The sequence below is a fragment of the Mycobacterium sp. IDUB_28 genome (genome assembly GCF_055419285.1).
The window spans coordinates 168,772-272,381 of sequence record NZ_JBVAXK010000009.1 but is presented as its reverse complement, the minus strand read 5'-3'; the positions used below and the strand labels follow the sequence as shown (position 1 = coordinate 272,381).

The following is a 103,610-nucleotide window of genomic DNA, read 5'->3' as shown; positions in this document are numbered from 1 at the left end:
ACGGCCTGCCCGCCCAACTCGACGCCGTGGTGGCCAAAGGGATGGCCAAAAACCCCGACGACCGCTACGACACCACCCGAGAGCTCACCTTGGCGGCCCGCGCGGCGATCACCGGACCGCTGGCCCGGCCGCAACCGGCCCCCAGCCGGCCCGAACCCCCGAATCCGCGGCCGATGCAGTCCGGGCCGATCCCGTCCGGGCCCGGTTACCAACCGCCGCGCCCGGCCTACCCACCACCGCCGCAGCAGCACACCCCGCCGCCGTATGCGCCCAACCCCGCCCAGTTCCAGCCGGCCCCGTTCACCGGCGGGTACGGCGGTCCGCCGCCTTTCCCGTCGGCCCAGCGCAGCAGCAACCGCACCTGGGTGTGGGTGGCGGTGGCGGCCGCTGTGGTGGTGGTGGTGATCGTCGGCGTCATCGGCGTCGCGGTGGGCACCGGTTCCGATGACACCGCAGCCTCCTCCGGCACCTCGTCGACCACGACCACGACCACCACCGCCCCGCTGGTCGCCCCCGGGGCGCTGGACGGGCTGCTGCTCACCCCCGACGCCGTCAGCAAAGCGATGTCCACTACCGGCATGACCTCCTCCGCCGGGCACCACGCGATCACCAACAACCCGTACCAGGTGACCCCCGTCGAATGCCGGTTCGTCGACACGGTGGAGGCCGACGCCTTCGCCGGAAGCGGCATGACCGACTCGGTCGAGGAGCAGGTATCGGAGAAACCCACCTATCACTGGGTGGACCAGGCCGCAGCGCGCTTCCCCTCCGCCCAGGCCGCAGCCGCATACGTCACCGCGGCGCAAGCCAAGTGGCAGGCCTGCGCCTCGAAGAGTTACACGGTCACCAAGCCGTCCGGCGAAGCCAAGCCCTGGTCGGCGGGACCGGTGTCCAGCATCAACGGCACCCTGCGGGTCACGGTCACCGGCGGCAACTGGCGCTGCCAGCAGGCTCTGACCGCCGTCAACAACATCGTCGCCAACGTCCAGGCATGCAACGCGAACCTGACCGACGAGGGCGTCCGCATCGCCGAGCAGATCGCGGCGAAGGTGCCGAAGTAACGGGTGGCCGTCACCGACGCCTTCGCTCGGCGGGCCACCCTGCGCCGCTCGGTGCGACTGCTGCGGGAGTTCCGCTACGAGCAGAGCGACCCGGCCCGCTTCTACGGCGCCCTGGCCGCCGACACCGCCGCGATGGTCGGCGACCTGTGGCGCTCCTGGTGCGGGGACGACCTCGCCGGCGCCACGCTGCTCGACGTGGGTGGCGGACCCGGATACTTCGCGGCGGCCTTCGCCGGCGCCGGGGTGCGCTACATCGGCGTCGAACCCGACCCCGCCGAGATGCACGCGGCGGGACCGGCTTTCCAGCGCAGCACCGGCACCTTCGTGCGCGCGTCGGGCATGGCGCTGCCGTTCGCCGACGACTCGGTCGACATCTGCCTGTCGTCCAACGTCGCCGAGCATGTGCCGCGGCCCTGGCAACTCGGCAACGAGATGCTGCGGGTGACCCGGCCGGGTGGACTGGTGGTGCTGTCCTACACCGTGTGGCTGGGCCCGTTCGGCGGTCACGAGATGGGCCTGACCCATTACCTCGGCGGCGCCCGGGCCGCCGCCCGATACGCCCGCAAACACGGCCATCCGGCCAAGAACAACTACGGGTCGTCGTTATTCGCGGTGTCCGCCGCCGACGGCCTGCAGTGGGCGGCCGACACCGGCGCGGCCGTCGCGACTTTCCCGCGCTACCACCCACGATGGGCCTGGTGGGTGACATCGGTACCGGTGTTGCGGGAGTTCGTCGCGAGCAATCTGGTGCTGGTCCTCCGAGCGCACTAATGGAACATGTTCTCGTTTTGCGCCGTCTTGGGTATGGTGGCGACTGTGACCAACGCGACAACCGCTACGACGGAGTACGACAAGCTTTTCATCGGGGGCAAGTGGACCGAGCCGGCGACCGCTGAAGTGATCGAGGTGCACTGCCCGGCCACCGGCGAGTACGTCGGCAAGGTGCCATTGGCGACGGCGGCCGACGTCGACGCCGCAGTCGCCGCGGCCCGCGCGGCCTTCGACAACGGCCCGTGGCCCACCACCCCGCCGCAGGAACGCGCGGCCGTCATCGCCAAGGCGCAGCAACTGCTCGAGGAGCGCAAGGAGTTGTTCGCCAAGCTCCTTGCCGACGAGACGGGTCAGCCGCCGATGACCATCGAGACCATGCACTGGATGGGGTCGATGGGCGCGATGAGTTTCTTCGCCGGCCCGGCCGCCGACCAGGTCACGTGGCGGGAGGTGCGGACCGGCTCCTACGGGCAGACCATCGTGCACCGCGAGCCGATCGGCGTGGTCGCCGCCATCGTGGCGTGGAATGTGCCGCTGTTCCTGGCGATCAACAAGCTGGGCCCGGCGCTGCTGGCCGGCTGCACCGTGGTGCTCAAGCCGGCCGCCGAAACGCCGCTGACCGCCAATGCCCTGGCGGAGGTGTTCGCCGACGCCGGCCTGCCCGAAGGCGTGCTGTCGGTGGTACCCGGCGGCGTCGAAACCGGTCAGGCGCTCACCTCCAACCCCGACGTGGACCTGTTCACCTTCACCGGCAGCTCGGCCGTCGGCAAGGAGATCGGCAAGCGCGCCGCGGACCTGCTCAAGCCGTGCACGCTGGAATTGGGCGGGAAGTCGGCGGCCATCGTCCTGGAGGACGTCGACCTGGCCGCTGCCGTCCCGATGATGGTCTTCTCCGGAATCATGAACACCGGTCAGGCCTGCGTGGGACAGACCCGGATCCTGGCGCCCCGCTCGCGTTACGACGAGATCGTCGACGCGGTCAGCAACTTTGTGCAGGCCCTGCCCGTCGGCCCGCCATCGGACCCGACCGCGCAGATCGGCTCGCTGATCTCGGAGAAGCAGCGCGCCCGGGTGGAGAGCTACATCGCCAAGGGCAAGGAAGAGGGCGCCCGGCTGGTGTGCGGCGGTGGCCGTCCGGAAGGTCTGGACAACGGATTCTTCGTGCAGCCGACAGTTTTCGCCGACGTCGACAACAAGATGACGATCGCCCAGGAGGAGATCTTCGGGCCGGTGCTGAGCATCATTCCCTACGACACCGAAGACGACGCGGTCAAGATCGCCAACGACTCGGTGTACGGACTGGCCGGCAGTGTGTGGACGTCGGACATCCCCAAGGGCATCGAGATCTCGGAGAAGATTCGCACCGGCACCTACGCCATCAACTGGTACGCCTTCGACCCCTGCTGTCCCTTCGGCGGGTACAAGAACTCCGGCATCGGCCGGGAGAACGGGCCCGAGGGCGTCGAGCACTTCACCCAGCAGAAGAGCGTGCTGATGCCAATGGGGTACACGGTCGAATAACCGGGCGTATTGCGCCGAGTGTGAACTACGCTGCGCGACAGGCCGAATGGACGTCGTGAGGTTCACGGTCGGCGGTATCAGACGTTCCGCTAGCCACCCTGAAAACGCGCCTCGCGGCGCTCGATGAACGACTGCACACCCTCGGCGGCGTCCGCGCTGGCGAACAGTTCGGTGACGGCTGGACGCAGGCGTTCGATCGCGGCGCCCTCCCCCTGGGCCCGGGCCAGGTGCGCAGAGGCAAGGGTTGCCCGCACCCCCAGCGGCGCCGCGCGCTCGGCGATGGTCTGGGCGATCTCGCGAGCCCGGGTCAGCGCGGCCGCGGCGTCGTCGGCAACCTCCTGAACCAGCCCGATGCGGTGTGCCTCGGCGGCGTCGAACTCGTCGCCGGTGAGCAACCAGCGCATTGCATTGCCCCAGCCGGCATCCCGGGGCAACCGGATGGTCGCACCGCCGAACGGGTAGATGCCGCGCTGAACTTCCAGCTGCGTGAAGCGGGTGCCGGCCGCGGCGATGCGGATGTCGGCGGCCAGCAACAGTTCGATGCCCAGGGTCATGCACCAACCGTGTGCGGCGGCGACCAGCGGCGTGGTCCAAGGGCCGTCCAGCCGCCACGGGTCGCGACCGTCCGGGGGCATGGGCGACTCTCCCGCCGCAATCCCGGGGCCGACGTCGACGAGGTCCAGACCGGCGGTGAAATGGTCGCCGTGCGCGAACAGCACCCCGGCGCGCAACTCGTCGTCGGATTCCAGCAGCGCATAGGCGCGGGACAGGTCGGCCAGCATCACCCGGTCGAAGGAGTTGCGCTTGTGCGGGCGGTTCAGGCCGATCAGCAGCACATGGCCGTCGCGCTCGAGGGACACCGTGTCGTTCGTCATGGGGCCAGTGAAACGCAGTCCGTCGAATTATGCAAGACAGCATAATTTCGAGACCACAAGTAATGCGATCACTCTGCCTGGTACTCGGCGGTGGTGGGGTAAACCCAGGCCTGCTCGGTACTTAGCTGGCTTAGCTTGCCTCCCTGACACGTGTCTTATATGCTCACTCACATAGTCATGGGCCGGTGGACCCGGTCCATGGCTGCACCACCCAAGCCGGGAGAAGTCATGTGGATCATCGAACTCAACGTCGCCGGCTACCGGTTCACCCGCGAAGTCCCTGACCCGCGCCGCCGGCAGTTCCGGGTCAGCCCCCGGGCGCTGCACTGGCCGGCAGTCCGGCACTCGCGCGCCGCATGACCCGTACCGAGGAGCAGACCGCAACGGATCCGCAGCCCGCCAAACGGGGCGGCACCCGGAACAACATGCTGGTCAGTGCCGCACAGGTGATGCGCGAGCGTGGCGCCGCCGGAGTGACCATCGATGCGGTGCTGGCCCGCAGCGGTGCCCCGCGCGGCTCGGTGTACTACCACTTCCCCCAGGGCCGCAATCAGTTGCTGACCGAGGCGTTGCGGTACGCGGGCGACACCATCACCGCGACCATCTACCGCGCCGTCGACCGGGGCGGCCGGGCGCTGCTGCGCGAGTTCGTCGAGTTATGGGAAAACCTGTTGACCGAGGGTGATTTCCACGCCGGCTGCCCGGTGGTGGCTGCCGCGATCGGCTCGGCCGACGATGAACTGCACCTCGCCGACGAGGCCGGCGAGATCATGGGCCGCTGGTGCACCGCGCTGACGCGCGCCTTCGTGACCGACGGCTTCGACGACAACGACGCGGCCTCGCTGGCCGTGACGTCCATCTCCGCACTCGAAGGCGCCATCGTGCTGTGCCGCTCGACGCGCAGCGTCGCACCGCTGCGCGAGGTCGGCGGCCAGCTGGCATTCCTGGTCAAGGCACGGGAATTCGTCCGCCGTAACGGGCTGGCCGAGCGACCGTAGTCAGTCGCTGGCGGGCAGCGGCTTGACCTCTTTGAGCGACAGCTTCGTCTCACCCACGCTGAGGCTGCCCTTGCCGGGCTTGGTCACCAGGACTTCGGCGCCCGTCTCGTCGACGTAGCGCTTGCCCATCACACTGCCGTCGGCAAAGGCGGGGTCGATCTCGCCCGAGCGCTCGGCGCCCATCTCCACCATCGGCGCTCCGCCGCAGCGCAGGTCGTCGAGGCTGTCGGCGCTGCGGACGACGATGATTTGGGTGTCGCACACCTGGCTGGCCAGGCGGGTTCCGTTCTTGATCATGATTGCATCCCTGCTAGGTGTTCGATGATCTCCCGGCGAAGCACTTTGCCGGTGGCGGTGGTTGGCAGCTCGTCGCGAAACACTACTCGGTCCGGAGTGCGCGACCCCCGCAAACTCTTTCGGACAAATTCACGCAGTTCCTCGGGGTCGGGATCGACATCGTCACGCGGCACCACCACGGCGACGATCGCCTGGCCCCACTGCGCATCCTCGACACCGACCACCGCCACGTCACGCACGTGCGGATGCTCGATCAGCACCTCTTCCAACTCGGCCGGCGCGATGTTCTCGCCGCCGCGGATGATGGTGTCGTCGCTACGGCCGCCGATGAACAGGAATCCCTCTTCGTCGAGGGTGGCGATGTCCTTGGTCGGGAACCAGCCGTTCTCATCGAGCACCGAACCGATGCCGGTGTAGCGTCCGGACACCTGCTCGCCGCGCACGAACAGCTCGCCGGTCTGCCCGGGTCCCAGCACGGTGCCGGCTTCGTCGCGGATCTCCACCTCGATGCCCGGCACCGGCCGGCCCACCGAACCCAGCCGCTTCACCGCGGCGGCATCCGCGGCCGCCAGTGCCGCACGGTGGTCGTCGGGGGTGAGCACCGCAATCGTCGAACTGGTCTCGGTCAGGCCGTAGGCGTTGACGAATCCGACGTCCGGCAACAGCTCGAGGGCGCGGCGGACCAGCGGCAGGCCCACCTTGGAACCGCCGTAAGCCAGGTTGCGCAACGCGGGCAGCTTGTGGTCACCGGCCTCCAGCACCGTCACGATGCGGTCCAGCATGGTGGGCACCACGGTTGCGGTGGTGACCTGTTCCGCGTTGGCCAGCCGTACCCACTCGTGGGCGTCGAAGTTGGGCAGATACACCATCTTGCGGCCGGCGTACAGGTTGGACAGCGCCGCCCCGACCCCGGCGACGTGGTAGGGCGGCACGCAGATCAGCGCGGCGTCGTCCGGCCCGGCCGACTCGAATTCCACCGTGCCGGTGACGTAGCTGGTCAGGTTGTTGTGGGTGAGTTCGACGGCCTTGGGCGCCGACGTGGTGCCCGAGGTGAACAGCACGATCGCCACCGAGTCCGGGTCGGGGAACTCCGCTGCCGGTTCGGCGGTACGGGCCGCGGTCAGGAACTCCTCGGACGACACCACCCGGCGATCGCCGCCGCCGAGTGCGTCCCGGTAGCGTTCGTCGACGACCACCAACGGGTCCGGCAGGCGGTCGAGCAGGGCGCCGATCCCCTCGGCCGACAATCGGTAATTGATCGGCGTGAAGGTCAGACCCGCACGCGCGCTCGCGAAGATCAGGATCGGCAGCAGCGCCCCGCCGGTCCCGACGTAGGCGACGTGCCGGGCGCCCGAGGCCGCGATCACCCCCGCCCCGCCGTCGGCGAGGTCGCTGAGTTCCCGGGTGCTCAGCCGCAGTTCCTCGGAGATGACAGCCGTGCGGTCAGGGTTGCTCGACGCAGCCATCTCGAGAAGCAACGAAACGCTCATCCGCGATCCTTCTGGGAACCCTGCCCTTTACAAATTCTGCCGACAGTGTAACCCATCGCGGGGCCGGTCCCGCCCGCCGGGGCGGGCCGCCGCTTAGCTGCGCCGCAGCCCCGCGCGCATACATCCGTAGAATTCCGGGCAACCAGAGAGTAGCTGCGCCACACCGAGTCCACCGATCCCGAATGCGCATCCCATGCCCCCGATCACCTCGAAAGCCACTGCGGCCGAATCGGCGCGGGTGCGCGCCGTCGAGCGCTACCGACTGCTGGATTCGGCGCATGACCAGGTTCTCTCGCGGGTGGTGCGGCTGGCCGCGGAGTTCTGTTCGGCGCCGATGGCCGTCGTCTCGATCGTCGGGCGCGACCGCATCCGGTTCGTGGCCAGTCACGGGTTCGACGTGGACCTGCCCACCGTCAGCCGCAACGACGGCCTGTTCGGGTCGGCGGTCCTGAGCGACGCACCCCACGTCGTGCGGGATGTGCGCGCCGACCCCGGGACCCGGGACAACAGCTTGGTGACCGAACACCGCATCGGCTGCTATGCGGGCGCACCGATCGTGACCAGCGACGGGCATCGGCTGGGGGCGGTGGCCGTCCTGGACAACGACCCGTGCACCGCGACCGACGCTCAACTGGCCACCCTGACCGATCTCGCCGCCATCGTCGCCGAGCAGTTGGACCTGCGGGTTTCGGCACGCACCGCGCTGCGCGCGGAACGACAGCTGCGCGGCGTGGCCGAGGACGACCGCGACGAGGCCCGGCGCGACCGCGACGACGCGCAGTCAGACCGCGACGAGGCGGTGCGCGACCGCAATATCGCCGAGCACGATCGTGACCTGATCGCCCAGTACGCCACGGTGCTGCAGCGCACGCTGCTGCCGCCCTCGTTGCCTTACATCGACGGCCTGACCGTGGCCTCGCACTACCATCCGGCCTCTTCGCGTCAGGTGGGCGGCGACTTCTACGACGTATTCGCGGTCGGGAGCAACCGGTGGGCGTTCTTCATCGGCGACGTCGAAGGCCACGGCGCGGAGGCCGCGGTGGTGACGTCGCTGATCCGCTACACGCTGCGATCCGCCGCGCTGCACTACGACAACCCCATCGATGTGCTCGTCGAACTCAACTCGGTATTGCTGCGCGAGGTGGAACCGCGCCGATTCTGCACAGTGCTGTTCGGGATCCTGGAGCCGAGCAGCGACGGCCCCGGGTTCGGGGTCACCATCGCCACCGGCGGTCATCACCCGGCGCTGCTGGCTGACGCCGCCAGCGGCACCGTCGAGCAGATCCGCCCCAGCCACGGCATGCTGGTGGGCCTCATCCCGGGTGCGTCATTCGACGCGTGCAGCCTGCGCTTGCTGCCGGGTCAGACGCTGATTTGCTACACCGACGGCATCGTGGAGTCGCGGCGCGCCGAGATCACGTTCGACGAGGACAGGCTGGCCGCATTCGTCACCGAACGCACCACCCTGGGGGCCGCCGCGCTGATCGACGACCTCGTCGCGTTGATACCCAAGCTCAGTCCCGACGACGACATCGCGCTGCTGGCGCTGGGCATCGCCCGGTAGCCGGCCTCAGGTGCCGGTCCAGCGCGCCGGGCGCTTCTCGGCGAACGCGATCGCACCTTCCTTGGCGTCGTTGGAGGCGAACACCGGGCCCAGGATCTTGGTCTGTTCGGCGAACATGGTGTCGCAGCTCCAGCCCCGGGACTCGACGATGATCTTCTTACTGGCCGCAACCGCCAGCGGGCCGTTGGCGGCGATCTTGCCGGCCAGCTCGAGAGCGACATCCAGCGCCTTACCCGGTTCGGCCAACGCGGTGACCAGACCGATCTGGTGTGCGCGCTCGGCGGACAGGTTGTCCCCGGTGAGCGCCAACTCCATCGCGATGGCGTACGGGATGCGTTCGGGCAGCCGCAGCAATCCCCCGCCGCCGGCCACCAGGCCGCGCTTGACCTCCGGGATGCCGAATGCCGAATCCTTTGCTGCCACAATCAGATCCGTGGCCAGCGCCAGCTCGGTGCCGCCAGCCAGTGCATAGCCCTCGACCGCCGCGATCAACGGCTTGTCCGGTGGACGCTCGGTGAAGCCCATCCCGCGGCCCTCGACGATGGGCAGTTCACCGCGGGCGAACGCCTTGAGGTCCATGCCCGCGCAGAACGAGCCACCGGCTCCGGTCAGGATGGCCACCGACAGCCCGGCGTCTCCGTCGAGACGGTCCATGGCGTCGGCCAGACCGTGGGCCACCGCGGAATTGACGGCGTTCTTGGCCCGGGGGCGATTGATGGTGATGATCAGGATGCGGTCGCGTTGTTCGACCAGAACTTCGGGTTCGTTAGCTTCGTCGCTCACAGTCCAGATGGTAGCTGTCGGGCCGCGTGACGAACCGCCCGGTGCGTGTAACGTTGACCGACCCTGTCGATCAGGCCTGCGCCATGGCCTCCGGGACCACGGTGAGCTCTCCGGAAATCCCTGCGGCCCGGCGTATTTCGACGAATTCGGCGATCATCGCCGCGGTCACTTCGTGCGGGTCTTTCAGTGTCGCGCCGTCGGACAGCACCGAGATGTTGAGCTGGTCGACGTAGCTCCACACCGTGATGTTCAGGCCGCTGCCGGCGGTCAGCGGACCCACCGAGTAGATCTCGGTGACCAGTGCGCCGCCCACCCGGCCGCGGGTGCGGGGCCCGGGCACGTTGGAGATGTTGAGGTTGAGGACCTTGTTCTGCCCGTCGCGGCTGGACAACCACCGGAACATGGCTTCGGTCGCCGTGGGGGGCCAGTAGGCCGCCCACCGGCTGATCAACTCCGGGCCCAGCAACTGGTGGCTCTCCTTGGCCGAGACGGCGTTGTCGTGAGCGGCCCGCACCCGCTCCAGCGGGTCGTCCAGGTCGGTCGGCAGCACGACCATCATCCCGCTGAAGTGGTTGCCGGAAATGCGTTCCGGGGAGAAGTCGTAGCTGACCGGGACCGACGCCAGCAACGGCTCGGCCTTGCCGTCGTAGCGCAGCAGCAGGCTGTGCAGGGCTCCGCTGGACATGGCCAGCACCATGTCGTTGATCGTGGCGCCCAGCTTCTTGCCGGTCTCCTTGACGTCGGCCAGCGCCAGGGTGGCGGTGGCGAACCGGCGTTCCGGGGTGATCTTGTGGTTCATGAACGACGGCGGCGGGTCGATCGGGCGGGTGAGCTTCGGGGAGAACTTGTAGGAACTGCTGCGCACCCGTCGGACACCTTGTGCGGTGTAGGCGAACGTGCCGGGGATGCGCTTGATGTGCCGCATGTGGTCGACGAACGCCGCGCTCATCAGCTCTCGCTTGCTAGGCGCGGGATCGGTTGTGTACGAAGCGGTTTGCGGTGTCGGCATCAGATCCATGCCGTGCGCCATCAGATTGGCCGAGGCGACACCGTCGGCCAGCGCGTGGTGGATCTTGAGCACCACCGCTATCCGGTCGTTGGCCAGTCCCTCGACGAAGTACATCTCCCACAGCGGGTGCGCGCGATCCAGGGGGGTGCTGGCGATCTCACCGATCGCCTCGTCGAGTTCCCGACGGCCGCCCGGGGCAGCCAGCTGCCAGGGCCGGACGTGGTACTCGAAGTCGACGTCGCAGTTCTCCCGCCACATCGGGTGGTGGAACTTGAACGGGACGTCGATCAGCTGGTAACCCAGCGGGACCAGCTTGTCCATCCGGCCGGCGATGACCTGACGGAACGCGTCGATGGTGAAACCGCGGCTGGCCTCGTCGAGCTCGATGATCGCCACCTTGATGGTGTGCATGTGCACGTTCGGCGTCTCGCTGTACAGCAGCACCGCGTCCCAGCCGGTGAGCCGCTTCACCGCAATCCCCTACCCATCACGCGACCCTAGCGCGATCAGATGACCTCTTGGGCGAACTGCGTGCGGGTGCGGTGCACCTGGTTGAGGAACAACGCCGTCGCGTGGGCCATCGCGCCCGCGCGGGGACCGTCGAGCATGTCGAAGCCGTGGCCGGCACCCGGCAACTCCACGTAGTTGACCGCCGCGGTCGAGACCGAACGCAACCGTTCGACGAAACTGCGCGCCTGATCGACCGGGATCACGTTGTCCCCGCTGCCGTGAATCACCAAGAACGGCGGCGCATTTCGATGCACGCGCGCGATCGGCGAGGCGTCCCGGAAGATCTCGGGATGCCGGGCGATGGATTTCTGGACCACCACCCGCTCCAGGAACTGCACGAACCGATCCCGCTCGGGGGTGGAGCGGTCCTCCCAGCAGTAGCGGCCGTAGATTCCGACCACCGCGTCCACCGAGCTGTCCGCGCCCTCAGGCAGCTTTGCGTCCAGCGTGGCGTCGTTGGGGGTGAGGCCGGCCAGCGCGGCCAGGTGCCCACCGGCCGAACAACCCGCCACCGCGATGAAATCGCGGTCGCCACCGAATTTGTCGACGTTGGCCCGTGCCCATGCGATCGCGGTCTTCACGTCGGTGATGTGCCGTGGCCACCGGTTGTGCGGCGAGACCCGATAGTTGACGGCCAGGCACACCCAGCCCTGCTCGGCCAGTCGTGACATCAGGGCGGTCCCCTGCATGGTGGTGCTGCCGTGCACCCACGCACCACCGGGCAGGAACACCAGCACCGGCGCGTTGGCGGGCAGATCCTTGCGACGCCACACGTCGAGCATCTGCGCGGGGTGGTCGCCGTAGTGCACACCGCGGCGGTGCAGGTACTTGCTGCCACGCAGGGCCGCCCAGAACGGCGGTGTCCGGTCGGCGGCGGGCCAGTCCAGGTCCAGTTCGGCAGCTGAGACCGTGCCGCGCAGTGCGGCAATGGACACCTCGTTGGTGCTTTCCCGGTCCCGGCGGCGCGTCTCGCCGCTGCCGGGGGCGAACCGGCCCTTCGCCGACGTCGACATCAGTTCCGGCGCGATCCGGATGCCCCACACACTCATGGCGGCCATGGTGCCCAAGGGTTCCAACCGCTTGCCGATGATCGGGAGAGCGGCACCGGCTCTGCTCATCGCCAACAGGTAGTCGGCCGGACCGGCGCGCAACAACCGCTTGACGCAAGATTTGGACTGTCCAGTCGCCGTCATGCAGGGCACTGTACCCCTACCCGCGGGTAATAATCGTTCAACTGTGTGCGGTATTGGCCGGGTGGCTCGGGAAATTCGGTAGCCGCATTTGCTGCTCGGGTATTCATCGCTTTCCACGACTGTTTCGCCGTTAGCTGTTGGGTGTCGTGGCGCCGCCGAAAAAGTCCCGCTGCGGGGCCACCGGGACGACCGGCGGCCGGGGCGGCCGATCGTGTGGTGAATATCGCTGTGCCACAGCTGATTTCAATGTTCCGCAGACCCCTGCGGTGCCTGATCGGGGGTGCAGGGATACTGAATCGATGGTCGATGCCGTCCACCCTGATCTGCGCCGGCTGGCGCGCGTTGCGCCCAAGAGATTGGTCGGCCCCCGGACATTGCCGTTGATGCGCGTCGCTATGGGGTTGCGGACCAGGCTGGGCCGCACCCCGAAGGGCGTCGAGGTGTTGACCCTGCCGTCGGGGGCGGGTGTGCGGCTCTACCGTCCGGCCGGCACCACCGAGCGGGGGCCGGCGTTGCTGTGGATTCACGGCGGCGGCTATGTGCTGGGTTCGGCGCAACAGGACGACCTGCTGTGCCTGGGATTCAGCAAGCGGTTGGGCATCACCGTGGCGTCGGTCGAGCACCGGCTCGCACCCGAACATCCCTATCCCGCGCCCCTGGAGGACTGCTATTCGGTGCTGGCCTGGCTGGCCGGACTTCCCGCAGTGCAGGCCGACCGGGTGGCGATCGGCGGCGCCAGCGCCGGCGGCGGTCTGGCGGCGGCGTTGGCGCTGCTGGCCCGCGATCGCGGCGAGATCACGCCGGCTTTCCAGCTGCTGGTCTACCCGATGCTCGACGACCGCAGCGCGGCGGCGCCGGCCGACCCCGATCACCGGTTGTGGGACCCGGTAGCCAACCGGTTCGGCTGGACCGCCTATCTGGGCGGTGCGGATCCGGCGGTCGCGGTCCCCGCCCGACGCGCGGACCTGCGCGGGCTGCCTCCGGCGTGGATCGGCGTCGGGACCCACGACCTGTTTCACGACGAGGACGTCGAATACGCGCGCCGGCTCACCGAGGCCGGGGTGCCGTGCCAGCTGGAGCGCATCCCGGGTGCATTCCACGGTTTCGACCTGGTGGCACCCAAAGTCACAGTGTCCCAACAGTTCTTCGCCATGCAATGCGACGCGCTGCGCGCAGCGCTGACCCCGTGATCACATCGCGAAGTAGACCAGCTCACCCCTGATCAAGGTGGCCGCCACCAGGGCGGCATCCAGTTCGGCCAGTGCGACCGCGGGCGGCTCGGACAGCACGCACAGATCCCCCGGCTCGCCGATCTCCACCGTCCGCGGCCGGTCCGGCCGATCCGGCCAGCCCAGGAACATCGTCAAAGCAGTTCTGGGCGAGACACATTCGGCGGCGTTGAGCACCGCGCCGCTAGGGGTGGTGCGCGACACGGCGGCCCGCATCGCCGCCCACGGGTCGCCGCTGCCGAACGGCATATCGGTGGACAACGCCACCGGGATATCGGCGTCGAGCAATGAGGCGACCCGCCAGAGTTGGTCGTGCTCGTCGGCGGGGACATCGGTCAGGTACTGGTCCCCGCGCTCGGCAACGAAATTCGGTTGCGTCACCACTGTGATGCCCAATTCGGCCAGATCGGACAGGGTGTCGCCCGGGACGACGGCGGCGTGCTCGATGCGGTCGAACGGATGGCCGCCGGCGGCCCGCAGCGCCGCGATCGTCACCACCAGTTGCGCCGCCGTCACGCAATGCACAGCCACCGGCTGGCCGAACCCGTGCCGCTCACTGATCCACTCCGCCAATGCATTCAGATCAAGCCGGTCGTCGTGCAGGATCTTCTTACCGGGCGAGAGCAGGCGCACCCCGGGCCGGAACTCGCCGTTTCGGTGCGCCATCATCAGCGAGATCAGGTCGCCCGCATCGATGTCCGGGGTGGCGTCGGTGACCCCGGTGACTCCGCGCGCGACGATCCGCCTGCTCAGTTCGGCCAGGTCGGTTTCGCGGCGCTGCAGGGCCTGTGCCCACGGATCGGCGCTGCGCAGCCGGCCGTCGGGGTGGGCGGCCAAGCCCACCCGGCCGAGCGCCGCGGAGTTGAGTACCCACAGCGCGCCGCTGCGGTGCTGGATACGCAGCGGAACGTGGGCCAGCACCGCATCCAACGTGGCCCGGTTCAGTTCCCCGGCAACCGATTCGTGGTATCCGACGGCACGTATCCACCCGTCGGGTCCCGGGACGGCAGTCGACAACGCTTGTGCCAGTTGTTCTTTGGTGTGCACGGCGGGTGGCCCCACGGACAGCGAATCCAATGCCGATGCGGCCGAACGCAAGTGCACGTGATGGTCATGCAGTCCGGGCAAGACGGTGCCACCGCCGGCGTCGAGCACCCCCTCGCCCGCGCGCGGCGATAACTCCCGGCCCACCTGTTCGATTCGCGCGCTAACCCGGATATCGACCGTGCGCCCGTCGAGCAACACCGCCCTGCGGATCAACATGGCAGCCTCAGCATGTGCGCCGCAGCCTCTCGGTCACCAGGTGGCGGACAGCCTCGTCGTCGGCACCGAGGGCGGCGGCGGGCTCCGGCACCGTCGGCGCCCGCGGCGGCTCGACCGGGCAGGCCGATCCCGGTGCGCCGGTCGGCAGCGCCGCATACGTCGCGGCGACGGCAGCCATCGAGACGTCGATCAGCTCGCCACCGCCCCGGCGCAGCGATTCGGTCACCACCCGGGCGGCCTCCAGTCCGGTCAGCGGATCGGCGATCGCGTCGCCACAGAACACCGGCCCCCGGCCGACCAGGCCACCGGCCACCGCGGCGTCGTCTCCGAACGCCGGCCGTCGGGAAGCCGACCCGTGTCCGCAGATCCGCAGCCAGATCCGGCCCACCCGCGGCGCCAGGTCGTCGGGTCCCAATCCGCGGCGGGCCAGCCCGTCGGGCCGTGACCCTTCGATGACGATGTCGGCCGCGGTCAGCAACTGACGCAGCTCACTGGTCTGGCGGTCGAAGTCCAGGCAGTAGGACAGCTTGGCGCTGTTGACCCAGTCGAAGAAGACCGGGTGGCCGCCCCGGGTGCCGTCGGGCCGCTGCGGACTCTCGACCTTGACGACGGTGGCGCCGTCGCGGGCCAGCAGTCGTCCGCACAGCGGTCCGGCCCACATCGAGGACAGATCGGCGACCAGCAGACCCGCCGGCCTGCGTACCGGGCCCCGTGGCGCCGTCCGACGTACCACGGGCGCGGCCGCGGTGGTCTCACCCAGTGCCGCCGCCGGGATGTCGAGCAGTTCGGCCCGCGCGACGATCTCGGTCGTGGGCCGAGTGGCAGCCCATCTTTCCAGGCACGGCCACGGATCGTCGGCGACCTCGTCTGAACACAGCAGCGCAGGGACCGCCGCAACATCGTCGGGACGCGACAGCGTCACGGCGCACCAACCGTCGAGTGCGCCGAGCAGCCGGGTGGCACCGCCGGCCGACACGCGACCGCGGCGGGTCAGGCCCAGCAACGCGGCCCGGCCGCTCAGCAGCGCGGCGGCGTCGGGGGCGATCTGCTGCGCGCGGCCGAGCACCGCCGCGCGCGAGAAGTCGGGCGGCCCGTCCGGCGGACCGGTCAGGTAGGCCAGCCCGCTGCTGCCCCACGCCGGGGTCCAATCCGAGGCGGCTTCCGGACTCACCCCTCCATGGTTGCGCGTGTCGCGGCGCCGGTGTGAACGGGCCCAGCGGAGGTGGAACCGAGGTGCGGCACAGCCCCCCATGCCGAAACTATCCGCATCATTAGCAGGTTTTTGACGGAAAGACAGTTTGTTTTGGCCCAAGTCGAGTTATGGTTCGTATCGGCTTTGCCCATCAGCATGACCGGGGGACATGTAAACCACGGCCTCACCAGGTCGTGACCTAGTAAGTGGACGGTTCCCATGTCGTATCTCCTTGCAACAGCGCCGGACCTGCTGACCGCCGCAGCCTCCGACTTGGCCGGCCTCGGCGCCACGCTGGAGTCAGCCAACGCCGCAGCGGCGGCCTCCACCACCAACCTGCTGGCCGCCGCGCAAGACGAGGTGTCCACCGCCATCGCGGCGCTGTTCGGCACCCACGGGCAGGCCTACCAGAGCATCAGCACCCAGGCCGCGGCCTTTCAGGCCCAGTTCACCCGGGCGCTGGCTGCGGGAGCGAATTCCTACGCGCTGGCCGAGGCGACCGCCGCAACCCCGTTGCAGCCGCTGCTCGACCTGATCAACTGGCCGACCGAGACGCTGTTCGGCCGACCGATCATCGGCGACGGCGCGAACGGCATCGATGGAACTGGCGCTGCCGGAAAGCCCGGCGGCTACCTGTTCGGTAACGGCGGCCGGGGTGGAACGGGCGCGGCCGGGCAGGCCGGTGGGGCCGGCGGGTCGGCCGGGTTGATCGGACACGGCGGTGCCGGCGGCAGCGGCGGAGCCTCGTCGTCCGGGGCGGGCGGAGCCGGCGGCGCGGGCGGAAACGGCGGCTGGCTCTACGGCAGCGGTGGCGCCGGCGGCGCCGGCGGCGCCAATACCGGTGGACTCGGATCCGGCGGGCTCGGCGGACTCGGCGGCAGCGCCCGACTCATCGGCAGCGGCGGGGCCGGCGGGGCCGGCGGGTCGAGCGTGAGCGGTGCCGGCGGGTCCGGCGGCAACGGCGGCAGCTCCGGACTGCTGTGGGGCAACGCCGGATTCGGCGGAAACGGTGGCAGTGCCGGCGCAAACGGCGCCGGCGGCGCCGGGGGTGACGGCGGCAACGCATGGATCCTCGGCACCGCCGGATTCGGCGGTAGTGGCGGTGACTCCGCAGGTCTCGGGGCCGCCGGTGCCGGCGGCGACGGCGGCAACGCGCTGTTCCTGGCCAACGCCGGGTTCGGCGGCAACGGCGGCCACGCCACCGGCATCGGCGCCGGCGGCGCCGGCGGTGTCGGCGGCAACGCCTGGTTGCTGGGCAACGGCGGCTACGGCGGGGCCGGGGGCAGCAGCGCGAGCGCCGGTGGCGGCGCCGGCGGCGCCGGCGGGGCGGCCTGGCTGATCGGCTTCGGTGGCGGCGGCGGTGCGGGCGGCAGCAGCGGCGGTTCGTTCGGCGGGGCCGGCGGGTCCGGTGCCACCGGCGGACTACTCGTCGGGTCCGGCGGCGCCGGTGGTGCCGGTGGCGCCAATCTCGGCGGTCACGGTAACGGCGGTGCCGGTGGCACTGGTGGCACCGCGTGGCTGCTGGGCAACGGTGGCGCCGGGGGCGCGGGCGGAACCAGCACTACCGGCGACGGCGGCGCCGGTGGCACCGCCGCCAACGGCGGATTCCTGATCGGGTCCGGCGGGGATGGTGGCCACGGCGGGTCGACGACCTTTGCGGCCGGTTCCGCCGGTAGCGCCGGAACCGCGGGCAGTGCGTGGTTGATCGGCAACGGCGGCGATGGCGGCAACGGCGGGAGCGCGCCCACCGGCGGGCTGGCCGCCAACGGTTCCAACGGCGGTAACGCCGGGTTCTTGCTCGGTTGCGGCGGCGACGGCGGCAACGGCGGGGCGGGTGTGGCCGGAATCGGCGACGGCATCGGCGGCGGTGGCGGCAACGCCTGGCTGTTCGGCAGCGGCGGGGACGGCGGCAACGGCGTGATCGGCGGCACCGCCGGCCGGGCCGGGCTGTTGATCGGCTACGGCGGCGACGGCGGCACGGGACGCCCGGGCGCCAACGGCGGTCTGCTGTTCGGCGACGGCGGCGACGGCGGCGACGGCGGCTTCGAAGTGCCGTCCAACGGCGGCAGCGGCGGCCGATCCTGGTTACTCGGTAGCGGTGGTCACGGCGGCGCCGGCAGTTCCGGCGTCGCAGCCGTCGCCGACGGGAACGGCTGGTATGGCGGCAACGGCGGCGACGCCGGGTTCCTCTTCGGCTTCGGCGGCCACGGGGGAACCGGCGGAACCGGTCTGGTCACGGCGCCTGGATCCGGTAATGGCGGTGGTGGTGGCGCCGGTGGTGACGCCGGGTGGATCTGGGGCCGCGGCGGTGCCGGCGGCCATGGCGGTGGCGGCGGTACGGGCATCGCCGGTGCTGCTGGAGGCATCGGCGGTGCCGGGGGCAACGGCGGCACCGCCGTGCTGCTCGGCAGCGGTGGTGCCGGCGGCAACGGTGGCTCCGGCGGTCTGGCTGGATCCGGCTCGTCGGGCGGAGCCGGAGGCCAGGGCGGAAGTGCCGGTGGCAGCGGCTTCATCTACGGCAACGGTGCAGCGGGCGGCGTCGGTGGCAATGGTGGAGCCGGTGCCGGCGGTGTCGGGGGTCCCGCCGGTGGCGCCGGGGGTGCCGGCGGTCACGGCGCCTCGACCCTCCTGCTCGGCAGCGGCGGTGCCGGCGGGGCGGGCGGCTCGGGTGGCAACGGTTCGGGCAACGTCGGCGCGGCCGGTGGCTACGGCGGAGCCGCCGGCAACAGTGGGTTCATCTTCGGTAACGGCGGAATCGGCGGTGGCGGCGGCGCCGGCGGCGAGAACCTGAGCGGCGCTACCGGCGGTCCCGGCGGCGGCGGCGGTACCGGAGGCAGCGCCACCTTCATCGGCAACGGCGGCAACGGTGGCCGCGGGGGTGCCGGAGGTCCGGGCACCCCGGAGGGTGCCGACGGAGCCGGCGGCAGCGGCGGGCGAGGCGGGATCTTCGGCCAGGCCGGCGTCACCGGCTGACAAATTCGAACCGGCAGTCACCACTGTGCCCTAGGAACCGCAGCTATGCCCACGTTAGGCCATTCGACATGGGTCGAGGTGCGGTTAGCATGTCCTTGCAAAACTAACTGGATGTATTTTGGCATTTTTGAGTGAAAGCCAGTTTGTTTTGGCCGAAATCGAGTTATGGTTCGTATCGGCTTTGCCCATCAGCATGACCGGGGGACATGTAAACCACGGCCTCACCAGGTCGTGACCTAGTAAGTGGACGGTTCCCATGTCGTATCTCCTCGCTGCGCCGGACGTGTTGAGCTCCGCGGCTTCCGATCTAGCCGGACTCGGCGCCACGCTGGAGTCGGCAAACGCCGCTGCAGCGGCCTCGACCACCAACCTGCTGGCCGCCGCGCAAGACGAGGTGTCTACCGCCATCGCGGCGCTGTTCGGCACCCACGGGCAGGCCTACCAGAGCATCAGTGCCCAGGCTGCGGCCTTCCACAGCCAGTTCATGCAGAACCTGACGGCCAACGCCGGCTCGTACGCGTGGGCCGAGGCCGCCGGCGCGGCACCGCTCGAGGGACTCGGCGTAGCGGTGCTGGGTGCCATCAACACCCCCACCCAGGTCCTGCTCGGCAGGCCGCTGATCGGTGACGGCGCCAACGGGGCGCACCCCGGCCAGGCCGGCGGGGACGGCGGCCTGCTGTGGGGCAATGGCGGCGCCGGTGCGGGCGGTGCGGCCGGCCAGGCCGGCGGAGCCGGCGGCAACGCCGGGTTGATCGGACACGGCGGAGTCGGCGGTGCGGGTGGGTCATCGACCACCGCCAACGGTGGCGCCGGCGGGGCCGGTGGCAACGGCGGATGGCTCTACGGCAGTGGCGGGTCCGGCGGCATCGGTGGTGCCAACCTGAACGGACTGGGCACCGGTGGCACCGGGGGTGTGGGTGGTCGGGCCTGGCTGATCGGCGCCGGCGGCACCGGCGGTGCGGCGGGTTGGGGCGCCAACGGTGGCGCTGGCGCGGCCGGCGGCAGCGGCGGATGGTTGTACGGCGACGGTGGTGCCGGCGGCGCCGGTGGCGCCAACACCAGTCCGACCGGTATCGGTGGGACCGGTGGCCGGGGCGGGGACGCCTGGCTGCTCAGCGCCGGTGGTGCCGGTGGGGCCGGTGGCACCGGACCGGGCGGTAGCGGTTTCGGCGGTGTGGGCGGCGACGGCGGCCACGGTGGTCTGCTGGCCGGCGCCGGAGGCGCCGGTGGTACCGGCGGCACCGCGGGCATCGGCGGCACCGGCGGATCCGGTGGCGACGCGGGCTGGCTTTCCGGTGCGTCCGGCGGGGCCGGTGGCATCGGCGGCATCGGCAATACCGGCAGCGGCGGCGTCGGCGGCACCGGTGGGTCCGGTGGTCTGTTCGGTCCGGGTGGGTCGGGCGGCACCGGTGGCACCGGCGCGGCGATCGGTGGCATCGGCGGTCGCGGTGGCCACGCCGGATGGCTGCTGGGCACCGGTGGCGCGGGCGGCAGCGGTGGCACCAGCGGTACCGGCAACGGCGGTGGAACCGGCGGCGCCGGCGGCAACGCCGGCTGGCTGTACGGCAACGGCGGCGTCGGCGGCAACGGTGGCCGGGGTGGCGACGGGCTCGCCGGGATCTCCGGCGGCAATGGCGGTGACGGTGGGGCGGGCGGCCGGGGCGGTCTGCTGTTCAGCGACGGCGGCAACGGCGGCAACGGTGGGACCGGCGGCAGGGGTGGCACCGGCATTCAAGGCAGCAACGGCGCAGACGGGGTCTGGGGCGTCGACTACGGCAACGGAGACGGCGGCGGCCAGAACGGTGGCGGCGGCGGCGTCGGCGCGACCGGCGGTAATGGTGGCAACGGCGGTGCGGCTGGTCGCGGTGGCCTGCTGTTCGGCGAGGACGGCATCCTCGGCCGGGGCGGCAATGGTGGCGACGGCGGCACCGGCGGCGGCGCCGGCAACGGCGGCAACGGTGCGGCCGGGACGCTGGCGAATCCCGACGGCGGTCGGGGCGGCAACGGCGGCAACAACGGTGCCGGCGCCGCAGCCGGCGGCACCGGTGGCTACGGCTCGGTCATCGGCAAGCACGGCGCGGCCGGCACCATGGCCACCGGCACCGGGGGCAACGGCGGCACCGGTGGCGCGGGTTATGACGCGTCGACCGGTGCCATCGCCGGCGCCAGTGGCGGCAACGGCGGACACGGTGGTGACGGCGGCAACTACGGCAACGGTGGCGCCGGTGGCGCCGGCGGCAACGCGGCGGCGGGCAAGGCCGGTGCTGATGGCGTCGACCCCGGTGACAGCGGCGGCAACGGTACGGCCGGCGGTTCGGGTGGTGCCGGTGGCTATGGCGGCAAGGGTGGTTCGGTCGCCGGTGCCGGCGGTGTGGGTGGCGCAGGCGGCGACGGTGGCACCGGTGGTTCCGGCGGCAAAGGTGTCAACGGCCAGTCCAGCACCGTCGCCGGTGTCAACGGCGGTGACGGTGGCAACGGCGGCAGTGGTGCCGACGGCGGCAATGGGGGCGCCGGCGGAATGGGTGGCACCGACCATGTGGGCAACGCCGCCAAGGCGGGCGCCAACGGCGTCGGCGGTAACGGCGGGGATGCCGGCGCGGCCGGTACCGGTGGGCGCGGCGCCGACGGCACCGCCGCGCACGTCAACGGTTCCGATGGCGGCAAGGGCGGCGACGCCGGTCTGTCCGGCTTCAAAGGCCTGGGCGGTGACAACGGCGTCAGTACCGTGGTCGACGGCAAAGACGGCCTGGGCGTCAACGGCGGCCGGGGCGGTGACGGCGGTAATGGTGCCGTCGGGGCCGCCGGCAGCCAGGGACTGGGCGCCGGGGCCAGTGGTGGCAATGCCCAAGCCGGTGGCGATGGTGGTGACGGCGGCAAGGGCGGCGCTGCCGGTCGCGCCGGGACCACAGCTGGTAGCGGTGGCACCGGCGGCGAAGGTGGCGAAGGCGGTGAAGGCGGTTCCGGTGTGCGGGGTGCAGATGCGACCGGCACCGACGCCAACGGCGTGGGCAACACCGGCCAGCAGGGTGGCGACGCGGGCAAGGGCGGGGCGGGAGGAACCGGCGGCAAGGGCGGCGCGGCCGGTGACGCAGGCCCCCACGGCGGGTCAGCAGGTACCGCCGGTGCCGGTGGCGCCGGGGGTGACGGTGGCGCTGCGGGGACGGCGGGCACCGGTGGCCACGGGGCGGCCGGTGCCGACGGACAGACCGGGGTGGACTACGGCACTGGTGCCGGCGACGGTGGCCGGGGCGGCGACGGCGGCAAGGGCGGCAACGGCGCCAGCGGCGGCAACGGCGGGGTCGCGGGCCTCAACGGTGACGGCACCGCGCCCACGGCGGCCAACGGCGCGGGCGCCAAGGGCAGCGATGGCGGTGCCGGCGGCAACGCCGGCGCCGGTGGACGGGGTGTGACCGGGGCGTCGGGCTCCGCCGGGGTGAACCTGGGCGCAGGCGCCGACGGTGGTAGCGGCGGCGCGGGTGGTCGTGGCGGCGATGGTGGCACTGGCGGGACGGGCGGCTTCAACGGGGGCAGCACCACCAGCCACGCCGCTGACGGCACCGGCGGCCTGGGCGGGCGCGGCGGTAACGCCGGCGTTGCCGGCGACGGTGGCCGCGGCGCGGACGGTACCGCCAGTTACGTCGACGGCGGCAAGGGCGGTGCCGGTGGTGACGCCGGTGCGATCGGCCAGCACGGCACTGGTGGTCTCAACGGTGACGGCAGCGGCCCTGCGGGCAATCTTTCCAACGGCACCGGCGCCAATGGCGGTAAGGGTGGCGACGGCGGTCGGGGTGCCGGCGGCGCCGCGGGCGCCAACGGTCTCAACCCCGGCGACAGCGGTATCGACGGTGGTGCCGGCGGTAAGGGCGGCGACGCCGGCAGCGGTGGTATCGGTCGGGGCGCGGGCTTCACCGGGGGTGCCGCGGGCGCGGCCGGTGCCGGTGGTGACGGTGGGCGCGGTGGTTCCGGCCTCAACGGCAGCACCGGGGTGGCCACCTCGGGTGCGGGTCTGGCCGGCGGCGACGGCGGTAACGCCGGCAGTGGCGGTAGGGGTGGCGACGGCGGTAAGGGCGGCAGCGGCGGCGCGGGCACCGACGGCGCCGGTATCGGCGCTGGCACCGATGGTGGTGCGGCCGGTAAAGGCGGCGATGCCGGCACTGCCGGCAGTGGTGGTGTGGGCGCCTCCGGTCATGACGGCACCGCCGGGCACCGCGACGGCTATGACGGCGGCAACGGCGGCAAGGGCGGTAAGGGCGGCAACGGTGGCACCGGTGGCACCGGCGGCGCAGCGGGAACCGGCAGCAACGCGGCCTCGCTGAAGGCCGGGGTCGACGGTAACGGCGGCGCGGCCAGCAACGGTGGCGCCGGTGGCGCCGCCGGCAGCGGTGGCGCGGGTCAGTCGGGGGCAGCCGGGGTGGCCGGGTCCACCCAGTACGGCACGGCCGGGCAGGGTCAGGCCGGTGCCAACGGTGGAGCTGGTGGCGTCGGCGGCGAGGGCGGCGCCGGCGGTAAGGGCGGCACCGGACTCAGCGCGGGCAGCGACGGCACCGGCGGCCTGGGCGGGCGCGGCGGTAACGCCGGCACTGCCGGCGACGGTGGCCGCGGCGCCGATGGCACGAGCAGTTACCTCGACGGCGGCAAGGGCGGTGCCGGTGGCAACGCCGGCACGGTCGGCGCCCATGGCACCGGCGGCCTCAACGGTGACGGCAGCGGCCCTGCAGGCAACAACGGCGACGGTTTCGGCGCCAATGGTGGCAGGGGTGGCGACGGCGGTCATGGTGCCGAAGGCGCTGTCGGCGCCAACGGCCTCAACCCCGGCGACAGCGGGGCGGCGGGCGCCGCGGGCGGTAAGGGCGGCGAAGGCGGCGCCGGCGGTACTGCCAGCGGTAGCCAGACCCCGGCCGGCCTCACCACCCACGGTGGTGACGGCGGCACCGGCGGAAAGGGCGGCGCCGGCGGTAAGGGCGGCAGCGGCTTGAACGGGGCCAACGGCGCGGCGATCACCGGATCGGGAGGCGACGGTCAGAACGGTGGCAACGCCGGTGCCGGCGGCGCCGGCGGCGACGGTGGCACGGGTGGCAACGCCGGTGGCGGTGGCACCGGCGGCGGAGTCGCCGGCAACGCCGGTAGCGGCGGCAACGCCGGTAACGGCGGGGACGCCGGAGCCGCCGGAAAGGGCGGCCTCGGAGCCAACGGTGCGCCCGGCGCGGCCGGCGTCGACGCCTACGGCAATGGTGTGGGCGGCGGCCAAAGCGGTGGCGACGGCGGCAATGGCGGTAACGGCGCCAACGGTGGTGACGGTGGCAAGGGCGGCGCTGCCGGTATCGGCGCCGGCGGCAACGCCGGCGCGTACGGTGACGGCGGCAATGCCAGCAACGGTGCCGTCGGCGGGGCGGCGGGCTCCGGCGGGGGCGGCGTCAAGGGTTCGGTCGGCACCGCAGGCGCCGACCTCTACGGCAACGGTGTCGGCGCCGGTCAGGACGGTGGAAACGGCGGCGACGGCGGCACCGGCGGTAACGGCGGGGCCGGCGGCACCGGTGGAAAGGCGCTCGGCGGCACTGCCAAAGCAGGCACCAACGGCACCAGTGCGGCAGGCGGCATCGGCGGCAATGCCGGCGCGGCAGGCGACGGCGGTCGGGGTGCCAACGGCATCAGCGGCACCGCCTACACCGATGGCGGCCGGGGTGGCGCGGGCGGCAATGCTGGGCACATCGGGCTGGGTGGCCTCAACGGCAACGGCGTGGGCACTGCCGCGTCGGGCACCGGCGCCAACGGCGGCACCGGCGGCGCCGGTGGTGACGGCGCGGCCGGGCTGACCGGTACCAACAACGGCAGCGCCGGGGCCAACGGCTCCGTCGGCGGCGACGGCGGTAACGGCGGCGGCGGTGGCACCGGTGGTATCGGTCGGGGTGCCGGCTTCCACGGCGGCGATGGCGGTGCGGCGGGCACCGGCGGCGCCGGCGGCCTCGGCGGCTCCGGCGTCGACGGCGCCAACGGGACCACCACCGCCGGGGTGGGTAACAACGGTCAGGACGGCGGCGACGCCGGGGCCGGCGGCAGGGGCGGTAAGGGCGGCGACGGCGGCAGTGCCGGCAGCGGCACCGACGGCGCCACCAAGGGCACCGCGACCAACGGCGGGGCGGGCGGCGCAGGTGGTGCCGCGGGCACTGCCGGCAAGGGTGGCATCGGCGCGACCGGCCACGACGGCACTTCCACCCACCTGGATGGTTATCGAGGCGGCGACGGCGGGGCCGGCGGTGACGGCGCCAACGGTGGTAACGGCGGGGCCGGCGGCAACGCCGGCGGCAACGGCACCAACACCGCGACCGCAGGCACTTACGGCAAGGGCGGCAATGCCTCCAACGGTGGCGCCGGCGGAGCAGCGGGCGCCGGCGGGGCCGGCCTCACCGGCGCCAACGGGGTCGCCGGAACCAATAGCGGCATTGGTGTCAGCGGCGGCAACGGTGGCGATGGCGGCACCGGTGGCGACGGCGGCAAGGGTGGCGTCGCAGGCCAAGACGGCAACGGTGGCACCACCGCGACCAACGGCAAGGGCGGCATCGGTGGCCGGGGTGGTAACTCCGGCACGGCCGGTGACGGCGGCCGCGGTGCCGATGGCGTCGCGGGTACGGCCAACCTCGCCGGTGGTGCGGGCGGTCGCGGCGGTGACGCGGGCGCCATCGGGCTCGGCGGCGACGGCGGTGCGGACGGCGTCGGCACCGGCAACGGCGGCACCGACGGCCCCGGCACCGGCGCCAACGGTGGCAGGGGTGGCGACGGCGGCACCGGCGCGGTGGGTAACGCCGGCAAAGACGGCGTCAATCCGGGCGACAGCGGCACCAATGGCACGACCGGCGGAAACGGCGGCAGTGCCGGTGCCGGCGGTACCGGACGCGGCGCCGGCTTCCACGGTGGCAACGCCGGCACAGCCGGCCGGGGTGGCGACGGTGGTGCCGGTGGATCCGGTGTCACCGGCAGGGACGGTTCCTTCGGCGCCGGTCAGGGCGGCGCCGGATTGATCGGCGGCAACGCGGGCAACGGTGGCAACGCGGGCAACGGCGGCAGCGGCGGCAACGCCGGCGCCGGCACCGACGGGGCCACCGCGGGTACCTCGTCCAGCGGCGCGGCCGGCGGCCGGGGCGGCAACGCCGGCAATGCGGGCAACGGCGGCAACGGCGCCCTCGGACACGACGGCACCGCGGCCCACCCCGATGGCTACACCGGTGGTAACGGCGGCGAAGGCGGCAGGGGCGGCAACGGCGGCAACGGCGGCAACGGCGGCACCGCGGGCATCGGTGGCACCAACATCTCTGCCGGGGGCGCCAAGGGCGCCGGCGGCAACGCCACCAACGGCGGCACCGGTGGGGCGGCCGGCACCGGCGGCAACGGCATCGCCGGCGCCGACGGCCTGGCCGATGTCGACAAGTACGGCACCGGTATCGGCGGCGGCCAGAACGGCGGCAACGGTGGCGACGGCGGGACCGGCGGTGCTGGCGGCGCCGGTGGCACCCGGGGCACGGCAGGCACCATCGGTACCGGGGCTGCCATCAACGGCACCGCGGGCAACGGCGGCAACAGCGGGGCCGGCGGCAACTCCGGGCAGGCCGGCGCCGGTGGCGACGGCGCGAAGGGCACCGCCGCCAACCCCAACGGCGGCAACGGCGGCAAGGGTGGCGACGCGGGCAACATCGGCAAGGGTGGCACCGTCGGCACCGCCGGCACCGGAGGCGTCAACGGCGGCAAGGGCGCCGACGGCATCGGCGCCCACGGCGCTGACGGTGGCGTCGGCGGTGACGGCGCGGCGGGCACGGCCGGCAAGAACGGCGTCAATGCCGGTGACAGCGGCACCAACGGCACGGTCGGCGGCCAGGGCGGTCTCGGCGGTGACGGTGGCACCGGTCGCGGCGCGGGCTTCCACGGTGGCACCGGCGGTGACGGCGGCCAGGGTGGCGCGGGTGGCGACGGTGGCTCCGGGGTGAACGGCGCTGCCGGCACGGTCACCACCGGTGCCGGCAACGACGGGCAGAACGGCGGCAATGCCGGCAGCGGCGGCAACGGCGGCGGCGGCGGCAGGGGTGGCAACGCGGGCGGCACGTCCGACGGCGCCAGCGTGGGCAGCTCGGGTAGCGGCGGCGACGCCGGCAAGGGTGGCGACGCCGGTACCGCCGGTAACGGTGGCGCCGGTGCCATCGGCCACGACGGCTCCTTCCCGGCCGGCAACAACGGCGACGGGTACCGCGGCGGCAACGGTGGCAACGGCGGGACCGGCGGCAACGGCGGCAACGGCGGCACTGGCGGCGCTGCGGGCACCGGGACAGGTGGTACAGCCGGCGCCAACGCCAACGGTGGCAACGCCAGCAATGGCGGCAACGCCGGGCGCCCGGGTGACGGTGGTCACGGAGCCGACGGCACGTCGGCCCACGTCGACGGCGGCCGGGGCGGTGACGGCGGCAACGCCGGTACCGCAGGTAAGGGCGGTACCGGCGGCACGGCCGGCGCCGGCGCCACCGCCGGCACCAACGGCAGCAAGGGTCTTGCGGTCACCGGGGCGGCCGGTAACGGCGGCAACGGCGGGGCGGGCTTCACCTCGACGGCCTCCGGCGCCGACGGCGGCGACGGTGGGGCCGGTGGCGACGGCGGCAACGTCGGTAACGGTGGCAACGGCGGCGACGGCGGCAACGGCGTGATCGGCGACGACGGTGTCAACGGCACTGCCGCAAACCCCAACGGCACCAACGGTCAGGCCGGTGGCAGCGGCGGCGACGGCGGCGCAGGCGGCATCGGCCATGGCGCCGGTAGGCACGGCGGCAACGGCGGTGCCGCAGGCACCGGTGCCGACGGCGGCAGCGGCGGCAGCGGCTGGACCGGACGCGAGGGGCAGTCCGGCGCCGACCTCTACAACAACGGCATCGGAGGCGGCGAGAACGGCGGCAATGGCGGCAGCGGCGCCAACGGTGGCAACGGCGGCAACGGCGGTGTCGGCGGTGCCGGGCTGAACGGCGCCACCAAGGGCAACACCGCTGCCGGCGGTTCGGCCGGAAACGGTGGAAACGCCGGGACACCTGGCGACGGCGGCGACGGTGCCGCAGGCACCGCGAGCTACACCACCGGCGGGGCCGGCGGCAACGGCGGCAGCCCGGGCACGGCGGGCGGCGGTGGCACCGGCGGCAGCGGCTCGACCCTGGGCGCGGACGGCAACGACGGCGCGATGCCGTCCGCCCCGGCAGGCAACGGTGGTCATGGGGGCGTGGGCTACACCGCTACCGAGCACGGCGCTGCGGGCGGCGAGGGCGGCGCCGGTGGTCACGGCGGCACCTACGGCAGCGGCGGCGACGGCGGCGACGGCGGCGACGGCGCCGACGGTCTGGACGGCACCGACGGCATCAGCGGGTCGGCCGACAATGTCAACGGCACCGTTGGCGAGAACGGCGGCAAGGGCGGCAAGGGCGGCATCGGCGGGAACGCCGGCGCCATGATGGGCGACGGCGGCAACGGCGGTAAGGGCGGCGTCGGCGGCTCCGGCGGCGACGGCGGTCACGGCGGGACCGGGGCCGACGGATTCACCCCCGGTGACAACGGTGGGTTGGGCGCAAACGGCGGTCAGACCGGCGGCGCCGGCGCCAGCGGCGGCCACGGTGGCGACGGTGGCGACGGCGGCGCCGGCGGTACCTCGGGGTTGTACGGCTTCAAGGGTGAGCAGGGCGCCGGAGGCGCAGCCGGTGCCGGTGGTGACGGTGGCGACGGTGGAACCGGTGGTTCCGGCGATGACGGCGCCGACGGTGTCACCAACGAGAACGCCTACGGCACTGGTATCGGCGGTGGTCAGGACGGCGGCAACGGCGGCAACGGCGGCGTCGGCGGGGTGGGCGGCAACGGCGGCAAGGGCGGCAGCGGTAGCACCATCGGCGCCGGCGGCAACGCCGGTAACGGTGGTGCCGGCGGGGACGGTGGAGCCCAGGGCGACGGTGGCCACGGCGCCGACGGCACCAAGGCCAACCCGGACGGTGGACGCGGCGGCAGCGGCGGCGACGCCGGTGTCGGCGTCGGCGGCGGCGCGGGCGGCACCGGTGGCACCGGTTCCACCAAGGGTGCCGACGGCAGCCACGGTGGCAGCGGGTCCACGCCGTCGGATATCGGTGGCGACGGTGGTGACGGTGGCGACGGCTACAACCCGACCACCCCCGGTGCGCACGGTGGCAAGGGCGGCGCCGGCGGTGACGGCGGCAATTACGGCAACGGCGGCGACGGCGGTCAGGGCGGCAACGGCGTCGCGGGCGCCACCGGCAACGATGGCAGCGCTACCAGCATCAACGGCACCAACGGCCAGGCCGGTGGTAACGGCGGTGACGGCGGTAAGGGCGGCAACAGCGGCATCTACAACGGCTACGCCGGCACCGGTGGTGACGCCGGCAACGGCGCCAACGGCGGCACTGGCGGCAACGGCTACAACGTCCCGGGCGGCATCGGCGGCAACGCCGGCAACGGTGGCAACGGCGGTACCGCCGGCCAGGGCGGCGCCGGCGGCGACGGCTTCCTCGGCGGCGGCGACGGCGGCACCGGCGGCAACCCCGGCAAGGGTGGTGCCGCGGGCACGCCCGGCAACAACGGCACCGGTTTGTCCGGTGCGGCTGGTGTGGCCGGTACCGACGGTCAGCTGGTCGCTCCGGGCACCGGCCGCGGTGACGGCGGCGACGGTGGTGACGCCACTGGTGTTCCGGGTGCCCACCAGCAGGGTTACGACGGTGGTGACGGTGGTGACGCCGGTCAGTACGGCGACGGCGGCGACGGCGGCAAGGGCGGCCAGGGCGGCCAGGGCGACACCGGCGCCAACGGCACCTTCCCCACCACCGGCAAGGGCGCCGACGGTGGCACCGGTGGCGTCGGTGGTGACGGTGGCCGGGGTGGCAACGGCGGCTGGGTCAGCGGTAACAGCGGCGACGGCGGCGACGGCGGCACCGGCGGTACCGGTGGTACCGGCGGTAGAGGCGCCACCGGCGACTGGAACTACAACCCCGGCGGCGGCTTCGGCACCGGCGGCGACGGCGGCAACGGCGGCGCGGGTGGCACCGGCGGCCAGGCGGGCGACGCCGGCACGGTCACCAACGGCACCGTTGGTGTCGGCGGCACCGGTGGGCAGGGTGGCACCCCCGGTCTCGGCGGCGCCGGCGGCACCGGCGCGGCGGGCGACGCGACGCACACCACCGGCGGCAAGGGTGGCCACGGCGGCAACACCGGCACCGTCGTGGGCGGCGGTGGCCAGGGCGGCGCCGGCAGTACCCCCGGCGCGAACGGCGCGTCCGGCGTACCGAACCCCAGCACCGGCGGCGGCGCCGGCGGTACCGGCGGCGCCGGTTACTCTCCCACCACCCCGGGCGCCAGCGGCGGCGACGGCGGCCTCGGCGGTGACGGCGGCGATCACGGCAACGGTGGCGCCGGCGGTGCCGGCGGAAACGGGGTGGCCGGCACCAACGGCGTCAACGGGACCGTGCCCGGCGCGAGCGGCACCGACGGTCAGACCGGCGGTTCCGGCGGCGCCGGTGGCGCCGGTGGCAACGGAGGCACCGTGGCCGGCAGCGGTGGCGTCGGCGGGGCCGGCGGCCGGGGTGCCGACGGTGGTGACGGCGGCAAGGGTGTGATCGGCAAGTACGGCGTGGCAGGCACCGACTACGGCCAGGGCGCCGGGATCGGCGGCGGACAAAAGGGTGGCGACGGCGGCAGCGGCGGCAACGGCGGCAACGGCGGTGCGGGCGGCGTCGGTGGCAAGGCCGCGGGCGGCACCGGCGCGGCTGCCGCCGCCGGCGCGACCGGCACCGGCGGCAACGGCGGCGACGCGGGAACCGCCGGCGATGGCGGAGCCGGCGCGAACGGCACCACCCTGCACCGCAACGGCGGCAACGGCGGAGCCGGTGGGGACGCCGGATTCGCCGGCGCGGCCGGCAACAACGGCGGCCTCCCCGGCACCCCGGTGATCGCGCCCAACGGCAACGGTGGGCACGGCGGCAACGGTTACCACCCGTTCACCCCGGGCAACAATGGCGGAACCGGCGGTAACGGTGGCGACGGTGGCCGGATCGGCAACGGCGGCAACGGCGGCAACGGCGGCAACGGCGTGTCCGCCACGGTCGCCGGCACCAATGCGACCGCCTACGGCGGCAGCGGCACCGCTGGCGACACCGGGGGCGCCGGTGGCGCCGGCGGCCACGGCGGCCGTGGTGGCGCGGACGCCGGCAATGGTGGCACCGGCGGTACCGGCGGCAACGGCGGCAACGGCACCGCGGGTGGCAACGGCAAGCTGGGCCTGGCCGGTGTCGCCGACACCGACCAGTACGGCACCGGCGTCGGCGGCGGTCAGGACGGCGGCAACGGCGGGGCCGGCGGCAACGGCGGGGCCGGTGGCAACGGCGGCAACGGTGGCGCGGCACCCAACGGCGTCGTCGGCAGCGGCGGCAAGGGCGGCAACTCCGGGAACGGCGCGAACGGCGGCACCCCCGGCGACGGCGGCAACGGCGCCAACGGCACCGTGACCAACCCCGACGGCGGCAACGGCGGCAACGGCGGCACCGCCTACGTGGGCCAGCACGGCACCATCGGTGCCGGCGGGTTCGACGGGAACGGTGCCAGCCAGGCCGCCAACGGCAACCCCGGCACCGATGGGCTCCCGCTGGGCACCGTGGGTAACGGTGGCAACGGCGGCGCGGGTTATGACGCATCCACCGGGACCGTCCCCGGGGCCGACGGCGGCAACGGCGGCCGCGGCGGCAACGGCGGCACGTACGGCGACGGTGGCAACGGCGGGGCCGGCGGCCACGCCGCCGACGGCACCAACGGCCTAGCCGGAACCGGTCCGGGCGCCTCCGGCACCAGCGGAACGCCCGGCGGCAAGGGCGGCGCCGGCGGCGGCGGTGGCAACGGCGGCACCATCTCCGGTGACAGCGGCAACGGCGGCAGCGGCGGCAACGGCGGTGATGGCGGTAACGGCGGCAGCGGCATCGACGGTGGCGCCGGCCAGGCCGGCGGCAACGGCGGCAGCGGCATGGACGGTGGCGCGGGCGGGGCCGGCGGCAATGCCGGCACCGTGACCTCGGGCACCCAGGGCTTCGGTGGCTCGGGCGGCAACGGCGGTAACGCCGGGACTCCGGGTGACGGTGGCAAAGGTGGGGACTCCACCAGCGCCGGCGTCTCCGGCGGCCGGGGTGGCGACGGCGGCGACGCCGGAACCGCGGGCGCTGCTGGAGCCGCCGGCACCGGCCAGACCGGACCGGGCGCCGGCACCGCCGGCACCCCGGGCACCGCAGTGACCACGCCGGCCGGCAATGGCGGCGAGGGTGGCAAGGGCTTCAGCCCGACCGACCCGGGCGCCAGCGGCACGCGTGGCGGCGACGGGGGTAACGGCGGCAACGTCGGCAACGGTGGCAAGGGTGGTGACGGCGGCAACGGCGTCGCCGGAGCGGCCGGCCCCAATGGCTCCGGTCCAGGCGGAAACGGCAACCCGGGCATGACCGGCGGCTCCGGTGGGGCCGGCGGTAATGGTGGTAACGGCGGCTCGATCTCCGGTGCTGCCGGAGTCGGCGGCAACGGTGGTAGCGGCGCCAACGGCGGTCAGGGCGGCAACGGCGTGGCCGGTGGTACCGCTCAGGCCGGTGGCCGGGGCGGCGACGGCGGCAGCGGCGGTAACGGCGGCAACGGCGGGGCTGGTGGCAAGACGCTGGGCGGTAGCGGTGTCCAGGCCGCGGACGGCGCCGGCGGCAACGCCGGTAGCGGCGCCAGCGGCGGCAACGGCGCCCTCGGCGGCAACGGTGCGGTCGGCGCGGCCGGCGTCAACAGCGGCAACGGTGGTAACGCGGGCAACGGCGGTGGTGGCGGCAACGGTGGCAACGGCGGCAACGGCGGCACCGGGTCGACGACCGGCACCGCGGGCAGCGCGGGCTCCGGCGGCAACAGCGCCGCCGGCGGTACCGGCGGCAACGGTGCGGCCGGCACCAGCGCCTCGAACCCCAACGGCGGCAACGGCGGCCGCGGCGGTGACCGAGGCGTCGCCGGCACCGCGGGAACGGTCGGCTCCGGCTCGGGCAGCCCGACTGCCGGCAACGCGGGCACGGCAACCACCAGCGGCGGCAACGGCGGCACCGGCGGCACCGGGTGGACCTCCACCACGGCCGGTGTCGACGGTGGCAACGGTGGCAAGGGCGGCGACGCCGGCAACGTCGGTACCGGCGGCACCGGCGGCACCGGCGGCAACGGCGCGCCCGGGTCGCAGGGCGCCGCGGGCACCACGCCGGGCTCCAACGGCAACACCGGCGCGACCGGCAGCGCCGGCGGCAAGGGCGGCGACGGCGGCCTGGGTGGCTCCATCTCCGGTGACGGCGGCAAGGGCGGCAACGGTGGCCAGGGTGGCACCGGCGGCCGGGGTGGCAACGGCGCGGCGGGCGACCCCACCTTCACCATCAACAACGGCATCGGCGGCAAGGGCGGCGACGGCGGACTCGGCGGCGGTGGCGGACTGGCCGGCACCGGCGGCAGCACCCTCGGTACGGGTAACGGCGGCGCCGGCGGCACCGGTGGTACCGGCGGTACCGGCGGCGCGCCGGGTACTGGCGGAAACGGGGCCACCGGTACCGCGACCCACCCCGACGGCGGCACCGGCGGCGCCAGCGGCACCGGTGGCAGCGGCGGCCAGGGTGGTCAGGGCGGCGGCGGCGGCACTGCCACCAGCGGCAAGGGTGGCAACGCCGGCGCCGGTGGCAGGGGCGGCCAGGGCGGCAATGTCCTGACCGGCCAGACCGGTGGGGTCGGCGGCAACTCCGGCCCCGGCGGCAAGGGCGGCGACGGCGGCACCGGCCCCAGCGGCGGCAACGGCGGCAGCGGCGGGTCCGCGGGCACACCCGGGACCGGTGGCGCCGGCCCCGGTGCGGCTGCGACCGCCGGCAGCAAGGGCGCCGGTGGCAACTTCGGCACTGGAGGCGCCGGTGGCATCGGCGACACCGGCAACGGGAACCCCGGCGCCCCCGGCACCGCCGGCACCTAGAGACGGGCAGGCCGACCGTCCGGTCCAGCAGCGAGGCTGGACGGTCGGCCTGCTATCCAGTCAGAAGTGCAGCGCGCTGAACCGCCAGTCCAGCACGGGCCGGTCCGGCTCGTCGGGCGCGTCGCCAGCCGCATAGACCAGCGACCGCAACCGCAACACGCCGCCGTTCGGTGTCGCCGCAGCGGATTCGACGTGCAGTTCGCTGTACAGGGTGTCGCCCTCGCGCACCGGCCCGGTGTGGTCGCAGGACTCCCAGCCCAGCACCGTGACCAGATTCGGCAGCAACCGGTTGGCTTGCGCGAAGGCCAGCGCGATGGTGTGTCCCCCGTACACCAGCCGCTGTCCGCCCACCCGCGAATCATGATGCACCGCAGCAATATTGAGGGTCAACCGGGCGAGTTCCGGCGCACCGGTGACCACGTCTGCGGTGCTGTGCAGCACCGCGCCGGCGATCGCCGGATCGAAATGCGGACCGGGCACCCGGCGCCGGTAGGCCGCCCCGTCCCAGGCCTCGGTGGGACTGACGGCCGGCACCACCGGCTCGGTACCGATCGCGGACAGGTCGTCGGCCCGGTCGGTGCCCTGCCAGCCCGGGCCGGCCGGCAGCATGGCGCAGCGGTAGAAGTCCAGCACCAGCTGGTCGGCCTGGTCGATGGTGGTCATCCGCAGCGCCGCCAGCCCGGTCGGCGCGCGTCCGGGCTTGGCGGCGTTGGCGCGCAGTCCGACCACTTCGGTGCGGGTGTAGAGGGTGTCACCGATCACCGGGAATCGGTGGAACGCCAGGCCGCGGTAGAACAGGTTGGCTTTGACGCGCTGAGTCGCCAGCGTCGACTGTCCGATCGCCACGTTGCACACCAGGCTCGGGTGCGCCAGGGCAGCCGGCGCCCCGGTCACCGCGGTGCACAGGGTGCCGTCCAGCGCCAGGCGCAGCCGGTCGCCCACGATGCCCTGATGGGCAGCGGCCAGGCCGGCCGTCAGCGTCACCGACGGCGCCCAGTCGAACACCTGGCCCACCGAAAGGTCGTCGAAGAAGGCTCCACCGGACCGGATGGCCGCATACCCGTATGTCACAACGCCTCATGCTGGCAGGCTGTGCACCCGAGGGTGCACGCGGGAGGGCGGTAACGGTGAGCAACGAACCCTACGACCTGGACGACGCGGAGGCGATGCTGGTCGCCACCGTGCGGGCCTTCGTGGACCGCGACGTGAAGCCGACGGTGCGCGAGGTCGAACACGCCAACACCTACCCGGAGGCGTGGATCGACCAGATGAAGCGAATCGGCATCTACGGCCTGGCCATCGACGAGGAGTACGGCGGATCACCGGTGTCGATGCCGTGTTATGTGCTGGTCACCCAGGAGTTGGCCCGGGGTTGGATGAGCCTGGCCGGCGCGATGGGCGGGCACACGGTGGTCGCCAAGCTGCTCACCCTGTTCGGCACCGCGGAGCAGAAGCGAAAGTACCTGCCGCCGATGGCAACCGGTGAGCTACGGGCCACTATGGCGCTCACCGAACCTGGCGGTGGTTCCGATCTGCAGAACATCGCCACCACGGCGCTGCCGGACGGCGCCGACGAGTTGGTGGTCAATGGTGCCAAGACCTGGATCTCCAATGCCCGCCGGTCCGGCCTGGTCGCATTGCTGGCCAAGACCGATCCGCGGGCCACACCGCGGCACCGGGGCATTTCGGTGCTGCTGGTCGAGCACGGGCCGGGCCTGACGGTGTCGCGCGACCTGCCCAAGTTGGGTTACAAAGGCGTGGAGTCGTGCGAACTGTCCTTCGACGGTTACCGCACGCCTGCCTCGGCAATATTGGGTGGCGTTGCGGGACAGGGCTTTTCCCAGATGATGAAAGGCCTGGAGACGGGTCGCATCCAGGTTGCCGCCCGCGCGCTGGGCGTGGCCACCGCCGCGCTGGACGACGCGCTCGCCTACGCCCAGCAACGCGAGAGTTTCGGCCGGCCCATCTGGAAACATCAGGCCGTCGGCAACTATCTGGCCGACATGGCGACCAAACTCACCGCCGCCCGGCAACTGACCCGCTACGCCGCCGAACGCTACGACAGCGGGCAGCGCTGTGACATGGAGGCGGGCATGGCGAAGTTGTTCGCCTCCGAAGTAGCCATGGAGATCGCGTTGAACGCGGTGCGGATCCACGGCGGTTACGGCTACTCCACCGAGTACGACGTGGAACGCTACTTCCGGGACGCGCCGCTGATGATCGTCGGCGAGGGCACCAACGAGATTCAGCGCAATGTGATTGCCGCGCAGCTGGTGGCCCGCGGCGGCCTCTGAGCGGCACCGCTACGCAGCCGCGAGCTCGTCCACCAGCCCCCACGCCAGGGCGGTTTCGGCGTCGATCGTCCGGCCGGAGAGCACCAGATACGCGGTGCGCCAGCGTCCGATGCGCCGTGTGACGCTCACCGTGCCGCCGGCGCCGGGGATCAACCCCAGGCTCAGCTCCGGCAGCCCGAACACCGAATCGCGCTGCGCCACCACCCATCCGCAGAACGCGGCCATCTCCAGACCGCTGCCCAGCACCTGTCCGTGCACCTGCGCGCGGCAGGCTCGCCCGAGCCGGCCGGTCAGCTCGTCGAGTACCAGCGCCGGGCTGTGCCGGGTGCGGGCCAGGTGCGCACCGGCCGGGTCGGCGAAGGTACCGAACTCGGCGAGGTCGCCGCCGCTGCAGAACGACGGACCGTTGCCGCCCAACACGATTCCGGTGACCGAGTCATCGAGCTGTGCAACGCTGAGCGCCTCGAGCAGGGCCGCCCGGGTGTCGGTGGAGAAGGCATTGTGCCGGGCGGGCCGGTTGAAGTCGATTCGCAGTATGTCGTCTTCGCGTTGCACCGCAACCGGATCGGCGCTGTCCGGCAGTCGCGCGGGACCGCGTTCGGCAAGCCAGCGCGCGAATTCCGGACCGGCCTGCAGCGTGGAATAGGCCAGCGATTCGGTCAGCAATCCGGCCGACGTCCCGGGTTGGACGCACCGCAACACATCGTCACAGATGGTGCTGGCGTGCGGCCAGCGCGCACAGCGCGCCGCCAGTTCGGCCAGCGTGTCGGCAACCGAGTCCACGGTGACCACCCGGCGATCGGGGCAGGGATGCTCGGTCAGGGTGAAAGTCGCTGCATCGAGCCAGTATTCGTTGTCGACCGACCCGTGGGCGACGATCACACCCGGCAGCGCCGCATCGTCCGGCGCGGGGGCGCTGCGCAGGTCGACGGCCCGCATCATGAATACTTGTCGACCAGCTGGTTCTTGTAGAGCTTGCCGGTGTCGGTACGCGGCAGTGTTGCCTCGAAAGCGATCGTTCGCGGACATTTGTAGTGCGCCAACCGATCTCGTAGCCAACCGAGCAGTTCGTCAGCGAACTCATCGGTGGCGTCGGCCGGATCGACGGTCTGCACGACCGCCATCACCCGCTGGCCCATCTCGTCGTCGGGAACCCCGAACACCGCCGCGTCCAACACCTTCGGATGAGTGACCAGCAGGTTCTCCGTCTCCTGCGGATAGATATTCACTCCACCGGAGATGATCATGTGGTGTCGCCGGTCGGTCAGGTAGAGGTAGCCCTCTTCGTCGAGGTAGCCGATGTCGCCGACGGTCATCCAGCCGTGTTTGTCGCGTGAGTCAGCGGTTTTCGACGGGTCGTTGAGGTACTCGAAGGAGTACCCGCCTTCGAAATAGATTTCGCCGGGGTGGCCGGGGGGCAGTTCGGCACCGTCTTCGCCGACGATGTGCAAGGCACCCATCATGGGTTTGCCCACCGAGCCGGGATGCGTCAGCCAGTCCTCGGCGGTGATCAACGTCGAACCGATCGCCTCCGAGGAAGCGTAGTACTCGTCGACGATCGGCCCCCACCAGTCGATCATCTGCTGCTTGATCTGCACCGGGCACGGCGCGGCGGCGTGCATCACCCGTTTCAGGCTGGACAGATCGTACGAGTTACGCACGGCCTCCGGCAGTTTCAGCATCCGGACGAACATCGCCGGCACGAACTGGCCGTGGGTCACCCGGTAACGCTCGATGGCAGCCAGCGTCTGCTCGGGATCGAACTTCTCCATCACCACGGTGGTCAGTCCGGCGCCCTGCACCGTCATCGACCACACCGAGGGGGCGGTGTGGTACAGCGGCGCCGGACTCAGATACACCGTGTCGGAGTCCATCCAGAACCCGACCAGCGCCGCCATCATGCCTGGCACCTCCGCCGGCGGCAGGTGCGGCAGTTCGCGTTTGATGCCTTTGGGCCGGCCGGTGGTACCCGAGGAGTACTGCAGCAGGTCCCCTTCGATCTCGTCGTCGATCGGTGAATCCGGTTGCTCTGCAACGCATTCCGGGTATCGCTGCCAACCGTCCAGATCGGTGTCCGCGATCAGCAGCAGACCGGGGAGGCTGCCGGGCAGGTGGTCGCCGAACCCGGCGCAGGTCTCCCGCAGCGCGGCGGACCCGACGATGGCTTTGGCGTTGCTGTTGTCGACGATGTAGGCCGCCTCGGCGGCGGTCAGATGGGTGTTGATCGGCACGTAGTACAGCCCGCTGCGGCGCGCCGCCCACATCACCGCGTGCAGGTGTTCGTTGTTCTCCATCAGGATCGCCACCGCGTCGCCTTCGCGCAGCCCCGCCTGACGGAAGGCGTGCGCCAGCCGGTTGGCGCGCGCTTCGAGTTCGCCGAACGTCACCACCGTGCCCGACGGATGCAGGATGACGGCCGGTTTGCCGGGATATGCCTGTGCGTGCGGACGAATCTGCATGGGCCGACTTTACGACCCGGCCGTCACGCCCTGGCGAACGGCGCTCGCAGCGTGGGAATCAACTGGCGCCGGTGCACGACCAGCCCAGCGACAGCCACTGCGGCGTAGACGCCGCTGAGCACCAACCGGCCTTCGGTTGACGGGACCGCGAATTGCACCAGGAACAGCGCCAGCAGTGCCCATGCCAGGTGTCGGTGGAAGCGCAGCGCCAGCAGCAACGCCACACCCATCAGGGTCTGCGTCACGGTCAGCAGCATCTCCTCGATCTGCCGGACGTCCAGCACCAGCGCGGATCCGCCGCCGCCGGCCAGGTGGGCGATGGGCAGCGAGCCGACCAGCAGCGTCCACTGGTTGACTTTCGACGAGATCAGCGTCGCGATGGCCACCGTGCCTTTGCCGCGGGCCGCGAAGATGATCGCGATCACGAACTCCGGTGCTTCGGACGCCAGCGGCGCCAGCCACTGCACCAGCAGGAACCGGTCGACCCCCAGATCGGTGCCGGCCCCGATCAGGCTCTCGGCGAACGGCTGCGCACAGGCCAGAATCACCATGGCGGCGAAGACGAAGATCGCGACCACACCACCGCGACGGGCGCGGTGCGGCAGCGCGGCCAGGGCCGCGGCCGTCCCGATCAGCTCGGGCTCCTCGACCTCGCCGCGGCTGAGTTTGTAGAGGTAGAACCCGAACCAGGCCAGCAACGCCAGGCCGAGCGTGAGGGAGATGCGACCGGTCGCCGGCACGATCGCCGCGACCACGCCGGCGATCAGCAGGAAGCCGAGCTCGACCCGGTTTCCGCGCCCCAGGGTCAGGGCGGCCGCCTTGTGTCCGCTCACCCGGCGGGCCACCCAGAGCCCCAGCAGCACCACGACCGGCCAGCCCAGGCCCATCAGCAGCCGGTTGGATCCCGTCATGTTGGCCGCCGCGTACTGCGCGTACTCCGCGTGCGATCCGGACCGGTACGCGTAGTAGAGGTCGACGGCGTATTCCGGCAACACCGCGATCAGGGCGAGGACGGCGACGGCCAGCCCGCCGGAGACATCGACCTGCGCGGCTTCGGCTGCCCAGGCGAGCAGAAAGCTCGCCGCGACCACCGCCGCGCCGTAGATCACCAACGCGATGACCGGGGTCGGGTGCAGTCCGACGAAGCGGACCACCAGCGCCGGGGCGATGAACGCCAGGGTGAGGAGCAGCGAACGCAGCAGCGTGTCCGCGGGCGTCCGGGTCTTGCGGCGTTCGGCCAGCAGGGTCATGCGGGTGGTTCCTTCGGTTCGGCGGTTGGATGGCCTGGCCGAAGGTCTCGTTCGCCGGAAAACTCTCCGGTGGATGACCGGGCGCCCCTGAAAGCTGAAATCGCCAGTATGTCGACCATCCGCCGCCGCCGGCCGAGGCCGACGAACTGGAACTACTCCCCTTCGATGCCTTAGACGGTAACCCGGTTCTCAGCACATGGCAACTTAGCGAGGCTACGATTTTCTAACAAAGGGTCGCCTTAGATCTGCTGATCAAGCCGCCATATCGATTAGTTCGGCCGCCCGAAACAATAAATGTGGCAAACCACCATGGAAGCAAGAAGGCAAAAGCCCCGCCACAGGGGTGCGACGGGGCTTCGTGCCTTCCAGCGATCAGGCCTGCGACAAACGCTCCTTCAGGGCGTCGAACTCGTCCTTGACGCCCGTCGGCAGCTTCTCGCCGACGAACTCCAGCCACTCTTCGATCAGCGGCAGTTCCTCGCGCCACTCGTCGGCGTTGACCGCCAGGGCAGCCGCCACGTCACCGGCGTCGACGTCCAGACCGTCCAGGTCCAAGTCCTCAGCAGCCGGGACCGTGCCGATCGGGGTGGTCTTGCCACCCGCCGTGTGCTCGATCCGGTCCACGATCCACTTCAGCACCCGGCTGTTCTCGCCGAAGCCCGGCCACAGGAAGCGGCCGTCGTCGCCGCGGCGGAACCAGTTGACGAAGAAGATCTTCGGCAGCTTGGATTCGTCGGCGTTCTTGCCCAGATCGATCCAGTGCTGGAAGTAGTCGCCCACGTTGTAGCCCAGGAACGGCAGCATGGCCATCGGGTCGCGGCGCACGTTGCCGACCTTGCCCTCGGCGGCGGCGGTTTGCTCGCTGCCAAGGGTGGCGCCGATGAACACGCCGTGCTGCCAGTCGCGGGCTTCGGTGACCAGCGGCACCGTCGTCTTGCGACGGCCGCCGAACAGGATGCCGGAGATCGGCACGCCCTGCGGGTCGTCCCACTCTGGCGCCAGGATCGGGCACTGCGACATCGGGGTGCAGTACCGGGAGTTGGGGTGCGCGGCCTTCTCGCCGTTGCCCGGCGTCCAGTCGCGGCCCTTCCAGTCGATCAGGTGCTGCGGGTCGCCTTCCAGGCCCTCCCACCACACGTCGCCGTCGTCGGTCAGCGCGACGTTGGTGAACACCGTGTTGCCGCCTTCGATGGTGCGCATGGCGTTCGGGTTGGAGTTCCAGTTGGTGCCCGGCGCCACGCCGAAGAAACCGAACTCGGGGTTCACGGCATACAGCCGGCCGTCCTTGCCGAACCGCATCCAGGCGATGTCGTCACCCAGGGTCTCGGCGCGCCAACCCGGGATGGTCGGCTGCAGCATGGCCAGGTTGGTCTTGCCGCACGCCGACGGGAACGCCGCGGCGAAGTAGTACGCCTTGTTCTCCGGGGAGATCAGCTTGAGGATCAGCATGTGCTCGGCCAGCCAGCCCTCGTCGTGGGCCATCGCCGACGCGATCCGCAGCGAGTAGCACTTCTTGCCCAGCAGCGCGTTGCCGCCGTAGCCCGAGCCGTAGCTCCAGATCTCGCGGGTCTCCGGGAAGTGGGTGATGTACTTCGTCTCGTTGCACGGCCACGGGACGTCCTTGGCGCCGTCTTCCAGCGGCGCACCCACCGAGTGCAGCGCCTTGACGAAGAAGCCGTCGTCGCCGATCTTCTCCAGCGCGGCGGTGCCCATCCGGGTCATGGTGCGCATGGAGACGACGACGTACTCGGAGTCGGTGATCTCCACACCCAGCTTGGGGTCCTCGGCGCCGAGCGGACCCATGCAGAACGGGACCACGTACATGGTGCGGCCGCGCATCGAACCGCGGTACAGGTCCTTCATCAGCGACCGCATTTCGGCCGGGTCTTTCCAGTTGTTGGTGGGGCCGGCGTCGACTTCGCGCTCCGAACAGATGAAGGTCCGGGACTCCACCCGGGCGACGTCGGACGGGTCCGACAGCGCCAGGAACGAGTTCGGGTGCTTGTCCGGGTTGAGCCGGGTGAACGTGCCCGCCTCGACCAGTTGGTCGGACAGCCGCTTGAACTCCTCGTCGGACCCGTCGGTGAACACCACCCGATCGGGCTGGGTCAGCTCGGCGACCTCCTCGACCCAGGACAGCAGCCCTTGATGGTTGGTGGGTGCGGTGTCCAGGCCGGGGATGGTCGCTGAGGTCATCGAACTCTCCTGAATTCTGCGGTTCGGTATTCGTCGGTTCCAGAGGGTGCGCGCTCGACACGCACACTTAACGCTTTCTTATACAGATTAACGCGCATCACTTGTCGGGTAAGTCCCAGGAGGGTATAAGCCTGCTCACAAGACCGATTCAGAAGATACCGGCCCGGTCAGTCGGAGTTACTATCCGGCTTCGGCCGCGACGGGCCCGCTGGGCCGGGCACGCGGGGACGCGAGCCATTGCGCGGCGCCACCGATTCGCCCAGTTCGGTCCGCACCGCGTCCAGCGCCGCCTGCACGGTCGGTTTCTCCCGGTCACGCGCCGCGGCGGCCCGGGCCGCGGCCAGCGCGTGTTCCCGCAACTCGGCGTCGATCACGCTGACCTGTTCGTTCACCCGGGCATTCTCGACTTCGTCGCGGGCGGCGGCAGCACTGGTCAGCAGCGATTCGCCGACCAGCACCCGACTGGACACCAGCTGCTCCAGCACCGACCGCAGCGACGACGCCGCCTCCCCCGCCCAGCGGTCCAGCGCGTTGCGATCGCCCAGCAACGCCCGGATGTGCACCACCCAGACGGTCATCGCCAATCCGAGCGCGACGCATGCCGCGACGCCGCCGGCCAGATAGGCCGGGTGCAGCCGCGGGGCCAGACCGGTCACCAGCCGGCTCAGCGTCAGCGCCACGCCGAGGCCGAACACCACGCCGAACACCATCATCAGCCGGGTCTCCAGCTGTCGCGCTTTGCGTTGCGCAGGCGGAATCGGGACCGGCGGCAGCTCGAGGGGCATTAACTCCAGCGGCAGGCCCGCCGTCCGCGCGATCTCGGCGAGATCGGCGTCCACGGCCGCGCCGACCTCGGCGACCACTTCCTCGAAGCGGTGCCGCGCGTCCTCCTCGACACCGGTCATCGCCCGGCGCGGCAGGCCCGCGATGTCCTCCTGCAACTCGGTGCGCACCGACGAACTGCGGGCGCGGGCCAGATACGACAGCTGCACGCGGGCCTGCTGCAGCTGACCGCGCAGCGTGATCATCCGCTCGGATTTCGTTTCCCGGCGTTGCCGCAACACCGCGCTGCGCTCGTCGCGCAACGAATCGACGCGGGCCCGGCGCCCGGCGCCGTCGGCGTCCCGGTCGAAGCGCTGGGCAGCCTTCTGCAACCGGGACTCCCACGCCCGCAACCGATTTCGGCGGGTAACGTCGGGATCAGCCAGCTGCGCGCGGACCGTCGCGATCAGTTCGTCGACGTGCGGCTCGCCCACATCGGGCACCGCGGCCACCCCTATCCAGGGCACCCGGGCATAGCGCCGCGCGTGCCGGGTCAGCTTCTTCACGTTCGCGGCCAGCACGTCGCGCCACGCATAGTGCACGTCGATCTTGGTGACCACCGCCACCACCACGTCGGTGTTCTCGGCGGCGGCATCGAGCAGCGTGCAGTCGGACTCGGTCACCGGGGCCGCCGCCGATACCACGAAGACCACCGCCTTGGGCGCGGCGCCGGGCGCCAGCTCCGCGGATTCGACGAAGGTGTGCTCGGGCAGCCGCTCGCGTAGTGCGGTGGCCACCCCGGTCACCCCGGCCAGCCAGGGACCGGTCACCAGCACCACGTCGCGACGGTTGACCACCGGTGCATCCAGATTCGACCCGATGGACGTCACCAGGGCGTCGACGTCGGCGACCGGATCGTCGCGTGCCGCGCCGGTCATCGCGACTCCCGGGGCACCGCGCCGCCGCTGCGCGACCACAGCCGAAGCGAGCCTCTGGCGATGTCCGCCGCGCACGCACCGTGCGGCCCAGCGCGGTGCCGTTGCCAGTGCACCGCCCGCGCCAGCGGCGCCTCCGGGCCGGCAGCCTGGCCGGCGGCGGTGACAACGTCCAGGGCGGCCGCCATCCGGGCGATCACCGTCTCGTCGCGGGTCAGAAAGTCCCCCACGGCCGGGTCGGAAACGGCCAGCGCCTCCAGTTCGGTGACCGCGTCCAGCACCCGCCGGTACCGCACCGCGGCGCCGGCGCTCAGCAGCCGCTCGAGCACCGCGTCCACTCCGCTGACCCGGCGCCACAGCGCCCGCACCTGCGCCGCACCGGCGCCCTGCCGCAGCGCCGCCACGCCCAGCGCGATCCCGAACAGGTCCAACACCCGCAGCAACTGCGTTCGCACCGCGACCGGCACGGGCAGCTGTGCTCCCAGGAACCCGTCGAAGGACCCGTCCAGGCAGCTGAGGCCACCGGGATGGGCGGCCAGCGCCCGTAACGCCGCCCAGCACCGGGCGTCCAGGTCGTCCAGCGCCGCGACGGCGAGCAGCCCGCACATCGGCAATACCGGCACTCCGACGTGGTCGGCCAGCCGGTCGCAACGCGCTTCCACCCGGGCGTCCCCGGCCAGGCGCAGCACGTCGGCCTTGGTCAGCACCACCAGCGCCGGGCTCGTTCGGTCCTCGGGTTTCACGACGTCGGCGATCACCTGAACCACCAGGTCCGCGCTGCGTCCGGCCGCTACCACCGAGATGCCCGACGCCCGGTCCAGCGCACGTGCCACCGTGCGGGCCCCGACACCCGGGCGGCCGCGGACGGCTACCCGCAACGGCGCGCCGGCCTGCTCGGCGAGCGCCCTGATCCGCTGGTCAGTGGCCTGCCGCGCGTACCGCGTCAGCTCGTCGACGAAAATGTGCGGCTCCTGTCCCCTGCTTTTCCCGCTCCTCGCGATCCCACCGAATGGTGGCATCCCCGTCGCCGGCCCGCGAGCCAGGTGTCCCCGCTGTTACCAGCCGAAGGCAACTGTTGGGTATCAATCTGGACCAGAGGCGGCTACACCTATCGATCATGAGCCACCATGGACAAATGCACGCGCAACCCAGGGTGGGGCTACGGCCCGACACGCCCTGGGGCTATCTCCCGCCCACGAGTTTCCGGTCGCGGCGGTCGGCCCTGTCCCACGCCCAGCGCGAAACCTGGGAGCGGCGCTGGCCGGAGTTGGGCCGGCAGGCCGACGAGCCGCTGGACATCCGCTCCTGGTTCGGCCGGGACGCGCCGCTGGTGCTCGAAATCGGGTGCGGCAGCGGGACATCGACGCTGGCGATGGCGCAAGCCGAGCCCGACATCGACGTGATCGCGGTGGAGATCTATCGCCGCGGCCTGGCCCAGCTGCTGTGCGCCATCGACGATGCCGGCGTCGAGAACATCCGGCTGATCCGCGGAAACGGCGTCGACGTGCTCAAAGACCTGATCGCCCCGGCATCGCTGACCGGCGTGCGGGTCTTTTTCCCGGACCCGTGGCCCAAGGCCCGCCACCACAAGCGGCGCCTGCTTCAGCCGGGCACGGTTGCTCTGATCGCGGACCGGTTACTCCCCGGTGGTGTCCTGCATGTCGCGACGGATCACCCTGGCTACGCCGAGCACATCGCCGCCCTCGCTCCCGCACCGCACCTCGTCCGCGTCGACCCCGGCTCCGAATACCTGCCGATCTCCGTGGTTCGGCCCATGACCAAGTACGAGACGAAGGCCCAGGAAGCAGGCAGCAGCGTCTGCGAGTTCGTATGGAAGAAGCCCGAAATCAGATGAGCCTCACCGAAGACGTCGGCACCGCCGCGTCGGAAACCCTGGACCGCCCGATGCTGGCGGCGGGAGATCTGGCGCAGGAAGGGTTGGCCGGCTTCACCGACCCCACCCCACAGCGGGTCCAGCGGGTGCTGCTGGTGTGGGACGCGCCCAACCTCGACATGGGTCTGGGTTCCATCCTGGGCCGTCGGCCGACCGGGGTGGAACGGCCCCGGTTCGACGCGCTGGGCCGCTGGCTGCTGGCCCGCACCGCCGACGTCTCGGCGCAGACACCCGATGTCCGGGTCGTCCCCGAGGCGACCGTGTTCACCAACATCGCACCCGGCAGCGCCGAGGTGGTCCGGCCCTGGGTGGACGCGCTGCGCAACGTCGGATTCGCCGTCTTCGCCAAACCCAAGATCGACGAAGACAGCGACGTCGACCGCGACATGCTGGAGCACATCGAGCTGCGCTACCGCGAAGGACTCGCGGCGCTGATGGTGGCCTCCGCCGACGGCCAGGCCTTTCGGTTACCGCTCGAGGAGGTGGCGCGCGGCGGAACCCCTGTTCACGTGCTTGGATTTCGTGAACACGCTAGTTGGGCGCTAGCGTCGGATAGCTTGGAGTTCGTCGACCTGGAGGACATCGCAGGTGTGTTCCGGGAGCCACTGCCGCGGATCGGCCTGGATTCGCTACCCGAGCAGGGAGCATGGTTGCAGCCGTTCCGGCCGCTGTCCTCGCTGTTGACCTCGCGTGTGACGTGATGAGGGTCTGACAATAAAAGAGCAGTGCACAGCAATGCGCGGGTCGCTACAGATCCAGTAAGGAGCTTAAGTGTTCGCCTGGTGGGGTCGAACTGTGTACCGATTGCGCTACATCGTAATCGGGGTCACGGTCGCGTTGTGCCTGGGCGGCGGCATTTTCGGGCTCAGCCTCGGCAAGCACGTCACGCAGAGTGGTTTCTACGACGACGGCAGCCAGTCGGTCAAGGCGTCGATCCTTGGTGACAAGGTCTACGGCCGCGACCGGACCGGACACATCGTCGCGATCTTCAAGGCTCCGGACGGCAAGACGGTCAACGACCCGGCCTGGTCGAAGAAGATCACCGACGAGCTGAACAAGTTCGTCGCCGACCATCCCAAAGAGGTGTTCGGCTGGGCCGGGTATCTGCGCTCTCCGGACAACACCAGCCCGGTCATCAAGGGCATGGCCACCGACGACAAGCACTACACCTTCGTGTCGATCCCGCTGAACGGCGACGACGACGACACCATCCTGACCAATTACAAGACCATCGAACCCGCGCTGCAGAAACTCGACGGCGGCACCGTCCAGTTGGCCGGCCTGCAACCGATCGCCAGCGCCCTGACCGGCACCATCGCCACCGACCAGCGGCGCATGGAAGTGCTGGCGCTACCCCTGGTCGCGGTGGTGTTGTTCCTGGTGTTCGGTGGCGCCGTCGCGGCGTGCCTGCCGGTGATGGTCGGCGGTCTGAGCATCGCCGGCTCGCTGGGCATCCTGCGGTTGATCGCGATGTTCGGGCCGGTGCACTTCTTCGCCCAACCGGTGGTCTCGCTGATCGGTCTGGGTATCGCAGTGGACTACGGGCTGTTCGTGGTGAGCCGCTTCCGCGAGGAGATCGCCGAGGGCTACGACACCGAGACCGCGGTGCGCCGCACCGTGATGACGGCCGGGCGGACAGTGGTGTTCTCGGCGGTGCTCATCGCCGCCTCAGGCGCCAGCCTGCTGTTGTTGCCGCAGGGCTTCGTGAAGTCGCTGACCTATGCCCTGATCACGGCGGTCACCCTGGCCGCGATCCTGTCCATCACGCTGCTGCCGGCCTGCCTGGGCGTGCTGGGCAAGCACGTCGACGCCCTGGGGGTGCGGACCGCGTTCCGGGTGCCGTTCCTGCGCAACTGGAAGGTGTCGCGGGCCTACCTGAACTGGCTGGCCGACCGGCTGCAGAAGACCAAGACGCGTGAGGAGGTCGAGGCCGGCTTCTGGGGCAAGCTGACGAACTTCGTGATGAAACGCCCGCTGGCCTTCGCCATCCCGATCGTGGTCGGGATGATCCTGCTGATCATCCCGCTGGGCAATATGTCACTGGGCGGCATGAGCGAGAAGTACCTGCCGCCGAATAATGCGGCGCGCCAGGCCCAGGAGCACTTCGACCAACTCTTCCCCGGCTACCGCACCAACCCGCTGACGTTGGTGATCCAGTCGGAGAACCATCAGCCGGTCACCGACCAGCAGGTCGCCGACATCCGCGCCAAGGCCATGTCGATCAGCGGTTTCATCGAGCAGGACAACAACCCGGCCAACATGTGGCAGGAACGCCCGCAGGCGCCGGGCGGCACCAAGGACCCGTCGGTGCGGGTGCTGCAGAACGCCCTGACCAATCCGGCCGATTCGGCCCGGAAGCTGGGCGAGCTGCGGTCGATCACCCCACCCAAGGGCATCGACATCTACGTCGGCGGCACACCCGCGCTGGAGCAGGATTCGATCCACAGCCTGGTGGACCGGGCGCCGCTGATGGTGATCGTGCTGATCACCACCACCATGCTGTTGATGTTCCTGGCGTTCGGTTCGGTGGTGCTGCCGATCAAGGCCGCGGTGATGAGCGTGCTGACGCTCGGTTCCACCATGGGCATCCTGACCTGGATCTTCATCGACGGGCACGGCGCCGGTCTGCTCAATTTCACGCCCACCCCGCTGATGGTGGTGATCATCGCGCTGGTGGTCGCTGTCGGTTACGGCCTGGCCACCGACTATGAGGTGTTCCTGGTCTCCCGCATGGTCGAGGCCCGGGAGAACGGCATGTCCACCCAGGAGTCGATCCGGATCGGCACTGCCACCACCGGGCGGTTGATCACCGCGGCCGCGTTGGTTCTCGCCGTGGTGGCCGGGTCGTTCGTGTTCTCCGACCTGGTGATGATGAAGTACCTGGCGTTCGGGTTGATGGCGGCGTTGTTGTTGGACGCGACCGTGGTCCGGATGTTCCTGGTGCCCTCGGTGATGAAGCTGCTCGGCGACGACTGCTGGTGGGCGCCGCGCTGGATGCGCCGCCTGCAGACCCGCATCGGTTTGGGTGAGATCCAGCTGCCCGACGAGCGCAAGCGACCCCCTAACGCCGGTCGCGGCCCACGGCCGCCGGTGACGGCCGGCCTGGTGGCTGCGACGCCGCGGGCCCCGCACGACCCCACCCATCCGGCGCCGTTGCCCCGGCCCGCGCGTCCGGAGCTGACGTCCGACGGGCCGGCCTCCACGAGCAGTCCGCAGGTCCCGGTCCGGTCCGGGCAGACCGCAGGCCAGCCGCAGAACACGCGGAACGGCCCCGCCCCGACCCCCCGGGGGCCGGCACCCAAGAACGCGGCGCCGAAGAATGCCGCGCCGAAACCGCCGACCCCGTCGACCGGTGCGACCAACAAGATGCCCATCGCGGGTAGCCGGCCCGACGCGCCGGAGGACTCGGACAAGACCGCTGCCATACCCGCACAGCGGCCCGACGCCGACGCCGAGACGGCCACCGAGAAGCTCAACGCCCGCGGCATCCAGGACGACGATGCGGTGGACGGGCGCCAGCGTCGCCGCGGCGGCGGGGGCGGATTGTCGGCCCAGGATCTGCTGCGCCGCGAAGGCCGCCGGATCTAGCCGTTCGATTCTCCGGTCGTTCGCCGAGCGTCCGCAGAATGCCGCTCACACCGGCGTTTTGACGCACCTGTGAGGACGCTCGGCGCCCTACACGTTGACCGGGCGCACGTTCGGGTGCGCAGGGGCGACCCGAACGCACGCCCGGAAGTGGTGACTACTGCACCGGCACCAGCGCTTCGCCGCACGTGCAGCGATACGGCTCGGTGGCCCCGGAGCAGTGGCACGGGACCTCGACGCGAACGCGACAACCGCAACCCTCGTGGCCGCAGGTCAGCTCGGTTCCAGCTTCGTGAGTTGTCATTCGATATCACCTCATCTTCGGGACATAAACGGAGGGGGAACCTCCGCCTCGTCAGTGTATACCCCATAGGGGTATCCGGTAAAGGACGTTGACTGCCCCGGTGAGGCGAACTTCGCGGATCAGCCGTTCTGGCCGCTAGCGCCGCCGAGGCCGCTCGCGCCGCCGAGACCACCCGGGTCGGTGCCGACGCCGCCGTAGCCGCCGATGCCGCCCCCGCCGCCGAGACCGCCTGCCGCACCGTCCCCGGTGCCGCCGTCGCCACCGTCGCCGCCCAGCCCGCCGGGGCCGCCATTGCCGCCATTGCCGGTGCCGGCGGAATGCCCGCCCGCGCCGCCGCTGCCACCCACGCCGCCGCCACCGCCGTTGCCGCCGCCCTGGCCGTTCACGACTCCGTCGCCGCCGTCGCCGCCGTCGCCACCATTGCCGCCGAGACCGCCTACGCCGCCATCGCCATTGCCGGTTGCGCCACCACCGAGTCCGCCGGTGCCGCCCGGTCCACCCTTGCCGCCCGCCTGGCCCGCTCCGCCGGTCGCCCCGGCGCCGCCGTGACCGCCCGGACCGCCCTGGCCGGCATCGGCGTTGAAGTACCCCGGCCCGCCGATGCCGCCGGTGCCGCCCAGCCCGCCGGCGCCTCCACCACCCTGTTGGCCCGCGGTGCCCGCACCCGAGCCGGGTTGCCCGAAACCACCGCCGTCGCCGCCCTGGCCGCCGACACCGCCGGTCTTACCCGAGTCGCTGCCGTCGTTGTAACCGCCGTAGCCACCGACACCGCCCCGGCCGCCCTGACCGCCGCTGCCGCCGTTGCCGTTGGCGGCGCCGACGGGCGCGGCACCGCCCTCGCCGCCGGAACCGCCCAGGCCACCGGCACCACCGGCGAATCCGGTTTGGTCGCTGCCGCCGCTGCCGCCGTAGCCGCCCACACCTCCGAGGCCGCCCTGACCCCCGTTACCGGCAGCGGCACCACCCGGTCCCGGCGTGCCGCCGGTGCCACCGGTGCCGCCGACACCACCCGCCCAACCATCCGTCGAGTCACCGGTATCTCCGTAGCCGCCCTGACCTCCGATGCCGCCGTCACCACCGTTCCCGCCGAGGGCACCGGCACCCGGGTTGCCGCCGGTGCCCCCGGTGCCGCCCATGCCGCCCTGGGCGCCGACGGATTCCTTACCCGTACCGCCGTAACCGCCACCGCCGCCGACGCCACCGGTGCCGCCGTTTCCGCCCAGCGCCGCGGTACCACCGGTGCCCGGGTCACCGCCGGTGCCACCGGTGCCGCCGGCGCCACCCGCCGAGCCGTTCTGCTGGTAATCGCCGGGTCCGCCATAGCCGCCGCCACCGCCGGTGCCTCCGACGCCACCAGTGCCGGCCGTGCCACCGGTGCCACTGTTGCCGCCGTCGCCACCGTTGCCACCCTCACCGCCGGTACCGCCGGGTTGATTGATCTTGCCGGCGCCACCGAAGCCGCCCTGACCGCCCTCACCGCCGGTGCCACCGGAGCCCCAGGCCATCTGGCTGCCGTCCCCGGAGGTACCGCCGGCCGCGGCGTTTCCGCCGTTGCCGCCGTTGCCGCCCTTACCGCCCGTGGTGTGTTCGCTGTTGCCGCCGTATCCGCCGTCACCGCCGTACCCGCCGTCACCGCCGTAGCCGCCGTAATTGCTGGACCCGGCGATCGCGTCGCCGCCGACGCCGCCGTCCCCACCGACTCCGCCGTCCCCTCCGATTCCGGCGTTGGCGCTGCTGCCGGGGCCTCCACCGCTCCAGCCGCCGCTGCCACCCTGGCCGGCGTCACCGCCGTACCCGCCCTGACCGCCGCCGGAGCCGGTGTCGGCGGTTCCGGAGCCGCCTTTGCCACCGTCACCGCCGACACCGCCGCGGCCACCGTCGCCGTTGACCCCGCCGAGGGTGGCGCCGCCACCCCGGCCGCCGTCACCACCCATGCCGCCTTCGCCGCCCGCGCGGCCGGTGCCGTCCGCCCCCGCGGCACCACCGCCGCCGGCGCCACCTACACCGCCCACGCCGCCGGTCCCCACGCTGCCGCCGGTGCCGCCCTTGCCGGCCAGGCCGTTCTGGCCACCGGTCCCGCCGTCACCACCGTTGCCGCCGGCTCCGGGGCCGCTGCCGGTGTCGGCCGCGCCGCTGCCGCCGTCGCCGCCGTCGCCGCCGACGCCACCGGTGCCACCGCTGCCGTTGGTGCCACCGGCGCCACTGTTGCCGCCGGTTCCACCCCACCCGCCGGCCGCGCCGTTGGTACCCGTACCGCCCGAACCGGCAGCCGCGCTGAGGCCGGCCCCACCCTGTCCGCCGGTGCCACCCTGCCCGCCCGTGCCGTAGACGCCTACCGTCCCGCCGCTGCCACCGGTTCCGGCGGCTCCACCTGCGGCGGCATTGCCACCGTCGCCGCCTTTGCCGCCGACGGTGGCGCCGCTGCCGGTGTCTGCCGCACCCTGTCCACCGGAGCCACCCATTCCGCCGTCACCGCCGCGCCCGCCGTCACCGTTCGCTGCGCCCGATCCGGCATTGCCGCCGTCACCGCCCAGGCCGCCGGCACCGCCGGCTGCGCCCTGCTGGCCGGTGAGGCCGGTACCCCCCTTGCCGCCGGTGCCCCCGATGCCGCCATCACCACCGGCGCCGTTGTGGCCGAAGTGTCCGGCGGTGCCGCCGTTCCCACCGGCACCCGCGGCCCCGCCCGCGCCACCCTGCTGCCCGGTCGCGCCCGCGCCGCCTTGGCCGCCGTCGCCACCGGCACCGCCGGCCCCGGCGTGACCCTGCATGCCGGCATTGCCGCCGGCGCCCCCGTTGCCGCCCGCACCGCCGACGGCGCCGGCCAGGCCCGCGACACCCGTCCCGCCCATGCCACCGGCCCCGCCGTTGCCGCCCAGCGAGCCGCCATTGCCACCGGCGCCGCCGGTGCCGCCCGGTCCGCCGAGCCCGCCGAAGCCCCCATTGCCGAGCAGGCCTGCCGACCCGCCGGCACCGCCGACGGCGCCCACATTCGTGCTGTTCCCGCCGTTGCCGCCGCTGCCGTAGATGATGCCGCCGGGACCGCCGGCGGTGCCCACGCCGTTGACAGTCATCCCGTCGGCGCCGTTACCGATCAACGGGCGACCCAGCACCGCGTTGGTGGGGGCGTTGATCAGGCCGAGCAGTCCTCTGTTGGCGTTTTCGGCGGACAGGTACGCGTTCGAGGTGGCGTACAGGGTGGCGGTGAACTGATCATGGAACGCGCCCATCTGCCGGGCCAGCTCTTGGTAGCCCACCGCGTGCTGGGAGAACAGCGCCGCGACGGCCTCGGACACCTCGTCGGCCGCCGCGCTGGCCACGGCGGTCGTGGTCGCCGCAGCGGTCGCGTTGCCACTGGCGAGCAGGGCGCCGAGGCCCTCCAATTCGGCTGCCACCGAGGTGAGGAGCTGGGGTGAAACCAGTGCGTACGTCAACGGGCACCTCGCTGGGGTAACGCGCTGCTGACGACACAGCATCGCTGGACGCGCCCGATGTTAGCGTCGGAGATTGCCGGTTGCGGCCAAAATAGCGGGAATTCAACCGGCCGCCGGTGCTAGCCGCAGACCGCGCCGGTTGCGGCCGAATTGACCAGCTTGACGTACTTGGCCAGCACCCCGGTCCGGTAGCGCGGCGCCGGGGGCGTGAACCCCGCCCGGCGGGCCGCGAACTCGTCGGGATCGACCAGCACGTCCAGCGTGTGGCTGGCCACGTCGAGGCGGATCCGATCGCCGTCGCGCAGGAACGCGACGGGACCCGCGTCCACCGCTTCGGGTGCGATGTGGCCCACGCACAGGCCCGTCGTCCCGCCGGAGAACCTGCCGTCGGTCAGCAACAGCACGTCCTTACCGAGCCCGGCGCCTTTGATGGCGCCGGTGATGGCGAGCATTTCGCGCATCCCGGGACCGCCCTTGGGCCCTTCGTAGCGGATCACCACTGCGTCGCCCGTGGTGATGGTGCCGTCCTCGAGCGCATCGAGGGCCGCCCGCTCGCCGTCGAAAACCCTTGCGGTGCCTTCGAATACGTCAGAATCGAAGCCGGCCGACTTGACCACCGCACCCTCCGGCGCCAGCGACCCGTGCAGGATGGTGATGCCGCCACTGGGGTGGATCGGGTTGTCCAGCGCGCGCAGCACCTTGCCGTCCGGGTCGGGTGGGGCGATGTCGGCCAGGTTCTCGGCGACGGTCTTGCCGGTCACCGTCAGGCAGCCCCCGTGCAGCAGGCCGGCGTCCAGCAGCGCTTTCATCACCACCGGCACCCCGCCGATGTGGTCCACATGCGACATCACGTGCCGGCCGAACGGCTTGACGTCGGCCAGGTGCGGCACCTTGGAGCCGATCCGGCTGAAGTCGTCCAACGACAACTCGACTTCCGCCTCGTGCGCGATGGCCAGCAGGTGCAGCACCGCGTTGGTCGACCCGCCGAACGCCATCACCACCGCGATCGCGTTCTCGAAGGCCTCCCTGGTCAGGATGTCGCGCGCGGTGATGCCGTGCCGCAACAATTCGACGACCGCCTGGCCGCTGCGGCGGGCGAACCCGTCGCGGCGGCGGTCGGTCGCCGGGGGTGCCGCGCTGCCCGGCAGCGACATGCCCAGTGCCTCGGCCGCGCTGGCCATGGTGTTGGCGGTGTACATGCCGCCGCAGGCACCCTCGCCGGGGCAGATGGCGCGTTCGATGGCGTCGACGTCGGCGCGGCTCATCAATCCGCGCGAGCAGGCGCCGACGGCCTCGAAGGCGTCGATGATGGTGACTTCGCGCTCGCTGCCGTCGGACAGCTTGGCCACCCCCGGCAGGATCGAACCGGCGTAGAGGAACACCGAGGCCAGGTCCAGCCGCGCGGCGGCCATCAGCATGCCCGGGAGCGACTTGTCGCAGCCGGCCAGCAGCACCGAGCCGTCCAGGCGCTCGGCCTGCATGACGGTCTCGACGCTGTCCGCGATCACCTCGCGCGACACCAGGGAGAAGTGCATGCCTTCGTGACCCATCGAGATGCCGTCGGACACCGAGATGGTGCCGAACTCCAGCGGGTAGCCGCCCGCCTGGAAAACGCCCTCCTTGACCGCCTTGGCCAGTCGGTCCAGCGACAGGTTGCACGGCGTGATCTCGTTCCAGGACGAGGCGACCCCGATCTGCGCCTTGGCGAAGTCCTCGTCCACCATGCCCACCGCGCGCAGCATGCCGCGGGCGGCGGCCTTCTCCAGACCGTCGGTGACGTCGCGGCTGCGGGGCTTGATGTCGACTTGACCAGGGGCTTGCTCGGGAACTGGGGCCATCCTGCAAGTATGCGGTGCGGGGCCATCGCGCCAAAATCAATGACCGCTCCGGTCTGATACCCTAGCGGGGTATATAGTGACCAGTTCGTCGGGAGAGTAGATGAGCGCACCGCACGGATACGCGCAGCAGAAGGACAACTACGGCAAACGGTTGCGGCGCATCGAGGGCCAGGTGCGCGGCATTGCGCGCATGATCGAAGAGGACAAGTACTGCATCGACGTGCTGACCCAGATCAGCGCCGTCAACAGTGCCCTGCGGTCGGTGGCGCTGGGATTGCTCGACGAGCATCTCAATCACTGCGTCACCCGGGCGGTGACCGAGGGCGGCCCCGATGTCGACGACAAGCTGGCCGAAGCGTCCGCAGCCATCGCGCGCCTGGTTCGGTCCTGAGTGCTGCGTTGCGTACGGTAAAGGTGCGAAACCGCGCCGGCCAGCTACCGTAGCTGCCCCGGCGGTTTTGCACTTCACACCATGACTGCTCAAGCCGCCAGTGCCGCCCGAACGTGGACACCACGGATCGCGGTTCAACTGTCGGTATTGGCCGCGGCGGCCTTCATCTATGTCACCGCCGAACTGCTGCCGGTGGGTGCCCTGTCCGCCATCTCGCGGGACCTGCACGTGAGCGTCTTCTGGGTCGGGGCGCTGGTCTCCTGGTATGCGCTGGTGGCAGCGGTGATGACAGTTCCGCTGGTGCGCTGGACGGCGCACTGGCCGCGCCGCTCGACGCTGCTGCTCAGCCTGGCCTGTCTGACCGTCTCGCAGCTCATCTCGGCGGTGGCACCCAGTTTCGCGGTGCTGGCCGCCGGGCGGGTGTTGTGCGCGGTCACCCACGGGCTGCTGTGGTCGGTGATCGCCCCGATCGCCACCCGGCTGGTACCGCCCAGCCATGCCGGGCGGGCCACCATGTCGACCTACATCGGCACCAGCCTGGCGCTGGTGATCGGGAGTCCACTCACCGCTGCGCTGAGCCTGATGTGGGGTTGGCGGGTGGCAGCCGAGTGCATCACGGTGGTCGCCGCCGTCATCACCGTGGCCGCGCGAGTGGTGCTGCCGGAAATGACGTTGACGCAAGACCAGCTGCAGTTCGTGGGCCGCCGCTCGCGCCACCACCGCAACCGGGCGTTGGTCATCGTCAGCCTGATCACCATGATCGGGGTCACCGGCCACTTCGTCTCCTACACCTACATCGTGCGGATTCTCGCGGAGGTCGTCGGGGTCCGGGGCCCCAACCAGGCCTGGCTGTTGGCCGCCTACGGCATCGCCGGGGTGCTCGCGGTCGCGTTGGTGGGCCGGCCGCTGGACCGCCGCCCCCGCGGTGCCGTCATCATCTGCATCGCCGGGCTGACGACTGCCCTGGTGTTGTTGAGTGTGCTGGCCTACCGCTGGCACGACTCCGCCCGCACGGCGCTGATCGTGGGGACCGCCGCGATCGTGCTGTGGGGGGCGATGGCCACCGCGGTGTCGCCGATGCTGCAGGCCGCCGCTATGCGCGCCGGGGCGGACGACCCCGACGGTGCCTCCAGTCTGTATGTGACGGCGTTTCAGGTGGGCATCATGGCAGGCTCGCTGGCCGGCGGGCTGCTGTTGGAGCGCAGTGTGGCGATGATGCTGACCGCGTCGGCGATCCTGATGGGCCTGGCGTTGCTGGCGATGTCGGCGCTCGGGCGGGTGATCGAAGCGCTGCCGGCGGACCCTGCCCAGGGGGCCGGGACGGCAATTTCACAGGACGATTAACACCGCAGGTCAGCGGCCTGAACTGGGGTTGGTAACGGTTGGCCGGAGCTCGCCGATTGGCTAACCGGTGGTGCTGCTGTGCCACACTGGGTCGGAGAATTTGACCGGAGGGATCGATATGTCGCGCAGGACGAGAGACTTTTCGAGGGGACGTCTCTGGGCCTTTGTCGCTGCCGCTCTGAACGTTTTCGGGGTGGTCGCAGTGCTGGCGCTGGGTGCCGGTCCGGCAGTGGCTGACCCGGACGAGCCGCCCGGCGACCCCGGCCCCGTCGTGGTCGCGCCGGGTGACCCCGTGCTGCCGGATCCGATAGCCCTGCCGCCGCTGCCCGACCCGCTGGCACCGATTCCGGGCATCCCGGGCGCGGCGCCGGTGGCCAGCGGACCCGCGCCGGCCGGTCAGGACAACACCCCGTTCATCGGCGAACCGCCGTTCCGGCCGCCGGCCTTCAATCCGGTGAACGGCGCGATGGTGGGCGTGGCAAAACCGATCATCATCAACTTCCAGGTACCGATCGCCGACCAGGCGATGGCCGAGCGCGCCATCCACATCTCGTCGGTCCCGCCGGTGCCGGGCAAGTTCTACTGGCTGACCCCGTCGCAGGTGCGCTGGCGGCCGCTGGCGTTCTGGCCGCCCAACACCGCGGTGAACATCGATGCGGCCGGCACCAAGTCGAGCTTCCGTACCGGCGACTCGCTGATCGCCACCGCCGACGACGCCACGCACCAGATGACGATCACCCGCAACGGGACCGTCGTCCAGACGTTCCCGATGTCGATGGGTATGGCCTCCGGCGGTCATCAGACCGCCAACGGCACCTATTACGTGCTGGAGAAGATGCCGACCGTGGTGATGGACTCCTCGACCTACGGGGTCCCGGTCAACTCGGCCAACGGCTACAAGGTGACCGTGTCCGACGCCGTCCGGTTCGACAACAGCGGCAACTTCGTACACAGCGCACCGTGGTCGGTGGGCGATCAGGGCAAGCGGGACGTCAGCCACGGCTGCATCAATCTGAGCCCGTCCAACGCCAAGTGGTTCTTCGACAACTTCGGCAGCGGAGACCCGATCATCGTCAAGAACTCCGTCGGCGTGCCGAAGAATGACGGCTCCAACGACTGGCAGTTGTAGCCCCGGCGGTTACGAAGCCGAACGGCTGAGCAGCGACGGTACGGCGGGTTGGCGCCGGTCGTAGATGATCCGGGCGGGCACGCCGGCGACCTCGACATCGTCGGGAACCGGCTTGGTCACCACCGCTCCGGCACGAATGCTCGCGCGATTGCCGACGTCGACGCCGAGGATGATGGCGCCAGGAGAGATGAACACGTCGTCGCCGATGACGGGATACTGGCCGGGGAGCCCCTCTCCGATTGAAACCCCTTGGTGGATACGGCAATTGGCGCCGATCTTCGCCCGGTAGTGCACGTGCAGCGGGCCCACGTGGGCGATCGACAACCCCGGGCCGAAGACGTTGCGCGAGACGACGAAGCCGAGTCGCTCGCCGAGCAGCTTGGTCCGTAGCTGGAAATAACCGGCGATGAGGCGTCCTACCGGCGTGCGCGCGGTGTTGGTCCAGTATTCCGATTTGCGCAGCAGCCGCTGGAAATGTGTCGGGCGCTGCGTCAGCCGGTACCGCAGCCGCCAGCGTTCCAGCCCCTGGGCCTTGAGGTCCGCCGCCAGGTAGAACGTCAAGTCGTCCCGAGATTCGATCACGTGTACCCCCGTGTCGTGGTTTTCAGTGTCTGTTGACCACGACAACTCAGGTTAAACCATACTTAAGGTACTGAAAAGTTACTAGTGAGTCACCTTATGGTTTGGTGCGAGCCGGGGGTGCGCCTAGTTCCAGATGCGGACGCGGCTGCCCGGGTCGAGGAACAGTTCGTCCTCCTCGGACACGTCGAACGCCTCGTAGAACGCATCCACGTTGCGGATCACACCGTTGCAGCGAAACTCCGGCGGCGAGTGCGGGTCCACCGCCAGGCGCCGGATCGCTTCGGCGGCACGGGATTTGGTGCGCCACACCTGAGCCCAGCCGAAGAAGACGCGCTGCACGCCGGTGAGACCGTCGATCACCGGCGCCGGCCGGCCGTTCAGCGACAACTGATACGCCAGCAGCGCGATCGACAGTCCGCCGAGGTCGCCGATGTTCTCGCCGACGGTGAATGCGCCGTTGACGTGGTGCCCACCGTCCAGGTCGCGCGGGACATACGCCTCGTACTGCTCGATCAGGGCCTTGGTGCGGGCGCCGAACTCGGTGCGGTCGTCGTCGGTCCACCAGTCCACCAGGTTGCCGTCACCGTCGTACTTGGCGCCCTGGTCGTCGAAACCGTGCCCGATCTCGTGGCCGATCACCGCACCGATGCCACCGTAGTTGGCGGCGTCGTCGGCGTCGGCGTCGAAGAACGGCGGCTGCAGAATGGCGGCGGGAAAGACGATTTCGTTCATCCCGGGGTTGTAGTAGGCGTTGACGGTCTGCGGTGTCATGAACCATTCGTCCCGGTCCACCGGGCCACCCAGCTTGGCCAGTTCCCGATCGTGGTTGACGGCGTAGCCGCGCTGGTAGTTGCCGTACAGGTCGTCGCGGCGGATCACCAGCGCCGAGTAATCCCGCCAGCTGACCGGATAGCCGACCTTGGCGGTGAACTTGGCCAGCTTGGTCAGCGCACGCTCGCGGGTCTGCGGCGTCATCCAGTCCAGGTCGCTGATGCTGATCCGGTAGGCCTCCTGCAGATTTTCCACCAGCGCGTCGATGCGGTCCTTGGCGCCCGGCGGAAAGTGTTGCTGCACATACAGTTTCCCGACGGCGTCGCCCATCAGGGTCTCCACCAGCGAAACCGCCCGCTTCCAGCGGTCCCGGATCTGCTCGGTGCCGGTGAGCCGGCGGCCGTAGAAATCGAAGTCCGCGGCCACCAATTCACTGGTCAGCCACGGGGATCGGGCACGAATCAACCGCCAGCGCGCCCAGCTCTTCCAGTCCTCGAAGTCCGCACTGCTCCACAGCTCGGCGAAGGTGGTGAGGTAATCCGGTTGCCGGACAACGACTTCCGCGACACGTTCCGGCGTGGTGCCCAGCCCGGCCGTCCATCCGGCCCAGTCGAAGCCGCCGCCCTCGGTCTGCAGGTCGGCGAAACTGCGCAGGTTGTAGGTGAGGTCGGCGTCGCGGCGCTTGACCACATCCCAGTGCGCGGCGGCGAGTTTGCGCTCCAGCGCCACGATGCGGGCCGCGGTGTCGGCGTGCTCGTCGGCGGGGCCGCCAAAGACCAGCCCGAACATCGTCGCGATGTGGCCCGGGTAGGCCGCGAGCACGGCGGCGTGCTGCTCGTCGCGGTAGTAGGACTCGTCGGGCAGGCCGATCCCGGACTGGCTGAAGTGCACCAGGTAGCGGGTGGAGTTCTTGGAGTCGGTGTCCACGTAGAACCCGACACCGCCGCCCACCCCGGTGCGCTGCAGGGCCCCGACCGCTGCGGCCAGCGCAGCACGATCGGCGGCGCTGTCGATGACCTGCAGTTCGTCGTGCAACGGTTGCAGCCCCCGGCGCTGCACGGTCTCCTCGTCGAGGAAGCTGGCGTAGAGGTCGCCGATGCGCTGCTCGTCGGTCCCGTGCGCGGCCTGGCTGCGGCTCGCCTCCACGATCAGGTCGCGCACCTGCTCCTCGGCGCGGTCGAACAGGGTGCGGAAGGCGCCGTCGGTGGCGCGGTCGGCGGGAATGTCGTACTCGGTCAGCCAGCGGCCGTTCACATGACCGAAAAGGTCGTCCTGCGGTCGGGCGGCTGGGTCGACGTAGCTCAGATCGATACCCGAGCGGATGGCCTCTACTGTCACCCCGCCATCCTTCCATCTGGTTTCGGGTGCAACGATCGGGCCATGCCTGACCAGGAGAAAACTGAGGCGGACAGCGAGACCGCAGACGCCGACGACGCCGAGTACGGCAGCGGGGTGTTCTCCCCCTACGGCATCGCGTCGGCGGTGCTGGGCCTGGTCTGCGTCGCGGCGGTGGTGCTCGGCGTGCTCATCTGGACCAACCACAAAGACGACTCCGGCGAGCGCATCTACCTGTCCAAGGTCATGCAAACGGCCTACGAGTGGTCCAACGTGCTGATCAACATGAACAGCAGCAACATCGACGCCAGCCTGCAACGGCTGCACGACGGGACGGTCGGCGAACTCAACACCTACTTCGAGGCCACCATGCAGGGCTACCGGCAGGTGGCCGCGAAGCTACAGGCACAGAGCGTCGGCCGGGTGGAGTCGGTGGCCATCGACACCATGCACCGCGACCTCGATACCGTCCCCGGATCGCCGCGACAGGTGGTACCCACCAAGCTGCCCGCCTTCGCCACCCGAACCGACTCGGTGATGCTGGTGGCCGCTTCGGTGGCCGAGAAGTCCGGCGGACAACCGCAGGTGGTGCGCTGGAGCCTGCGGTTGGACGTCTCGCAGATCGACGGCAAGCTGATGATCTCCAAGCTGGAGCTGATCAAATGAGGAACGCCTGGCGGTTCGCAGCGTTCGACATCCTGGCGCCGCTGGTGGCGATCGCCGCGCTGGCGGCGATCGGCGTGGTGCTGGCCTGGCCGCGGTGGTGGGTGGCGGTCGGCACCGCGCTGGTGCTGCTGATCGTCGAGGGCGTAGCCGTCAACTTCTGGTTGATGCGCCGCGATGCGGTCACCCTCGGCACCGACGACGACGCGCCCCGGCTGCGGCTCGCGGTGGCATTTCTGGCCACGGCGGCCGTCTGCGCGGCGGTGCTGACCGGCTACACGCATTGGACCGCCAACGACGACCAGTTCAAGCGGGACTCGGTGACGGTGGTGCAGGTCGCCACCGGCGCCGCCGAGGCGGTGGCGTCGTTCTCGCCGACGGCTCCGGGGGTGAATATCGACCGTGCTGCCTCGCTGATGGTGCCGGAGCAGGCCGGCAAGTTCAAAGAGGAGTACACCAGGACCAGCGCGGACCTGTTGCAGCGCAAGGTGACGGCGCAGGCGTCGACCTTGGCGGCCGGGGTCGAGGCCATCGGGCCGTCGGCGGCCAGCGTTGCGGTGATCATGCGGGTGACGCAGAACTCGCCCGGCCAGCCCACCAGTCAGGCGGCCCCGGCGGTGCGGGTGACGTTGACCAAGCGCGGCAACGACTGGCTGGTACAGGACATCGCGCCGATCAGCGCCCGCTAGTTGGCGTGCGGCGAGCGTTCGTTCTTGACCCGCACGAACCGGTCGGACAACCGGCGCATCCGGATCATCAGGGAAGCGGACGGGCTGACGCGGCCGTCCAGGTAGTCGGCCAGGTCTTCGGCGGTGACGCCGATACGCGAGGCGAACTCCTGCTGCACCAGGCCGGAGCGGTCCATCAGCAGCTTCACGTGGCGGGCGACCTCGGCGCGCTCATTGGCCTCCAGGTGCGCACGAGCCCGCTCCAGCACCTCCCACAGCGCCTTGGCGATGCCGGCCGGGCGCGCACCGCCGAGGATCTCCTCGACCTGACGGGCGGTGCGGCCGTACGGGTCCCGTTTGAGCGCGCTGGCAATGCGCTTCCAGGTGGCGATGTCGCCACCCTCCAACGACGAGCGGATAGCGGCGGTGGACCAGAATTCGACCGGCTGATCCGGGTCGGGGTGCCCGGCCGCCTCGGGCCTGGACCTGGCGCCGCGGGCAGGCGCCGGTCTGCGCTGGTCGGCTGCCAACGTCACCTCGCCTCCTCCAACATCGCGACGGCCACCGACAGACAGCGCTGCCGGACCTCCTCCCAGTTTGCCTTGACACCGGAATCTGTCGACACGTCGTCGAGGTCGCACGGATCGGGATCGGCCAGCCGGCGGACCAGCTGGCTGGCGACCCAGTACCGCCGGGGAGACGAGCCGGGAGGCTGACAACAGTAATACCTATCCATCCCGGACAGCACCACCGCTGCGGTCTCCGGTTCCATCACCTCCACCATGTCAGCAAAGTCGGCATAATCGCGGCTGCTGTTACGGCTCATGATCAGGTAGCCCTTGAGCCGCAGCGTTTCGGCGCCGGTGGGCACCTGCAGGCGATCGCCGGTGGGCAGCTGGACATTCGTGGTCTCCACCGGGCTCTGCCGCCGGTACCGGGGCCGTGCCGACCTGGGCTCCCGGCTCTGCAGGGCGTCGAGGGCAACGGCCAACCGTCCGCGCCACAGGGTGACGGGGTGCACCGGCCGGCCGGTCCACGGCATGGCCCGGGCGATGCTGGAGCGGTAGGACAGCCCGACTTTGCGTGCGGTGGCCTGCCCCACCGGGCCGGTGGCGAGCGTCAGCGTCACCGAGTCGGTGTCTTCGGCCGTCGCCGGGTCCCGGTCCGGCTCGGTGCGCCCGCAGCCGGTGAAAGCCAGCGGGTCGGTCACGCAAATGGCATCGGGGGCAAGGGTTTTGAGCTTAGCGGCCGACTTGATCACCATGCGCAGATCGGCGCTGGGCGCGATCGCGGCGGTGATGTCCTCGGGGATCACGACGACGCCGCCCAGGTCGACGTCGGGCAGCGGACGGTCGAAGTCCACCGACGGCAGGACCCGGCCCAGCCAACCCGGTATCCACCAGTTCCACTTGGCGAACACCGCCATCAAGGCGGGCACCAGGACCAGCCGGACGATGCTGGCGTCGACGGCGATCGCGACCGCACATGCCACCCCGATCTCGGCGACCAGCGGCATACCGGCAAACGCGAACCCGCAGAACACCGCGATCATGATCAGCGCGGCGCTGGTGATGGTGCGGGCGCTGGTGCTCACCCCGTAGGCGACGGCGTCGCGGGTGTGCCCGGTCTGCAGGAAACGCTCCCGGATCCGGGTAAGCAGGAAGATCTCGTAGTCCATGGACAACCCGAACGTCATCGCCAGGACCAACGGGGGCACGGTGCTGTCGATCGAGGTCAGGTGCGGGAAGCCGAGCGGTGCGGCCCACCCCCACTGGAAGACCATCACCAGCGATCCGTAGGCGGCCGCCACCGACAGCAACGTCATCAGCACGCCCTTGAGCGCCAGCAGCACCGAGTGGACCGAGAGCAGCAGCATCAGGAAGGCGATCAGCGCCACGAAGCCCAGCACCAGCGGCTGGGTTTCGGCGACCCGGTCGTCGAAGTCCTTGATCAGCGCCGTCGACCCGCCGACCGCCACCTTCGCGTCCCCGGCGGTTCGCGGCAGCTGGCTGCGCATCCAGTCCACCGTGTGCCGGGCCCGCATGTCTTCGGGGTCGACCGACAACACCGCGCTGAGCAGGGCACTCTTCTTGTCTTCGCTGTAGACCGGGGGTGGCACCGACGCGACGTCGGGCGCCTTGGCCATCTGCTCGCGCAGCGCCGCCATGATCTGGGCGTGCGCGGGCGGGGCGTCCGGTCCCTCCGGCCAGTCGGGGAAGGTGACCAGCACCTGGACCGGACCCATCGAGCCCGGGCCGAGGGCCTGCGATGCCGCGGCCACCCCGGCGCGGATCTCGTGCGACGAGTCGAACTGCCGCAGCAGGCTGTTGCCCAGCACCATCGCCGTCGCCGGTGCCGCCATCAGCAGCAGCACCGCCGACGCCGCCAGCGCCGAAATCCAGGGCCGGCGCATCACCCAGCCGACCCAGCGCGTCCAGAACCGCGAGACGGTGCTCTCCGGTCGCCTGGACCAGTGCAGCAGCACCGACCGTTTCGCCGCCGCGCGGGAGAAGGTGGCCAGCAGCGCCGGCGTCAGTGTGGCGGAGGTGAGCATCGCGACCGCGACCGCCAGGATCGCGCCGGTGGCCATCGACTGCAACGCCGGGGTGTTGATCAGGTAGATACCGGTGAGCGAGGCGATGACCGTCATGCCGGACAGCACCACCGCGAGCCCGGACGTGGCCATGGCGGCGTCCACCGCCTCCTGCGGCTGCCGTCCGGTGCGCAGTTCCTCGCGGAAGCGCATCAGGATGAACAGCGAATAGTCCACGGCCAGCGCAATGCCGAACATCGACACCGTCGACGTCACGAATACCGACATGGTGGTGTGCATGGACAGCAGATAGACCAGTCCCATGGTGACCACGACGGTGCACACGCCCAGTGCCAGCGGGATCGCCGCGGCCGCCAGCGAACCGAAGACCGCCAGCAGCACGATCAGGATGATCGGCAGGTTCCATTCCTCGGCCTTGGCGATGTCGTGCTTGGTGTTGGCCGCCGCGGCGGCGGACAGGGCGCCCTGACCGATGACGTAGAGGCGCACGTGACCGTTGGCGGTCTCCCCGGACCGGTCGTCTTCCACGCCGATCCGTTGGCGCAGTTTCTTGGCGACGTCGCTGGTGCCCGGATTGCGGGCGTCCAGGCGCAGCGTCACGACGTAGGGCCGGTCGGGTTGCGGTGGATGTTGGGTGGGATTGGGCGCGACGGTGACGCCGGGCAGGTCGGCGGCGATCTTCTTCAGTTGCGCGACGGCATCGTTGATGTCCTGGTAGGTGGCGTCGGCGCGGGGGGCGGCCACCAGCGCCAGCGGGGAGGCGCCGAGTTCGGGGTACTGCGCGACGAGTTGGTCGTGCACGTTGAGCGACTGGGAGCCGGCGACCTCGAATCCGCCGCCGGTCAGATTCCCCGACTGCGACATCGCCAGATACACCGCCGGAACCAGCGCAAGTAACCAGCCGGCGAAGACGAGCCAGCGAAATCGGCGCAGGTTGCGGCTCAGCCGCATCATGAACTGCTGGATTTCCCACTCCCCGTATTCCGTGATTTCGTACGCAGCGCGCCCGCGAGCCTACCGGAGGACGTTGTGCCCGAAGTTTGCTTATCGGTTCCTGAGCTGCGGTGACAGCAGTTCCCCGGGATCGTTGTTAAGTCGTGACGGTCATCTGCCGACCACAGCGTCAGAACAACGGTTCGGTCTGTGATCCGCAATGCTTGCGGATCCCCTCGCAGCCGCGATCGCAGCGGGTTACCGGGACGCTGAGTCGCAGCGCCGTCGCAGCCACCGCGCAATCGATCAGGTTGCGTTGGCGACGTATCGGCCGCCGATGGCAGGATGGTCGAGGCCCGCGGGTCGGCAGACATCGCGAGGCGAACCACCGAGGAGTTACCCATGCAAGCAAGCACGCGTCGCGGGCTTTTCGCAGTAGTGATCGCAGCCGGTCTGGCCGGCGCCGGCAGCGCATTCGTCGCGGCACCCGCAGCAACAGGTTCGACGGACCCGTGCGCGGCCAGCGAAGTGGCCCGCACCGTGGGCACCGTCGCAAAGCAGACCGGTGATTACCTGGATTCGCATCCGGACACCAACCAGGCCCTGACGTCGGCCTTGCAGGAACCCGCGGGCCCGCAGTCGGCCACCACGCTCAAGAGCTACTTCGAGACCCACCCGAAGGTCGCGCTGGATCTGCAAGGCCTCGCCAACCCGCTGAACAAGCTGGGCACCCAGTGCAGACTGCCGATCACGTTGCCACAGGCACTGAGCCTGTTCCAGGCGGCCCAAGGCGCGGGCGGCGCGCTGCCGGGCCTGCCGGGCGCCGCCGCGGTGGGCGGCCAGCCGGCCCCGCTCGCGGGCCCCGGGCCCGGTCCCCGTCCCGGTCCGGCACGCGCCGCCGGCTGATCAGCCTCGCTGGTTGGCGTCGGCCGCCGGCACATGCTCCGGCGGCGGCAACGGACCCTGCAGCGCGCTGTCGGACGGATCGACAACAGCGTTCAGCCCGCGGCCGCGGACACCTGGATCGGTGGGCGGGTCGTCGGAGTCGCTGTCGGTGACCCGGCGGAACATGAAGAAGAACACCACCCAGCCGACCGCGGCGATGAACAGCCAGCTGATCAGCCGGTAGATCAGCATCGCCGAGATGGCGTTGGGCAACGACATTCCGCTGGACACCAGACCGGGGACCAGCACTGCCTCCACCACCAGCAGACCACCCGGCATCAGCGGGATCGTCCCCACCGCGCGCGCCGCGGCGTAGGCGACCGTCAACCCTGCCAGTGAGGCATGATCTCCCGCGGCGTAGGCCGCAAAGGCCAGGCACGCGACGTCGGCGACCCAGTTGAACAGTGACCAGCTGAACGCCGCCCCCAGGTCGCGTCGGCTCAGGCTCACCGACTCGAGCTGCATCAAGATCTCGCGCCACTTCTCCACACCGGTCTCGGCGGGTTTGCCGCGAATGGAGTTCACCCAGGACAGCACCTTGATGCCGATGCCTTCGATCAACTCCGGCCGCGACGCCACCGCCTGCGCCAGCAACAACAACGCGACGAACCCGCCCAGCGTGAACAGCAGCGAAAAGGGGTTGTTCTTCGCGCCCAGCAGAAACGCCCCACCCAAACCCAGCACCGCCAGCCCGACCGCCTGCAGCGCGCCCGACATGACCAGCTGCCACGACGCCACCACCGTGGATGCGCCCCACAGGCGCTGCTGGCGCAGCAGGAACGTCGCCGAGATCACCGGCCCGCCGGGCAGCGTGGTACTCAACGAGTTCGCGGCGTAGAACGCTGCTTCCGAACGCAGTTGCTTCACCTGTACGCCGGCCGACGCCAGCAGGGTGCGCTGGATCTGAGCGAAACTGTGCATCGACGCCGCCGCGGCGATCATCGCCGCGACCAACCACCACCACTTGGCGTCGAACAAGCTCATCCAGGCCTTGGCCAGTTGATCGCGCACCAACACGATCTCGACGCCGAGCACGAGCACCACGAGGGACAGTCCCACCCACCGCAGCCACCAGTACTTGCCGCGCGGGGGCGCGTCTGCTGGGCGGGAGAGCGTCTCCAACCACCCGCCCACCGGTTTGCGGGCAGCGGCGTCCGGTGACATCGGACTAGGGTAACCGCGCAGGTGGCGACACCATACCTGCACGTCGCCGAGCGTGTCGGGGTCGTTCCAGGGTCGTAACCGAACCGTGGCGGCCCGCGTCGGCGGTTTTGGGGGAATGACACCGATGACCGGCGCGATTGACCACCGGCAAATCGGGGTATGACCGGGCGCAACCCTGCGGGCAGGGGGTCGGGTCGGCGTGATATCTCGGCGTGGGAATGAAGTGATCGGCGATGGTCGGCTGGTTGGACAGGCTGCAACGGCGTAACCGCGGCGTCGGGGTGGCCGTCGCCGTCATCTACAAGTACCTCGACGACCAGGGCAGTTACCTGGCCGCCCTGATCACCTACTACGCGTTCGTGTCGCTGTTTCCCATGCTGTTGCTGTTGACCACCGGCCTGGGAGTGTTGCTCGCCGACCGGCCGGATCTCAAGGCGAAGGTGCTGCAGAGCACCCTGAGTCAGTTCCCGGTGATCGGTAGCCAGCTGCAGCAGCCGGAGGGACTCAGCGGCGGGACGGTCGCTGTGGTGGTCGGCATACTGGGCGCGCTCTACGGGGGCCTGGGTGTGGGCCAGGCGGTGCAGAACGCGATGGATTCGGTGTGGGCGGTGCCGCGGGACCAGCGCCGCGACCCGTTCCGTTCCCGGGCATTCAGCCTGCTGCTGCTGTTCGTGCTGGGTTCGGCGGCCATCGCGTCGACCCTGCTGTCCGGCGTCGGGCACGCGACGGGATCGCTCGGCGTGTTCGGGAAAATCGGCATCACGCTGGTCGCCATCGGCATCAATGCGTCGATCTGCCTGGTGGCCTTCCGCCTCACCACCGCGCGCGACCTCAGCTATCGCCAGGTGCTGCCGGGGGCCCTGGCCGCGGCGTTCATCTGGCAGATCCTGCAGTGGTTCGGCGCCGGTTACGTCGGCCACGTCGTGAAATCGGCCAGCGCGACCAACAGCGTGTTCGCGCTGGTGCTGGGCATGCTCGCGTTCCTGTTCCTGGTGTCGTCGACGTTGGTGTTGTGCGCCGAGATCAACGTGGTGCTGGTGGAGCAACTCCACCCGCGTGCCCTGCTGACGCCGTTCACTGACGACGTGGACCTGACCCCCGCTGACCGCAAGACCTACACCAGGCGGGCGAAAGCCGAACGCGTCAAACGCTTTCAGCGGGTCAGTGTCCGGTTCGACGATGCCGATTCCACGACCACCGACGTGTCGTGAGGAAGCGCGTGCGACCCACCGCACCGGCGTCCAGCTACGCTGATCCGATGTCAGCAACTAACGATGACGATGCGGTAAGCCCGCTGGTCCGCAAGACCGCCGCATGGTCGTGGCGGCTGGTGGTCATCGTGGTGGCCGCGGTGGCGCTGCTGTGGGTGGTCGAGAAACTCGAAGTCATCGTGGTGCCGGTGCTGCTGGCCCTGATGTTCAGCGCGCTGCTGATGCCGTTGGTGGACTGGCTGGACATGCGGGGTCTGCCGCGCGGCTTCGCGGTGGCGCTGGTGCTGCTGGCCGGATTCGCGATCCTCGGCGGCATTCTGACGTTCGTGGTCACCCAGTTCATCGTCGGCGTCCCGGACCTCGTCACCCAGGTCGAGCACAGCATCGATTCCCTGCGCCGCTGGCTCATCGAGGGGCCGGCGCACGTGCGCCGCGAACAGATCGACAACGCCGGCAACTCCGCGATCGAAGCGCTGCGGAACAACCAGGCGAAGCTGACCAGCGGAGCGCTGTCTACCGCGGCCACCATCACCGAGCTGGCTACCGCCGCGGTGTTGGTGCTGTTCACCCTGATCTTCTTTCTCTACGGCGGCCGCAACATCTGGCAGTACGTTCAGCAGATCTTCCCGGCCCATGTCCGCGACCGCGTCCACGAGGCCGGCAAGGCCGGATACGGCGCCCTGACCGGCTACATCCGCGCCACGTTCCTGGTCGCGCTGACCGATGCGGCCGGGGTGGGCGCCGGTCTGGCGATCATGGGCGTACCGCTGGCGTTGCCGCTGGCCTCCATCGTGTTTCTGGGCGCCTTCATACCGCTGATCGGTGCACTGGTCTCAGGCCTGCTGGCGGTGGTGGTGGCGCTGCTGGCCAAGGGCATGGTCTACGCGCTGCTCACCCTCGGCCTGCTGATCGTGGTGAACCAGCTCGAAGCGCACGTGCTGCAGCCCGTGGTGATGGGACGCGCGGTCTCGATCCATCCGTTGGCGGTGGTGCTGGCCATCTCCACCGGTGGGGTATTGGCCGGGATCGTCGGCGCGTTGCTGGCGGTGCCGACGGTGGCGTTCCTGAACAACGCCATGCAGGTGTTGCTGGCCAAGGATCCCGAGGTGGAGGCCGAGGAACAGGCCGAAGGCGAGACGGGCGCGATCGTGTCGGCGCGGCCGGACCAGCCGGACGACAGCGACCCGTAGTAGCCGACCGGCCCGTTACGGAGAGCCATTGGTGCCGGGGGCACCGGGCTGACCGCCGGGACCGCCGGCTCCGGCGGCTCCGCCGAGACCTCCTTGCGCATTTGCACCACCCACCGCGTTTCCGCCGTCTCCGCCGTCGCCCCCGTCGGTGAGTGGGCTGGCTGCGTTGCCGCCGTCCCCGCCGCGACCGCCCAGACTATTGCCGGTTCCCGCGTTGGTTCCGTCGCCGCCCCGACCGCCGTTTCCGCCGTCGCCGGCGATGCCTGCGCCGCCCGCCCCGCCGCGCCCCCCAACAGCATCTGCTGCGGAACCCGGCTCAGTGACACTCGCGTCACCACCGCGTCCCCCGATTCCGGCGTGACCACCGGTCGCTGCGCCGCCGGCCCCGCCGGCGCCGCCGACCGCGTCCGTCAACGAGGTGCCGGAGTTCACCGCCGCACCGCCTTTCCCGCCCGCGCCACCCGCGCCGGCGGTGCCATTGCCGCCCGCACCTCCGGTGCCGGCGGTCAGTATGTCGGTGACGTTGCCACGCGCAATTCCACCATCACCGCCCTTTCCGCCGGTGGTGCCGGTGCCGCCCTGCCCGCCGGCGCCGGCGACCGAAGCTTGCCCGCCGACGGAGTAGGCGTTCCCGCCGCGGCCGCCGTTGCCACCGGCCACCGCGGTCCCACCGTCGGCACCGGCCCCGCCGGCGCCCCCGGTGGCATTCCCGGTGCCGCCGGCGATGGCCGTGCCCCCGCCTCCTCCGTCGCCGCCGCCGGCCGCGCCGGCACCGCCGTCACCACCCTGACCACCGGTGACGTTTCCCGGACCATTGTTCAGCGTCGCGAAGCCACCGCCACCGCCGGTGCCGCCGAGATGAGTGGTCCCGGTACCGCCTGTGCCGCCGTTCCCGGAGATCGCGTTCGCCGTGCCGCCGCTCACCGCCGCACCGCCGTTCCCACCGGTGCCGCCCCACGGTCCCTCGCCGCCGGAACCACCGGCGCCTCCGTGGGCGGTTCCGTTGCCGGTGCTTGTCGCAACGCCACCGTCACCGCCGCGTCCGCCGACACCGGTGTCGTCGGCAGTTCCGGTGCCGCCGGTGCCGCCCTTCCCACCGAACACGTCGTCGTCGCCCGCGGTGGTGGCGGTACCTCCGGCTCCCCCGTCACCGCCGTCGCTGCCGTCGCCGCCTCTTCCTCCGGTGCCGCCGGCGCCCGTGCTGCCACCGGTACCGCCGGTGCCCGGCGTGCCTCCGGCACCTCCGGTGCCGCCGTTGCCACCGTCGCCGTCCTTTGCGGACCCGTTGCCACCCTGGCCGCCTTCACCGCCGGTACCGCCGGTCCCGCCGTTGCCGTTGATGCCACCGTTGCCCGCGCCGCCGGTACCTCCGGTGCCGCCCTGGGCGCCGGACGTGCCATTGCCGCCTTCACCGAGGAGGCCGACGCCCGCGATCCCTTGCATGCCCGCACCCCCGGTGCCACCGGTGCCGCCTTTGCCCCCGGTGCCGATAGCACCGGGTGCTGCGCCGTCAGCGCCGGCTCCGCCGATGCCGGCAGTTCCGCCGGTGCCACCCTGACCGCCGTTGGTGGCCCCGGAACCGGTGTCGGCAAGTCCTTCGCCGCCCTGGCCGCCCATTCCGCCAGTGCCACCAACTCCGCCGGCACCGCCCCCGCCATGGGCGCCCTGCGTTCCACCGAACAGACCCGGGGCTCGCCCGCCAGCGCCGCCCCCAGCGCCATTACCACCGATGCCACCTTGACCGCCCTGACCGCCCTGCTCGCCGATGCCGCCCGGGCCGCCGCCAGCAATGCCATTGATGCCGGTGCCTCCGGTACCGCCTGTTCCGCCGACGCCACCGGCTCCGCCCGGGCCGCCATTGCCCCAGAGCAGACCTCCGGTGCCGCCGGCGCCGCCCGTACCGCCGGCACCGCCGCTACCGCCGACTGCGCCCTGGGCGCCGATCGATCCGGTGACACCGGTTCCGCCGGTACCGCCGGCGCCCCCGTGTCCGATGAGGCCGGCGTCGCCACCCCGGCCGCCGGTCTGTCCGGGTGCCCCGGACCCGCCGTCACCACCGTTACCCCACAGCAGACCGCCAGCTCCGCCCGCTTGTCCGGTTCCCGGGGCACCGTTGACACCGTTGCCGATCAACGGGCGCCCCAGCAGCAGATTGGTCGGCGCGTTGATGACATCCAGAACGAGGTGCTCGAGAAGCACCAAGGGGGAGGCACTGGCGGCATCGGCGGCGACATAGGCGCCGGCTGCGGTGGCCGTGGCCTGGACGAACTGTGCATGGAACTGCGCCGCTCGGCCACTCAGCGCCTGATACTCACGGGCGTAATTGCCGAAAAGTTCGGCAATAGCCAGGGATACTTCATCGCTGGCGGCGCTGAGGACAGCTGTAGTGGAACGTGCGGCCGCTGAACTGGCTTGCGTCACCGATGACTGGATTCCAGCGAGTTGCTGCGAAGCGGAAATCATTGTTTCTGGTACCGCAATTACGTGCGTCATCGGGCCGGTGTGCCTTTCCTGAGACCGATTGAATTTTCGCCTCGGGAGCGTAGTCCGGAACAGTTCGGTATGAACTGGTTTTTACGTAGATTTATGCTGATCAGCACGCCGGTACCGCTTTCCGGATATCGCATACACAGATGCATTCCCATTCACAAGTGCATTCTGGTTGCTGCGCTCAGCGTTGTTGTACACCTATGTTTTTCAAATAAACTTCATTACCCGTCGGCGATCAGAAACTTCAACTAATGTCGCCCGCGGTGTCCGGCGTCGTGCCGGATCAACCTTCCCGCTTGCCCACACACCACTGAGGTATCGCCGTGTCGTTTCTGCGTTTATCGCCCGATGTGGTGGCCTCCGCGGCTGCCGACCTACGCCGAATCGGCACCGGTGTCGCGGCTGGCAACGCCGCTGCGGCCACCGTCACGACCCAGGTGGGCAGCGCGGCCGCCGACGAGATATCCCTCGCCGTCGCTGAGCTTTTCTCCCAGCACGCCGCCAACTACCAGAGGCTGGCCGCCGATGCCTCGGCGTTCCACAGCCAGTTCGTCGGCAACCTGCTGTCCGGCGCGGACAGCTACCTGTCGAATGAGGCGGCGAACACCGGCCTGCTCGGGCTGCTGAACGGTCCCAGCAACGTTCTGCTCGGCCGGCCGCTGATCGGCAACGGCGCCAACGGTGCCACCGTCGACGGCGTCGGCACCGCCGGCGGTGCAGGCGGGATCCTGTACGGCAACGGCGGCAGGGGCGGCACCAGCACCAAAGCCGGGGCGACCGGTGGAGCCGGCGGGGCCGCCGGACTCATCGGCAACGGCGGTGCCGGCGGTCTGGGTGGCGCGGGCGGGACCGGCGGCGCGGGCGGCAGCGGCGGATGGCTGCTCGGCAACGGTGGCGCAGGGGGCACAGGTGGGGCCGGACTGGCCGGGACCACCGGCCCGGGTGGCCAGCAGGGCGGCGACGGTGGGAGTGGCGGCCGCGGCGGAGTCGGTGGCACCGCCGGCCTGTTCGGCGCCGGTGGTACCGGCGGCGACGGTGGTCGGGGCGGCGACGGTGGCACCGGCGGCAAGGGAGTGACCGGCAGCGCGAACTATTCCGACGGCGGCAACGGCGGCCAAGCCGGTACCGGCGGCGATGCCGGAGCCGGTGGCAATGCGGGCCCGTTCGGCACCAATGGCAGCGGCGGGCGCGGCGGCCACGGCGGGACTGGTGGAATCGGCGGTCTCGGGGCTCCTGACTCCTCAGATGCCTTCGGCGGCAGTGCCGGAGGTGTCGGCGGCGATGGCGGGAATGCCGGCGCCGGCGGTGCCGCCGGGACCGGCGGCAGCGGCGGATCCTCGGGCGCTTACGGCGACGGCGGTAAGGGTGGCACCGGTGGCGAAGGCGGAGCCGGCACGCACGCGACAACGACCGGCAGTCCCAACGGCGGCAAGGGCGGTCCAGGTGGGCAGGGCGGATCAGGCGGCGACAGCGGCGCCGGTGGTCGCAACGGAGATGGCGGTGACGGCGGCGTTGGAGGCGTCGGTGCCGACGGTGCGGACGGCGCCGCCGACACCGGCAGCGGCGCTGGCGACGGTGGCAGCGGCGGCGACGGCGGCACCGGCGGAACCAGCGGCATCGCCGGTACCGGCGGCAGCGGCGGAACTGGTGGTACCGCCGGTAGAGGCGGTACCGGGGGCAACGGTGGCCAAGGGGCGGCCGGCCTGGCGGGATCCGGGCACCTGGGCGGCCACGGCGGCCACGCCGGCGACGGCGGCGACGGCGGAAACAGTCCGGCCGGCGGTACCAACGGCGACGGCGGCGTGGGCGGCCGCGGGGGCAACGGCGGTGTCGGTGGCAGTGGTGCCGCCGACAGCGGCAGCGGCAGCCAGAACGGCGGCAACGGCGGCAATGGCGGTCACGGCGGCGTCGGCGGTGCCGACGGCCACGGTGACGGCGCCGTCGGCAAGGCCGCCGCCGGTGGCGACGGCGGCACCGGAGGGGGAGGCGCTGTCGGTGGCGACGCGACGGCAGGTTCCCAGCGTTACGGCGGCTATGGCGGCTATGGCGGTTTCGGCGGAAACGGCGGATCCGGCGGCGGCGGTGAAATCGGTGCCGGCGGCGACGGTGGCAACGGCGGCAAGGGCGGCGACTCGGCCGCCGGCGGACTCAACGGGGACGGAACGCGCAACAGCTGGGGTGCCGCCGGCACCGGCGGCGACGGCGGCAACGGCGGCAACGGCGGCAACGCCGCACTCGGGCAGGCCGGACCAGAGGGCGGACACGGCGGTCACGGCGGACTCGGCGGTAACAGCGGCACCGGCGGGACCGCGGGCACCGGCGGCGACGGTGGACAGGGCGGGGAAGGCGGCGACGGCGGCGGGGACGGCACCACCGGCCAGCCCGGCCTGATCGGCGGCACCGGTGGCAATGGCGGCGACGGCGGCGATCCGGGCACAGGTGGAGCCGCCGCGACCGGCGGCAGAGGCGGCAACGGGGGCGCCGGTGGCGAGGGCGGCTGGGGCGGCGCCGGTAGCAACGCGGCAGGCCTACCCGGTGCCACCGGGGGTACCGGCGGCAACGGCGGCAACCCGGGTACCGGCAGCACCGCCGGCAATGGTGGCAACGGCGGACAAGGCGGCTGGGGCGGTGACGGCGACGGAGGTGTCGGACAACCGGGCTATGCCGGTGGCAACGGCGGCATGGGCGGCACCGGCGGGCTTCCCGGCCCCGGTGGCACCGCCGGCAACGGTGGCGAGGGCGGATTGGGCGGCCAGGGTGGCGAGGGCGCCGTCGGCGGACCCAACCAGCAGGGATACCAAGGCGGAATCGGCGGACAGGGCGGACAGGGCGGCCTCGGCGGCTCGGCCGGCCTGGGTGGCACCAACGGCAACGGCGGCCTCGGCGGCACGGGTGGCCAGGGTGGCGACGGCGGCCTCGGCGGCAACGGGGACAACACCTCGCCGTTGCCGGCGGGCGGCGGCGGTACGGGCGGACTCGGCGGCAACGGCGGCGGTGGCGGACAACCCGGGTCGGGAACCGGTAATTCCGGTGGGGTCGGCGGAGCAGGTACCGGCGGCGTCGGCGGTACCGGTGGCGTGGGCGGCGGCGGTTATGACGGTGCGGTCGGTGGCGTGGGCGGCGACGGCGGTCAGGGCGGTTCCGGAGCACCCGGCCTACCGGGCCAGGCCGGTGGAACCGGCGGTGTCGGCGGTATCGGTGGTGGCGGCGGGCCGGCAGCCGGTGGCGGTGACGCGGGTGCGGGCGGTATCGGTGGCATCGGCGGCACGGGCGGAAAGGGCGGCGACGCAACGACTTCCGGCCAGGCCGGCGCACACGGCGGGCACGGCGGCAACGGCGGCGGCGGCGGAGGCGGCGGGGTCCCCACCGGCGGCGGTAAAGGTGCCGACGGCGGCGACGGCGGCGACGGTGGTTCGGGCGGCGCCGGTGGCGACGGCGATGCCGCACCGGGTGGCAGCGGCGGAACCGGCGGCACCGGCGGCACCGGCGGCCACGGCACCCCGCCTGGTGGTGTCGACGGCTCCGCCGGCGACCCCGGACTGGATGGATTGGACGGCGGAACCGGCTGAGTCACCCCGGTGCCCGCGGGTCGTACGTTCGGGGTGTCCCTCAGCACCCGAACGTGCGGCCGGTTAACTCGACCTCGCCGGTCAACCTCAGGTCCACCGCCGACGCGCCGACAGCCACCGCGTGCCGGCCCGCCGCGATCCGCCAGCTCCCCGCCTCGAAGCGGGCCAGCAGCCGCGGCTCGGCGTGGATGTGTACCCGGCGGGACTCCCCGGGCAGCAGTTCCACCCTGTCGAAACCCAACAGCCGCAACCGCTTTCCGTCGGGCGCTGCGGTCAGATACAGCTGCGGCACCTCGGTGCCGGTCCGCTCGCCGGTGTTGACCACGGTGCAGGTGACGGCCACCGTATCGCCGCCGACAATCTCGAGCTCGCGGTACTCGAAGCTGGTGTAGGACAACCCGTGGCCGAACGCGAACAACGGTTCCTGCCCGGTGGACGCGAACCACCGGTAACCGACCTCGGCGCCCTCGGTGTAGTGGATCGTGCTCGGCGTCCCCAGCCCGGCGACCTCGGGCAGTTGCGGTCGCGGTGTCTGGCCGAGATCCGCCGGAAAGGTGACCGGCAGCCGTCCCGACGGATTGACCTGTCCGGCAATGACTTCGGCGATGGCCTGACCACCCCGCTGCCCGGGATACCAGGCCTGCAGGATTGCGTTCACCGCAGCGCGCCACGGCATCACCACCGGGTTGCCGGTCTCGAGCACCACCACCGTGTTCGGGTTGACCGCCGCGACTGCGGCGATCAGCGCATCCTGGCCCCACGGCAGCGACAGGTCCGCGCCGTCGAATCCCTCCCCTTCGGCTCGGGTTGCGAACACGATCGCGATGTCGGCGCGGCGGGCCACCGGGACCGCCTCGGCGGGGTTGATGCCGGGGTCGAATTCGACTTCGGCGTGCGGGAATTGCTTTCTGAGTTCCTCGAGCGGGCTCGACGGCAGTAGATACAGATTGCGCATCCCGGCTTCCAGCCCGGCGCCCCCGATCGGGACCACACCCGCATAGCCGCCGGGCGGCAGCACGGTGCTGGAGCCGTATCCGGCCGGCACACCGAGCTGAGCGTGGCCGCCGATCACCGCGATCCGGGCTGCGGACGTCACCGGAAGGACTCCCCGGTTCTGCAGCAGCACGATGCCCTGACGCGCGACTTCGGTCGCAATAGCGTTGTGCGCGTGCATATCCGGCTCCGGCACCGGCCCCCATCGGTCCGCCCCGACGGCGAAGATGGACCGCAGGATGCGGCGCACCATGTCGGACAGCCGCTCGGCGGGCAACCGTCCATCGGCGTACGCCGCGCGCAGCGGCTCGCCGAAGGTCTCTGCCTGCCAGAGCAACGCATCGATCTGCGCGCCGCATTCCTGGTCGAGCCCGGCCAGCGCACACTCCCAACCCGGTGTGCCGCCCCAGTCCGACATGACCCAGCCGCGGTATCCCCACCCGCCTTTGAGTATCTCGGTGAGCAGGACTGCGTTGGCCGCGCAGTAGGCGCCGTTGACCTTGTTGTAGGCAGCCATCACCGCCCCGGGGCGGCCCCGCTCGATCGCAATCTGGAAAGCCAGCAGGTCGGATTCGCGGTGTGCGTCGGGGTCGATGACCGCGTCGAGCCAGTGCCGATTGGTCTCGTTGCAGTTCAGCGCGAAATGCTTCGCCGTGCTGATGACACCGTGCTGCTGGATGCCGAGGATCTGTTCGGCGGCCAGCACCCCACTCAGCAGCGGATCTTCGGAGAAGTATTCGAAGTTGCGGCCGTTGCGCGGGTCGCGGGCCAGGTTCATCGCACCGGCCAGTTGTACGTTCAGTCCGCGGCTGCGTGCCTCCGCGCCGATCACCGATCCCGCGGCGCGGGCCAGCTCCGGGTTGAAACTGGCCGCCAGCGCCAGCCCGGCGGGCAGGGCGGTGGCGGTGTCACCCGGGCGGAAACCGGGATTGGTCACCCCGAGTCCGGCGTCGCTCATCCGCAGTGCCGGCACGCCGAGGCGGGCGATGCCCGGCACATATCCGGCGCTCATCGGTACCTCCGGCGGGATGCGCTCGTCGCGCAGCGGCCACATGTCCCCGGCACCCATGACGCCCACCAACAGGGCGAACCGCTCGTCGTCGGTCAGCTGCGCTTCGACTTCGTGTGCGCGCGCATCGGCTTCGTGGTCCTTCATCGCACTCCCTCTTTGGCGTACACCACCCGCAGCACATGCCCTACTTCGGGACCCATCACCAACTCCGTCAACGTGCACATCGTCGCTACGAACTCCGGCCCGTGTGCCGGGGCGACCTGGCTCAGATGGTGCGCCACCTCGTGCAGCACCACCAATTCACGCATCGCCCAGTCGGCGCTGACCCGGTCCGGAACAGCGATAGTGCCGGCGCCGCCGCGGTTTTCGTAGTGCGCGGCGCTGGCCGCGCGTCGCGCCCGGACCCGCAGCGGTGACACCGTCGGCCACTGCAACCGCACCGCGGGCAGCGCCAACACGTCGTCGACGTAGCGCTGCACCGACTCGACGGACGCGAACCGGGCCTCGGGCGGCAGCGTCAGCTGCGTACCGAAGAACTGCACGCTCGGCAACCCGTGCTCCCGGGCGCGGTCGAACATCGCCCGGACGAAGACTTCGGCCCCATAGACCTTGGCGCGCTGGGTATCTCGCGTCACCGGCCCAGCGCGGTCCGGGCGCCCGGCAACTCGGGACTGTTGCCCAGCCGGGCCCGTCGACCGGCCCGGTCACCCGCGCGTCGGGCAGCCGACGAGTACCCGGCCGTGGCCCGGCTGGCCTGCCAGGTGCCCCGCGCCCTCGATGCGCTCCGGTAGTGATCACGCAGCTCGACTTCTTTGTCCCGCAACGCGATCGCCGTCCCCGGCGCGCGACTGCGATCCCTGGTCACTTCCTGACGGGCCTGCTCGCGCGCTTCGGCCAGCCGCTGACCGACCCGCGCCCCGAACGCGAGCTGGAAGTTGAGCCGGGCGGTGATGGTCGGCGTGGGACGGTGCGCGCCGGACGCCAGGTAGGCATCCGAGGCGCGCACCATCTGCACCACCAGGCTGGCGTACAACGCGTGGGTGGCGTCGATGTCCTCGGCGAATCCGTAGGCGTAGATGAACGTGGAGTTGGACGCGATGTCGCAGCGCACGTCGTTCGCCGCGGCGATCAGCACGAAAAGCTGTGCGTACGTGCGCAACCCGCGCGTGCCCGCGTTGCCGATGGTAATGGTGCGCTGGGTGGGGATCTGCGCGGCGGATCGGTTGGAGGAATGCGAACGCGCCACCGCCAGGTCGATGGACGCGGCCGTCGCCAACCGCTGTGCGGCACTCAGAAACGCGTCGGCTTCGTGGGTGTTGTCGGTACCCTCCGCCTGGCGTAGCAGTGCCGCGATACGGGACAGCATCTTATCGTCGGTCATGGGGCCAAACTAATCCGGCGGTCCGACACGCTTCACAGCCGCAGGTTGATCCACGACACCACGTCGCCCAGCACCTGATCCCGCTCGGGCTCGTTGAAGACCTCGTGGTACAGCCCCGGGTACTCCTTGAGCTGGACATCGCCGGAACCCACGCATCTGATGACCTGTCGGCTGCCCTGGATCGGGGTCAGCCGGTCCTCGGTGCCATGCAGCACCAGCAGCGGAGCCGTCACCGCCGGCGCCCGCTGGGACATCGTCTCGCCGACCGCCAGCAACGCGCGGCCGATCCCGGCCGAGACCTTGCCGTGGTACACCAGGGGATCGTCGTAGTAGGCCTTGACCACCTCGGGGTCCCGCGAGATCGCGTCGGTGTCCAGCGGCTGCACCGGCAAGCCGGGGGCCAGCGCGCCCAGCACCTTGGCGGCCAGCGCGACCACCGCGGGCACCATCTCCTGCGCGGCTATCGCCGGGGCCGAGAGCACCATCAGGTCGTAGTTGTCGGGACGTTCCACGCCGTAGGCGAACACGATCGCGCCGCCCATGCTGTGTCCCAGCACGATGCGCTTGAGACCCGGGTATTCCCGGGTGGCGATGCCGACGAGGGTGTCCAGGTCGGCGGTGTACTCCGCGATGTTCTTCACCTGCACCCGTTTGCCGCCGGAACGGCCGTGGCCGCGATGGTCCAGGGCGTAGGTGACCAGCCCGGCCTCCCCCAACCGCGTCGTGACGTGGTCGTAGCGGCGGGCGTGTTCGCCGAATCCGTGGGCCAGGACCACTACCGCGCGCGGTGCGACATCCGGCGACCACACGTCGTAGACGATGCGCACTCCGCCGACACCGTCGAAGGTCCGTTCCGTGCGGGTGGTAGTCATTGAGGGCAGCTTAGGCGACGGAAGGCGTCTCCTGCCTATGAGTTGTCACAGCGTCTGCGTAGTCTCGACCGGGTGAGTGTGCTCACCGAAAACACGGCCGGTGGCGAGGGTGCTTCGGCCTCCGATTTCGCCGCCCACGCCGAGCCTTATCGGCGTGAACTGCTCGCACACTGCTACCGGATGACCGGCTCCCTGCACGACGCCGAGGATCTGGTGCAGGAGACCCTGCTGCGGGCCTGGAAATCCTATGACCGGTTCGAGGGCAGATCCTCAGTGCGCACCTGGCTGTACCGCATCGCCACCAACACCTGCCTGACGGCCCTGGAGGGTCAGCAGCGCCGGCCGCTGCCGACCGGGCTGGGTACCTCCAGCTCGGACCCGACGGCGGAGCTCGTCGAGCGGGCCGAGGTGCCCTGGCTGGAGCCCCTGCCGCAGGCAGACCCGCACGATCCCGCGGAAGTGGTCGGCCGGCGCGAATCGGTGCGGCTGGCGTTCGTGGCCGCCCTGCAGCACCTGTCGGCGCGGCAGCGGGCGGTGTTGCTGCTGCGGGATGTGTTGCAGTGGAAGGCCGCCGAGGTGGCCGAGGCCATCGGCACCACCACCGTCGCCGTCAACAGTCTGCTGCAGCGGGCCCGCACCCAGTTGGAAGCTGTCGGGCCCAGCACGGAAGACCGGCTCGCGGACCCCGACTCGGCCCAGGCCCAGGATCTGCTGGCCCGCTACATCGCCGCGTTCGAGTCCTACGACATCGACCAGCTGGTCGACGTGTTCACCGCCGAGGCCATCTGGGAGATGCCGCCCTACACCGGCTGGTACCGGGGCGCGCGCGACATCATCGCGCTCATTCACCAGAAATGCCCCGCCGAGCTGCCGGGTGACATGCGGATGGTTCCGTTGCTGGCCAACGGACAGCCGGCGGCGGCGATGTACCTGCGGGTGGGCGAGCGGCATGTGCCGTTCCAGCTGCACGTCCTGGACATCCGCAGCGACGGTGTGTCGCATGTCGTCGCGTTTCTGGACGGGTCGTTGTTCACCACATTCGGACTGCCGGAGTCGCTGTGACAGATTCGCCTACCGCCACACCTGTGCCAGGTCAGCCGCTGCTGCTGTTGGGCGCCTTCGACATCGGCGAGGTGGGCTACGTCGCGCACGAGTTCTTCATCTCCGGCACCGCGCGGTCCTACACCCCCGAAGGCGAGCTGGACCCGGGCGGCCGGTGGACGGTAATCCCTTCGCAGACAGCGGATTACATCACCCGGATGGTGGTGCTGACTCCTGCCGATCACACCAGGTTCAACGGCTCCGTGCTGGTCGAGTGGCTCAATGTCAGCGGTGGCATCGATGCGCCGGCCGTCTGGATGATGGCTCACCGCGAGGTGATCCGCGCGGGCTACGCCTACGTCATGGTCTCGGTCCAGAAGGTCGGCGTCGACGGCGGAATGAATCTGCTGGGCATGGATATGTCGCTGAAAAGTCAAAGCCCGCAACGGTATGCGAGCCTGGAGCACCCCGGCGATGCGTTCGCCTACGACATCTTCTCCCAGGCCGGCCGGCTGGTCACCGACTCCGGCCCGGCCGTCCTGGACGGGCTGACCGCCGAGCACGTCATCGCCCTCGGTGAATCGCAGTCCGCGATGTTCTTGACCAGCTACATCAATGCCGTGGATCCGCTGGCTGAGGTGTACGACGGTTTTCTGGTGCACTCCCGCTTCGGCCCCGCCGCGCCGGTGGACAGCCGGTCCATCTTCGAGCTGCTCAACGCCCCCTCGACGCCGGTCAGGTTCCGGCCGGACCTGCGCGTGCCGCTCGTCACGGTCATCACCGAAACCGATCTCTTCGGCGCCACGCCGCAGGGGTACTACTTCGCCAGGCAACCCGACAACGAGCTGCTGCGGGTGTGGGAGATCGCCGGCGCCGCGCACGCCGACAATTACACGATCCAGGTCGCAGCCATCGACTCCGGGTCGGCGTCCATCGAGGACCTCGCGGCGGCCTACACCCCCACCCGCAGCCTGATGGGCCAGCAGCTCGACCACTACATCAACTTCGGCCCGCAACACCACTACGTGGTGCAGGCTGCGCTTGCCGCACTGCACAACTGGGTGCGCACCGGCGCGCCGCCGCCCAGCGCGCCATTGCTGGAGGTGCATGAGGACGACCCGCCCGCGCCGGTGCTGGACGCCCATGGCATCGCCGCGGGTGGCGTGCGCACCCCGTGGGTGGACATTCCGATCGCCCGGACGTCGGGGGTCAGCGACGACGCAAACATCATGTCGGCGATCTTCGGTTCCGGCGAACCATTCGACGAGGACACCCTGCGCCGGCTCTACCCGGGGGGCGCGCCGGATTACCTGGCCGGGTTCACCCTCGCGCTGGACGAGGCGATTCAGTCCGGTTTCATCCTGGCGGCCGATCGCGACGAGATCCTGCAACTGGCCGCCGCGACGTACCCCGGCCATCAGGACGCCCGACCGTGACCGGGCTCGATGACGCGCACGCCCGAGCCCTGCCGGCCGCACGAGGGTAGCGCCCGTGCCTGCCACCGTGGACATCCGGCGAGCCGTGGATCGCGCTGTCACCAGGACAGATTGGCTGCAGTCCCGGCATTCTTTCTCGTTCGGCGATCACTACGACCCCGACAACACCCACCACGGACTGCTGCTGGTCAACAACGACGACCGCGTGCAGCCGGCCACCGGATTCGACAGCCATCCACACCGGGACATGGAGATCGTCACCTGGGTACTGGACGGCGAACTCACTCACCGGGATTCGGCCGGCAACCAGGGTGTCATCTATCCCGGCCTGGCACAACGGATGTCGGCCGGCAGTGGCATTGTCCATTCGGAGAAGAACGAATCCTCTTTCAAGCCAGTGCATTTCATCCAGATGTGGATCGCGCCGGATCAGACCGGCATCACCCCCGGCCACCAGCAGGTCGATGTCGACGACCAACTGTCCCGCGGCGGTCTTCTCACCATCGCCTCGGGCATCCCCGGACACGACGGGGCCCTGACACTGCACAACCGCTCGGCCGCACTGCACGTCGCGCGGCTGGGCACCGGCGACTCGGTGGAGCTACCCGCGGCACCGTATCTGCACGCGTTCGTCACACGCGGCGAAGTGCGACTCGAGGACGCCGGCGAACTCGCGGTCGGTGACGCCGCCCGGCTCACCGACACCTGCGGCCGGCGGTTGACCGCGCTGCGGAACTGCGAGGTGCTGGTGTGGGAGATGCACGCGAAACTGGGCGGCTGACGGTCGGTTCGAGCCGATACAGTGGGCACGACAGACAGGAGCCCCATGTCTCAGAAGCAGGCTCGGCACGCGCTGCCCAAGCCCGACCGGAACACCAAGTCCCTTCGCACGGTGCGGTTCTGGGCGGCGCCCATCGTCATCACGTTGGCGTTGCTGTCCGCGTTGTCCGCGCTGTATCTGGGCGGCATCCTGAATCCGACCACCAACCTGCGGCATTTCCCGGTCGCCGTCGTCAACCAGGACGCCGGGCCGTATGGCAAACAGGTGGTGGACGGTCTGCTGGCCAACGCGGACAAGGACAAGTTCGACGTCCGCGTCGTGACTCAGGCCGAAGCCAGACAGTTGCTCGACCGAGCCCAGGTGTACGGCGAGCTGGTCATCCCGGTGTCGTTCTCGTCGACGCTGCATGAGCTCGGCGAGAGTGCGTTGTCGCCCAGCCGCGGGCAACGGGCGACCATCACGATCTCGACCAACCCGCGGGCCGGCACCCTCGGCTCGAGCATCGCCGGTCAGGCGCTGACCCAGGTGGCGACCACGGCGAATGCCAAGATCGGCGAACGTCTTTCGGCCGAAGTCCAGGCCCAGGCCGCGGGTACGCCGCTGGCCGGCGCGACCATCCTCGCCGTGCAGAGTCCGATAGAGATCAAGTCGGCCGTGTACAACCCGCTACCCAATGGCACCGGAAACGGGTTGTCGGCCTTTTACTATGCGCTGCTGCTGTTGCTGGCCGGTTTCACCGGCAGCATCGTGGTCAGCACCCTGGTGGATTCGATGCTGGGTTATGTGCCAGCCGAATTCGGCCCGGTCTACCGCTTCGCCGAACAGGTCCGCATCTCGCGGTTCCGCACCCTGTTGATCAAGTGGATGCTGATGGTGGTGCTGGCGTTGCTCACGTCGGGGGTGTACATCGCCATCGCGCACAAGCTCGGCATGCCCATCCCGTCGGTCTGGCACCTCTGGCTCTACGGCGTGTTCGCCATCTGCGCGGTGGGCATCACGTCCAGTTCGCTGATCGCCGTGCTGGGTTCGATGGGCCTGCTGTTCAGCATGCTGATCTTTGTGATCCTGGGCCTGCCCTCGGCCGGGGCGACGGTGCCGCTGGAAGCCGTGCCGCCGTTGTTCCGCTGGCTGGCCGAGTTCGAACCTATGCACCAGGTTTTTCTGGGTGTGCGTTCGCTGCTTTACCTCGACGGCCACCCGGAAACCGGCCTGTCCCAGGCCCTGTTGATGACCGCCATCGGGCTGGTGATCGGGCTGCTGCTGGGCGGCATCGTCACACACCTGTACGACCGCAAGGGTTTTCACCGGATCCCGGGCGCGGTCGAGCTCGCGATCGCCGCGGAACATCAGGCACAGCACCAGGCGCGCACCGAGAAGGCGCGCAACGCCGAGGCCGCGCCCCCCACCGAAGACGACCCGGACGAGAAAGCCGAAACCCCAAGCGAGCAAACGTAATTCCGGCGCGGCCGAACCGTCACGCACCTGTGACATAAGTTGACAGTGTGACAGATGTGACTAATCCTGGGATGGTTCCTGTTCACCCGAACCGGGCCGAAAGGGTTTCCCGTGCTGACGCCATCTGCCGTGTTGCGCAGGCTGACGGCGAGTTGCGCCACCCTCGCGGTGTGCGTCGGCCTCGCAAGCACCGCCGGGCAACCGCTGGCCCGCGCTGCCGATGCGCGCGAGTTGCTGGAACAGGCCATCGCCACCACCAAGGGAACCTATCTGGTCTACAACTTCGGCGGCGGTCACCCGATGCCACTGCTCGACGGCTCGGGTCGCGCATACGAGATGAACAACGGCGGGCATCTGGTGATCATCAAGAGCGCGTCGTCGCGCCTGCAGCCGCACCTGCTGGTCGACAGCCACACCGGCGACCAGGCCAAGTGCGAGAACAACCCCGGCGCGCGCACCGGTGAAGGCCTCTGGCAGGCCTCGGAGACCTATGCCCCGCTGCAGGCCTGGGCCCGGATGGGACAGCCGACCGTCGCGATCAACGCGAACTTCTTCGACGTGCGCGGCCAGAAGGGCGGGTCGTGGCGCGACACCGGCTGCAGTTCGCCGCTGGGCGCCTTCGTGGACAACACCCACGGGCAGGGCCGCGCCAACCAGGCCGTCACCGGCACCGTCGCCTATCCGGGTAAACAGGGCCTCTCCGGTGGCAACGAGTCCTGGACGTCGCTGACGACGATGATCATTCCGGTCGGCGGAGCGCCATATGTGTTGCGGCCCAAGGGCAGAGAAGACTACGACCTCGCCACGCCAGTGATCCAGGATCTGCTGAACAAGAACGCGAAGTTCGTGGCGGTGGCCGGCATCGGCCTGCTGTCGCCCGGCAGCACCGGCCAGCTCAACGACGGTGGACCCAGTGCGGCGCGCACTGCGCTGGCCTACAACAAGCAGAAGGACGAGATGTACATCTTCGAGGGTGGCAACTACACCCCCGACAACATCCAGGACCTGTTCCGCGGCCTGGGCAGCGACACCGCGGTGTTGCTCGACGGTGGCGGCTCGTCGGCGATCGTGCTGCGCCGCGACACCGGCGGCATGTGGGCCGGTGCGGGGAGCCCCAAAGGCTCCTGCGACACCCGGCAGGTGCTGTGCGACTCGCACGAACGGGCACTGCCCAGCTGGCTCGCGTTCAACTAGGCCCGAACCGGAAGATCAGCATGCTGACCACGGTGATGCCTGCGGCCAGCGCGAGCACCGGAGCGACCACCAACCGCGTCAGCGTCGCACCCAGCACCGCCCCGGCGCACATCGTCAAAACCACGCTGTAGCGGAGCTTTTCGCGACTGCCGGTGCCCCCGGCCAGCCGGCTGTCCACCCCGAGGCCGACGATCGTCGACGTCAGGACCGTGGTGGTGAGCTCCTGGATGCCGAACTGGCGGGCGGTGGCATGCTGCAGTCCGTAGGCGATCGACAACCCGGCGATCAGGAACAGCTTGCTGTTGTCGTGGTAGCCGCAGACGCCGGTGCCCGCGGCGATCGACAACGCCGCCAGCAGGGCCGCTTCGGTGCCCAGCGCGGTGGTGAGCCAGGTCCTGATCCGATCGCCGAAATAACGCATCATCCTGCCCCCGAGAATGGTCCCGGCGACGAAGGACGGGAACGCAACCAGGGCCGCGGTCAGGTCCACGTTGGCGTCGGGGGCGAACCAGAAACCCAGGAAAATCACGTTGCCGGTCATGTTCGCCACGAACACGTGGCCGAGCACCAGGACACTGATCGCATCGGCCAGTCCCGTCGAAAAGGTCAGCAGCAGCAGGGCCGTGACGGTCAGCCGATGCGAGACCGGGGACGAGACAACCACGGCGGCAGCCAACGACGACCGCTACAGGTTGGGTTTCACATCCAGCGAGGTGACGGTGTTCATCCTGGTCACCTTCCAGTGGTCGTCGACGAGCTTCATGGTGAGCAGGTACGCCAGATACTGCAGGGTCGGAATGTTCTTGGTCTTCGGGCTGGTGGTGGAGGTGTTGGTGTACACGATGACCGTGGCGTTGGGGCCGTTGAGCGACTCCACGGCCACCCCGGTGACCTCGGTGGAGTTGGTGATCTTGGTTTGCTTGCTGGGTGCGGAGATCTGATCGATCATCTTGCGGTACTGCGCCTGGAAATCACCGGTCAGGTAGTTGGACGCGCGATCGGACAGGCTGTCCATGTTCTCCGGGGTGTAGCTCCACAGCGTGGTGACCGTGTTCACCGCTGCGCGAGCCACTTTCAACTTGATGTCCACCGTGGCGCGCTCGGCGAGGTAGGGCTGCACGGTGGCTCCGGCGAACGCTGCCGACCCCACGAAGGCGGCAGCCAGCAGTGCGACCACCGCCGCGACCCACCGGCCGGGCCGCTTCTTCTTGGCAGCTTTCTCCGGAGCCGCCGGCTCGGCGCTGCCCGCCTGCGCATCTTCCGCGGTGTCGGGGGTCTGCTCAGTCTCAGCGTCAGCCTCAGCCTCAGCCTCAGCCGACGTGTCCGGCGCGGCAGTGGCTACCGTGTCGTCTGCCGTGCGAGTGTCGTCATCGGCCGCGACGGTCAGATCACCTGCAGCAGGTTGCTGATCTTCCACTGATTCCCTTCCTGCTTCGCCGTTGCCGACCAACGGTTGGTGTTCTCCAGGACCTGCTTGCCGTCCGGCGTCTTGGACGTCACGTCGGTAGCCACCAGGACGGTGACGCTGCCGTCGTCGTTCCACCGTTCCACCCCCGCCTCCAGGACCGTCCCGGTGGCACGCTCGGCACGCGCGACCTGCAGCAGGATGTCGTTCGCCTTTTCTTCGTACTGCTTGTGGAAGTCGCCGGTCGCCTGGGCCAGAACCCGGTCGACGTAGTCGTTGGCGTGGAACGGATCGATGGACGTGAAGCCGGTCATGAACCATTTGACGTAGTTGACCGCCGATGTCTCCCGTTCGGCGGTGCGGTCCCGGCGGACGTGGTCGATCAGCATCAGGGTGGACAGTGTGACCGCGGCGACCATCAGCAACGTCGCGGCGGTCGCGACGATCCGCAGGTCCCGGCGCCGCGGCGGCACCGGCTGCGCGACCAGCAGCGACAGCTCGCCGGGCGCGAACTTGCGGCGGGGGCTCATTTGCCGCCTCCCGGCGGTTTCGGCTTGGCCAGCACGGTGAGATCGTCGACGCGCCAACGATTGTCGCGACCCTTGAAGAACTTCACCCGCACGCTGGCGGAGATGTAGCGCGTCTCCGGACCCGACCCGCGCCGGCCTTGCATGAACAGCAGCATCGTCGCGCGGTCCCCGGCAGCCGAGAGCACCGAGCTCGCCGTCACCCAGTACTCGTTGACGACCGGATGGCCCTTCTCCACCGACTGCTGCTGAGCGGCCAATTCGGGACGGTATCTGTCCGTGGTCAAGGAGAGGGCGCGGGCGAAGTCGTCGCGCAGGGTGGCCGGATCGTAGGTCAACATCTGGGCGACGAGCTTCGGCCCCTGGATGGAGATCTCGGCGCGGGTCTGGTCGATCGCGCGGGCCGGCTGATAGCTCGCCTCATAGCCCACGCCGACGGCATCCATACACACCGTGGCCGCGACGAGCAGTGCCACCACCGTCCATTGCCGCACCTTCTCGTGATGCTCGTGCGGTACCACGCGCAACACCTCGGTACGGGTGAGCATGTCGGCGAATGTGCGGCGTTCGGAATCCCACAACGGCCACAGCCAGCCGAGTAGCAGCGCCGCCGTATCGAGCAGGTGAGCCACCTCGCGGACCAGCAACCACCACGGGCTCAGTTCGGCGCCGTCCCGCCGCGACACCGCGATACCGAACAACGCCCGGCCCAGACTCCAGCCGGTGAGCGTCGGCAGCAGCAGTCGGTTGACCAACACCGCGAGCACCACCGCGCCCAGCGCGGCGATACAGACCCACCACCAGGCGTCGCGGGCCGGCAAGGAGAAGGACACCACCGCCAGCGAGACCGCCGCCGCGAGACCCGGCAGCACATCCACCGAGAATGCGGCGGCGCGAAGGTGCCAGGGCGCCAACGCTTTCTCGGGCAGGTCCTGGGCGATCGTCGTGGTCTGGATGTCCTCGACCACCATCGTCACTTCGTCACCACTTCGAGTTTGGAGATCTTGTAGGTGCCGTCGGTCGGTTCCATCCGCACCCGCAACCGGTAGCCCGACAGTTGGTCCTGCGCCTGCGCGTTGGACACCTTGACTTGCAGAGCGACCAGGACGTCAACCGAACTGTCCGGATTGTGCCGCTCGACGGCCGCCCGCAGATTGGCCACCTTCAGGTGCACATTGGCGGCCTGGTACGCCTGGACGAGCATGCTGCTGTACAGCAGCGCCTGGGTGCGGTACTGGTCGGTTCCGCAGTCGATGATCTTCTGTTCGCTGGCGGCCATGCTGTCGGTGTCGGGGGCCTGGGTCGCAGCGACGCATTCCTTGGCGATGCGCAGTGCGGTCGCGTCGTTGCGCGCGTCGGCCTGGAAGTCTTTGTGATAGCGCAGTGCGACGTAACCGCCGGCCGCGACGGCGCCGGTGAGGATGACCAACACCGCGGCGATGCCGATCAGCCAGCCGCGATTCAGCCGCGACGGGCGCCGGTCGGGAGCCGCGTCAGCCGCATCCCGGGATCCGTCGTTCCCGTCGGTCGACTCGTCGACCGACGACACGTCTGTATCCGCGGTCTGCGCCTCAGAGTCTGTCGGGTCGCCTTTGACCAGGGATACCTTCGCATCCGTGGTCTCTGCCTGGGTACCCGGCGAATCGTCCTCGTCGATGGGGTTCAGCCGGCCGGTGCCAGCATCTCCTTCCATCCGTCGTCTCCTGTTTTGGTTGAGTTCTCGACGGAGTATGTCACCCCGTCGGGCCCTACCAGCTGACCACTCTGCGGGCTGTACACAGCGGACGGGGGCCCGCCCGGAGTGTAGACGCACGGGTTGGGCTGTTGCCCGTTGCAGTTGACCGCGCCCGTGCCGGGTCGCGTCAGCGGGTCGCTCTTCGGCGGCGGCGTCAACCCTCCCGGCGGCAGTCGGTCCGCAGGCATCGGGTTCAGGCCGTTGTTCACCGACGGCGCCGGCACCACCAGGCCGGGCTTGACCGGCTGGTCGCACCGCGCTCCCGGCGCCGGGCAGCTCAGCAGCTGGTTCGGGTCGCCGTACCAGGGGTTGGTACCCGCCGGCTCGTACGGCTTGGTGCTGCGGCACTCCCTCGGCGTGGCGGCCCGCTTGCCGGGCACGTCGACACACGGAATGTTGCGCGACCCGCGCACGCTGTTCGCCGGCGTGTCCATCGGAATCTTGCAATACGTTCCGACCGGCAACGGTTGGTCACTGGTGTCGGCAAACGACCGCCACTGCGACGCCGGGATGAACCCGGTCAGGCACGGCGGCGGCTGATTGATCGCCAGCGCCAGGTCCAGCGCGGACTGGTTCGGGAACGGCGCCCCCACTGTCTGGGCGATCGAAGCGCCCTGCGGCAGGAACACCACCACCTGTTCGAGACCCTTGTGGTAGCGCTTGAGCAGGTCGAACACCACCTCGAGGTTCGCCAGGGTCTGCGGCAGCGAATCCCGCACGTCGGTGAACACCTGGTTCACCTGGTCGGCGGTCGGCGCGGCCTGGGTCAGCACGCTGCGCAGATGCTGATCTTCCGCCGCGGTCTGGGCGGCCAGCACGTTGAGGTTGCGCGACCAGCGTTCGATCGCACTACCCGAGGTCACCTGACTGTCCAGGACCGGTCCCGAGTGCTGGATGATGTCGTTGATGTCGGTGATGTTGGTGCGGAAGTCGCCCACGATCGCCTGAGTGGCGTCGACCAACCGCTGCAGCGCCGGACCCAACCCGCCTACCGCCAGGGCGGTCTCGTCGAGCAGCTGCGGGATCTTCTCCTTGGGCAACACCGCCAGCCCGCGGTTGGCGGTGTCCAGTGCCGGTCCGATCTCACTGGGCACGGTGCCCTTGGTGATGGTCTGGCCCGCCGCGAAGAACTTCCCCGGGTTGCCGTCGGACACCAGGTCCAGATACTGCTCACCGACCGCGGAGACGGAATGCACGTTGGCCACGGCGTCGACCGGGATCTTGTAGCGACTGTCGATGCTCAACTTGGCCTCGGCGCCCTTCGCGGTCGGCACCACGTCTTCGACTTTGCCGATCGTGATGCCGCGGTACGTCACGTTGGACGTCGGGTACAGACCACCGGAGGCCGGCAACTCCGCGGTGAGTTCGTAGCGCCCGATGCCCACCAGGGTGGGGATCTGCAGGTAATAGATGCCCAGCACCGACAGTGCCACCACGGTCAGGGCCGTGAAGATCATCAGCTGGCGTTTGACAAAGGGAGTCAGCATTGGCCTCGCTCCGCCCTTTCCACCAGCGGTCCGCCTGGCGCGTCGTTCGGGTTCGACGTGTACCGAACGTCCGGGATCATCGACTCCGGGTCACGCCCGAACGACTGCTCGATCGCACGCAGCAGACCGGAGAACCCGGTACCGGTGAGCACCGCGTTGTCCACCGAGCTCAGCGTCACATCCAGCGTGGCGTTGACGTTGAAGTAGTCGCCGCGGAACACCGCCGGCACCGAGTCGATGTCGAACGGCTGGGTCAGGATGATCTTCAACGCGCCGATCAGGTACGGCGAGCCCTTGCCCAGTTCCCGCAGCGGGCACTGCAGCGATTGCAGGTCGCTGTGCAGGTCGCTGCGCGCCTCGGACAGGTACTGGTCGGTGACCCGACTCAGCCTGCCGACCGAGTCCACCGCGTTGATCAGCAGGTTCCTGGTGTCGGCGAAGTGCTTGAGCAACGGCGGGAAATCGGTCAGCACCCGTTCCAGCACGTCGTTGCGATTACCCACGTACCCGAGCAGCCGGTTCGTGGAATCGATGGCGTGGGTGATGTCGTTGCGCTGCTCGTTGAGCTGGCGGGTGAAGGTGTCGAGTTTGCCGAAGAATTCCTTGATCTGGGTGCCCCGGCCCTTGAGGATCGCGTAGACCTCGTTCTGCAGCACTTCGAGGTTGGGAATGCCGCCACCGCGCAGGATCAGGGAGACCACGGCCAGCGTCTGTTCGATGTTGGGATACACCGACGAGTTCTTCAGATCGATCCGGTCGCCGTTTTTCAGCAGTTCCTTGGACGGGTTCTCCGGGGCGAGCAACTCCACGTGCTGCGAACCCAACAAGCTGGTCTGGCCGATTTTGAGCTGGGCGTTGCGCGGCAGCTTGACGCCCTTGTTCAGGCCGAGGGTCAGCGTGGCTATCCAGTTCTTGAGCTCGATCTTGCGAATCGAACCCACCTCGACGTCGGCGACCATCACCTTGCTGTTGCCGTTGATCGCCAGGGTGTCCGGCACCTGGGCGTAGACGGTGAACGCCCCTTCCCCGCTGCCCGGCGCACCGGGCAGGGCGACCTGGGAGATGCCCTTCCAACCACACGAACTCAGCATCAGTGCCGCCACCAGCAGCACCGCTGCCCGCCAGGTTCCGCGGCGGAACCTGGGCAATATCCCCGACGCGGTCACTGGCCCCCTCCTGCTTCAGCCGGCAGCGGCGCGCCGACCGGCGCATTCAACGCGGGCCCGGGAGCCGCGGGAGTCGGTGCGACCGGTCCCGGGATCACGTTGGGTCCGGGTGGTGGCGGCTGCACCGGCACCGGGGCGTTCAACGCCACCGGTGGCACCACCGGGTACTCGTCATAGGCGTTCGGCGGTCCCGGAGGGGTCTGCAGCGTGGACTGGATCGGCCCGATGTCGGGTCCGCCCATCAGCTCGGCCAGCGACTCCGGGGTCATCAGACCCGCGGTGATCGGTCCCACCTGCACGCCCTGCATGCCCGGGGCCACCACCCAACCCTGCTGGGTGTTGCGGTGTGACAACGGGGTGTCGGGCACCCAGATACCGGGCACCGTCGTGTCCTTGTACCCGGGCGGCGGCCGCAGCCGCTCTTCGGAGTAGGCGACCATCTTGGGCAACACCTCGGCGGTGTTGAAGGTGTTCAACCCGAACGGGAAGTAGTTGAACTTGATCGAGTCCAGGATCGGCGCCAGGTACTGCGCACACAGTTCCGCGGACTCCTGATACCCCAGCCGGCTACCCGCCTGCACCGAGCTGCAGATGAACTGCATCGGGTTGGCGAAGCTGGTGATCTCCGGAACGGCGACCACCGAGCCGTGTGACGGGTGATAGATCTGGTTCACATTTGCTGCGGCCGTCGGCAGGACGTGCAGCGCGGTCTCCAGACCGTTCAACGATTCCGGTTGCAGCAGGGTGTTGGTCACGTCGGCCAGGTTGTTGACGTCGTGGGTCAACACCTCATGGTTCTTGTCCAGGAACGGCCGGATCGTGGTCAGCAGCTCGTCGAACTGCCGGACCGCCGCGGCCAGTGCCCCGTCGGTGCTGGCCAGCCGGCCGGTGACGTCCGCCAGGTTCTGGTTCAGCGCGACGAACTGCTTGTCGTCCTGATGCAGGGCGTTGACGAACAGCGCCAGACTCTTGACCACCGCGAAGAAGTCGGTGCGGCCCTCGTTCAGCGCCGTCAGCGCCTTGGACAGGTTGTCCAGCGTGGAGTTGAGCTGGCGGCCCTTACCCGACAAACCGTTGGCGAACGAGTTGATCACCTCGCCGAACGGGCCGGTCGGCTGCGCCTCGGTGGGGCCCAGCTTCGAGATGATGTCGGTGATGCTGTTGCGCAGGTCGTCCCACTCCACCGGCACCTGCGTGCGGCTCATCGGAATCACCGCATTGTTGGCCAGCACCGGTCCACCCTTGTACGCCGGCTCCAGCTGGATCGCCCGCGACGCCACCAGGGTGGGGTTGAGGATCATGGCGTGCGCGTCGGCCGGCACCTTGTACTGGTTCTCATAGTGGAACGTGACCTTCATCTGGTCACCGGCCGGCTCGATCTTGTCGATCCGGCCCACCTTCAGGCCCATGATCTGGACTTTGTCACCTGGATACAGCGCGTTCGCCGCGCTGAAGTAGGCCGTCACCGTGTTGTTGGTCAACTTCTGGTACAGCTTCCAGCCGACGACCGCCAGGACGAGCGCAATGATCACGGCCAACGCACCGATGATCACCGTCGCCCGGTTCATCTTCGGTAGCCGGATGTTGCGGATGTCAAAGATGGTGCTCAATTCTGGCTACCTCCCGCTGCGCCACTGCCACCGGCTCCGCCTGGATTGATGAACGGCGCCGGCAACTGGTTCCCAGGTCCGGGCTGCGCCGGCGGACCGGGTGGCAGTCCGGGTGCGAACGTCGACGGTGGTCCGACCGGTCCCGCCGGCCCCAGCGGTTCGGTGCGCGAGCCCGGCGGGCTGTTCGGCGGAATCGGCACGGGCGTCCCGGGCACATCCGGCGCCGGTTCACCCGGTCGTCCGGCGATGGGCAGACCCGGCACGTACGGCACCCCGTTCGGGTTGGGCGGCGAGGACTGTACGTCGAACGGCGCCGGGAAGCCCATCCCGCCGAACGGACCGACATTGAGCCCCATGCAGGGCAGCGGGTTCTGCGGCGTCGGGATGCCGTCGGGCGGCGGCGTGTACGAGCACGGCGATCCGGGCGGCACGGCCGGCCCCGGGTGCTCCGGGGTGCCTTCCAGCACCAGCGGTCCCGGCGGCGGCGCGCCATTGGGGAACCGGGTGCCGTTGGGGTCGGGGAACCGGTAGGCCGGGAGCCCGGCGCTGCGCCAGAAGTTCTCCGGGTCCAGGCCGCGCTTCTTGAAGGCGGCGTCGATGAACGGCTGAATGATCTGGCCCGGGACCAGGTTGTGGATGACGACCTTGAAGAACGGCCCCGATCCGATCGACTCGTTCAACGACGGGAGGAATCCACCGACCATCTGCAGGCCGTCGGCCACGTCCTGCTTGCGCTCGCGCAGCGTGTCGCTGACGATCCGCAACTGTTCCAGCACGTGGTTGAGGTTCGGGTTGTCGTTGATCAGGCCCTGCACCTGGGTGGAGAACGCCGCGACGTTGCCCAACAGGTTGTCGATTGCGCGGCCGCGATCGTTGAAGGCGGCCAGCAGCGTCTTGGCGTTGACCAGCAACCGGTCCACCTGCTGGCTGCGGTCGCCGAGCACGCTGGCCACCTGGTTGGCCTGGGCCAGCAGGTGCTTGAGCTCCTCGTCGCGCTTACCGAGGGTGTCGGAGAACTTGGACACCCCTTCCAGCGCCGGGCTCAGCTGCGGGTAGGTCTGATCGATGGTTTCCGAGAGCACGTGCAGCGACTGCTTGACGCTGTCGATCTCCCAGCCGCGGGCCGCTTTGGTGACATCCAGGAAGGCGTCGTAGATCTGGTAGGGCGTGGTGCTCTGTCCCAGCGGCAGGACGCCGTTGGGCCGCAGCGGCTGGTTGCCGCGCGCCTCGATCTCGAGGACCTTCTTGCCGAGCAGTGTGTCGGTGCGGATCTGCAGCCGGCTCTCGGTGCCGATCTTCTCGACACCGATCGAGAACTTCATCACGATGTGGTCGCCGTCGATCTTGATGGCCTCGATCTTGCCGGCGTCCATGCCGGCGATGCGCACCTTGTCACCCTTGTTCATGCCGCCGGTGTCGGTGAACTGCCCGTAGTAGTAGGGCTTGGCCATCAACATCGGCACACTGGTGAAGCTCTGGCCGACCCCGATGACCAACAGCGTCACCAGGATGCCCATCAGACCGATCTTCAGCCGATTGGGGGGCTCCAGCGTTCTCATTGCGGCGCGCACCTTCCTGTCGGCTGGTGGAAGAGCCGGACGGTACGAACCGGACCACCGGCCTGCAGACCGTTGATGCGGAGGCTGATGTCGCAGGAATAGAAGTTCACGAAGTCGCCGTAGGACCCGATCGCACGTCCGATGTGGTTCAACGCACTGGGCACGCTGTGCAGGAAGTCGTTGAGCTGCTGACGCTGGTCGATCAGCGGCTGCTGCACCGCGTCGAGGTAGTTGACGGTCCGGTGCAACAGCGCGCGGTCCTCAGCCAGCAGATCGGCGACCGTCCCCGCGGCGTTGCTGATGTTCGCCGTCCCGCCGGCCAGTCCGTCACTGTGATCCTTCAACCCGGTGATCAGCACCTCGAGGTTGTTGACGGTCTGGTCGAAGTCCTTGCGGTGCCGGACGGTGGTGTCCAGGACCTTGTTGAGGTTGTTGATCACCTCACCGATGGCCTGGTCGCGCTCGGCCAGCTGGGACGTGAGCTGCGAGGTCTGGGTCAGGATGTTGTTGATCGTGCCGCCCTGCCCCTGGAACGCCATGACCAGCTCTTTGGCGATGGTGTTCACCTTGCCCGGGTCCAGCGCCCGGAATACCGGCTTGAAACCACCGATCAACGCGTCCAGGTCCAGGGCCGGCGACGTGCGCGACAGCGGGATCAACCCGCCCGCCGACATGACCTTGTCGACACCGTCCCCTTCCCCGCGCCGCAGCTCGAGGTAGCGGTTCCCGATCAGGTCGAGGTAGCGGATCTGGGCCGTCGTCGACTGGTAGAGAGGTATGGCGCGGTCGACGTCGAAGTCCACCCGCACCCGCCGGCCGCCGTCGAGCAGCTGAATGTTCTTGACCTTGCCGATCTCCACTCCGGAGGCCCGCACGAACTGGCCCGACCGCAGCCCGCTGACGTTGCTGAACTCCGCGGAGTAACTACTTGTCCGGTCGAAGCGGATCTGACCGAACACGATGATGATCATGACGCTGAACATCAGCAGCACGAAGGCGAAGATGCTGAGCTTGACTAAAGTACCGGTGATTTTCATGGGTTGATCGTGTTGTCCCCTACTTGACGGCCCCAGACGTACTCAAGGACATAGGGCGAACCGGTTTCCAGGTGGTTGTACGGCGCGATGCTGTTTCCGCTGTCCATCACAAGTTCCGGTGCCGGCCAGAGCTGACGGGTGATCTGCTGCCAGCAACCCGGGGCACCGCCGGGGCCGCCGTGTGCGTTCACCCGCGGCAGGTTCTCCGGCCACATGTAGGGGTTCGGTGCGCCACCGACCAGCCCCGCGGCCAGCCCGCCGACCTGGGAGAGCAGCAGCGGCACCAGCGACACGGGGTTCAGCAGCGCACCCAGGGCGGAGAGGATCTCCGAGTGGGTGTTCAGCGAGTAGCCGTTGCCACCCAGGAAGCTGCGGACCGTCGGTTCCACGTCGTGGTAGTTGCGCAACGTGCAGTACAGCTCGGGGCTGTAGGTGTCCAGCAACTCCGCCGTGGGCTTCAGGTCGTGGGCGCCGCGGGCCAGGTATGGGCCGCCGCGCTCGAAGACGTCGGCGCCGGTGTTGCCGAATCCGGCCGCCGCCAGCAGCGCCTGGTCCAGGTCCCGCTGCTGCGCGTTGATGGTTCGCGCGGTGGGCACCGCGTTGTTGAGGAAGTCCAGCAGGTCGGGCGCGGCGTTCGCGTAGGTGTCACCGAGAGCCGCCAGCCCCTGGATGTCCCGGCGGGCCTGGGGCATCTGCGGGTTGATGTCTTCGAGGATCGCGTTGCCGTTGACGATGGACTGGCCGAACCGGTCGCCCAGCCCGGTCAGCGCCTGCGCGGCCGCGCTCAGCGTCAGGTTCAGCTTGACCGGGTCGACCTTCTCCGAGATCGAGGTCAGCGTCTGGAACACCGTGTTGATCTCGGTGGTGACCGCTGAGGCCCGGATGGTGCTCTTGGGCGAGAGATGGCCGCGGGAGATGTCCTTGCCCTTGGCGTCCTTGGGCGTGGTCAGCGACACGTACTTGCCGCCGAACACGGTGGTGGCCTTGATCTGGGTGTCCACGTTCTCCGGGACCACGCCTTTGGGCCCGAGGTACTGCGGGTAGATCTCCAGGACGAACTTCGCGACCGGCTTGCCGTCGCGGGTCTCCTCCGAAATGCTGCCGACCCGGCCGATCTGGACGCCGTTGTAGGTGACCTTGGAGCCGGGGTCCATCACCAAACCGGCCCGCTCGGAGTACATCGTCACTTTGTCTTTGGACGTGAACCCGCCGCGGAACTGGATGTAGACCAGCGTCAGGATCAGCGCCAGCACCAGCATCGAGGCGATGCCTACAGTTTTATAGGGCGGGCTGGAGATCTTGTTGACCTTGCCTGGACCAGTCATGTCGCTACACCGTCAGTGCGAAGTTGGGGTTGACGCCGTAGAGCGCCAACGCGGCGGACAGGACGACTATCTGGACCGACACCAGCGAGAACCGCATGGATCGGCCGACGGCCTCGCCGACGCCGACGGGACCACCGCCGGCGTTGTATCCGTAGTAGCAGTGCGTCACCATCACGATCGCGGCGATGATGATCGCCTCCAGGAAGGACCAGAACACGTCCTCGGGCCGCAGGAAAGTTCGGAAATAATGCTCGTAGGTGCCGGTCGACTGCCCGTACAGCGCAGTGGTGACGATCTGCGGGGACACGAACGACATGATCATGGCCAGCGCATAGAGCGGGATGATCACCACCAGGCCGGCGACCACCCGGGTACTGGTCAGGAACGAGATCGAGTTGATGCCCATCACTTCGAGGGCGTCGATCTCCTCGGCGATACGCATGGCGCCCAGTTCCGCGGTCGCGCCGGCGCCGACCGTGGCCGCCAGCGCGATGCCGGTGACCACCGGCCCCGCGATACGCACGTTGATCAGCGCGGAGAAGAACCCGGTGAAGGCCTCGACACCGATGTTGCCCAGCGACGCGAAACCCTGGATGGCCACCAGCGAGCTACCCGAGAGAGTCACGAATCCGACGATCGCGGCGGTGCCGCCGACCACGGCCATCGCACCGGTGCCCATCCCGATCTGGGCGATCAGGCGCAGCGTCTCCTTGCGGTACACGTGGATCGCGTGCGGAATCTGGCCAATGCTCTTCAAGATGAACCAGGCCAGTTCACCCGTGGTGCCGATGCCCCGACCGACGCTGCCGACGGTCTTGTTGAAGTTGGCGACCGCCCGGGGGAACCGGGACCGCACTACCGCCGATGTCGACATGTCAGCGCCCCGTCCCGAATCGCACACCGATCGTGGTCAAGATGACGTTGACGGCGTACAGCGCCACCACGCACAGCACCACGGTCTCGTTCACCGCCGTCCCGAGCCCCTTGGAACCGCCGCTGACCGTCAGCCCGCGGTAGCAGCCGACCAGGCCGGCGATCAGTCCGAAGGTCGCCGCCTTGACCATGGCGATGATCACCTCGGGCAGGCCGGTGATGGTGGTGAGCGTGGCCAGGTAGGCGCCGCCGGACACGTTCTGCAGATAGACGCCGAAGAGGTAGCCGCCGACCAGCCCGACGGTGATCACCAGAGCGTTGAGCAGGGTGGCGACCACGGTCGCGGCGATCACCCGGGGAACCACCAGGCGGTGGATCGGGTCGATGCCGAGCACCTCCATCGCGTCGATCTCCTCGCGGATGGTGCGGGCGCCGAGGTCGGCGCAGATGGCGGTGGAACCGGCCCCGGCGACCACGAGCACCGTGGTCAGCGGTCCGAGCTGGGTCACCGCACCGATCGCCGCGCCGGCGCCGGAGAGGTCGGCGGCGCCGAACTGGGCGAGCAGGACGTTGAGCGTGAAGATCAGCAGCACGGTCAGCGGGATGGAGACCATGATCGTCGGCAGCAGGGCGACGCGCATGATGAACCAGCACTGCTGGATCAGCTCGCGCCACTGGAACGGCCGACGGAACAGGGCGCGGCCGGTGAGCACGCACATGCGGAAGAATCCGCCGATCATCGTCAGCGGCGTTTCCAGCTGGTCGCGGACATAGCCCACCAGGTGTGGACGCGAAGATGTCGTCACGACTGCTCCCTCACAGCGAAATCCCCATCAAACTGGGGCCGCTCACGTCGCGGCAGTGCGGCGGATGGTGGTGCACGCCTCCTCCTTGCCCCGACCCTACGAAAGTGACCCAGCGCTCCCTACCCGCAGGTAGTAACGGAGACCACAGGAATGTACCCGATGGTCGCCCGGGTGGGTACCGCAACTCGACAATTGACATTTCGTCAGCACCTGGCAAACATTTTGAGCCCGTCGGATTTCCCCTCATGTCGTTGAATCTCTTGTCGCAGAGACCTTTTCAGCGCCACCATGACCCCCATACCGAACCCGCAGCTCAGTTTTGAGCACCTTCCCGGCGGGGTTGCGGGGCAGTGCGTCCACGATCTCGAGCGCCTTGGGGTGCTTGTACCGCGCCAGCCGCTCGGTCAGGTACTCATTCAGCTCTTCGATATAAAGGTGGCCTTCCGTTACAGCGGCCACCGCGATCGGCACCTCACCCCACTTCGCGTCGGTCCGTCCGATCACGGCGACCTCGACGATGCGCGGATGACCCGCCAGGACGTTCTCCACCTCGGCGCAGTAGATGTTCTCCCCGCCGGAGATGATCATGTCCTTCTTGCGGTCGACCACCCAGACGTAGCCGTCGGCGTCCATCCGCACCAAATCCCCGGAATGGAACCAGCCGCCGGCGAACGCCTCCGCGGTGGCCTCCGGGTTGTTCCAGTAGCCGCTCATCAATGTCGGTGCGCGATAAACGATTTCGCCTACCGCACCGACGGGCACGTCGTTCATGTCGTCGTCGACCACGCGGGCGGCGACGGTCGGGATCACCTTGCCCACCGAACCCCGTTTGCGGATCGCGTCGTCGCCGAGCAGCATGCACGTCACCGGTGACATCTCGGTCTGCCCGAACGCGGCGAGTATCTGGGTGCCGGGAAACATCTCAGACATCTGACGCAGCAACACATCCGGGGCCGGCGCGGCGCCCCATGACATCACCCGCAAACACAGGTCGCGCGGCCTGGCCCGCTGCTCTGTGCACACCGCCTGCCACTGCGCGGGAACCAGGAAGATGCCCGTGACCCGCTCGGCCTGCAGCACGTCGAGCAGTTGCCCGGGGTCGAAGGCGCCGAGCGGATAGATCACGGTGGGCAGGCCGAGCAGCATCCCGCCGAGCAGGTTGCCGATTCCGGCGATGTGGAAGAGCGGGACGCCGACGAAGCCGACATCGTTATTGAGGTCAACCCCGTTGGTGTAGAGCATGGTCATCGTCTGACCGGTCAGATTGGTGTGGGTGAGCACCGCCCCTTTGGGTCGTCCGGTGGTGCCCGAGGTGTACATGATCAGGGCCGGCGATTCGTTCGGGATGTCGATCAGGCCCGGCGGCTCGCCCGCCTCACTCATAAGGTCTTCATATAAAAGGGCGCGGTCGTCGGTGCCCGCGCCCGCTGCGCCCCCCGCCACCACCACCGTCTGGAGCAGCGGGGCGATGTCGCGGACGCCGAGGGCGACCGACGCCAGCACCGCTTCGGTGACGATCACCCGGGCTCCGCTGTCCTCGACCAGGAAGGCGATCTCGGTGGGCGTCAGCCGGAAGTTCAGCGGAACGGCGACGGCCCCCAGCATGTTGGTCGCCAGCATCGACTCCACGAATTCGGTGCGGTTGAGCATCAGCACCATCACCCGGTCGCCGAAACCCACCCCGCGCCGACTCAGCGCCCCGGCCAGGGTTCCGACACGGTGCCGCAGGTCAGCCCAGGTGATGGTGTTGCCCAGAAAACGCAGCGCGGTGGCTCGCGGCTGCATCATGGCGTGCCGCTCGAGTTGGTTGACCCAGTTCTGCCGACGAGCCAGGTACGGCTGCTCGTAGGCGAGGGCCTGGGTAGCGTGGCCGGCGAGTTGCGCGGTCAACTCATTCCTTTCACTGCCTTTTGTCTGGTCACTCAAGCACCGCTTGCGTCATGCTGATATTTGATAAAACATGTGTTGTCTGGGTCACATTAACGGGCACAAGAGCCGTTAACAAGGCCCGGCAACACACCCGAGACGAGACCGATAAGCGCCTGAAAGGCCTGGCAGGCCCACGTGAACCCACCCTTGCCGGCAGCGTCGTCCAAGGCTCGACGCCGTCGGCCGCTACGTCGGTCACAGCTGTCCGACGAGGTTGCCGGCCACCTACGCGCCGCGATCATGTCCGGCAGTCTGCGGCCGGGGACCTTCATCCGGCTGGACGAGACCGCTGCCGAGCTCGGGGTCAGCATCACCCCGGTGCGGGAAGCGCTGGTGAAGTTGCGCGGCGAAGGCATGGTGCAACTCGAGCCGCACCGCGGCCATGTGGTGCTGCCGTTGACCCGGCAGGACATCAAGGACATCTTCTGGCTGCAGGCCACCATCGCCCGGGAACTGGCAGTCACCGCCACCGACCGCATCACCGAGCTCGAGATCGCCGAACTCGAACGCATCAACGACCTGCTGGGCTCGGCCGTCGGCGCGGCTGACGCCGAGGCCATCGCGACCTACGAATTCGCGTTCCACCGGGTGTTCAACCAGGCCAGCGGACGGATCAAGCTGGCCTGGTTCCTGCTCAACGCCGCGCGCTACATGCCGGCGCGGATGTATGCCGCCGATCCGCAGTGGGGCGAGGCCGCGGTGAGCAACCACCTGCACTTGATCGCCGCGCTGCGCCGCCGGGACGCCACTGCGGTCGTCGACCACACGGTATGGCAGTTCACCGACGCGGCCCAGCGGTTGACCGAGGTGCTGGACCGGACCGGGATTTTCAGCTAGCCAGCTGCTCGGCGCGCTGTTTGACGTTTTCGGCGAGCTGATCCAACACGTTGTTCAGCAGCATCTTCACCATCGGCGGCGGCACCGGCATGCTCGGTTCGACGTCGATGTCCACAGTCAACAGGCTGCTGGGTCCGGTGGCCACCACGCTGAACAGCTGCTCCTGCTTGGTGAACAGGTCGCCCTGCTGCATCACGGTCTGAATCTGGTTCTCACCCGGGTAGTACACGGCGTGGATGTAGACACCGTCGATACCTTGCACGGAGGTGTCCAGGCGCACCTGGCTGGCGCGGCCGTCGTCATAGCGGGCCAGCACCCACGCGCCCTTGACCCCTTCGTTCCACTCCGGGTAACGCTCGATGTCGGAGACGATGCCCATGATGGCGTCGGCATCGGCGCTGACCTCGACGGTCTTGCTCATAACTGGCATTGGCGAAGTGTACTGGTGGCCGCGGTGCTCAATCGGTGCAGGCGGTCGCCAGTAACGGCCGGATCGTCTCGGGGATCGGGACGGGTCTGCGGGTGCTCCGGTCCACGTAGACGTGCACCCAGTGGCCCAGCGCGGCGATCGGTTGCGGGGCTTCCGTCGCCCGGAACACCCCCAGCCGGTACGTGACGCTGCTGCGGCCCAACCGGGTGACCGCCAGACCCACCGACAGCTCGTTTGGGAAGGCGAGTTCGGCGAAATACCGGCAGCCCGACTCCGCGACGATGCCCAGTTCGGGGATGGTCAGCGGGTCGACGCCGGCCTCGGTCGCGATCCACCCGTTGATCGCGGTGTCGAACAGTTGGTAGTACACAGCGTTGTTGAGGTGACCGAACATGTCGTTGTCGGCCCAGCGGGTGAGCACCGGCCACAGCACCGGGAAGTCGCTGCTGGTCAGGTCTCCCCGCCCGGACGGAACACCGGGCGTAGCGGAACTCATGGTTGTATTCCAACATGTCTGCGATCCGGGGCGCGGTGCTCGAGCGGATCGGTGCACCCCGGCCGTATGCGCAATCCCGGCCGATCAGCGTCACCGAATTGAACCTCGCCGGTCCGGGTGCCGGCGAGGTGCTGGTCCGCATCGAAGCCGCCGGAGTGTGCCACTCCGATCTGTCGGTGGTGGACGGCAACCGGGTCCGGCCGGTGCCGATGTTGCTCGGGCACGAAGCCGCGGGCATCGTCGAATCGCTCGGTGCCGGCGTCAGCGGGTTGACCGTCGGCCAGCGGGTGGTGCTGGTGTTCCTGCCGCGCTGCGGGCACTGCCCGGCCTGCGCCACACAGGGGCTGACGCCGTGCGAACCGGGCAGCGCGGCCAACAACGCCGGCACGCTGCTGGGCGGTGGCATCCGCCTCGCCCGCAGCGGTCACCCGGTCTACCACCATCTCGGCGTCTCGGGTTTCGCGACGTACGCGGTGGTCAACGCGGCCAGTGCGGTCGCGGTGCCGCCCGACGTGCCGGCCGGGGTCGCCGCGCTGCTGGGGTGTGCGGTGCTGACCGGTGGCGGCGCGGTGCTCAATGTGGGCA

General features: G+C 70.2%; 72 protein-coding genes and 1 pseudogene (1 of these 73 running past the window's edge). 29 read left to right on the top strand and 44 right to left on the bottom strand.

The window, feature by feature from the left end; genetic code table 11:
• From ACZYZ9_RS20045 to ACZYZ9_RS20035, 3 genes are all read left to right on the top strand, one after another.
• Positions 1-1,061: sensor domain-containing protein (locus tag ACZYZ9_RS20045; protein WP_463828011.1), on the top strand; the 1,061-nt coding region annotated here is incomplete at its 5' end.
• 3 nt (positions 1,062-1,064) lie between these two features.
• On the top strand, positions 1,065-1,832 hold the full coding sequence (locus ACZYZ9_RS20040; protein ID WP_463828010.1) for a class I SAM-dependent methyltransferase: 768 nt from the start codon (positions 1,065-1,067) through the stop codon (positions 1,830-1,832).
• A gap of 45 nt (positions 1,833-1,877) precedes the next feature.
• Positions 1,878-3,353, top strand: a complete 1,476-nt coding sequence (locus ACZYZ9_RS20035; protein WP_463828009.1) for an aldehyde dehydrogenase — start codon at positions 1,878-1,880, stop codon at positions 3,351-3,353.
• Positions 3,354-3,442: 89 nt separating this feature from the next.
• On the opposite strand, the gene ACZYZ9_RS20030 is transcribed toward ACZYZ9_RS20035, so the two are convergent.
• A complete protein-coding gene (locus tag ACZYZ9_RS20030; RefSeq protein ID WP_463828008.1) occupies positions 3,443-4,228 on the bottom strand; it encodes a crotonase/enoyl-CoA hydratase family protein in 786 nt (261 codons plus the stop codon).
• A gap of 198 nt (positions 4,229-4,426) precedes the next feature.
• Between ACZYZ9_RS20030 and ACZYZ9_RS20025 the strand changes: the two genes are divergently transcribed.
• Entirely contained in the window at positions 4,427-4,588 is a 162-nt protein-coding gene (locus ACZYZ9_RS20025; RefSeq protein WP_463828031.1) for a hypothetical protein, read from the top strand.
• On the top strand, positions 4,585-5,226 hold the full coding sequence (locus ACZYZ9_RS20020; protein ID WP_463828007.1) for a TetR/AcrR family transcriptional regulator: 642 nt from the start codon (positions 4,585-4,587) through the stop codon (positions 5,224-5,226). The genes ACZYZ9_RS20025 and ACZYZ9_RS20020 overlap by 4 nt, the downstream gene beginning before the upstream one ends.
• Here ACZYZ9_RS20020 and ACZYZ9_RS20015 read toward each other — a convergent pair whose 3' ends face one another.
• Complete coding sequence (locus ACZYZ9_RS20015) at positions 5,227-5,523, bottom strand: hypothetical protein (RefSeq protein WP_463828006.1); 297 nt, start codon at positions 5,521-5,523, stop codon at positions 5,227-5,229.
• Complete coding sequence (locus ACZYZ9_RS20010; RefSeq protein ID WP_463828005.1) at positions 5,520-7,013, bottom strand: class I adenylate-forming enzyme family protein; 1,494 nt, start codon at positions 7,011-7,013, stop codon at positions 5,520-5,522. Before ACZYZ9_RS20010 ends, ACZYZ9_RS20015 begins: the two co-directional genes overlap by 4 nt.
• 193 nt (positions 7,014-7,206) lie before the next feature.
• Between ACZYZ9_RS20010 and ACZYZ9_RS20005 the strand changes: the two genes are divergently transcribed.
• Positions 7,207-8,577, top strand: coding sequence for a PP2C family protein-serine/threonine phosphatase (locus ACZYZ9_RS20005; RefSeq protein WP_463828004.1), 1,371 nt, complete (start codon positions 7,207-7,209; stop codon positions 8,575-8,577).
• Positions 8,578-8,583: 6 nt separating this feature from the next.
• On the opposite strand, the gene ACZYZ9_RS20000 is transcribed toward ACZYZ9_RS20005, so the two are convergent.
• The 3 genes from ACZYZ9_RS20000 to ACZYZ9_RS19990 all read right to left on the bottom strand — a co-directional run bounded on the left by ACZYZ9_RS20000 (position 8,584) and on the right by ACZYZ9_RS19990 (position 12,072).
• Positions 8,584-9,360: a crotonase/enoyl-CoA hydratase family protein gene (locus tag ACZYZ9_RS20000; RefSeq protein ID WP_463828003.1), complete on the bottom strand. Its 777-nt coding sequence runs from the start codon at positions 9,358-9,360 to the stop codon at positions 8,584-8,586.
• A 70-nt stretch (positions 9,361-9,430) separates the two neighbouring features.
• The gene (locus ACZYZ9_RS19995; RefSeq protein WP_463828002.1) at positions 9,431-10,840 is read right to left on the bottom strand and encodes a WS/DGAT/MGAT family O-acyltransferase; all 1,410 of its coding nucleotides are present in this window, start codon (positions 10,838-10,840) and stop codon (positions 9,431-9,433) included.
• A gap of 35 nt (positions 10,841-10,875) precedes the next feature.
• Positions 10,876-12,072 (bottom strand): alpha/beta hydrolase fold domain-containing protein, encoded by a 1,197-nt coding sequence (locus tag ACZYZ9_RS19990; RefSeq protein WP_463828001.1) that lies wholly within the window; start codon positions 12,070-12,072, stop codon positions 10,876-10,878.
• Between the two features lie 299 nt (positions 12,073-12,371).
• Here ACZYZ9_RS19990 and ACZYZ9_RS19985 point away from each other — a divergent pair, with 299 nt between their 5' ends.
• The gene (locus tag ACZYZ9_RS19985; RefSeq protein ID WP_463828000.1) at positions 12,372-13,262 is read left to right on the top strand and encodes an alpha/beta hydrolase; all 891 of its coding nucleotides are present in this window, start codon (positions 12,372-12,374) and stop codon (positions 13,260-13,262) included.
• On the opposite strand, the gene ACZYZ9_RS19980 is transcribed toward ACZYZ9_RS19985, so the two are convergent.
• Entirely contained in the window at positions 13,263-14,564 is a 1,302-nt protein-coding gene (locus ACZYZ9_RS19980; RefSeq protein ID WP_463827999.1) for an amidohydrolase family protein, read from the bottom strand. It abuts the gene before it with no gap.
• A gap of 7 nt (positions 14,565-14,571) precedes the next feature.
• Positions 14,572-15,735, bottom strand: coding sequence for a CoA transferase (locus ACZYZ9_RS19975; protein WP_463827998.1), 1,164 nt, complete (start codon positions 15,733-15,735; stop codon positions 14,572-14,574).
• A gap of 240 nt (positions 15,736-15,975) precedes the next feature.
• On the opposite strand from ACZYZ9_RS19975, the gene ACZYZ9_RS19970 reads away from it, so the two are divergent.
• Both ACZYZ9_RS19970 and ACZYZ9_RS19965 read left to right on the top strand, forming a co-directional pair.
• Positions 15,976-18,729 (top strand): PE family protein, encoded by a 2,754-nt coding sequence (locus ACZYZ9_RS19970; protein ID WP_463827997.1) that lies wholly within the window; start codon positions 15,976-15,978, stop codon positions 18,727-18,729.
• 256 nt (positions 18,730-18,985) lie between these two features.
• Positions 18,986-33,751: a PE family protein gene (locus ACZYZ9_RS19965; protein WP_463828030.1), complete on the top strand. Its 14,766-nt coding sequence runs from the start codon at positions 18,986-18,988 to the stop codon at positions 33,749-33,751.
• Between the two features lie 60 nt (positions 33,752-33,811).
• Here the strand turns inward: ACZYZ9_RS19965 and ACZYZ9_RS19960 are convergent, their stop codons facing one another.
• Positions 33,812-34,822, bottom strand: coding sequence for a MaoC family dehydratase (locus tag ACZYZ9_RS19960; RefSeq protein WP_463827996.1), 1,011 nt, complete (start codon positions 34,820-34,822; stop codon positions 33,812-33,814).
• Between the two features lie 95 nt (positions 34,823-34,917).
• Here ACZYZ9_RS19960 and ACZYZ9_RS19955 point away from each other — a divergent pair, with 95 nt between their 5' ends.
• Positions 34,918-36,045, top strand: coding sequence for an acyl-CoA dehydrogenase family protein (locus ACZYZ9_RS19955; protein ID WP_463828029.1), 1,128 nt, complete (start codon positions 34,918-34,920; stop codon positions 36,043-36,045).
• 9 nt (positions 36,046-36,054) lie between these two features.
• Here ACZYZ9_RS19955 and ACZYZ9_RS19950 read toward each other — a convergent pair whose 3' ends face one another.
• From ACZYZ9_RS19950 to ACZYZ9_RS19925, 6 genes are all read right to left on the bottom strand, one after another.
• The gene (locus ACZYZ9_RS19950) at positions 36,055-36,987 is read right to left on the bottom strand and encodes an enoyl-CoA hydratase/isomerase family protein (RefSeq protein WP_463827995.1); all 933 of its coding nucleotides are present in this window, start codon (positions 36,985-36,987) and stop codon (positions 36,055-36,057) included.
• Positions 36,984-38,504 carry a fatty-acid--CoA ligase FadD4 gene (gene fadD4 / locus ACZYZ9_RS19945; protein ID WP_463827994.1) on the bottom strand — a complete coding sequence of 507 codons (1,521 nt, stop codon included), beginning with the start codon at positions 38,502-38,504 and terminating at the stop codon, positions 36,984-36,986. The genes ACZYZ9_RS19950 and fadD4 overlap by 4 nt, the downstream gene beginning before the upstream one ends.
• A 23-nt stretch (positions 38,505-38,527) precedes the next feature.
• A complete protein-coding gene (locus tag ACZYZ9_RS19940) occupies positions 38,528-39,754 on the bottom strand; it encodes a sodium:proton exchanger (RefSeq protein WP_463827993.1) in 1,227 nt (408 codons plus the stop codon).
• 372 nt (positions 39,755-40,126) lie between these two features.
• A complete protein-coding gene (locus ACZYZ9_RS19935) occupies positions 40,127-41,950 on the bottom strand; it encodes a phosphoenolpyruvate carboxykinase (GTP) (RefSeq protein ID WP_463827992.1) in 1,824 nt (607 codons plus the stop codon).
• Positions 41,951-42,117: 167 nt separating this feature from the next.
• A complete protein-coding gene (locus ACZYZ9_RS19930) occupies positions 42,118-43,650 on the bottom strand; it encodes a hypothetical protein (protein WP_463827991.1) in 1,533 nt (510 codons plus the stop codon).
• Positions 43,647-44,666: a hypothetical protein gene (locus ACZYZ9_RS19925; protein ID WP_463827990.1), complete on the bottom strand. Its 1,020-nt coding sequence runs from the start codon at positions 44,664-44,666 to the stop codon at positions 43,647-43,649. The genes ACZYZ9_RS19930 and ACZYZ9_RS19925 overlap by 4 nt, the downstream gene beginning before the upstream one ends.
• Before the next feature lie 98 nt (positions 44,667-44,764).
• Between ACZYZ9_RS19925 and trmB the strand changes: the two genes are divergently transcribed.
• The 3 genes from trmB (at position 44,765) to mmpL3 (ending at position 49,129) form a co-directional block, all read left to right on the top strand.
• On the top strand, positions 44,765-45,502 hold the full coding sequence (gene trmB, locus ACZYZ9_RS19920; RefSeq protein ID WP_463827989.1) for a tRNA (guanosine(46)-N7)-methyltransferase TrmB: 738 nt from the start codon (positions 44,765-44,767) through the stop codon (positions 45,500-45,502).
• Positions 45,499-46,242 (top strand): NYN domain-containing protein, encoded by a 744-nt coding sequence (locus ACZYZ9_RS19915; protein ID WP_463827988.1) that lies wholly within the window; start codon positions 45,499-45,501, stop codon positions 46,240-46,242. Before trmB ends, ACZYZ9_RS19915 begins: the two co-directional genes overlap by 4 nt.
• 70 nt (positions 46,243-46,312) lie before the next feature.
• Complete coding sequence (gene mmpL3 / locus ACZYZ9_RS19910; RefSeq protein WP_463827987.1) at positions 46,313-49,129, top strand: trehalose monomycolate exporter MmpL3; 2,817 nt, start codon at positions 46,313-46,315, stop codon at positions 49,127-49,129.
• Positions 49,130-49,283: 154 nt separating this feature from the next.
• Here mmpL3 and mymT read toward each other — a convergent pair whose 3' ends face one another.
• The 3 genes from mymT to ilvD all read right to left on the bottom strand — a co-directional run bounded on the left by mymT (position 49,284) and on the right by ilvD (position 54,699).
• Positions 49,284-49,430: a copper-binding metallothionein MymT gene (gene mymT, locus ACZYZ9_RS19905; protein ID WP_246398338.1), complete on the bottom strand. Its 147-nt coding sequence runs from the start codon at positions 49,428-49,430 to the stop codon at positions 49,284-49,286.
• 119 nt (positions 49,431-49,549) lie between these two features.
• The gene (locus tag ACZYZ9_RS19900; RefSeq protein ID WP_463827986.1) at positions 49,550-52,861 is read right to left on the bottom strand and encodes a PE family protein; all 3,312 of its coding nucleotides are present in this window, start codon (positions 52,859-52,861) and stop codon (positions 49,550-49,552) included.
• A 119-nt stretch (positions 52,862-52,980) separates the two neighbouring features.
• On the bottom strand, positions 52,981-54,699 hold the full coding sequence (gene ilvD / locus ACZYZ9_RS19895) for a dihydroxy-acid dehydratase (RefSeq protein ID WP_463827985.1): 1,719 nt from the start codon (positions 54,697-54,699) through the stop codon (positions 52,981-52,983).
• 100 nt (positions 54,700-54,799) lie between these two features.
• On the opposite strand from ilvD, the gene ricR reads away from it, so the two are divergent.
• The 3 genes from ricR (at position 54,800) to ACZYZ9_RS19880 (ending at position 57,563) form a co-directional block, all read left to right on the top strand.
• Entirely contained in the window at positions 54,800-55,090 is a 291-nt protein-coding gene (gene ricR / locus ACZYZ9_RS19890; RefSeq protein WP_463827984.1) for a copper-sensing transcriptional repressor RicR, read from the top strand.
• 81 nt (positions 55,091-55,171) lie between these two features.
• Complete coding sequence (locus ACZYZ9_RS19885) at positions 55,172-56,434, top strand: MFS transporter (protein WP_463827983.1); 1,263 nt, start codon at positions 55,172-55,174, stop codon at positions 56,432-56,434.
• A gap of 118 nt (positions 56,435-56,552) precedes the next feature.
• Positions 56,553-57,563 (top strand): L,D-transpeptidase, encoded by a 1,011-nt coding sequence (locus ACZYZ9_RS19880; RefSeq protein WP_463827982.1) that lies wholly within the window; start codon positions 56,553-56,555, stop codon positions 57,561-57,563.
• A 9-nt stretch (positions 57,564-57,572) separates the two neighbouring features.
• Here the strand turns inward: ACZYZ9_RS19880 and ACZYZ9_RS19875 are convergent, their stop codons facing one another.
• Together ACZYZ9_RS19875 and ACZYZ9_RS19870 are read right to left on the bottom strand one after the other, a co-directional pair.
• Complete coding sequence (locus ACZYZ9_RS19875; RefSeq protein ID WP_463827981.1) at positions 57,573-58,145, bottom strand: serine acetyltransferase; 573 nt, start codon at positions 58,143-58,145, stop codon at positions 57,573-57,575.
• 123 nt (positions 58,146-58,268) lie between these two features.
• Positions 58,269-60,254 carry a M13 family metallopeptidase gene (locus ACZYZ9_RS19870; RefSeq protein WP_463827980.1) on the bottom strand — a complete coding sequence of 662 codons (1,986 nt, stop codon included), beginning with the start codon at positions 60,252-60,254 and terminating at the stop codon, positions 58,269-58,271.
• Positions 60,255-60,296: 42 nt separating this feature from the next.
• On the opposite strand from ACZYZ9_RS19870, the gene ACZYZ9_RS19865 reads away from it, so the two are divergent.
• Positions 60,297-60,917: a hypothetical protein gene (locus tag ACZYZ9_RS19865; RefSeq protein WP_463827979.1), complete on the top strand. Its 621-nt coding sequence runs from the start codon at positions 60,297-60,299 to the stop codon at positions 60,915-60,917.
• On the top strand, positions 60,914-61,603 hold the full coding sequence (locus tag ACZYZ9_RS19860; protein WP_463827978.1) for a hypothetical protein: 690 nt from the start codon (positions 60,914-60,916) through the stop codon (positions 61,601-61,603). The genes ACZYZ9_RS19865 and ACZYZ9_RS19860 overlap by 4 nt, the downstream gene beginning before the upstream one ends.
• Here ACZYZ9_RS19860 and ACZYZ9_RS19855 read toward each other — a convergent pair.
• Both ACZYZ9_RS19855 and ACZYZ9_RS19850 read right to left on the bottom strand, forming a co-directional pair.
• Positions 61,600-62,118, bottom strand: a complete 519-nt coding sequence (locus ACZYZ9_RS19855) for an XRE family transcriptional regulator (RefSeq protein WP_463827977.1) — start codon at positions 62,116-62,118, stop codon at positions 61,600-61,602. The two genes, ACZYZ9_RS19860 and ACZYZ9_RS19855, sit on opposite strands and share 4 nt — an antisense overlap.
• Positions 62,115-65,090 (bottom strand): MMPL family transporter, encoded by a 2,976-nt coding sequence (locus ACZYZ9_RS19850; RefSeq protein ID WP_463827976.1) that lies wholly within the window; start codon positions 65,088-65,090, stop codon positions 62,115-62,117. The genes ACZYZ9_RS19855 and ACZYZ9_RS19850 overlap by 4 nt, the downstream gene beginning before the upstream one ends.
• A 381-nt stretch (positions 65,091-65,471) precedes the next feature.
• Here ACZYZ9_RS19850 and ACZYZ9_RS19845 point away from each other — a divergent pair, with 381 nt between their 5' ends.
• Positions 65,472-65,975, top strand: coding sequence for a hemophore (locus ACZYZ9_RS19845; protein WP_463827975.1), 504 nt, complete (start codon positions 65,472-65,474; stop codon positions 65,973-65,975).
• Here ACZYZ9_RS19845 and ACZYZ9_RS19840 read toward each other — a convergent pair whose 3' ends face one another.
• Entirely contained in the window at positions 65,976-67,178 is a 1,203-nt protein-coding gene (locus ACZYZ9_RS19840) for a lysylphosphatidylglycerol synthase transmembrane domain-containing protein (RefSeq protein WP_463827974.1), read from the bottom strand.
• A 233-nt stretch (positions 67,179-67,411) separates the two neighbouring features.
• Here ACZYZ9_RS19840 and ACZYZ9_RS19835 point away from each other — a divergent pair, with 233 nt between their 5' ends.
• Complete coding sequence (locus ACZYZ9_RS19835) at positions 67,412-68,389, top strand: YihY/virulence factor BrkB family protein (protein ID WP_463827973.1); 978 nt, start codon at positions 67,412-67,414, stop codon at positions 68,387-68,389.
• Between the two features lie 47 nt (positions 68,390-68,436).
• Positions 68,437-69,579 (top strand): AI-2E family transporter, encoded by a 1,143-nt coding sequence (locus ACZYZ9_RS19830; protein WP_463827972.1) that lies wholly within the window; start codon positions 68,437-68,439, stop codon positions 69,577-69,579.
• Between the two features lie 15 nt (positions 69,580-69,594).
• Here the strand turns inward: ACZYZ9_RS19830 and ACZYZ9_RS19825 are convergent, their stop codons facing one another.
• Complete coding sequence (locus tag ACZYZ9_RS19825) at positions 69,595-72,072, bottom strand: PE family protein (RefSeq protein ID WP_463827971.1); 2,478 nt, start codon at positions 72,070-72,072, stop codon at positions 69,595-69,597.
• Positions 72,073-72,392: 320 nt separating this feature from the next.
• On the opposite strand from ACZYZ9_RS19825, the gene ACZYZ9_RS19820 reads away from it, so the two are divergent.
• Positions 72,393-75,638: a PE family protein gene (locus tag ACZYZ9_RS19820; protein WP_463827970.1), complete on the top strand. Its 3,246-nt coding sequence runs from the start codon at positions 72,393-72,395 to the stop codon at positions 75,636-75,638.
• 40 nt (positions 75,639-75,678) lie between these two features.
• On the opposite strand, the gene ACZYZ9_RS19815 is transcribed toward ACZYZ9_RS19820, so the two are convergent.
• The 4 genes from ACZYZ9_RS19815 to ACZYZ9_RS19800 are packed head-to-tail and all read right to left on the bottom strand — an operon-like array spanning position 75,679 to position 79,896.
• Entirely contained in the window at positions 75,679-77,787 is a 2,109-nt protein-coding gene (locus ACZYZ9_RS19815) for a glycoside hydrolase family 3 protein (RefSeq protein WP_463827969.1), read from the bottom strand.
• Positions 77,784-78,278, bottom strand: a complete 495-nt coding sequence (locus ACZYZ9_RS19810; protein WP_463827968.1) for a TIGR04338 family metallohydrolase — start codon at positions 78,276-78,278, stop codon at positions 77,784-77,786. Before ACZYZ9_RS19810 ends, ACZYZ9_RS19815 begins: the two co-directional genes overlap by 4 nt.
• Complete coding sequence (locus ACZYZ9_RS19805; protein ID WP_463827967.1) at positions 78,275-79,024, bottom strand: DUF2786 domain-containing protein; 750 nt, start codon at positions 79,022-79,024, stop codon at positions 78,275-78,277. The genes ACZYZ9_RS19810 and ACZYZ9_RS19805 overlap by 4 nt, the downstream gene beginning before the upstream one ends.
• Before the next feature lie 32 nt (positions 79,025-79,056).
• Positions 79,057-79,896 carry an alpha/beta hydrolase gene (locus ACZYZ9_RS19800; protein ID WP_463827966.1) on the bottom strand — a complete coding sequence of 280 codons (840 nt, stop codon included), beginning with the start codon at positions 79,894-79,896 and terminating at the stop codon, positions 79,057-79,059.
• Between the two features lie 72 nt (positions 79,897-79,968).
• On the opposite strand from ACZYZ9_RS19800, the gene ACZYZ9_RS19795 reads away from it, so the two are divergent.
• The 5 genes and pseudogenes from ACZYZ9_RS19795 (at position 79,969) to ACZYZ9_RS19775 (ending at position 85,803) form a co-directional block, all read left to right on the top strand.
• On the top strand, positions 79,969-80,958 hold the full coding sequence (locus ACZYZ9_RS19795) for a sigma-70 family RNA polymerase sigma factor (RefSeq protein ID WP_463827965.1): 990 nt from the start codon (positions 79,969-79,971) through the stop codon (positions 80,956-80,958).
• Positions 80,955-82,373, top strand: coding sequence for an alpha/beta hydrolase domain-containing protein (locus ACZYZ9_RS19790; RefSeq protein ID WP_463827964.1), 1,419 nt, complete (start codon positions 80,955-80,957; stop codon positions 82,371-82,373). The genes ACZYZ9_RS19795 and ACZYZ9_RS19790 overlap by 4 nt, the downstream gene beginning before the upstream one ends.
• 55 nt (positions 82,374-82,428) lie before the next feature.
• A complete protein-coding gene (locus ACZYZ9_RS19785; protein WP_463827963.1) occupies positions 82,429-83,154 on the top strand; it encodes a pirin family protein in 726 nt (241 codons plus the stop codon).
• Between the two features lie 45 nt (positions 83,155-83,199).
• Positions 83,200-84,609: a YhgE/Pip domain-containing protein gene (locus tag ACZYZ9_RS19780; protein WP_463827962.1), complete on the top strand. Its 1,410-nt coding sequence runs from the start codon at positions 83,200-83,202 to the stop codon at positions 84,607-84,609.
• A gap of 71 nt (positions 84,610-84,680) precedes the next feature.
• Positions 84,681-85,803, top strand: a pseudogene (locus tag ACZYZ9_RS19775) (phosphodiester glycosidase family protein).
• Here ACZYZ9_RS19775 and ACZYZ9_RS19770 read toward each other — a convergent pair.
• From ACZYZ9_RS19770 to fadD5, 14 genes are all read right to left on the bottom strand, one after another.
• Positions 85,796-86,467 carry a YoaK family protein gene (locus tag ACZYZ9_RS19770; protein WP_463827961.1) on the bottom strand — a complete coding sequence of 224 codons (672 nt, stop codon included), beginning with the start codon at positions 86,465-86,467 and terminating at the stop codon, positions 85,796-85,798. The pseudogene ACZYZ9_RS19775 and the gene ACZYZ9_RS19770 overlap by 8 nt on opposite strands.
• A gap of 21 nt (positions 86,468-86,488) precedes the next feature.
• A complete protein-coding gene (locus tag ACZYZ9_RS19765; RefSeq protein WP_463827960.1) occupies positions 86,489-87,220 on the bottom strand; it encodes a mammalian cell entry protein in 732 nt (243 codons plus the stop codon).
• The gene (locus ACZYZ9_RS19760; RefSeq protein WP_463827959.1) at positions 87,187-87,738 is read right to left on the bottom strand and encodes a mammalian cell entry protein; all 552 of its coding nucleotides are present in this window, start codon (positions 87,736-87,738) and stop codon (positions 87,187-87,189) included. Before ACZYZ9_RS19760 ends, ACZYZ9_RS19765 begins: the two co-directional genes overlap by 34 nt.
• Positions 87,735-88,712, bottom strand: a complete 978-nt coding sequence (locus ACZYZ9_RS19755) for an RDD family protein (RefSeq protein WP_463827958.1) — start codon at positions 88,710-88,712, stop codon at positions 87,735-87,737. Before ACZYZ9_RS19755 ends, ACZYZ9_RS19760 begins: the two co-directional genes overlap by 4 nt.
• Complete coding sequence (locus tag ACZYZ9_RS19750) at positions 88,709-89,428, bottom strand: Mce protein (protein ID WP_463827957.1); 720 nt, start codon at positions 89,426-89,428, stop codon at positions 88,709-88,711. Before ACZYZ9_RS19750 ends, ACZYZ9_RS19755 begins: the two co-directional genes overlap by 4 nt.
• Positions 89,398-90,957, bottom strand: a complete 1,560-nt coding sequence (locus ACZYZ9_RS19745) for an MCE family protein (RefSeq protein ID WP_463827956.1) — start codon at positions 90,955-90,957, stop codon at positions 89,398-89,400. Before ACZYZ9_RS19745 ends, ACZYZ9_RS19750 begins: the two co-directional genes overlap by 31 nt.
• Positions 90,951-92,123, bottom strand: a complete 1,173-nt coding sequence (locus ACZYZ9_RS19740) for a virulence factor Mce family protein (protein WP_463827955.1) — start codon at positions 92,121-92,123, stop codon at positions 90,951-90,953. Before ACZYZ9_RS19740 ends, ACZYZ9_RS19745 begins: the two co-directional genes overlap by 7 nt.
• Positions 92,120-93,733 carry a virulence factor Mce family protein gene (locus ACZYZ9_RS19735; RefSeq protein WP_463827954.1) on the bottom strand — a complete coding sequence of 538 codons (1,614 nt, stop codon included), beginning with the start codon at positions 93,731-93,733 and terminating at the stop codon, positions 92,120-92,122. The genes ACZYZ9_RS19740 and ACZYZ9_RS19735 overlap by 4 nt, the downstream gene beginning before the upstream one ends.
• The gene (locus ACZYZ9_RS19730; RefSeq protein ID WP_463827953.1) at positions 93,730-95,292 is read right to left on the bottom strand and encodes a virulence factor Mce family protein; all 1,563 of its coding nucleotides are present in this window, start codon (positions 95,290-95,292) and stop codon (positions 93,730-93,732) included. The genes ACZYZ9_RS19735 and ACZYZ9_RS19730 overlap by 4 nt, the downstream gene beginning before the upstream one ends.
• Positions 95,289-96,329, bottom strand: coding sequence for a virulence factor Mce family protein (locus tag ACZYZ9_RS19725; protein WP_463827952.1), 1,041 nt, complete (start codon positions 96,327-96,329; stop codon positions 95,289-95,291). Before ACZYZ9_RS19725 ends, ACZYZ9_RS19730 begins: the two co-directional genes overlap by 4 nt.
• The gene (locus ACZYZ9_RS19720) at positions 96,326-97,654 is read right to left on the bottom strand and encodes an MCE family protein (RefSeq protein ID WP_463827951.1); all 1,329 of its coding nucleotides are present in this window, start codon (positions 97,652-97,654) and stop codon (positions 96,326-96,328) included. Before ACZYZ9_RS19720 ends, ACZYZ9_RS19725 begins: the two co-directional genes overlap by 4 nt.
• 4 nt (positions 97,655-97,658) lie before the next feature.
• Positions 97,659-98,528 (bottom strand): MlaE family ABC transporter permease, encoded by an 870-nt coding sequence (locus ACZYZ9_RS19715; protein WP_463827950.1) that lies wholly within the window; start codon positions 98,526-98,528, stop codon positions 97,659-97,661.
• A gap of 1 nt (position 98,529) precedes the next feature.
• Positions 98,530-99,267, bottom strand: coding sequence for an MlaE family ABC transporter permease (locus ACZYZ9_RS19710; protein ID WP_463828028.1), 738 nt, complete (start codon positions 99,265-99,267; stop codon positions 98,530-98,532).
• A gap of 309 nt (positions 99,268-99,576) precedes the next feature.
• On the bottom strand, positions 99,577-101,223 hold the full coding sequence (gene fadD5 / locus ACZYZ9_RS19705) for a fatty-acid--CoA ligase FadD5 (protein ID WP_463827949.1): 1,647 nt from the start codon (positions 101,221-101,223) through the stop codon (positions 99,577-99,579).
• Positions 101,224-101,397: 174 nt separating this feature from the next.
• Here fadD5 and ACZYZ9_RS19700 point away from each other — a divergent pair, with 174 nt between their 5' ends.
• Positions 101,398-102,099, top strand: coding sequence for a GntR family transcriptional regulator (locus ACZYZ9_RS19700; protein ID WP_463827948.1), 702 nt, complete (start codon positions 101,398-101,400; stop codon positions 102,097-102,099).
• Here ACZYZ9_RS19700 and ACZYZ9_RS19695 read toward each other — a convergent pair.
• Together ACZYZ9_RS19695 and ACZYZ9_RS19690 are read right to left on the bottom strand one after the other, a co-directional pair.
• Positions 102,092-102,529 (bottom strand): SRPBCC family protein, encoded by a 438-nt coding sequence (locus tag ACZYZ9_RS19695; protein ID WP_463827947.1) that lies wholly within the window; start codon positions 102,527-102,529, stop codon positions 102,092-102,094. The two genes, ACZYZ9_RS19700 and ACZYZ9_RS19695, sit on opposite strands and share 8 nt — an antisense overlap.
• Positions 102,530-102,557: 28 nt before the next feature.
• Positions 102,558-103,025 (bottom strand): acyl-CoA thioesterase, encoded by a 468-nt coding sequence (locus ACZYZ9_RS19690; protein ID WP_463827946.1) that lies wholly within the window; start codon positions 103,023-103,025, stop codon positions 102,558-102,560.
• Positions 103,026-103,039: 14 nt separating this feature from the next.
• Here ACZYZ9_RS19690 and ACZYZ9_RS19685 point away from each other — a divergent pair, with 14 nt between their 5' ends.
• A protein-coding gene (locus ACZYZ9_RS19685) for an alcohol dehydrogenase catalytic domain-containing protein (RefSeq protein ID WP_463827945.1) crosses the window boundary here: on the top strand, positions 103,040-103,610 show its 5' portion. Its footprint extends 536 nt past the window's final position; 571 of the gene's 1,107 nt are visible here — the first part of the coding sequence; it begins with the start codon at positions 103,040-103,042; the stop codon falls past the right edge of the window.

Bases quoted from the DNA above. Each gene is read 5' to 3' on its own strand.
- ACZYZ9_RS19690 (WP_463827946.1), bottom strand. From the start codon at position 103,025: ATGAGTTCCGCTACGCCCGGTGTTCCGTCCGGGCGGGGAGACCTGACC.
- ACZYZ9_RS19720 (WP_463827951.1), bottom strand. From the start codon at position 97,654: ATGACTGGTCCAGGCAAGGTCAACAAGATCTCCAGCCCGCCCTATAAA.
- ACZYZ9_RS19935 (WP_463827992.1), bottom strand. From the start codon at position 41,950: ATGACCTCAGCGACCATCCCCGGCCTGGACACCGCACCCACCAACCAT.
- ACZYZ9_RS19750 (WP_463827957.1), bottom strand. From the start codon at position 89,428: ATGGAAGGAGATGCTGGCACCGGCCGGCTGAACCCCATCGACGAGGAC.
- ricR (WP_463827984.1), top strand. From the start codon at position 54,800: ATGAGCGCACCGCACGGATACGCGCAGCAGAAGGACAACTACGGCAAA.
- ACZYZ9_RS19880 (WP_463827982.1), top strand. From the start codon at position 56,553: ATGTCGCGCAGGACGAGAGACTTTTCGAGGGGACGTCTCTGGGCCTTT.
- ACZYZ9_RS19985 (WP_463828000.1), top strand. From the start codon at position 12,372: ATGGTCGATGCCGTCCACCCTGATCTGCGCCGGCTGGCGCGCGTTGCG.
- ACZYZ9_RS19835 (WP_463827973.1), top strand. From the start codon at position 67,412: ATGGTCGGCTGGTTGGACAGGCTGCAACGGCGTAACCGCGGCGTCGGG.
- ACZYZ9_RS19970 (WP_463827997.1), top strand. From the start codon at position 15,976: ATGTCGTATCTCCTTGCAACAGCGCCGGACCTGCTGACCGCCGCAGCC.
- ACZYZ9_RS19885 (WP_463827983.1), top strand. From the start codon at position 55,172: ATGACTGCTCAAGCCGCCAGTGCCGCCCGAACGTGGACACCACGGATC.
- ACZYZ9_RS19695 (WP_463827947.1), bottom strand. From the start codon at position 102,529: ATGCCAGTTATGAGCAAGACCGTCGAGGTCAGCGCCGATGCCGACGCC.
- ACZYZ9_RS19990 (WP_463828001.1), bottom strand. From the start codon at position 12,072: ATGACGGCGACTGGACAGTCCAAATCTTGCGTCAAGCGGTTGTTGCGC.
- ACZYZ9_RS19710 (WP_463828028.1), bottom strand. From the start codon at position 99,267: ATGATCGGCGGATTCTTCCGCATGTGCGTGCTCACCGGCCGCGCCCTG.
- ACZYZ9_RS19730 (WP_463827953.1), bottom strand. From the start codon at position 95,292: ATGAGAACGCTGGAGCCCCCCAATCGGCTGAAGATCGGTCTGATGGGC.
- ACZYZ9_RS19725 (WP_463827952.1), bottom strand. From the start codon at position 96,329: ATGAAAATCACCGGTACTTTAGTCAAGCTCAGCATCTTCGCCTTCGTG.
- ACZYZ9_RS20005 (WP_463828004.1), top strand. From the start codon at position 7,207: ATGCCCCCGATCACCTCGAAAGCCACTGCGGCCGAATCGGCGCGGGTG.
- ACZYZ9_RS19815 (WP_463827969.1), bottom strand. From the start codon at position 77,787: ATGAAGGACCACGAAGCCGATGCGCGCGCACACGAAGTCGAAGCGCAG.
- ACZYZ9_RS19925 (WP_463827990.1), bottom strand. From the start codon at position 44,666: ATGCCACCATTCGGTGGGATCGCGAGGAGCGGGAAAAGCAGGGGACAG.
- trmB (WP_463827989.1), top strand. From the start codon at position 44,765: ATGAGCCACCATGGACAAATGCACGCGCAACCCAGGGTGGGGCTACGG.
- ACZYZ9_RS19830 (WP_463827972.1), top strand. From the start codon at position 68,437: ATGTCAGCAACTAACGATGACGATGCGGTAAGCCCGCTGGTCCGCAAG.
- ACZYZ9_RS19955 (WP_463828029.1), top strand. From the start codon at position 34,918: ATGCTGGTCGCCACCGTGCGGGCCTTCGTGGACCGCGACGTGAAGCCG.
- ACZYZ9_RS19860 (WP_463827978.1), top strand. From the start codon at position 60,914: ATGAGGAACGCCTGGCGGTTCGCAGCGTTCGACATCCTGGCGCCGCTG.
- ACZYZ9_RS20010 (WP_463828005.1), bottom strand. From the start codon at position 7,013: ATGAGCGTTTCGTTGCTTCTCGAGATGGCTGCGTCGAGCAACCCTGAC.
- ACZYZ9_RS19805 (WP_463827967.1), bottom strand. From the start codon at position 79,024: ATGACCGACGATAAGATGCTGTCCCGTATCGCGGCACTGCTACGCCAG.
- ACZYZ9_RS19745 (WP_463827956.1), bottom strand. From the start codon at position 90,957: ATGCTGACTCCCTTTGTCAAACGCCAGCTGATGATCTTCACGGCCCTG.
- ACZYZ9_RS19845 (WP_463827975.1), top strand. From the start codon at position 65,472: ATGCAAGCAAGCACGCGTCGCGGGCTTTTCGCAGTAGTGATCGCAGCC.
- ACZYZ9_RS19915 (WP_463827988.1), top strand. From the start codon at position 45,499: ATGAGCCTCACCGAAGACGTCGGCACCGCCGCGTCGGAAACCCTGGAC.
- ACZYZ9_RS19850 (WP_463827976.1), bottom strand. From the start codon at position 65,090: ATGATGCGGCTGAGCCGCAACCTGCGCCGATTTCGCTGGCTCGTCTTC.
- ACZYZ9_RS19780 (WP_463827962.1), top strand. From the start codon at position 83,200: ATGTCTCAGAAGCAGGCTCGGCACGCGCTGCCCAAGCCCGACCGGAAC.
- ACZYZ9_RS19825 (WP_463827971.1), bottom strand. From the start codon at position 72,072: ATGACGCACGTAATTGCGGTACCAGAAACAATGATTTCCGCTTCGCAG.
- ACZYZ9_RS19950 (WP_463827995.1), bottom strand. From the start codon at position 36,987: ATGATGCGGGCCGTCGACCTGCGCAGCGCCCCCGCGCCGGACGATGCG.
- ACZYZ9_RS19940 (WP_463827993.1), bottom strand. From the start codon at position 39,754: ATGACCCTGCTGGCCGAACGCCGCAAGACCCGGACGCCCGCGGACACG.
- ACZYZ9_RS19865 (WP_463827979.1), top strand. From the start codon at position 60,297: ATGCCTGACCAGGAGAAAACTGAGGCGGACAGCGAGACCGCAGACGCC.
- ACZYZ9_RS19840 (WP_463827974.1), bottom strand. From the start codon at position 67,178: ATGTCACCGGACGCCGCTGCCCGCAAACCGGTGGGCGGGTGGTTGGAG.
- ilvD (WP_463827985.1), bottom strand. From the start codon at position 54,699: ATGGCCCCAGTTCCCGAGCAAGCCCCTGGTCAAGTCGACATCAAGCCC.
- ACZYZ9_RS19760 (WP_463827959.1), bottom strand. From the start codon at position 87,738: ATGAGCCCCCGCCGCAAGTTCGCGCCCGGCGAGCTGTCGCTGCTGGTC.
- ACZYZ9_RS20015 (WP_463828006.1), bottom strand. From the start codon at position 5,523: ATGATCAAGAACGGAACCCGCCTGGCCAGCCAGGTGTGCGACACCCAA.
- ACZYZ9_RS19980 (WP_463827999.1), bottom strand. From the start codon at position 14,564: ATGTTGATCCGCAGGGCGGTGTTGCTCGACGGGCGCACGGTCGATATC.
- ACZYZ9_RS19800 (WP_463827966.1), bottom strand. From the start codon at position 79,896: ATGACTACCACCCGCACGGAACGGACCTTCGACGGTGTCGGCGGAGTG.
- fadD4 (WP_463827994.1), bottom strand. From the start codon at position 38,504: ATGCAGATTCGTCCGCACGCACAGGCATATCCCGGCAAACCGGCCGTC.
- ACZYZ9_RS20030 (WP_463828008.1), bottom strand. From the start codon at position 4,228: ATGACGAACGACACGGTGTCCCTCGAGCGCGACGGCCATGTGCTGCTG.
- mymT (WP_246398338.1), bottom strand. From the start codon at position 49,430: ATGACAACTCACGAAGCTGGAACCGAGCTGACCTGCGGCCACGAGGGT.
- ACZYZ9_RS20025 (WP_463828031.1), top strand. From the start codon at position 4,427: ATGGCTGCACCACCCAAGCCGGGAGAAGTCATGTGGATCATCGAACTC.
- ACZYZ9_RS19715 (WP_463827950.1), bottom strand. From the start codon at position 98,528: ATGTCGACATCGGCGGTAGTGCGGTCCCGGTTCCCCCGGGCGGTCGCC.
- ACZYZ9_RS20020 (WP_463828007.1), top strand. From the start codon at position 4,585: ATGACCCGTACCGAGGAGCAGACCGCAACGGATCCGCAGCCCGCCAAA.
- ACZYZ9_RS19930 (WP_463827991.1), bottom strand. From the start codon at position 43,650: ATGACCGGCGCGGCACGCGACGATCCGGTCGCCGACGTCGACGCCCTG.
- ACZYZ9_RS19965 (WP_463828030.1), top strand. From the start codon at position 18,986: ATGTCGTATCTCCTCGCTGCGCCGGACGTGTTGAGCTCCGCGGCTTCC.